The sequence below is a fragment of the Bradyrhizobium sp. SZCCHNR1002 genome (assembly GCF_032381435.1).
In the GTDB taxonomy this organism is placed as follows: Bacteria; Pseudomonadota; Alphaproteobacteria; order Rhizobiales; family Xanthobacteraceae; genus Bradyrhizobium; species Bradyrhizobium aeschynomenes.
Genome location: NZ_JAUHIS010000002.1, coordinates 572932 through 687609, shown reverse-complemented (window position 1 = coordinate 687609; position 114678 = coordinate 572932). Strand labels below are relative to the sequence as shown.

At 66.6% G+C, this 114678-nt stretch carries 98 protein-coding genes (2 of these 98 cut by a window edge); 46 read left to right on the top strand and 52 right to left on the bottom strand.

From position 1 onward, the window contains the following. Positions 1-1464: the 5' portion of an alginate export family protein gene (locus tag QX108_RS15540; protein WP_315787503.1), read on the bottom strand. The gene continues 252 nt to the left of window position 1, outside the view; only the first 1464 of its 1716 coding nucleotides appear in the window; the start codon lies at positions 1462-1464; its stop codon lies beyond the left edge, outside the window. A 182-nt stretch (positions 1465-1646) separates the two neighbouring features. Here QX108_RS15540 and QX108_RS15535 point away from each other — a divergent pair, with 182 nt between their 5' ends. After that, positions 1647-2825: a hypothetical protein gene (locus tag QX108_RS15535; protein ID WP_315787501.1), complete on the top strand. Its 1179-nt coding sequence runs from the start codon at positions 1647-1649 to the stop codon at positions 2823-2825. Between the two features lie 1099 nt (positions 2826-3924). Here the strand turns inward: QX108_RS15535 and ctrA are convergent. After that, complete coding sequence (ctrA, locus tag QX108_RS15530; RefSeq protein ID WP_012046382.1) at positions 3925-4626, bottom strand: response regulator transcription factor CtrA; 702 nt, start codon at positions 4624-4626, stop codon at positions 3925-3927. A gap of 441 nt (positions 4627-5067) precedes the next feature. Between ctrA and fliI the strand changes: the two genes are divergently transcribed. The 4 genes from fliI (at position 5068) to QX108_RS15510 (ending at position 8679) form a co-directional block, all read left to right on the top strand. Further along, the gene (gene fliI, locus QX108_RS15525) at positions 5068-6390 is read left to right on the top strand and encodes a flagellar protein export ATPase FliI (protein ID WP_172114567.1); all 1323 of its coding nucleotides are present in this window, start codon (positions 5068-5070) and stop codon (positions 6388-6390) included. A gap of 109 nt (positions 6391-6499) precedes the next feature. Beyond that, a complete protein-coding gene (fliJ, locus tag QX108_RS15520; protein WP_008960735.1) occupies positions 6500-6919 on the top strand; it encodes a flagellar export protein FliJ in 420 nt (139 codons plus the stop codon). Positions 6920-7074: 155 nt separating this feature from the next. Further along, positions 7075-7623 (top strand): sigma-70 family RNA polymerase sigma factor, encoded by a 549-nt coding sequence (locus QX108_RS15515; protein ID WP_172114569.1) that lies wholly within the window; start codon positions 7075-7077, stop codon positions 7621-7623. Positions 7624-7677: 54 nt separating this feature from the next. Then, positions 7678-8679: an anti-sigma factor domain-containing protein gene (locus QX108_RS15510; RefSeq protein WP_315787499.1), complete on the top strand. Its 1002-nt coding sequence runs from the start codon at positions 7678-7680 to the stop codon at positions 8677-8679. A gap of 131 nt (positions 8680-8810) precedes the next feature. On the opposite strand, the gene QX108_RS15505 is transcribed toward QX108_RS15510, so the two are convergent. Together QX108_RS15505 and flhA are read right to left on the bottom strand one after the other, a co-directional pair. Then, entirely contained in the window at positions 8811-9011 is a 201-nt protein-coding gene (locus tag QX108_RS15505) for a hypothetical protein (RefSeq protein WP_315725082.1), read from the bottom strand. Positions 9012-9381: 370 nt separating this feature from the next. After that, the gene (gene flhA, locus QX108_RS15500; protein ID WP_315725084.1) at positions 9382-11508 is read right to left on the bottom strand and encodes a flagellar biosynthesis protein FlhA; all 2127 of its coding nucleotides are present in this window, start codon (positions 11506-11508) and stop codon (positions 9382-9384) included. A gap of 1165 nt (positions 11509-12673) precedes the next feature. On the opposite strand from flhA, the gene QX108_RS15495 reads away from it, so the two are divergent. Continuing rightward, entirely contained in the window at positions 12674-13120 is a 447-nt protein-coding gene (locus QX108_RS15495) for a hypothetical protein (RefSeq protein WP_315787495.1), read from the top strand. 211 nt (positions 13121-13331) lie between these two features. Continuing rightward, a complete protein-coding gene (locus QX108_RS15490) occupies positions 13332-14147 on the top strand; it encodes an alpha/beta hydrolase (protein WP_315787493.1) in 816 nt (271 codons plus the stop codon). Between the two features lie 81 nt (positions 14148-14228). On the opposite strand, the gene QX108_RS15485 is transcribed toward QX108_RS15490, so the two are convergent. After that, positions 14229-15239 carry an NAD(P)-dependent alcohol dehydrogenase gene (locus QX108_RS15485; protein WP_315787491.1) on the bottom strand — a complete coding sequence of 337 codons (1011 nt, stop codon included), beginning with the start codon at positions 15237-15239 and terminating at the stop codon, positions 14229-14231. A gap of 85 nt (positions 15240-15324) precedes the next feature. Between QX108_RS15485 and QX108_RS15480 the strand changes: the two genes are divergently transcribed. Together QX108_RS15480 and maiA are read left to right on the top strand one after the other, a co-directional pair. Then, positions 15325-15672, top strand: coding sequence for a MerR family transcriptional regulator (locus tag QX108_RS15480; protein WP_172114587.1), 348 nt, complete (start codon positions 15325-15327; stop codon positions 15670-15672). Positions 15673-15750: 78 nt separating this feature from the next. Continuing rightward, entirely contained in the window at positions 15751-16422 is a 672-nt protein-coding gene (gene maiA, locus QX108_RS15475) for a maleylacetoacetate isomerase (protein ID WP_172134486.1), read from the top strand. Between the two features lie 9 nt (positions 16423-16431). On the opposite strand, the gene QX108_RS15470 is transcribed toward maiA, so the two are convergent. The 9 genes from QX108_RS15470 to QX108_RS15430 form a co-directional block, all read right to left on the bottom strand. After that, on the bottom strand, positions 16432-17595 hold the full coding sequence (locus QX108_RS15470) for a TAXI family TRAP transporter solute-binding subunit (RefSeq protein WP_315787488.1): 1164 nt from the start codon (positions 17593-17595) through the stop codon (positions 16432-16434). A gap of 287 nt (positions 17596-17882) precedes the next feature. After that, positions 17883-20111 (bottom strand): tetratricopeptide repeat protein, encoded by a 2229-nt coding sequence (locus QX108_RS15465; protein WP_315787487.1) that lies wholly within the window; start codon positions 20109-20111, stop codon positions 17883-17885. 990 nt (positions 20112-21101) lie between these two features. After that, positions 21102-21395: a DUF1330 domain-containing protein gene (locus QX108_RS15460; RefSeq protein ID WP_172114597.1), complete on the bottom strand. Its 294-nt coding sequence runs from the start codon at positions 21393-21395 to the stop codon at positions 21102-21104. A gap of 311 nt (positions 21396-21706) precedes the next feature. Beyond that, the gene (locus QX108_RS15455; protein WP_315787664.1) at positions 21707-22006 is read right to left on the bottom strand and encodes a copper-binding protein; all 300 of its coding nucleotides are present in this window, start codon (positions 22004-22006) and stop codon (positions 21707-21709) included. Positions 22007-22041: 35 nt separating this feature from the next. Beyond that, positions 22042-22503 (bottom strand): cupredoxin family protein, encoded by a 462-nt coding sequence (locus QX108_RS15450; RefSeq protein WP_315787663.1) that lies wholly within the window; start codon positions 22501-22503, stop codon positions 22042-22044. A gap of 127 nt (positions 22504-22630) precedes the next feature. Continuing rightward, positions 22631-23950, bottom strand: coding sequence for a copper oxidase (locus QX108_RS15445; RefSeq protein ID WP_315787662.1), 1320 nt, complete (start codon positions 23948-23950; stop codon positions 22631-22633). Between the two features lie 13 nt (positions 23951-23963). Beyond that, entirely contained in the window at positions 23964-25385 is a 1422-nt protein-coding gene (locus tag QX108_RS15440; protein WP_315787661.1) for a TolC family protein, read from the bottom strand. A gap of 9 nt (positions 25386-25394) precedes the next feature. Continuing rightward, a complete protein-coding gene (locus QX108_RS15435; RefSeq protein WP_315787660.1) occupies positions 25395-25676 on the bottom strand; it encodes a hypothetical protein in 282 nt (93 codons plus the stop codon). A 73-nt stretch (positions 25677-25749) separates the two neighbouring features. After that, positions 25750-26232, bottom strand: coding sequence for a hypothetical protein (locus QX108_RS15430; RefSeq protein WP_315787659.1), 483 nt, complete (start codon positions 26230-26232; stop codon positions 25750-25752). A 542-nt stretch (positions 26233-26774) separates the two neighbouring features. Between QX108_RS15430 and QX108_RS15425 the strand changes: the two genes are divergently transcribed. Then, positions 26775-28013 (top strand): MFS transporter, encoded by a 1239-nt coding sequence (locus QX108_RS15425; protein ID WP_315725113.1) that lies wholly within the window; start codon positions 26775-26777, stop codon positions 28011-28013. 307 nt (positions 28014-28320) lie between these two features. Continuing rightward, the gene (locus QX108_RS15420) at positions 28321-29637 is read left to right on the top strand and encodes a TAXI family TRAP transporter solute-binding subunit (protein WP_315787656.1); all 1317 of its coding nucleotides are present in this window, start codon (positions 28321-28323) and stop codon (positions 29635-29637) included. Between the two features lie 27 nt (positions 29638-29664). Here QX108_RS15420 and QX108_RS15415 read toward each other — a convergent pair whose 3' ends face one another. Then, on the bottom strand, positions 29665-30069 hold the full coding sequence (locus QX108_RS15415; RefSeq protein WP_172114614.1) for a DUF4864 domain-containing protein: 405 nt from the start codon (positions 30067-30069) through the stop codon (positions 29665-29667). Between the two features lie 123 nt (positions 30070-30192). Between QX108_RS15415 and kynU the strand changes: the two genes are divergently transcribed. From kynU to QX108_RS15400, 3 genes are read left to right on the top strand one after another with little or no spacing between them, the layout of a single operon-like run. Beyond that, entirely contained in the window at positions 30193-31386 is a 1194-nt protein-coding gene (kynU, locus tag QX108_RS15410; RefSeq protein WP_315787654.1) for a kynureninase, read from the top strand. Continuing rightward, positions 31383-32222, top strand: coding sequence for a tryptophan 2,3-dioxygenase (kynA, locus tag QX108_RS15405; RefSeq protein ID WP_315787652.1), 840 nt, complete (start codon positions 31383-31385; stop codon positions 32220-32222). Before kynU ends, kynA begins: the two co-directional genes overlap by 4 nt. Positions 32223-32258: 36 nt before the next feature. Next, on the top strand, positions 32259-33086 hold the full coding sequence (locus QX108_RS15400) for an alpha/beta hydrolase (RefSeq protein WP_315787650.1): 828 nt from the start codon (positions 32259-32261) through the stop codon (positions 33084-33086). A gap of 430 nt (positions 33087-33516) precedes the next feature. Here QX108_RS15400 and QX108_RS15395 read toward each other — a convergent pair whose 3' ends face one another. The 6 genes from QX108_RS15395 to QX108_RS15370 all read right to left on the bottom strand — a co-directional run bounded on the left by QX108_RS15395 (position 33517) and on the right by QX108_RS15370 (position 42602). Continuing rightward, the gene (locus QX108_RS15395; RefSeq protein WP_315787649.1) at positions 33517-35112 is read right to left on the bottom strand and encodes a gamma-glutamyltransferase family protein; all 1596 of its coding nucleotides are present in this window, start codon (positions 35110-35112) and stop codon (positions 33517-33519) included. 131 nt (positions 35113-35243) lie between these two features. Beyond that, positions 35244-35627: a RidA family protein gene (locus QX108_RS15390; protein WP_315787648.1), complete on the bottom strand. Its 384-nt coding sequence runs from the start codon at positions 35625-35627 to the stop codon at positions 35244-35246. Positions 35628-35827: 200 nt separating this feature from the next. Beyond that, positions 35828-38161: an acetamidase/formamidase family protein gene (locus QX108_RS15385; RefSeq protein ID WP_315787646.1), complete on the bottom strand. Its 2334-nt coding sequence runs from the start codon at positions 38159-38161 to the stop codon at positions 35828-35830. 184 nt (positions 38162-38345) lie between these two features. Next, positions 38346-39587: an acetamidase/formamidase family protein gene (locus QX108_RS15380; RefSeq protein ID WP_315787644.1), complete on the bottom strand. Its 1242-nt coding sequence runs from the start codon at positions 39585-39587 to the stop codon at positions 38346-38348. A gap of 199 nt (positions 39588-39786) precedes the next feature. Beyond that, a complete protein-coding gene (locus QX108_RS15375) occupies positions 39787-41415 on the bottom strand; it encodes an amino acid ABC transporter permease/ATP-binding protein (RefSeq protein WP_315787642.1) in 1629 nt (542 codons plus the stop codon). 296 nt (positions 41416-41711) lie between these two features. Continuing rightward, positions 41712-42602 (bottom strand): ABC transporter substrate-binding protein, encoded by an 891-nt coding sequence (locus QX108_RS15370; RefSeq protein ID WP_315787529.1) that lies wholly within the window; start codon positions 42600-42602, stop codon positions 41712-41714. Between the two features lie 631 nt (positions 42603-43233). Between QX108_RS15370 and QX108_RS15365 the strand changes: the two genes are divergently transcribed. From QX108_RS15365 to QX108_RS15340, 6 genes are all read left to right on the top strand, one after another. Then, positions 43234-44058 (top strand): ABC transporter permease, encoded by an 825-nt coding sequence (locus QX108_RS15365; RefSeq protein ID WP_315787531.1) that lies wholly within the window; start codon positions 43234-43236, stop codon positions 44056-44058. Beyond that, entirely contained in the window at positions 44058-45122 is a 1065-nt protein-coding gene (locus QX108_RS15360; RefSeq protein ID WP_315787534.1) for an ABC transporter ATP-binding protein, read from the top strand. Before QX108_RS15365 ends, QX108_RS15360 begins: the two co-directional genes overlap by 1 nt. Before the next feature lie 24 nt (positions 45123-45146). Beyond that, positions 45147-46178, top strand: coding sequence for a PotD/PotF family extracellular solute-binding protein (locus QX108_RS15355; RefSeq protein ID WP_315787536.1), 1032 nt, complete (start codon positions 45147-45149; stop codon positions 46176-46178). Positions 46179-46259: 81 nt separating this feature from the next. Beyond that, on the top strand, positions 46260-47090 hold the full coding sequence (locus QX108_RS15350) for an ABC transporter permease (protein ID WP_315787538.1): 831 nt from the start codon (positions 46260-46262) through the stop codon (positions 47088-47090). A gap of 234 nt (positions 47091-47324) precedes the next feature. Continuing rightward, entirely contained in the window at positions 47325-48944 is a 1620-nt protein-coding gene (locus QX108_RS15345) for an amidohydrolase family protein (protein WP_315787540.1), read from the top strand. Further along, positions 48941-49951, top strand: a complete 1011-nt coding sequence (locus tag QX108_RS15340) for a CobW family GTP-binding protein (protein WP_315787542.1) — start codon at positions 48941-48943, stop codon at positions 49949-49951. The genes QX108_RS15345 and QX108_RS15340 overlap by 4 nt, the downstream gene beginning before the upstream one ends. A 192-nt stretch (positions 49952-50143) precedes the next feature. Here the strand turns inward: QX108_RS15340 and QX108_RS15335 are convergent, their stop codons facing one another. Further along, positions 50144-50965, bottom strand: a complete 822-nt coding sequence (locus tag QX108_RS15335) for an IclR family transcriptional regulator (protein WP_315787544.1) — start codon at positions 50963-50965, stop codon at positions 50144-50146. Positions 50966-51144: 179 nt separating this feature from the next. On the opposite strand from QX108_RS15335, the gene QX108_RS15330 reads away from it, so the two are divergent. Genes QX108_RS15330 through QX108_RS15300 form a run of 7 tightly spaced genes read left to right on the top strand, consistent with a single transcriptional unit; the run spans position 51145 to position 57732 of the window. Next, entirely contained in the window at positions 51145-52200 is a 1056-nt protein-coding gene (locus QX108_RS15330; RefSeq protein ID WP_315787546.1) for an ABC transporter ATP-binding protein, read from the top strand. Then, positions 52197-53054 (top strand): ABC transporter permease, encoded by an 858-nt coding sequence (locus QX108_RS15325; RefSeq protein ID WP_315787547.1) that lies wholly within the window; start codon positions 52197-52199, stop codon positions 53052-53054. The genes QX108_RS15330 and QX108_RS15325 overlap by 4 nt, the downstream gene beginning before the upstream one ends. 5 nt (positions 53055-53059) lie before the next feature. Continuing rightward, entirely contained in the window at positions 53060-53854 is a 795-nt protein-coding gene (locus QX108_RS15320; protein ID WP_315787548.1) for an ABC transporter permease, read from the top strand. 3 nt (positions 53855-53857) lie between these two features. Beyond that, positions 53858-54151, top strand: coding sequence for a (2Fe-2S)-binding protein (locus QX108_RS15315; protein WP_315787549.1), 294 nt, complete (start codon positions 53858-53860; stop codon positions 54149-54151). Continuing rightward, positions 54144-55538: an NAD(P)/FAD-dependent oxidoreductase gene (locus QX108_RS15310; RefSeq protein ID WP_315787550.1), complete on the top strand. Its 1395-nt coding sequence runs from the start codon at positions 54144-54146 to the stop codon at positions 55536-55538. The genes QX108_RS15315 and QX108_RS15310 overlap by 8 nt, the downstream gene beginning before the upstream one ends. Beyond that, complete coding sequence (locus QX108_RS15305; protein WP_315787551.1) at positions 55522-56673, top strand: FAD-dependent oxidoreductase; 1152 nt, start codon at positions 55522-55524, stop codon at positions 56671-56673. Before QX108_RS15310 ends, QX108_RS15305 begins: the two co-directional genes overlap by 17 nt. A gap of 12 nt (positions 56674-56685) precedes the next feature. Beyond that, entirely contained in the window at positions 56686-57732 is a 1047-nt protein-coding gene (locus QX108_RS15300) for a polyamine ABC transporter substrate-binding protein (RefSeq protein ID WP_315787552.1), read from the top strand. A 380-nt stretch (positions 57733-58112) separates the two neighbouring features. Here the strand turns inward: QX108_RS15300 and QX108_RS15295 are convergent, their stop codons facing one another. Then, on the bottom strand, positions 58113-58835 hold the full coding sequence (locus QX108_RS15295; protein ID WP_315787553.1) for a pyridoxamine 5'-phosphate oxidase family protein: 723 nt from the start codon (positions 58833-58835) through the stop codon (positions 58113-58115). 65 nt (positions 58836-58900) lie between these two features. Here QX108_RS15295 and QX108_RS15290 point away from each other — a divergent pair, with 65 nt between their 5' ends. Beyond that, positions 58901-60361: a PLP-dependent aminotransferase family protein gene (locus QX108_RS15290; protein WP_315787554.1), complete on the top strand. Its 1461-nt coding sequence runs from the start codon at positions 58901-58903 to the stop codon at positions 60359-60361. Here QX108_RS15290 and QX108_RS15285 read toward each other — a convergent pair. From QX108_RS15285 to QX108_RS15270, 4 genes are all read right to left on the bottom strand, one after another. Continuing rightward, the gene (locus QX108_RS15285) at positions 60349-61623 is read right to left on the bottom strand and encodes an MBL fold metallo-hydrolase (RefSeq protein WP_315787559.1); all 1275 of its coding nucleotides are present in this window, start codon (positions 61621-61623) and stop codon (positions 60349-60351) included. The genes QX108_RS15290 and QX108_RS15285 overlap by 13 nt on opposite strands. 160 nt (positions 61624-61783) lie before the next feature. After that, the gene (locus QX108_RS15280; RefSeq protein WP_315725168.1) at positions 61784-63694 is read right to left on the bottom strand and encodes a peptidase M4; all 1911 of its coding nucleotides are present in this window, start codon (positions 63692-63694) and stop codon (positions 61784-61786) included. A 52-nt stretch (positions 63695-63746) separates the two neighbouring features. Beyond that, positions 63747-64904, bottom strand: coding sequence for a patatin-like phospholipase family protein (locus tag QX108_RS15275; RefSeq protein WP_315725170.1), 1158 nt, complete (start codon positions 64902-64904; stop codon positions 63747-63749). Positions 64905-65017: 113 nt separating this feature from the next. Further along, positions 65018-65596: a hypothetical protein gene (locus tag QX108_RS15270; RefSeq protein WP_315787555.1), complete on the bottom strand. Its 579-nt coding sequence runs from the start codon at positions 65594-65596 to the stop codon at positions 65018-65020. 227 nt (positions 65597-65823) lie between these two features. On the opposite strand from QX108_RS15270, the gene QX108_RS15265 reads away from it, so the two are divergent. Next, complete coding sequence (locus QX108_RS15265) at positions 65824-66912, top strand: SMP-30/gluconolactonase/LRE family protein (RefSeq protein ID WP_315787556.1); 1089 nt, start codon at positions 65824-65826, stop codon at positions 66910-66912. Between the two features lie 93 nt (positions 66913-67005). Here QX108_RS15265 and QX108_RS15260 read toward each other — a convergent pair whose 3' ends face one another. From QX108_RS15260 to QX108_RS15230, 7 genes are all read right to left on the bottom strand, one after another. Further along, positions 67006-67800, bottom strand: coding sequence for a class II aldolase/adducin family protein (locus tag QX108_RS15260; protein ID WP_315787557.1), 795 nt, complete (start codon positions 67798-67800; stop codon positions 67006-67008). Between the two features lie 179 nt (positions 67801-67979). Continuing rightward, positions 67980-69518 (bottom strand): galactarate dehydratase, encoded by a 1539-nt coding sequence (gene garD, locus QX108_RS15255; protein WP_315725178.1) that lies wholly within the window; start codon positions 69516-69518, stop codon positions 67980-67982. A 327-nt stretch (positions 69519-69845) separates the two neighbouring features. Further along, entirely contained in the window at positions 69846-71294 is a 1449-nt protein-coding gene (locus QX108_RS15250) for an aldehyde dehydrogenase family protein (protein ID WP_315725180.1), read from the bottom strand. A gap of 53 nt (positions 71295-71347) precedes the next feature. Beyond that, positions 71348-72703: a glucarate dehydratase gene (gudD, locus tag QX108_RS15245; protein ID WP_315787558.1), complete on the bottom strand. Its 1356-nt coding sequence runs from the start codon at positions 72701-72703 to the stop codon at positions 71348-71350. Between the two features lie 159 nt (positions 72704-72862). Beyond that, entirely contained in the window at positions 72863-73804 is a 942-nt protein-coding gene (gene kdgD, locus QX108_RS15240) for a 5-dehydro-4-deoxyglucarate dehydratase (protein ID WP_315725185.1), read from the bottom strand. 133 nt (positions 73805-73937) lie between these two features. After that, positions 73938-74840 (bottom strand): LysR substrate-binding domain-containing protein, encoded by a 903-nt coding sequence (locus tag QX108_RS15235; protein WP_315787560.1) that lies wholly within the window; start codon positions 74838-74840, stop codon positions 73938-73940. Between the two features lie 1071 nt (positions 74841-75911). Then, positions 75912-77249, bottom strand: a complete 1338-nt coding sequence (locus QX108_RS15230; RefSeq protein ID WP_315725189.1) for an MFS transporter — start codon at positions 77247-77249, stop codon at positions 75912-75914. Between the two features lie 468 nt (positions 77250-77717). On the opposite strand from QX108_RS15230, the gene QX108_RS15225 reads away from it, so the two are divergent. Together QX108_RS15225 and QX108_RS15220 are read left to right on the top strand one after the other, a co-directional pair. Next, positions 77718-78743, top strand: a complete 1026-nt coding sequence (locus tag QX108_RS15225; RefSeq protein ID WP_172114225.1) for a histone deacetylase family protein — start codon at positions 77718-77720, stop codon at positions 78741-78743. Between the two features lie 243 nt (positions 78744-78986). Next, the gene (locus QX108_RS15220; protein ID WP_315799577.1) at positions 78987-79268 is read left to right on the top strand and encodes a hypothetical protein; all 282 of its coding nucleotides are present in this window, start codon (positions 78987-78989) and stop codon (positions 79266-79268) included. Here QX108_RS15220 and ppsA read toward each other — a convergent pair. Next, positions 79265-81700, bottom strand: coding sequence for a phosphoenolpyruvate synthase (gene ppsA / locus QX108_RS15215; RefSeq protein ID WP_315799576.1), 2436 nt, complete (start codon positions 81698-81700; stop codon positions 79265-79267). The two genes, QX108_RS15220 and ppsA, sit on opposite strands and share 4 nt — an antisense overlap. A gap of 100 nt (positions 81701-81800) precedes the next feature. Between ppsA and QX108_RS15210 the strand changes: the two genes are divergently transcribed. Continuing rightward, positions 81801-82991, top strand: a complete 1191-nt coding sequence (locus QX108_RS15210; protein ID WP_315799575.1) for an SbmA/BacA-like family transporter — start codon at positions 81801-81803, stop codon at positions 82989-82991. Here QX108_RS15210 and QX108_RS15205 read toward each other — a convergent pair. The 3 genes from QX108_RS15205 to QX108_RS15195 are packed head-to-tail and all read right to left on the bottom strand — an operon-like array spanning position 82951 to position 86236. Further along, entirely contained in the window at positions 82951-83889 is a 939-nt protein-coding gene (locus tag QX108_RS15205) for a hexose kinase (protein ID WP_315799574.1), read from the bottom strand. The two genes, QX108_RS15210 and QX108_RS15205, sit on opposite strands and share 41 nt — an antisense overlap. A 6-nt stretch (positions 83890-83895) precedes the next feature. Next, complete coding sequence (glk, locus tag QX108_RS15200; protein ID WP_315799573.1) at positions 83896-84876, bottom strand: glucokinase; 981 nt, start codon at positions 84874-84876, stop codon at positions 83896-83898. Between the two features lie 4 nt (positions 84877-84880). Further along, positions 84881-86236 carry a GH1 family beta-glucosidase gene (locus QX108_RS15195; RefSeq protein WP_315799572.1) on the bottom strand — a complete coding sequence of 452 codons (1356 nt, stop codon included), beginning with the start codon at positions 86234-86236 and terminating at the stop codon, positions 84881-84883. A gap of 205 nt (positions 86237-86441) precedes the next feature. Between QX108_RS15195 and QX108_RS15190 the strand changes: the two genes are divergently transcribed. The 5 genes from QX108_RS15190 to QX108_RS15170 are packed head-to-tail and all read left to right on the top strand — an operon-like array spanning position 86442 to position 91846. After that, the gene (locus QX108_RS15190; RefSeq protein ID WP_315725205.1) at positions 86442-87392 is read left to right on the top strand and encodes an ABC transporter permease; all 951 of its coding nucleotides are present in this window, start codon (positions 86442-86444) and stop codon (positions 87390-87392) included. 8 nt (positions 87393-87400) lie between these two features. Then, positions 87401-88267 (top strand): ABC transporter permease, encoded by an 867-nt coding sequence (locus QX108_RS15185; RefSeq protein WP_409998521.1) that lies wholly within the window; start codon positions 87401-87403, stop codon positions 88265-88267. Continuing rightward, a complete protein-coding gene (locus tag QX108_RS15180) occupies positions 88264-89274 on the top strand; it encodes an ABC transporter ATP-binding protein (RefSeq protein WP_315799571.1) in 1011 nt (336 codons plus the stop codon). Before QX108_RS15185 ends, QX108_RS15180 begins: the two co-directional genes overlap by 4 nt. Positions 89275-89288: 14 nt before the next feature. After that, on the top strand, positions 89289-90323 hold the full coding sequence (locus QX108_RS15175) for an oligopeptide/dipeptide ABC transporter ATP-binding protein (RefSeq protein ID WP_315799593.1): 1035 nt from the start codon (positions 89289-89291) through the stop codon (positions 90321-90323). A 35-nt stretch (positions 90324-90358) separates the two neighbouring features. Continuing rightward, the gene (locus tag QX108_RS15170; RefSeq protein ID WP_315725209.1) at positions 90359-91846 is read left to right on the top strand and encodes an ABC transporter substrate-binding protein; all 1488 of its coding nucleotides are present in this window, start codon (positions 90359-90361) and stop codon (positions 91844-91846) included. Between the two features lie 284 nt (positions 91847-92130). Here the strand turns inward: QX108_RS15170 and QX108_RS15165 are convergent, their stop codons facing one another. Next, the gene (locus QX108_RS15165; RefSeq protein WP_009025659.1) at positions 92131-92292 is read right to left on the bottom strand and encodes a hypothetical protein; all 162 of its coding nucleotides are present in this window, start codon (positions 92290-92292) and stop codon (positions 92131-92133) included. A gap of 252 nt (positions 92293-92544) precedes the next feature. On the opposite strand from QX108_RS15165, the gene QX108_RS15160 reads away from it, so the two are divergent. Further along, a complete protein-coding gene (locus tag QX108_RS15160; RefSeq protein ID WP_315799570.1) occupies positions 92545-93456 on the top strand; it encodes an NAD(P)/FAD-dependent oxidoreductase in 912 nt (303 codons plus the stop codon). An 86-nt stretch (positions 93457-93542) separates the two neighbouring features. Further along, the gene (locus QX108_RS15155) at positions 93543-93710 is read left to right on the top strand and encodes a hypothetical protein (RefSeq protein WP_315799569.1); all 168 of its coding nucleotides are present in this window, start codon (positions 93543-93545) and stop codon (positions 93708-93710) included. 6 nt (positions 93711-93716) lie between these two features. Here the strand turns inward: QX108_RS15155 and QX108_RS15150 are convergent, their stop codons facing one another. From QX108_RS15150 to QX108_RS15125, 6 genes are read right to left on the bottom strand one after another with little or no spacing between them, the layout of a single operon-like run. Continuing rightward, a complete protein-coding gene (locus QX108_RS15150) occupies positions 93717-94559 on the bottom strand; it encodes an ABC transporter permease (protein ID WP_409998523.1) in 843 nt (280 codons plus the stop codon). 11 nt (positions 94560-94570) lie between these two features. Then, positions 94571-95500: an ABC transporter permease gene (locus QX108_RS15145; RefSeq protein WP_315799568.1), complete on the bottom strand. Its 930-nt coding sequence runs from the start codon at positions 95498-95500 to the stop codon at positions 94571-94573. After that, positions 95500-96492 carry an oligopeptide/dipeptide ABC transporter ATP-binding protein gene (locus tag QX108_RS15140; RefSeq protein ID WP_315799567.1) on the bottom strand — a complete coding sequence of 331 codons (993 nt, stop codon included), beginning with the start codon at positions 96490-96492 and terminating at the stop codon, positions 95500-95502. Before QX108_RS15140 ends, QX108_RS15145 begins: the two co-directional genes overlap by 1 nt. Further along, entirely contained in the window at positions 96489-97463 is a 975-nt protein-coding gene (locus QX108_RS15135; protein ID WP_315799566.1) for an ABC transporter ATP-binding protein, read from the bottom strand. Before QX108_RS15135 ends, QX108_RS15140 begins: the two co-directional genes overlap by 4 nt. A gap of 4 nt (positions 97464-97467) precedes the next feature. Continuing rightward, positions 97468-99105, bottom strand: coding sequence for an ABC transporter substrate-binding protein (locus tag QX108_RS15130; RefSeq protein WP_315799565.1), 1638 nt, complete (start codon positions 99103-99105; stop codon positions 97468-97470). Between the two features lie 50 nt (positions 99106-99155). Continuing rightward, positions 99156-99977 (bottom strand): sugar phosphate isomerase/epimerase family protein, encoded by an 822-nt coding sequence (locus QX108_RS15125; protein ID WP_315799564.1) that lies wholly within the window; start codon positions 99975-99977, stop codon positions 99156-99158. 210 nt (positions 99978-100187) lie between these two features. On the opposite strand from QX108_RS15125, the gene QX108_RS15120 reads away from it, so the two are divergent. Then, the gene (locus QX108_RS15120; protein WP_409998520.1) at positions 100188-101357 is read left to right on the top strand and encodes a hypothetical protein; all 1170 of its coding nucleotides are present in this window, start codon (positions 100188-100190) and stop codon (positions 101355-101357) included. A 45-nt stretch (positions 101358-101402) separates the two neighbouring features. On the opposite strand, the gene QX108_RS15115 is transcribed toward QX108_RS15120, so the two are convergent. Together QX108_RS15115 and QX108_RS15110 are read right to left on the bottom strand one after the other, a co-directional pair. Then, complete coding sequence (locus QX108_RS15115; RefSeq protein WP_172179364.1) at positions 101403-102047, bottom strand: PQQ-binding-like beta-propeller repeat protein; 645 nt, start codon at positions 102045-102047, stop codon at positions 101403-101405. Between the two features lie 33 nt (positions 102048-102080). Then, on the bottom strand, positions 102081-103301 hold the full coding sequence (locus QX108_RS15110) for a helix-turn-helix domain-containing protein (protein WP_315799562.1): 1221 nt from the start codon (positions 103299-103301) through the stop codon (positions 102081-102083). An 87-nt stretch (positions 103302-103388) separates the two neighbouring features. Here QX108_RS15110 and QX108_RS15105 point away from each other — a divergent pair, with 87 nt between their 5' ends. Next, positions 103389-104150 (top strand): DUF899 domain-containing protein, encoded by a 762-nt coding sequence (locus QX108_RS15105; protein WP_315799561.1) that lies wholly within the window; start codon positions 103389-103391, stop codon positions 104148-104150. A 17-nt stretch (positions 104151-104167) separates the two neighbouring features. Continuing rightward, positions 104168-104455, top strand: coding sequence for a hypothetical protein (locus QX108_RS15100; RefSeq protein ID WP_315799560.1), 288 nt, complete (start codon positions 104168-104170; stop codon positions 104453-104455). 303 nt (positions 104456-104758) lie between these two features. Here the strand turns inward: QX108_RS15100 and QX108_RS15095 are convergent, their stop codons facing one another. From QX108_RS15095 to QX108_RS15075, 5 genes are all read right to left on the bottom strand, one after another. Beyond that, a complete protein-coding gene (locus QX108_RS15095; RefSeq protein ID WP_315799559.1) occupies positions 104759-105544 on the bottom strand; it encodes an ABC transporter ATP-binding protein in 786 nt (261 codons plus the stop codon). Then, a complete protein-coding gene (locus QX108_RS15090; protein ID WP_315726664.1) occupies positions 105541-106314 on the bottom strand; it encodes an ABC transporter permease in 774 nt (257 codons plus the stop codon). Before QX108_RS15090 ends, QX108_RS15095 begins: the two co-directional genes overlap by 4 nt. 236 nt (positions 106315-106550) lie before the next feature. After that, entirely contained in the window at positions 106551-107495 is a 945-nt protein-coding gene (locus QX108_RS15085) for an ABC transporter substrate-binding protein (protein WP_172114248.1), read from the bottom strand. 130 nt (positions 107496-107625) lie between these two features. Beyond that, the gene (gene hutC, locus QX108_RS15080) at positions 107626-108375 is read right to left on the bottom strand and encodes a histidine utilization repressor (RefSeq protein ID WP_315799558.1); all 750 of its coding nucleotides are present in this window, start codon (positions 108373-108375) and stop codon (positions 107626-107628) included. Continuing rightward, positions 108372-109730 (bottom strand): formimidoylglutamate deiminase, encoded by a 1359-nt coding sequence (locus QX108_RS15075; protein WP_315799557.1) that lies wholly within the window; start codon positions 109728-109730, stop codon positions 108372-108374. Before QX108_RS15075 ends, hutC begins: the two co-directional genes overlap by 4 nt. 88 nt (positions 109731-109818) lie before the next feature. Here QX108_RS15075 and hutI point away from each other — a divergent pair, with 88 nt between their 5' ends. The 4 genes from hutI to bchI form a co-directional block, all read left to right on the top strand. Further along, positions 109819-111033 carry an imidazolonepropionase gene (gene hutI / locus QX108_RS15070; RefSeq protein ID WP_315799556.1) on the top strand — a complete coding sequence of 405 codons (1215 nt, stop codon included), beginning with the start codon at positions 109819-109821 and terminating at the stop codon, positions 111031-111033. Next, entirely contained in the window at positions 111030-112577 is a 1548-nt protein-coding gene (gene hutH, locus QX108_RS15065; RefSeq protein WP_315725245.1) for a histidine ammonia-lyase, read from the top strand. Before hutI ends, hutH begins: the two co-directional genes overlap by 4 nt. A 9-nt stretch (positions 112578-112586) precedes the next feature. After that, complete coding sequence (hutU, locus tag QX108_RS15060; protein ID WP_315799555.1) at positions 112587-114257, top strand: urocanate hydratase; 1671 nt, start codon at positions 112587-112589, stop codon at positions 114255-114257. An 82-nt stretch (positions 114258-114339) separates the two neighbouring features. Then, a protein-coding gene (gene bchI / locus QX108_RS15055; RefSeq protein ID WP_315799554.1) for a magnesium chelatase ATPase subunit I crosses the window boundary here: on the top strand, positions 114340-114678 show its beginning. Its footprint extends 708 nt past the window's final position; only the first 339 of its 1047 coding nucleotides appear in the window; it begins with the start codon at positions 114340-114342; its stop codon lies beyond the right edge, outside the window.

Genomic DNA, 114678 nt, shown 5'->3' with positions numbered 1-114678 from the left:
TTGCGGCGCCGGCCGCAGGATCGCCTGCAGGCGGTGCGCGATCAGGTTGGTGTCCTGAAACAGCTTGTAGTGGTTCAGGCCCTGCACCCATTCCTCGCCGGTGCCGCCCGACAGCAGCGGGTCCCAGCGCTCATAGGTTCGCGTCGCCGGGTTGTCGCCGCTGAAGCCGGACAGCCGATAGCTCAGAGTGGGGCGCCAGAACGCCTCGTTGAAGGTGTAGCCCGCCTCGACATAGCCGCCCCAGGCGCGCATCGGAAACGCGTTGCGGTCGTTCCACTGCAACGCCAGCTCCGTCTTCGCATACGGACCGGACGCGCCGATGGCGGGCGTCCAGTAATAGCGGATGTCGGCGACCTGCAGGCCCTGGCGCGTGCCTTGCGCTGATGTCGTGTACCAGCCGTAGTCCGAGCGCGGCACGGTCAGATAGGTCAGCCCGAGCTGATGCGGCGTTCCCAAACCGGTTTCGAGATTCGCGCCGGCAATGACGGTGTGGGTATCGATCGCCGGCCGTTCGTCGGGCGCGAGACGGAAGGCCTCGAACTTGGTGGTGTTGTAGCGCGCCTGCGCCAAGAACAAACTGTCGGCCGCCCAGCGCGGGTTGAGCTGCAGGGCCGCGCGGTCGAAACCGTTGGCCGCCGTGATCCTGATCAGCATGCCGTCGGCGATCTGGAACGGCTGCCGGCCCCCGGACAGGTTGACCACCAGCCGCGAGCCGTCATCGCCTGTGACCCCCGTGACGATGCCGGCATAGGCATCCTCGACCGCGCCATGGCGGCGCGGGCCGGTGACGAACAGGTCGGTGCCGACCGAGCCGCTCACCAGATAGGACAGGCTGCCATAGGCGTAGACATTGTTGCCGATCGGCCCGATGCCTTGCAGCCCGCCCTCCAGCGCGGCTTCGCCGAACGACGACCAGCCGGCACCGGCCGAGCCCCTGGCGAGCGGATTGGCGCCGACGAAGGCCCGCGGCCGGCCATACCAGGCATCGTGATTGGCGTAGCCGAGCGTCGCGGCCGTGAGCTTGAGCTTCAGCAGGCTGTCGTCGCCTTGATGAAGGTAGGGGAAATCGACGCGGCCCGGATCCGCCTGCGGCCGGTCGCCGACGACGACGTTGAGCTCGACCGACACGCCGCCGGTGTTGCCGTCGACATAGTTGACCGACGCCGAGGCCACGCCGGGGATGCGCTTCACCTTGCCGAGCCCGAAATCGACCATCAGGTCATGGAGCTGCGACCCCGGATAGACATTGAGCGCCCGCCGGATGCGATCCTCGAACGCCACCCGCTGCGGCCCACTGGGCACCGCGCCCGACAGCACCAGACGCACGGACTCGATCGGTCGATTCTCGAACGTCGGCCCCAGCGCCTGCGCATGCGCCGCAAAGATGACGAGCAACGACAGGAGCCAGGCTGCGAGGTTAAGGCACAGCCGTCCGTACAGGGAGATCGTCGTGCCACTTGGCATGGCAGGCCCCACCTGCTCAGCAAATGATCTAATGATCGACGATGCCAAGGTAGCGGAATTGATCTTAATCAACCACAGCGAAATTTCGGGCAAGCTGCCAAACCGGCCGGTCCGCCGAAAGCGGCCGTTGGACGAGCAAAGAAAAGCGCTACGCGGAAATCGCGGTAGGCGCGGCTGGCGTCATGGCCGGGCTTCGTCCCGGCCATCCACGTCGTTCGACATCGTGGAAGATCGTGGACTCCGGGCCGTTGCCGGTGCCATTGCAAGCGATCTCCGTAACGATTCCTTTGGTACGGATCGATACTGTGGACCTCGAGTTTTCAACTGGTCTTGATGTCGTGACCGATCCAATAGGCCTACGATTTGATACTGAGGACGACCTGCTCGCTTTCGAGCGCGCAATGTCGGAGTTCTTCTGGACTGAGAACTTCGAAGGCGCCGAGCATGCGCTCGATTCCGCGATGGACGGGCATCCGTCAACATTCTCGGAGATCTGTCGGGCTACGCCCCAGACTGCTGTGTCGATCCGGGGGTGGGATGAGCTTTACGCGCAGATCGAGAGTCCCTCGCGAAAGAACTATCGGTGCAGCGCGATCGAGATTGATTTGTCTGGGCATGCCGATCGCGAAATTGCGCCCGGACTGATCGAGCCCGGCTTCGAGTGCTCCTATTTCGACGATTCGATGTACCCGTTCTCGATGGCCGAACACCACGAGATGCTGGCGAGATGCAAGGCGGGCTGCGTCCCTTGGCAGGGCGGGTTTTTCGACATCGATTACGCGTTGACCTGCGAGGGTCTCGGCAGACTTTATGCCGCCATTCTGGGCTACCCACACCGGTATTGGCGCCCTCGCGTCTCGTCTGGCGAAGCGGTGCCGCCGGATTTTGTCTCCTACACGCTTGCTTGCTGGTTCCTCTATCTGCGCGCCCATCAGGCGATCTGGCTTAAAGTGAGTACGCGCGGCCTACCTCAGCAAGTTCCGGTGGTGGTCGGCCAGCACGACTTCGGACCGGGTTTGCTTACTGTTTATATGCCGGAAAAAGTCCACGACAGCCGGGCAGCGACAGCGCGCATCGTGGCGCAAGGAGAGGCTGAGGCGCGGGCCTTCTATGACAAGATAACAGAAGACGAAATCCGAGGCCTTCGCGAGCGGCGTGATGGCATCCGCCGCTGGCCCTTCTTCTGGAATCGTAAGCAGCGCAAGCTCTTCGTCGACTACAGCATGGCGCATGAGAAGCTGATCCTGGGTGCCAACGGCCTGTCCCCCAGTCGGCCAACCTGGAAAATGTCGGATCAGGCATTCGAGTCCCTTATCGCGCGTTACCGAATCGCCCGTGCATCGCGTCAGTCGGAGGTTTGACTTGCGCGAAGCGCGTATCGCCTAGGGCCAATCCGGGGCGAGAGATCTCGATGAGGCTAGCCACCAGCGCTTCGAGCGGAGATGGGAGGAGGTGCGCGTGAACGCTGTCCGCGATCCGGATCGTCCCCTGCGCCGCGCGCGACGGACTCGCTGCGCGCCAACAGGAAATTTCGTCTTATCAAAAATTCCTCTTTCGCTTTCGCAGAAATCATGCTCTACTCCGCCTCGTCCCGCCCCAACGAGGGGACGCTTCGCGGTCGTCACGGACGTCGGGTGCGGGATGCGATGGGCGCTCGGAATCGCAGCATGGCTTGGCCGTGCCGACGAACGATGCCGGCGCACGGTGAAGTCGCGTGGTCCTGGCCTCCCGGTGCTGAGGTCAAGCCTGCTGGCGTTGCGGAGCACGCTGCCGGCGGGTGATGGGGGCAAGACAGCCGGTCCCCAGGGAGATCGCGTATAAATCGTAAAGCCATCGCGCAGGGAGGGCCGGGTGTTTCGGCCAGACCTGTGGTGACTGCCGCCTGCATTCTTTTTCTGCAGGCGGGCCACGGGCGCGGCCAGCGCCCGGCCTTCCCTGCGCCCTCGGTTTGGAAGAGGGCGGTGAGAATGGCTCATCACTCGGGCGCGAGGCGCCGCGAGATCGCGAGGGTGTGTCGTCGTGAGAAGAAGATCTGTCGTCGTGACGGGAGGGGTAATCGTCCTGCGGCATTCCAAGATCGAGACGAGAGGAGTTGCGCGCAGGTTGCGTCCAGCTCAGTTGATGTGGGCCCAGATGGTGGCGATGCGCTCGGTGCAACCTCGCCCCGCTTGCGTGGAGAGGTCGGATTGCATCGAAGATGCAATCCGGGTGAGGGGGTACAGGGCTTTCCACGCCCACCACCCGTGCGGCTGCCCCTCGCCCCAACCCTCTCCCCGTAAGAACGGGGCGAGGGAGCGCGCCGATTGCGTGGAGGGAGCGGGTGTCCGGTGCCGATCGGCCCCAAACAGTCAGGCACTCGCCCGACAAACACCACCCCACAAACAAAAACCCCGCCATTTGCGGCGGGGCCCAGTCTGGGAGGAGCGAGCGGTGAGGCTCGCCGGTAAACCCAGTGAAGGATCAGGCGGGGATGCGCTCGTCCATGTCGTGCGGCTCGCGCAGCACGTAGCCGCGGCCCCAGACGGTCTCGATGAAGTTGCGGCCTTCGGAGGCGTTGGCCAGCTTCTTGCGCAGCTTGCAGATGAAGACGTCGATGATCTTCAGTTCGGGCTCGTCCATGCCGCCGTAGAGATGGTTGAGGAACATCTCCTTGGTGAGGGTGGTGCCCTTGCGGAGCGAGAGCAGCTCCAGCATCTGGTATTCCTTGCCGGTCAGGTGCACGCGCTGGCCGCCGACTTCGACCGTCTTGGTGTCGAGGTTGACGACGAGGTCGCCGGTCTGGATGACCGACTGGGCGTGGCCCTTGGAACGGCGGACGATCGCGTGGATGCGGGCGATCAGCTCGTCCTTGTGGAACGGCTTGGTCATGTAGTCGTCGGCGCCGAAGCCGAGACCCTTGACCTTGTCCTCGATGCCGGCGAGGCCGGACAAAATGAGGATCGGCGTCTTGATCTTCGAGACGCGCAGCTGCTTGAGCACGTCGTAACCGGACATGTCGGGCAGATTGAGGTCGAGAAGGATAATGTCGTAGTCGTACAACTTGCCGAGGTCGACGCCTTCCTCGCCGAGGTCAGTCGTGTAGACGTTGAAGCTTTCGGACTTCAACATCAGCTCGATCGACTGCGCGACGGCGCTGTCATCCTCAATCAGCAAAACGCGCATGCCAGTTCCCCATAGTCGCCGCTCCGGGCGTCAGGTCGGCCGCCACCGCGGCACTCAAAACGCCTTTGAACAACTGATTCGGATCCTGACGAGAGATGGTTAACAAATCCTGATTCCGCTGCGCAAGCTCTATCCGTGCAATTTTTGTCGAATCGCCGTAAGGTGTTGCGAAGAAGCAGTTTTTCTCAGCCGTCCTCGTTCAAGCTCCATGTGAAGAGATGGAACTAACCGACTCTCGTTCCTCACCGCTTTTGGGGGGCGGCAAGGCGCACGACGTCAGTCACTCCAGACCATGACGCAATGATTAATGATGCGAGTAAACACAGAGTTAAACCGGCGAGGCGAATCTGTCCCTACTTAAGGTTTTCGCAATGAAGGATCCCTTTTGTCATCAGGGTGGTCTCGTCATGAAGGCGGTTTGGTCATGAAGGCTGGTTGGTCATGAAGGCTCTTGCCGAGCAGATCAGCGACATCGACGCCGTGAACACCTATGGGCGTGTCGTCGGCGTGAAGGGACTCATGGTGGAGATCGCCGGGCCGATTCACGCGATGTCGGTCGGCGCGCGCCTCGTGATCGAGACCGGCAACAATTACATCCCTGCCGAAGTGATCGGGTTCTCCGGCAAGAACGCCGTGGTGATGCCCTTCGCGGGGCTGGAGGGCGTGCGCCGCGGCTGCCGCGCCGTGATCGCGAACTCGGCGAACCAGGTGCGGCCCTCGCCGGCCTGGCTCGGCCGCGTCATCAATGCGATGGGCGAGCCGATCGACGGCAAGGGGCCGCTGCCGCAGGGCGCCTCGCCGGTTCCCTATCGGAACAATCCGCCGCCGGCGCATTCGCGCAAGCGCGTCGGCGCGCCGCTCGATCTCGGCGTGCGCTCGCTGAACACGTTTCTCACCTGCTGCCGCGGCCAGCGGCTCGGCATCTTCGCCGGTTCCGGCGTCGGCAAATCGGTGCTGCTGTCGATGCTGGCACGCAACGTCGATGCGGACATCTCCGTGATCGGGCTGATCGGCGAACGCGGCCGCGAGGTGCAGGAGTTCCTGCAGGACGATCTCGGCGAGGAGGGCCTGGCGCGCTCCGTCGTCGTCGTCGCGACTTCCGACGAGCCGGCCCTGATGCGCCGGCAGGCGGCCTATCTGACGCTGGCGACCTCGGAATATTTTCGCGACGAGGGCAAGGACGTCCTGTGCCTGATGGATTCGGTGACGCGCTTTGCGATGGCGCAGCGTGAGATCGGCTTGTCGGCCGGCGAGCCGCCGACTGCGAAAGGCTATACGCCGACGGTGTTCACCGAGCTGCCGAAGCTGCTCGAGCGGGCCGGGCCCGGCAGCGGCGAGGGCACCATCACCGGGATCTTTACGGTGCTGGTCGACGGCGACGATCACAACGAGCCGGTGGCGGACGCGGTGCGCGGCATTCTCGACGGCCACGTCGTGATGCAGCGTTCGATCGCCGAACGTGGCCGCTATCCGGCGATCAACATCCTGAAATCGGTGTCGCGGACGATGCCGAAATCGGCCGACCCCGTATTCCTGCCGACCATCATGCGGGCGCGCCAGGTGATGGCGACCTACGCCGACATGGAAGAGCTGATCCGGCTCGGTGCCTATCGCGCGGGCTCCAGTCCGGAGGTCGACGAGGCGATCCGGCTGCACGAGCCGTTGGAGGCCTTCCTGCGCCAGCGCAAGGATGAGGTGTGCGGACTGGCCCAGGGGTATCGGGAGCTGGAACAGATCTTGGGACGCTTGGAAACGGAAAGCTAACTTTGTCGGGACATCATCCCCTCCATGTAACGAGCCTAGTCGGCAGGCCCAGTAAGGGCGGCCGGCCCTGTCCCGCGCCGTCTACGGGACTTCTGGGGAGTATGAGTCGATGAAGTCGCGCGAAACGCTGATCCGCCTGAAAAAGTTTCAGGTGGATGAGAAACGCCGCCGGGTGACGCAGATCGAAGGCATGATTGCTGATTTCCAGCGCATGTCGGCCGAGCTCGAGCGGGAGATCCAGACCGAGCAGGAGCGGGCCGGCATCAACGACCCGACCCATTTTGCCTACCCGACCTACGCCAAGGCGGCGATCCAGCGCCGCGAGAACCTGACGCGCTCGGCCGACGAGCTGCGCGCCCAGCTCGAGGATGCCAAGGCCGCCTTGTCCGAGGCGTTCGAGGAGATGAAGAAGGTCGAGCTGCTCGACGAGCGTGACCAGGCCCGCGAAAAGGCCGAGGAGAGCGCCCGCGAGCAGGCGGACATGGACAGTATCGGCCTGATGCGCGCCCGGCTCGGCGTCATCGCCTGAGCCTGACGCCGTCACGGCTGTCGTTCATCGAAAACCCGGGCCGCGAGGTCCGGGTTTTTCGTCGCTCCCGCCGCGCTGGAGCGCAGCGCGCGACCTGTGCTACGGGAGGACGCAAGGGTCGAACGAGGGAGTGGGCCGATTTTCGGGGACGCTGAATGCTGACGCCGGCAGAGCTGGTCTGGCTGCTTGCCGCGGTCGCCAAGGGGGACGAGGCCGCCTTCGAGCGCCTCTACGCGGCGACGCGCGCGAAACTCTACGGCGTCGTGCTGCGTATCTTGCACCGACAGGACCTCGCGGAGGAGGTCGTGCAGGAGACCTATGTGAAGGTCTGGAACAACGCGGCCCAGTTCGATCCCGCGGTGTCCTCGCCCATCACCTGGATGGCCGCCATCGCCCGCAATCGCGCCATCGACCTGGTGCGCAAGCGCGGCGAGCTGTCTCTGGAGGATGAGCCTTCCGCGCTCGAGGTCGCCGCCGAGACGCCCGATCCGCTGGCGCGGCGCGAGATGTCGGAGGAGCTCAAGCGTCTTTTGGAATGCGTCGGCCGGCTCGAGCCCGACCGCCAGAAGCTCGTGCTGCTTGCCTACTATAACGGCTGGAGCCGCGAGCAATTGGCGACCAAGTTCGAGGCGCCGGTGAATACGGTGAAGACCTGGCTGCGGCGAAGCATGATGGACATCCGCCAATGCCTCGGAATTGGATGAGGGGCCGAAGGCGTAGCCAAGGGATTCTCGTGGGTGACGTGACCTGGACCTGTGATGGCGTATAGCGAAGACCATATCGCGCTGGCGGCGGAATATGCGCTGGGGACGCTCGACGCCGCCGAGCGCGCGCAGGTCGAGGCCATGATGGCGGTCGACACGGATTTCGCGGCGCTGGTCCGGGCGTGGGAGTTTCGTCTCGGGCCGCTCAACCAGATGGTCGGCCTCGTCGAGCCGCGCCCAGAGCTGTGGGAGCGGATCAAGGCGGAGATCGCAAGGTCGGGCGCGAGAGCCGAAGCGCCGCCGCCTGACTCTGGGACCGTCGTGGGGGCGCCGGACGTGGTAGTCCAGTCCGAACCACCCGCTCCGGAGGTTGCGCCCGTCGTAGCCGAAGCTCCGGCGCCTGAAGTCCGAACGGAGGCCTCCGAGCAGGACGTCCCGGCTGCGGCGCCGCCGGTGATCGAGCCGGTGCGTCGCGATCAGGCGACTAGCCAGGCCGCGAACGACAACGCCATCGTCGCTCGCCTCTCGTCGAAGGTTCGGCAGTTGCGCACCGTGGCCAATGTGATGACGGCGATCGCCGCCGTGCTGCTCGCGCTGATTGGGGTCCAGCTCTACCGGCCGGATCTGCTGCCGCCGCCGTTGCAGCCCAAGCCGCGGATCCAGACCGTCGAGGTCAAGGTGCCCGCCGCGCCGCAGCCGTCGGCTCAGTTCGTCGCCTTGTTGCAGAAGGACGCGGCCTCGCCGGCTTTCATCCTCACCATCGATGCCGGCAGCAAGAGCTACACCGTGCGCCGGGTCGGCGCCGCGCCCGAGCCGGGCAAGAGTTTCGAGCTGTGGCTCGTCTCCGACAAGCTGCAGCGCCCGCGCTCGCTCGGCGTGATCGGCGGCAGCGATTTCACCAGCCGTCCCGTTCTCTCGGCCTACGACGCCGACACGGTCAACCGCGCCACCTACGCCGTCACGGTCGAGCCGGAGGGCGGGTCGCCGACGGGGCAGGCGACGGGGCCGATCGTGTTTACCGGCAAGCTGATCGAGACGGTGCCGCCGACGCGCTGATCCAAACGGCAAAAAAGAAAACGCCCGTGGGGAGCGGGCGTTTTCGGTAGTCGACTTGGGGTTGGGTCTACTACATATCCACGCGGCCAGTTGGGGGGCTGTGAGAACCGCGTGAATTCCGGAAATTCCAATTAGCGAACCAGCGAAGCTCCCGAACTCGTCACCGCAACCGGCTTGCCGGCCTTGATGACCTTCGCCGTCTGCGTGTAGTTCGGCTCTGCGTTCAGACGTGCCGAGATCCCGAGGCCGGCCACTGCGATGCCAGCCACGAGCGCCACCACCACGATCTTGAGGTGGGTCGTCCGATCCGCGCTGTAAATCGAGTGGTTCATGGAACCCTCCTGCCGCCTTCCGTCCTTCGCTGATTCGTGTGAGCCGGGAGCGTTCCGGTTCATCGTCTCGCCTGTAAGAACGTAGGAAACCTCGATTCCGTTTCGTAGATGGCATCACAAGCGTGTGATAAGGCGTGATGCGTCGCGATCTCAGGTCGATAAAATTAACATTTTTCATTGAAAATCAGATGCTTAAATTGCTATTCGGTCCGCGGCGGAAAATCCAGCCACCTAACGCAAAATTAAGAAATCAGTTGCCTGTGGCGGTAAAGCACAGGTCTGCGTGCTCTGAAAAGCAGCAAAACCGGCGCGTGGCGCCGGCCTGCCTTGAAGAACTTCGGACTGACTCGCAGGTTCCGCACTCCTTTTCTCACACGCTCCCGACCGTCTTCAGTCGTGCCCGCGGATGGATCTCGGCCTGCGACAGCACCGTGGTCTGGGCGCGGAAACGTTCGACCAGCGAGCGCACGAACGGCCGGATCGCCGCCGAGGTCACAAGCACCGGCGACTCGCCCTCGCGTGCGGCGCGCTCGAAGGCATCGCGGGTGGCGGTCATGAACTCCGACAGCCGCGACGGCTGCATCGCCAGGCTGCGCTCCTCGCCCTGGCCGATCAGCGACTCGGCAAATGCCTGCTCCCACTTCGCCGACAGCGCGATCAGCGGCAGATAGCCCATCGGCGAGGTGTTCTGGGCGCAGATCTGGCGGGCGAGGCGGGCGCGGACGTGCTCGACGATGGTGGCCGGATTGCGCGAGAAGGCGAGCGCGTCGGCAATGCCTTCCAGGATGGTCGAGAGGTCGCGGATCGAGATCCGCTCCGACAACAGCAATTGCAGCACGCGCTGGATGCCGGAGATCGTGATCTGCGTCGGCACGATGTCCTTGACCAGCTCGCTCTGTTCCTTCGGCAGCTCCTTCAGGAGCTTCTGCACCTCGCCGTAGGAGAGCAGGTCGCTCATATTGGCCTTGAGCAGCTCGGTGAGGTGGGTCGACAGCACCGTTGCCGCGTCCACCACCGTGTAGCCCTTCAGCGTCGCCTCTTCCTTCAGCCCGGCGTCGACCCAGGTGGCGGGCAGGCCGAAGGTCGGCTCCGTCGTGTGGATGCCGGGCACCGCGACCTGGTTGCCGCCGGGATCCATGACCATGAACTGGCTCGGCCAGATCTTGCCGGAGCCCGCGTCGACCTCCTTGATCTTGATGATGTAGGTATTGGCCTCGAGCTGGACGTTGTCGAGGATGCGCACCGACGGCATCACGAAACCCATCTCGATCGCCAGCGAGCGCCTGAGCGCCTTGATCTGGTCCGTCAGCCGGTCGGTGCCGTCGGGCGCGTTGACCAGCGGCAGCAGCGCGTAGCCGAGCTCGATCTTGAGGTCGTCGATCTTGAGCGCGGCGGAGATCGGCTCCTCGGCGGCTGCCGCCGTCGCGGCTGCGGCCGGTGCTGCGGCGGCCGCGGCTTCCTCCGCCTTGATGACCTCCTTCTGCTTGCGGGCCTTGAGCGCGAGCGCAGCGGCACCGCCGCCGAGCGCCAGGAAGGGCAGGGTCGGGATGCCCGGCAGCAGTGCCAGCACCAGCATCACGGCGGCCGACAGGCCGAGCGCCTGCGGGTAGCCGGAGAACTGCTTCATCAGCGCCTTGTCGGCGGCCCCGGTGACGCCGGCCTTGGAGACCAGCAGGCCGGCGGCGGTCGAGACGATCAGCGCCGGAACCTGGGTGACGAGGCCGTCGCCGACCGTCAGCGTGGTGTAGGTGCGGGCGGCCTCGGCAAAACCCAGGCCCTGCTGGGCGACGCCGATGATGATGCCGCCGATGATGTTGATGAACACGACGAGCAGACCGGCGACGGCGTCACCGCGGACGAACTTCGAGGCACCGTCCATGGCGCCGAAGAAGCCGCTTTCGTCCTCGAGCTCCTTGCGCCTCACCTTGGCGACCTTCTCGTCGATCAGGCCGGCGGAGAGATCGGCGTCGATCGCCATCTGCTTGCCGGGCATCGAGTCCAGATGGAAGCGCGCCGCGACCTCGGCGATGCGGCCCGAACCCTTGGTGATGACGACGAAGTTCACCGTCACCAGGATCGCGAACACGATAATGCCGATGACGAAATTGCCGCCCATCACGAAATTGCCGAACGCCTCGATGACGTGTCCGGCCGCATCCGTGCCCTCGTGGCCGCGCGACAGGATCAGCCGGGTCGAGGCCAGGTTCAGCGACAGCCGCAGCATCGTCGAGATCAAGAGGATGGTCGGGAACGACGAGAATTCCAGCGGCGCCTGGATGAACAAGGCGGTCATCAGGATCAGGATCGACAGGGTGATCGAGATCGCCAGGAACAGGTCGAGCACCAGCGAGGGCAGCGGCAGGATCAGCACCACCAGGATGGTGAGGATGCCGAGCGCCAGCGCGATGTCGCCGCGCAGGACTGCTGTCTTGAGGTCCGCGAATGAGAACCCCCCGGCCGGAGATCCGCCCCCCTGACCCGCCGTGACGTCGACCATGGCTTTCGCCCCTTCCCGCGAGCCGCGCGTGCCGGCCCCAAACGACTGCGCGGCGGCCGCAGGGCCGCCGTTCCGAAACTGAGGTACCGCGCTGGCGTCCACGGAAGCTCTCCCCCGTCAACCGCACCCAATCACGACACGCATCGTCCCACTCGGCAATTTTTGCCCGGTGTATGGTTAGCGTTCGGTTAACGACGGTTAACGAAACGTTGCGGGGAAGCGAGATGTGCGCTCCTGCCGCACTGTTCGGATAAAAGCCGTCCGGGCCTCGCCCTTCGAGACGACCGCCTTCGGCGCTCTCCTCAGGGTGAGGGGCGGGGCTCCGTTGTACGGCTCGAAGCAAGTCGCCTGCTGCGCGCCCTCCGCCATGAGCCTGCCGCGCTTGGACGAATTGCAGCACCGGTCTCCGAACCAAATCCTCATGGTGAGGAGCCGCGTAGCGGCGTCTCGAACCATGAGGCCCGTGCCGCCGCTCCGCACCGGGACTGCACAAAGGCATCCGTCTCGCAGACATGCGCCATCGTCTCCCGCGGCGCATCGCGCCCGAGTCGTGCATCTGGTCCGCCCCCACACAGAGGAGGGCGCAGGGAAGGCCGGGCGCTGGCCGCGCCCGTGGCCCGCCTGCAGTAAAAAAGCAGGCGGCAGTCACCACAGGTCTGGCCGAAACACCCGGCCTTCCCTGCGCGACGGTTGGAACGGCTTATACGTGGTCTCCCTGGTGCGCCGGGCTCGTTGGCCACCATCACGAGCGCGATGCGCGAGCACCGCCACCTGCTTGATACCAGCGTTGGGGTATCAGGACCGCACGATTTCGCCGTGCGCAAAGAACCGTTCGTCCGCGCGGCGCGAAGCCACGCTGCGATTCCCTGCGCCCATCGCATCCCACCTCCCACGTCTCGTGACGGTCGCGACACGCCCCTCCGGCGGAAGCAGGACGGGCATGGTTATACACTGTTTCGGAAAAAAGAAAAGAAACATTTTCGGTGAATCGGAAGAAAGTCATCCCGAGCTGGCGCCGGTTATCCCAACCGAACTTGCCGCGGACGCATTTGCGCCTGCAAGAGTTGCTAGTCTCGGCACGAGACAACTATGCAGAAGGATCCACGCGTGAGACGAGGCGCCCACATGGCGATGGCGCTCAACGGCGAGTGAAAGGCGAGGGCAAGTGCAGCAGCCGCTCCTGTCAAAACGGATATTGATCGAAGGTCTGACCCCGGACGAAATACTTGCGCTCCCGGACGAGCACATCGCCGCCCTGATTGCCGTTGGTCCGGTCGTCTTCAGCGCAGGCTCCGCGGAGATCCTCGCACAAATCAGATTGCGCCCCGGCGCGCTGATCGTGGAGCTCGCGCAGATCGACGGGGGCGGAGAAGGTGTGCTGCCGGCGTTGTGGCGGCTGGCCGAACGATTTGCGCGAGAGCGTGATCTCGATGCCGTTGAGTGGGTCGTTCATGCGATCAACTGCGCGCACCCGAACCTCAAGCTGCGTGCCTTTCTGGAAAAGCGCGGCTTTGAAGCAGTCAATGTCGAAGGGATCGGGCTTGCGTACTATTTGCGACAGGGGATTGGTAGACCTCCTTCTGCTGCATCAAAGACTCGCGCCGCCCCGTAGTCTCGCGGACGTCATCGTTCGTGACATTTTGTAACAACGCCGCGTGCGGCCTTCTTTAAGCAACACGTGTTGCTATCGTCCCACCACGATGGAGCACTCGATGTTGCGTTCGACACTTGCGGTTTTGTTAGCTGCTTGCCTGTGGTTGCTGCAGCCCTTCCTCCTTTCACCTGCACTCGCAGGTCCCTTTCTGGAGCGCCTGCAGGCGCGGATGGCGGCGCGCGAGGCCGAGCGCCAAAGCGGGCCGGCCACCGAATATGCTTATGGCGCCGATCCGCTGCAGAAGCTCGACTTCTGGCAAGCGAGGGGAGGCACGGCCGCGCCGCTGGTCGTGTTCGTGCATGGCGGCGGATGGAAGCGGGGCGACAAGCGCAACGCGACCGGGGCGGCCAAGGTCGAGCACCTGCTCGCGCAGGGCTATGCCTTTGCCTCGATCGACTATCGGCTGGTGCCGGCCGCGACCGTCGAGCAGCAGGCGGCTGACGTCGCCGCTGCGCTGGCCTGGTTGCGCAGCAATGCCGGGCGTCTGGGGATCGATCCCGCGCGCATCGTGCTGATGGGGCACAGCGCCGGCGCGCATCTCGTGGCGCTGGTCGGGACTGATCCGCGCTATTTCACTGCAGCCGGGCTGTCGTTGCGGGACGTCAGCGGCATCATCGCGCTGGATGGCGCCTGCTACGACGTGGCGCGCCAGCTCGCCGACAGCGGCCGCTTCATGCTCGATACCTACATCCAGGCGTTCGGCTCCGATCCGGTGCGCCAGCGCGCGCTATCACCGACCTTGCAGGCCGCCAGGCCGAACGCGCCCGCGTTCCTGATCCTCCACGTCGACCGCGCCGACGGCAAGGCGCAGTCCGAGGCGCTCGGCGCGGCCCTGATGCAGGCGGGCACGCCGGCCGAGGTCCAGGGCGTCGGCGGCACCGGGCTGCGTGGCCACATGGAAATCAATCGCGAACTCGGCGATCCCAGCCATCCCGCCACCGGGATCGTCGACGCCTGGCTGCGCAGGAGGATCGGCACGAAGTGACATTTATCGCGCCGCCGCCGCGGCACGACGGGAGCGCTGCCCCCAGCTCGGCGCGGCGCTCCCATCGATCCGCCCATGGCCCTACAGCCTCACGACGATCTTGCCGACATGCGAGCCGGACCGGAGATGGGCGTATGCCTCGGGAGCGTCGTCAAAGTCGTAGACGCGATCGACGATCGGATGGATCGCGTATTCGCCCACGAATCGGTTCATGGCCGTGAAATGCTCGACCGAGCCCACCGTGACGCCGATGATGTCTGCGTTCTCCCATTGCAGGCGGGCGAGATCGGGCTTCGGGCCGAACCCCGTCAAGACGCCGATCTGAACGATCTTGCCGCTCGATGCGACCGAGCGCAGCGAGCGGTCGTAGGTGCCGGGTCCGCCGAGCTCGAGGACATGGCTGGCGCCTTCGCCGTCCGTCGCTTTCATCACCGCGACGTCCCAGTCGGGCGTGTCGCGGTAGTTGATCAGGATCGAGGCGCCGAGCGCCTGGGCGCGGGCGAGCTTCTCATCCGAGGACGAGATGACGATCGCGCGGGCGCCCAGTGCGGCCGCGAACTGAAGGCCGAACAGGGCGACGCCGCCGGTTCCCTGCACCAGCAGCGTGTCGCCTTTGCCCATTCCACCGCGCGTGATGAGGCCGTGCCAGGCCGTCACGCCGGCACAGGGCAGGGTCGCGGCTTCGATCGACGTCAGGTGCTCGGGCACGGCGACCAGCGCCGTCGCCGGCAGCACCACGTACTCCGCCAGCATGCCATCCATCGTGCTGCCGCCGAGGGACGACGGAACGTAGCTTGCCTTGAACGGCCCGGAGACCCAATCGCGAAAGAACGATGCGGCCACACGATCGCCTGGGCGCCATTGATCGACGTCGGAGCCTACCACATCGACGACTCCTGCACCGTCGGACAGCGGAATGCGGCCGTCGAATCCGCCTTGGCCCGCTCGGTCGAGGATCAGGAGGTCGCGGTAGTTGAGACTTGCCGCCTCGACCCGAATACGAACCTCGCCGCTGGCGGGTTCGGGTTTGACGCGGTCGGTGCGCACCAGGCGCTCCGCACCTGCGTGGCCATTCAAATGATAGGCTTTCATCGTTGCTCCCAGCACAAGGGGACTCCACTTGGGCGAGCACGATCTGTAAGGTCTGACAGCGCTGTCAGGGTCAAGAGGTTTTCAGATGAAGATCGGCGAGCTCTCCAGAAGGACGGGGGTCAGCGTCCGGATGCTGCGCTACTACGAGGGCGAAGGCTTGCTTGTGCCGCAACGAACGTCGTCCGGCTATCGCGACTACGGTCCGGCGGACGAGGAGGCCGTGCGCCGGATCAAGGTGCTTGGCTCCGCCGGGATGACGCTGGAGACGATCAAGCAGCTGCTCCCGTGCGTGCGGAACAACCGTCCGGATTTCCAACCTTGCGACAATCTGCGAAGAATACTGGCGCAGCAGGTCGGCCTCATCGATCAACGGATCGAGGCCCTCAGCCAGAGCCGGACCATTCTGGCGGGCTTCATATCGAGCGTGAACTGATCGCCGGCTATCGAATGGCGGACCGTGGGCGACCGGTCGATGGCGTCGCCCTTCGTTCGCCTGCCCAGGAGGACCCGCATGAAGCTCTATTCGTTCTGGCGGTCGCTGGCGAGCTTTCGGGTGAGGATCGCGCTCAACCTGAAAGGCATCGCCTATGAGCAGGTCGCCGTCGATGTCGACCGGCAGCAGCAGCGTGACGAGACCTATGCCGCGCTCAATCCGCAGATGGCGCTACCGGCGCTGGTGCTCGATGACGGGACGGTGCTGACGCAGTCGCTGGCGATCCTCGATTATCTCGACGAGGCCTGTACGGGCGCGGCGCTGCTCCCTGGCGATGCCAAGGGGCGCGCGCGGGTGAGGGCGCTGGCGGCGATGATCGCCTGCGATGCGCACCCGCTGACCACGCCGCGGGTGCAGCGCTATCTCACCGAGGTGCTGCATGTCGACGCCCCGGCGCGCACGGCCTGGCTCAGGCACTGGGCGACGGAGATGCTGGTCGCGGTCGAGGCCCAGCTCGCCGGCCATGCCGCGACCGGCCGGTTCTGCCACGGCGATGCGCCGACGACGGCCGACATCTGCCTCGCCGGCCACGTCGTCTTCGCGCTCAACCAGGGGATCGATCTCGCTGCGACCCCGACGGTACAGCGCGTCTTCGAAGCCGGGATGGCGCTGCCCGCCTTTGCCGCGGCCCATCCGCTGGCGCAGCCGGATGCGCCGGAGTCGCTGCGACGCAAGCCCGTCGTGACGTAGCTACGCCCGCTATCGCGGCGGCTGATCGCCCTCGCGCTTCATCCAGCCCTGGAACTGTTCGAACAGCGCCTTGGCTTCGGCGTCGCTGAGGCGGCGGCCGCCGGTCGTGGCTCTCGCACTCATCCACTGCTCGAACTGCTGCTTGGTCGCGCTGGCGTCGGTCTCGGGCGCGCGCGTGCTGGCCAGCAGCTCCTCCGCCGCGCGGAAGCGGGTCCAGCCGGGCAGCGAGGAGGCGAGGTTGATCTCGTTCCATTTCGGGTGGAACGGCGGCTGCTTGAACTGGTCGAAGCGCTTGAACAGATACTCCACGAAGCGCGAGACGCGGCGATAGCGCTCGGTCTCCGGCGACCAGTTGTAGACCGCCAGCACCTGCGGCACGCCGATCGTCTCGACCGTCTCGCCGGGCTTGAGCAGATTGGGGTAGTCCTGCGACGTCAGCTTGGTCGGCACATAATAGTCCTGCAGGCTGCGTGCGAACGGGACGGGGAGGAAGTGGAAGCCGGGTTCGGGCTTGAACTTGGCGAACAGGTCGGTCGGCTTGCCGGTGACGTGCACGACGCCGGCGATCTCGCCGGTGCGCATCTTCTCCAGCGCCACCGAATTGTTGATGAACACCTTCTCGGCGCCGATCTTGAGCCGGTCGAAGACGATGCCGCCGGTGAGGTTGGCGGCGCTGCCGACCGTGTTGAACGAGACCTTCTTGCCCTGGAGATCCTCGAGCGTCCTGATCTCGGGGCGGACGTAGACGTGCATCTCGTTGATGTAGAACGAGCAGATGTAGCGGATGCGGTTCTTGATGTTGGCGAGCGTGCCGTTGCGCACGAACTCGTCGAGCACGTCGGCAGATGTGATGGTGACGTCGACGCCGCGCAGATAGAGCAGGTCCTCGATATTGCCGAGCGCGCCGTAGGTGACCATCGGCAGCACGCGCAGGTTCGGCCGGTCGTCGAGCACCTTGGCCATCTCGGCGGCGAAGCGGATGTTGGTGCCTTCGAGCAGGCCGCCGGCGACGCCGACCGTCCACTCGTTGGATTCCTGCAGCTTGCCGCCTTCGCCGGCGGCGGCCGCCGTTGCCGATCTCGGCGCACGCGCGGTCTGGGCCTCGGCCGGCAGCAGTGATCCCAGCAGACTCAATCCTGTCGCAACGACGCAACTCAACAACGCGACCCGCATGCCCCAATTCCTCCGTGGCCGGCGGCCCAGCGATGGTGAGGCCGGCAATTTTTTTCGCGCGCATTATCGTCCTGCTCGACGAGCGCGGTCTACTACTCGCCGGTTGGTAGTAGCAGCGCCGCTGCGGAGACGGCGTGTCGCCACCAAAAAGCCATATCCTTGATTTCGCCCTACCCGTGGCGGCGTAGGCGGGATCGCGGCGTGGCCGTGTCGCGCACGGTCAAAATGGCACAGTGGGAACTGTTGCAGCCGCTGGTTGCAGGCGCCGTGGCCGCTGCCGTGATGGATCAGCGGCCCGTGCTCTCCTTCGCGCAATAGGCCTGCCAGAATTGCCGATAGCCGGCCTCGACGCAGCGCGTGTAGTTGGCGACGTCGCCGGCGGGCGAATGCGCGACCTTCTGCGGCAGCTCGGCGCGCAGCCTCGCCAGCAGCTCGGGTTGTGCCGCGAAGGTCTTGGCGATCCGGATATAGCCGTCATCGTCATCGGCGACCCAGTCGGCGAGCCCCGCCGCGGTCAGGATGCCCCCTGCCGCGCGCGAGGCCGCGCCGGCGCCGAGCTTGGCGACGACCGGAACGCCCATGTACAGCGATTCGAAGGTCGAGATGCCGCCGTTCTGCGGGAACGGATCGAGCGAGATGTCGATGCGCTCGTAGGAGCGCAGATGCTCGCTGCGCTCGCTGGCGCCGAGGCAGATCAGGCGCGCTTCCGGGACACCCTGCGTGACGAAGCGGCCGATCAGCCCGTCGCGCACCAGGGGATCGTTGAGCGCGAGATGCTTGATCACGAGCGTGGCGTCCGGCACCTCGCCGAGCAGCCGTGCCCACAGCGCGATCGCCTCGTCGGAGATCTTGTCGATGCGGTTGTAGACGCCGAAGCTGACATGGCCGTTCTGCAGCATCGGCAGCGGCGACGGCGCGATGTCGAGCAGCGGATCGATCGTGATCACCGACGGCAGATCGTGGACGTGCTCGGCAAACAGCGGCCGGACATTCTCGGGCACCGTCACCGGGTCGGCGAAGAAGTAGTCCATCGTGGCAAGGCCGGTGCCGGTGCCGCTGCCCCAGGCCGTGACCTGGATCGGCGCCGGCTTGCGCGCGAACACCGGCATCCGGGTGCCCGTGGTGTAGCCGGAGAGATCGACCAGGATGTCGACGCCGTCGGCCTGGATGCGGTCGGCCAGCTCGTCGTCGGAAAGGTTCGAGGCCTCGACCCAGACGTCGGCGATGGCCTGGAATTTCGCCGTGAAGTCGTCGTGACGCCGCGACGCCGAATAGCAGTTGACCTGCACCTGCGTCTTGTCGTGCCCGCGCAGCACAGGCAGGAAGGCGAAGGCGGCCGAGTGGGTGCGGAAATCGGCCGAGACGTAGCCGACGACGATGCGCCTGTTCGGATCGAGCGATCGCGGTGCGAGCTTGCGGCGCGGGAATTTGGAGCCGACCGCCATCCACCAATACTGCCGCGCCGCCTGCTGGACGGCGAAATCGGCGCCGGAGAGGAAGTCGAGGTAGAAGATCTTCTTGGTGATCGCCTCGTCGTAATCGGGCTGCACCGCCAGCGCCTGATCGAATTGCGCGATCGCGCCGGCGACGTCGCCGAGCCGGCCGCGGCAGGCGCCGAGCAGCGTCAGCGCGACCTGGGCCTTCGGATTGGTGTCGAGCACGCGCTTGCAGGCCGCCATGGCCTGGGCGACGTTGCCGTTGAGCATGCAGATCTGCGCCTTGCCCTGCCATCCGACCGGCAGATTCGGGTCGAGCGTGACGGCGCGATCGAAATCGGCCTCGGCCTCGGCCGTGCGCCCGGAGATCATGTAGAGCCGGCCGCGATGCGCCAGCAGCTCGGCATGGCCGGGGCGGGCGGCAAGCGCGGCATTGAAGGTCGCTTCGGCCAGCTCGAAATGGTGCAGCTCGAGATGCGCGAGGCCCTTGTTGACCATGGCCTCGAAATGCGTCGGGTTCAACGCCAGCGCGCGCTCGGCGCTGGCGGCGGCGGCGTCCCAGCGCCGCAGCATCAGCTCGGCAACGGCGCGGTTGCACCAGCAATCGACATCGTCCGGCTTCAGCTCGAGGGCGCGCGTGGCGGCGGCGATCGAAGCTTCGCCCTGGCGCAGCCGCAGCAGGGTGATCGCCTGGTTGCGCAGCGTGATCGGCGAATTCGGGCGCAGCGCCAGGGACCGCTCCAGCGCGGCGCGCGCCTCCTCGAACTGCTCGCAATTCAGCAGCGCCCAGCCGAGATTGGACTGCGCATCGGCCGAGTTCGGTTCGAGCGCGACGGCCTGCCGCAAGAAGACGACCGCCTCACCGAAGCGGGCCGACGACACCAGCGAGACGCCGAGCAGATGCATGGCTTCGAAACAGTCGGGCACCTCCTGCAGCAGCTTCGCGCAAAGCGCCTGCGCGTCGGTCTGGCGTCCGGCCTGGAACGCCCTGTACGCCGCCGTCAGCTGCGTCTCGACGAGCTTCTTCTGCTTCTTTTCCTGCCGGGCCTTCTGGAAGGCGCGCGAACCGACGGTGCTCAAAGGCTCATTCTCCGGGCGGACAAGAAAAGGCGAGGATGTCGAACGGCCGCAGCCGTGTCCGCGCAGGCGCCGCGGCCGGCGACCGTGCCGCTGCCATGCCCGGCAGCAGCAGAGCCCAGGGTGTGTCCTGTGGTTGTCCGGTCGCCGGCCACGCGCAACGCGACGCGGCAAAGCTTGCCCGCGGCATGGTTAGCAAATGGTTAACGGCGGCGGCCGGAGCGCCGCCGGGCTCTTGTCGTGACGGGGGGGGGGGCCGAGCGCGAATCTGCATCGATCGCCTTTCAGTGTCGACGGACGCGACTTGCCGTCCCGCGGCGCATGGCGCCCGGGCTGTGCATCAGGTCCGCCCTCGAATCAGGGGAGGGCGCAGGGAAGGCCGGGCGCTGGCCGCGCCCGTGGCCCGCCTGCGAAAAAAATGCAGGCGGCAGGTACCACAGGTCTGGCCGAACACGCCCGGCCTTCCCTGCGCAACGGTTGGAACGGCTTATACGTGGTCTCCCTGGTGCGCCGGGCTTGTTGGCCACCATGCGCGACGAGGCGCTTCAAGCACGCCGCCGCGGGACACCAGCGTCGGGGTGTCAGGACCGCACGATTTCGCCGTGCGCAACGAACCGTTCGTCCGCGCGGCACGAAGCCACGCTGCGAGTCGCTGCGCCCATCGCATCCCACCTCCCACGTCTCGTGACGGTCGCGACACGCCCCTCCGGCGGAAGCAGGACGGGGAGAGATATACATGATTTCGGAAAAAATGAAAAAGAAATCTGATTTGCCGAATCGTTGTTTTCCCCGCCAGCGCGTCTTCCGGCAGCGTCACGTTGACACGGACCGCTTTCGGCTGATCGACCGTTGCGGCATCGGTAACGCCGGAGCGGTTAATGCATCTGAGATCTTCGGTCGATGTGCAGGTTGCTCTCGCCCAGCCGGAGCTGGACCTCCGTTGCACGTGCCTTCACGTGGATCAAGCGCAGCGCGGAGTCCGGCTGATCGCGTTCACTCCGCGCACCCGTCGACCAGCACCAGCCGGCTTGTCGTGGCGCGGTGCCGGATTGCGAACAGGTCCTGGATGGTGGGATCGGCAAGGAAATCCGTCGCGTTCCGGCGCGAGGGGAATTCCAGGATCACCAGTCGCTCCGGCATCCAGTCGCCTTCCACCGGCGTGGGCACCGCGCCCTGAACGATGTAGCGGCCGCCATGCTTCGCGATGAAGGCGGGGATCCGTTCGATGTAGACCTTGAAGGATGCGAAATCGTGAACGGCGAGATCGAGGACCAGATAGGCTTTCATGACGTGCTCCGCGGGGAGCGCGGATCATACGATCAGAATCGAGGTTGAAAAGCGCGGAGTTCAGGGATGATTTCTGAGTGCTGTCGGCCTGTCATTCCGGGACATTCACGTGAGCGCGTGGGCCCGCGCGAATGAGCCCGGAAGCCATAACCACAGGCCGTCGTTGTCCGACAATGTACATGGGCTTGCATCTCGTGCCGTCACGAGCGGTCGTGGCTATGGATTCCGGGCTCGCGCTGTCGCGCGCCCCGGAATGACGACGCGGAGAGTCATGTGCCTGCACACATCGAGCGCATGCGTCCCGCGCCGTTCTACCTGCCTCTCTCGATCTTCGTCACGGTGTAGCCGGCGGAGTCCTCGACGGCCTCGAACTTCACCTTGTCGCCGGGCTTGAGGCCCTTGAGCAAGGCGGCGTCCTTGACGCGGTAGACCATGGTCATCGCCTCGTCCATGCCCAGGCTCTTGGCCGGGCCGTGGTGCAGGGTGATCTTGGCATTGGCCTCGTCGACCTTCTTGACGTCGCCGTTGATGGTGTCGGCGGCTAAGGCGGCGGGCAGTGTCAGTGCGGAGGTCAGGACGGTTGCGATGGCAAGGCGTGGCAGTCGGGTCATATTTTGGTCTCCTGATGTGAACGAGGATGTTTGCGTCACTTCACAGTGACGTGGCCGGTCATGCCGAACTCGCGGTGCGTGGGGATCAGGCAGGAATATTCGAACGTCCCCGGCTTGCTGAACCGCCACAGCAACTCGGCGGACTTGCCGGGCGCGAGACGCGCGCCGTTGGGCTCGTCGTGCTCCATGTGCGGGTGTTTCTTCATGACGGCGGCGTGCTTCAGGTTCTCCTTCTTGGTGGCGAGCAGGAATTCGTGGTCTTCCTTGCCGGTGTTGCGCAGCACGAAGCGGATCTGCTCGCCGCGCTTCACCTCGATGCGCGCCGGCGTGAATTCCATCTCGCTGAGCAGCACCTCGATGGTGCGCGACGGCTGCTTGGGATCGCCGGGCTCGCCGGCGGAGTAGCCGGTCGTTGCCGGCCGATCGTGGCTGCGCGCCGGCGCGGCAACGAGCAGCATGGCCGTAGCCGCCGCGACGCGTGAGATTGCGGTCTTCATGTCGAGCTCCTGATCATCTGTCTGTCATGCGTGATCGCGGCGTCATGTTCGTAGTTTGTAGGGCGGATTGGCGCAGCGTCATCCGCCATGTCGCTGCAATATGCTGTATTGGCGGACTACGCTGGCGCTAATCCGCCCTACTATTCTTGTGCTGCCGCACCGGCTCCGGCGCGCTCGCGACCTCGTAGGCGACGGTGCCTTGCGGGAACTGGTAGGGGCCGGGATCGCGATAGTCGTCGCGCGCAAGTCCTTCGCGCACCTTCAGCGTCGTGAACATGCCGCCCATCTCGATCGGGCCGAACTGGCCGGTGCCGGTCATCATCGGCAGCGTATTGTCCGGAGCCGGCATCTCCATGGTGCCCATCGCCATGCCGGTGTGGCCCATCACCATGCCGTCGGGCGCGAGCTTGCCGACGGCGGCGGCCAGCTCCTTGCGCGACACGCCGATCAGGTTGCGCATGTCGTGGCCCATCGCGTTCATCGTGTGGTGCGACTTGTGGCAGTGGAACGCCCAGTCGCCGGGATTGTCGGCGGTGAAGTCGAGCACGCGCACCGCGCCGACGGGCACGTCGGTGGTGGTCTCCGGGAATTGCGCGGCGTCAGGAAGCCAGCCGCCGTCGGTGCCGGTCACCTTGAACTTGTGGCCATGCAGATGGATCGGGTGATTGGTCATGGTGAGATTGCCGATGCGGATGCGCACCTTGTCGCCAAGCCGCACCGGCAGCGGATCGATGCCGGGGAACACGCGGGCGTTCCAGGTCCACATGTTGAAGTCGGTCATCTCGTTGACCTTGGGCAGATAGCCGCCGGGTTCGATGCGATAGGTCGACATCACGAACACGAAGTCACGGTCGACCGGCGGCGGCACCGACCCGCGCGGATGCACGACGATCATGCCCATCATGCCCATCGCCATCTGCACCATCTCGTCGGCATGCGGGTGATACATGAAGGTGCCGGCATGCTTCATCTCGAACTCGTAGACGAAGGTCTTGCCGGGCTTGATGTGCGGCTGCGTCAGGCCGCCGACGCCGTCCATGCCGCAGGGCAGGATCACGCCGTGCCAGTGCACGGTGGTGTATTCCGGCAGCCTGTTGGTGACGAAGATCCGGAGCTTGTCGCCCTCGACCGCCTCGATGGTCGGGCCCGGCGACTGGCCGTTATAGCCCCACAGATGCGTGGTCATGCCCGGCGCGAATTCGCGCGTGACCGGCTCCGCGACGAGATGGAATTCCTTCCAGTCGCCATTCATGCGGAACGGCAGCGACCAGCCGTTGAGCGTCACCACCGGCTGATAGTCAGGCCCCGCTGTGGGATGCCGCGGCGGCTGCATCACCGCCTTGTCCATGGTCGGCGCTTCTGGGATCGCGGCGGCCTGAGCGCGACCGGACACGGCAGAGGCGCCGGCCAGCGCCGCGGATCCGAGCAATGTTCGGCGTGACAACATCTGGGCTCTCCTGTCAGTGATCACCGGGCGCCAGCGCGCTCGCGGTCTGTTGTGCGGTGCTCTCGGCCGCTGCCCCGCTCCCGCCCCCGCCGTTGACGGCGGCCGACAGCTCGGCCTCGGCGAGGTAGAAGTCTCTGACCGCATCGATCGCGGCGCGCCGCGAGGCCAGGCGCTGCCGCGCCTCGAGCAGCAGCGCGAAGATGTCGACCTGCATGCTGGAATAGCGCAGCTGCATCTCCTCGCTGATGATCCGACGCAGCGGCAGCACCTCGCGGGCATACTGGCCGGCGATGTCATAGGCGGCGCGATAGCTGCGATAGGCGTCGCGCGCCTCGGAACGCACCGTGACGGCGCGCTCGGTGAGGCGGTTGAAGGCGATGTTGTAGGTCTCCGCCGCCTGCCGCACCCGCACCTCGCCGCCGTCGAAGATCGGGATCTGGAATTGCACGTCGTAGCCGCGCTCGCGAATGACGCGGCCATCCGCCTCGCCGGTCTTGCGCTCGAGGCCGGCGAGGTCGAGCAGCGTCACGAAGCGGGTCGCTTCGCTGAGCTGCAGCGAGGTCGCGAGCGCCGTGAGCTCGAGCCGCGCGATCTGCAGGTCGATCCGATGCGCCACCGCGTCGCGCTCGACGAACGGCTCGGTCAGCGGCCGGCGCGGCAGCGCGGGCAGCTTGCTGGGCAGGCGGAAGTCGAGGTCGTCGCCCCACAGGCCCATCAGCCGGATCAACCGTTCGCGCGCGCTTCCTGCGGCGCGGCGGGCGGTCGCAAGCTCGGCCGTGGTCTCGGCGTAGAACACCTGCTCGCGCGCCTGGTCGAGCCGGTTCAGCGCGCCGGTCTCGCCGAGTTTCGCGGCCAGCTTTGCGGTGGCTTCCGCGGCGGATTGCGCCTCGACGAGCAGCGCCACCAGCTCGTTGGCGGCGACGACGCGCACGTGAGCGCGGCGGACCTCGGCGGCGAGCCGCAGCGTCGCCAGTGCCGCCTTGAGCTGCGCCTGATGGAAGCGCTCGCGCGCGATCTCCGAGCGCAGCGGCAGGGTCGCGAGCGCCAGGATATCGCCGGCGACCTGGCGCTCGGCCTCGAACGCACCGTCGCCGCTGATGCGCATCAACGAGAACGTCGGGTTGGGCGGCAGGCTGGCCTCGATCGTATCGGCCTCGCTGAGCGCCAGCTGATGGAAGGCGGCCTGAAGGCCCTTGTTGTTGAACAGCGCGACCTGCACGGCGGCATCGGCCGACAGCGGCCGCGCCAGCAGTTTTCGCGTGGCGTCGCGCATCCGTGCGGCGTCGTCGCCGGTTCTGATTGAGGCGACCTCCTTGGCCGTGGTGCGCCCGGTGATGTCGGCGACGACGCTCATGCCGCCGTCGGGCGAGAACGAGGCGCAGCCGGCGAGCGCCGTCGCGGCCACCAGTGCCGCAAGTCTTCTGATCCCCTGCATCGCGCGCTCCTAGCGGCTCGGTTCGGAGCGCGGGGCGCTGGACCGGCCCCAACCCGTGGGGGCGGCGGGCCGCAGCGAGGTGTAGGGCGCGATCACGGCCGAGGTCCGCACCGGCGCCACGCGCGCTGAGGGATCGGCGGGGTCGGCCCCCGACAGCGCCACCGTGCGCGGCTGGCAGGCGGCGAGCGCCGTCGCGGCGACCAGTGTCGCGGCGATCGAGAGACATGAGAATGGCAGGCTGCGCCGCGCCGGACGTGCGGCTGCGGGCGTCGCCTTGAGGTGCGACAACATGATGTGTCCTTTGGTCTGTCGATGACAAGCAAACGGCCGCGCGCGCGAGGCGCGACGAGCCGGCGTCGTTCGCTCAGGCCAGGACGATAGGGGGGCGGTACAGCAGCGGGGGCGTGCGCCCGGGCAGCCCGGCTTCGCCGCTGGCCTCGCTGGCGGTGGCGACCGGCGCCGGCAGCGCGACCGCCGGCAAGGCGGCGGTGAGGCCGACCGCGCACATCATGGCGCAGCACGGGCCGGGCAGCTTGTCGTGGTCGTGGTGCGCCGGGAACGGGGCCGGGTCAGGCTGCGTCTGCAGGCTGGCAGCCGCGACCTGGTCATCATGGTGATGATGCGGATGTGCCGCATCTCTCTGCGGCATCATCGCGCCGTCGCTGCTCTCATGCGGCGCAGTGTGATGGTGCGAGACCGCGACGGCAACGAAGGCTTCGTCGAGACAGGGCGCCGCGCCATGGGCGAAGGCCAGCGTGACGCCCGGGCTGAGCACGCAAACGAGGTAAGCGAGCACGAGCAACCGCCCCGCCACCATCAGCATGTTCCGTGTCAGGCCCAACGACATCTGCGCGCAAATCGCTCCGTTCGGGGTGCATTGTACCGCAGGCGGCGCCGGGCGGCAAAGGGGGCAGGACACCTGATCCACTCTCCACGCTGCTGGCGCCGCTTTGGCTACAATTCGCGCCACTCGCCCTTTTTGGGACGCTGGCGCCGAGCGCTCGGTGTACCTCGCCCCGCCAGGGCGAAGCGCAGCTTCGCTAAGGCGGGGAGAGGTCGGATTGCATCGTCAGATGCAATCCGGGTGAGGGGGGCTCTCCGCGCGGTCGGTGCCCGCGTGTGTGCCCCACTCACACTTCCCGTGTGGCTGCCCCTTCACCCCAACCCTCTCCCCGTAAGAACGGGGAGAGGGAGCGCACCGCGCGTGACGCGCTAGCTTGCCCACATTCAAGACGATTGCTCCCTCATCACCTCGTGCGGAACGGCAGTTCGCAAATGCGCGCACACGCGCACGCCTTAAGGCCCGCTTTGTTGCGCTGCTTCTGCATGGGCCGTGCCGCAGCAATGTGGCTTGACCCCGCGGCATGCGGCGACGAAGTTGCGGCCATCGTGCACGGACCCCAGACAAGATTCGAGGAAGCGCCTCACTTCACACCGGACTCGCGCCAGGCCTGGGCGCGGCTGGCGCTTGCGCTCGTCATCGGTTCCATCGGCGGCGCTGGGATGTGGACCGTCGTCGTCGTGCTGCCGACCGTACAGGCCGAATATGCCGCCAGCCGCGGCGCGGTCTCGCTGGCCTATACGCTGACGATGTTCGGCTTCGGTCTTGGCGGCGTCATCGTCGGCCGCATCACCGACCGCTTCGGCATCGTCACCGCGATGGCGCTGAGCATCGCCACCACCACGGCGGCCTACCTGCTTGCCGGCGCCTCGGTGACCTTGTGGCAGTTCCAGGCGGTGTATTTCCTGATCGGGCTCGGCTCCTCCGTCACCTTCGCGCCGCTGATGGCCGAGGCCTCGCACTGGTTCGAGCGCTATCGCGGGCTGGCCGTCACCATCGTCGCCTCCGGCAATTACGTCGCCGGCACGGTGTGGCCGCCCCTGGTGAACTACGGCGTGCAGCAGATCGGCTGGCGCGCCACCCATGTCGCGCTCGGCATCTTCTGTGCGGTGACGATGTCAGCGCTGCTGCTGGTGCTGCGCGCGCGGATGGGCGGCGCCGGCGCGCATGACCACAGCCAGGCGCCGCCGCCGCAGTTGAGCCTGCCGATCTCCACCAATGCGCTGACCGTGCTGCTCAGCATCGCCGCGATCGCCTGCTGTGTCGCGATGGCGATGCCGCAGGTGCACATCGTCGCCTATTGCGGCGATCTCGGCTATGGCGTCGCCGTCGGCGCGCAGATGCTGTCCTTGATGATGGCGCTCGGCATCGTCAGCCGGATCGGCTCGGGCTTCCTCGCCGACCGCGTCGGCGGCATGCGCACGCTGCTGATCGGCTCGCTGGCTCAGGGCTTTGCGCTGCTGTTCTATCTGTTCTTCGACGGCCTCACGTCGCTCTATTTGATCTCCGGCATGTTCGGCCTGTTCCAGGGCGGCATCGTGCCGAGCTACGCCATCATCGTGCGCGAGGCGATGCCGGCGCGCGAGGCCGCGACCCGGGTCGGCATCGTCATCTTCGCCTCGGTGTTCGGCATGTCGTTCGGCGGCTGGGTGTCGGGCGTGATCTTCGACGCCACCGGCTCCTATGCGGCAGCCTTCGCCAATGGCATTGCCTGGAATGCCCTCAACCTCGCAATCGTGGTGACGCTGCTGATCCTGGCACGAAGGCAACACCGGCTGGCAGCCTGATCCGACCGGCGTTGCGCCGTGGCCACAGTTGGACCTGCATCGCCGGGTTATATGCACCTCGTCATACAAAATCCCGCCGGGCGCCGCAAATCCATCGAATCCGATCACGCAACTATGATCTCGATCGAAGCCGATCGGGACCATTTGGCCCGCGTGCTTCGCATCGCGAAGTGAATTTGTCGCGAGGTCTCAGCCGAGGCCGCGGTCGCCCGTCGCATGCCCGGAGCTAGGCAGCGTCGAGGTGAAAGCTCCGGACCGGTCGAGATCGCTGCGGCGGCATCGCGATGGTGCAGGAGGCCGTTGCGCTATGTCCATCGTTTCACGTGCTGCTTCGCTCCCATTGCTCGCTGCGCTCGCAGTCGGACTGATGATGGGCCATGCCTCGGGGCAGGCGTGGCCCCAGCTGCAATCCCAGCCACAGCCGCCACCACAGCGGCCGGCCGCGACGCGCTCGGTCATCGTGCCGGTCTCGCCGGCTCCCGCCCGGCCCAACGCCGCGGCCCCGGCGCCGCCCCGTCCCGCCGGACTGCCGGCGTCGCTGTCGCCGGCTCCCGGCAGCGGGCCCGATGTGTGGCGTCTGCCCAACCCGACCGATGTCAATGACGGCACCGTCACCATCATCACCGCACCGGCCGGCGGCGCGACCTCGGTGTTCGGCTCGGACATGGCGCGCGTGCTGGACGACCACACCAATGTCCGCGTGCTGCCCGTGCTCGGCAAGGGGCCGGTGCGCAATGTCTCCGACATCCTGTTCCTGAAGAGCATCGACATGGGCGCGGTCGCTGCCGACGTGCCCGAATTCTACCGCCTGCAATACGGCATCCCGGACATCACCTCGCAGCTGCGCTACATCGCGCGGCTGTATCACAACGAGATCCACGTCATCGCGCGTTCGTCCATCCGCTCGATCTTCGATCTCAACGGCAAGCGCATCATCGCGCCGACCGATGTGGGATTCTATTCCGCGCGCGTGATCTTCAACCGGCTCGGCATGACGGCTTCGTTCGACTACGCGACCGACGATGCGAAATCGATCCAGAAGCTGATCGACGGCGAGGCCGATGCCTACATCGTCTCGACCGGCAAGGTCTTCCAACTCGCCCGCAACATCCGGAACGAGAACCGCGCGCTGCACCTGGTGACGATTCCCTATGACCGCCGGCTGCAGGATCTCTATCTGCCGACGACGCTGGCGTCGGAGGAATATCCGAACCTGCTCAATCCCGGCGAGACGATCGAGACGGTGGCGATCGGCATGCTTCTCGTCAGCTACAACTGGCCCGAGAATACCGAGCGCTACCGCAAGGTGGCGCGCTTCGTCGAGGCGTTCTTCGCCAACTTCGACGAGTTCATGAAGCCGCCGCGCCATCCGAAATGGCGGGAGTCGAGCATCGTCGCCACGATCCCCGGCTGGAAGCGCTTCAAGGCCGCCGACGACTGGCTGGTCGCGCGCAACATGACGCCGCGGCCGCAGGTCGCCGACGTCCAGCAGCAGCAGTTCGAAACCTTCGTGCGCCAGAGCGGCGGACAATTGTCGAGCGACCCGGCCGAGCGTAGCGCATTGTTCCGGCAATTCCTGCAATGGCGCCAGCAGCATGGCGGCCCACCGACGCCGACGCGTTGAAGGCACCCATCGCATTCAGATCCGCAGTCAGACCGATTGGCCGGTCTTCAGCAGTGAGCAGCCGGTGATCTTCAGGCTGCCGTCGGGCTGGGTCTGCAAGGTGTAGAGCGCTTCCCAGGCCTCGCCATTGGCATCGACGATGTGGACGCGCTGCGCGATGGTGCCATCCTCCGCTTGCGATGCTCCGAATTCGAAGCTGCGGTGCCGGTAGACCGGCGCATAGCCCTCGCGCACCATCGCCATGAAGATCTCGATGCTGGGGAAGAGCGCCTGGATCTCGGGGGCGGCCTGCGCATAGGCCGTGGCCCCGTCGTCGCGGGCCAACGCCTGCTCCTGCGCACGAATGACGCTCTGGGCGGCGGTGACGTCGTTGCCGGCGAAGGCGGGCGTCCCCAGCAGGCAGAGACAGACAAGCCAGGCTGAAACGCGCATCGCTCTTGCTCCGTGACGGCGGTCGTGAGAGGCAGATCAGGCGAGCGGCGCGGCCCGTCGGTCGATCTGGTCTCTCTCTCGGCCCGAATCATGCATTCAGGATGGCGAACAGAGCAAGGCAGCATGGCGGATTTTTCTCAGACACGATCGCTCTTCAAAATTCCTGACGGCGTCATCTATCTCGACGGCAATTCGCTGGGGGCGCTGCCCCTGGCGGTGCCCGCGCGCGTCACCAGCATGATCGAGGCGGAGTGGGGGCAGGAGCTCATCCGCGGCTGGAACAGCGCCGGGTGGATGGTGCAGCCGCGCCGCGTCGGCGATCGCATCGCGCGGCTGATCGGGGCTGCGCCCGGCACGGTCGTGATGGGCGATACGCTGTCGATCAAGGTGTATCAGGCGCTCGCCGCGGCGCTGTCGCTCAATCCCGGCCGCCGCGTGATCCTGTCCGACAGCGGCAACTTCCCGTCCGACCTTTATATGGCGCAGGGCCTGGTCCGCATGCTCGGCGACCGCGCCACGCTGAAGGTGGTCGAGCCCGAGGCGGTCGAGGCCGCGATCGACGACAGCGTCGCCGTGCTGATGCTCACCGAGGTGGACTACCGCACCGGCCGCATGCACGACATGAAGGCGCTGACGAAGAAAGCGCACGACGCCGGTGCGCTCGCGGTCTGGGATCTCGCGCATTCCGCCGGCGCCGTACCCGTCGATCTTGCCGGTGCGGACGCCGACTTCGCGGTCGGCTGCACCTACAAATATCTCAATGGCGGGCCCGGCGCGCCGGCCTTCATCTATGTCGCGCCCCGCCATGCCGATGTCGCGCCGCCGGCGCTGTCGGGCTGGATGGGGCATGAGGCGCCGTTCGCCTTCGATCTCGATTATCGTCCGGGCGGCGGCATCGAGCGGATGCGCATCGGCACGCCGCCGATCATCGCGCTCGCCGCGCTGGATGCAGCATTGGATGCGTGGGAGGGGGTGTCGATGCAGGACGTGCGCAACGCCTCGATCGCGCTGTCCGAGCTGTTCATCGCGGAGGTCGAGAAACGCTGCCCCTCGCTGACCCTGGCGTCGCCGCGCGATGCGTCGCGCCGCGGCAGCCAGGTCTCGTTCCGCCATCCCGACGGCTACGCCATCATGCGCGCGCTGATCGCACGCGGCGTGATCGGCGACTTCCGCGCGCCGGATGCGCTGCGCTTCGGCTTCACGCCGCTCTATATCGGCGCGGCCGAGGTGCGCGGCGCGGTCGACATTCTCGCTGAGGTGCTCGACAACAAGCTGTGGGACAGACCCGAATATCGCCAGAAGGAGCTCGTGACGTGAGCAACGCCCCTTACGATCCCGCCACCGAAGGTGCGCGGATGAACTTCAAGGGACGGATGTCCTATGGCGATTATCTGATGCTGGACCGCCTGCTCGACGCGCAGGAGCCCCTCTCGACGGCGCATGACGAGCTGTTGTTCATCATCCAGCACCAGACCTCCGAACTGTGGATGAAGCTCGCGATCCACGAGATCAAGGCCGCGATGGCCGCGATCGCCAAGGACGACGTGCAGCCGGCGTTCAAGATGCTGGCGCGGGTGTCGCGCATTTTCGAGCAGCTCAACGGCGCCTGGGACGTGCTGCGCACGATGACGCCCAGCGAGTACACGCTGTTCCGTGACAAGCTCGGCGAGTCCTCCGGCTTCCAGTCGTTCCAGTACCGCTCGATCGAATTCCTGCTCGGCAACCGCAATCTCGCGATGCTGCGTCCGCATACGCATCACCCCGAGCTGACGGCGGAGCTCGAGGCGATCCTGGCCAGGCCGAGCCTCTATGACGAGGCGTTGCGCCTGCTGGCGCGGCGCGGCTTCTTCATCGGCGCCGATGGTCAGCGCACCGACTGGCGCGGCACGCGCGCTGAGAGTCCCGAAGTCGCGGCGGCCTGGACCAGCGTCTATCGCGATCCGCAGCGGCATTGGGAGCTGTATGAGCTCGCCGAGAAGCTGGTCGATTTCGAGGATTATTTCCGCCGTTGGCGCTTCAACCACGTCACCACGGTGGAGCGCATCATCGGCTTCAAGACCGGCACCGGCGGCACGTCAGGCGTCAACTACCTGCGCAAGATGCTGGAGATCGTGCTGTTTCCCGAGCTCTGGAAGCTTCGCACCGGGCTGTGAGCCTGCGGGCTCTGATCATTCGATGAGGAGGTCTTCATGCTCTATGCCGTCAAGGACTGGGATAACGCCTATGCCAACGGTCCGAACATCCCCGGCGGCGAGCGCTGGCCCGGTCTGTGGGTCCCGCCGGCAGAAGCGTACCGTGCCGACATGGTGGGGCAGGGCCGTGCCAAGCTCGACATCGCCTATGGTGAACACGCGCGTCAGCGCCTCGATTTGTTTCTCCCCGAGAGCACGCCGAAGGGCCTCGTCGTGTTCGTGCATGGCGGCTACTGGATGCGGCTCGACAAGAGCTTCTGGTCGCATCTGGCGCAAGGCGCCATCGCACGCGGTCATGCCGTGGCGATGCCGTCCTATCGGCTATGTCCCGAGGTCGGGATTGCCGACATCTCGGTCGACGTCGCGCAGGCGATCGCAAAGGCGATGGACGAGGTTGACGGCCCGGTGGCGCTGACCGGCCATTCCGCCGGCGGCCATCTTGTCAGCCGCATGATCTGCAGCGGCGCCCCGCTGCCGGCAGACCGGCAGGCCCGCATCGGCAACGTGGTGTCGATCTCCGGCCTGCACGATCTGCGCCCTCTGCAGCGGACCGCGATGAACGACACGCTGCACATCGATGACGCCACGGCCTTGAAGGAAAGTCCGGCGCTGCTTGCACCGGTTGCAGACGCCCGTGTCACCGCCTGGGTCGGCGGCGCCGAGCGCAACGAATTCCGCCGCCAGGCCCAACTGCTCGCCAATATCTGGACGGGACTCGGCGCATCCACGGCCTATGTCGAGGCGCCGGACCGGCACCATTTCGACGTGATCGATGAGCTCGCGGACGCGGACAGCGGACTGGTCGAGGCGTTGGTGGCTAACTAACAAGACAGCCTATCTTACGAGACCACACGGCCCGATCGGTGCAATCTCTCCCCACGCTTTGCTGGGAGAGATCGGATTCCGCAGGGACAGGAAGATGAAGGCTGCCGCAAGCATGGTCACCAATGTCAGGCCCAGCGGTTACAGCCACATCGCGCCGAGGGCGCGGTGCCGATGATTGTGCCCTCGCCCCTTGTCGGAGAGGGCATGGAGATCGGTGCAACCAACTCACTTGGGTGAGGGGGTTCGTTTCCGCGAGCGTCGCTTGCCGAGAGATACCCCTCACCCGAATGAGATTGCGGGCCGGCCGGCGACGCCCTCTCCGACAAGGGGCGAGGACGCTGTATTGAGCTGCGGTGCTGAGGATGCAGGCTGTTGCGAACCTGATGATCGAGGGAGCGCACTGCCATCCAGAGGAGAGCTCGGCCGTGAGTTACCCCTCCGTCACCGCATCTCCCCAGGCGTGGAAGATCTCCGTCGCGCCGCTGTTGATGTCGCCCTCGCGCAGCACGATGCTGGGACAGGCGAACTTCATCGGCATCGTCTGCACCGGCGCCGGCACGGTCTCGAATTTCGCAGTGAGTGCGTCCATCACGTCGGCGGACAGTCGCGTGTCGGCGCCGACCACGTCGCCTTCGCTGGCGTCGATGCGAGGCTGATGGATCGCAGCGTCGAGATCCATGCCGTAATCCATCACGAAGGACAGCATCTGCGCCACGGCCGGCAGGATCCGGCGGCCGCCGGAGGCGCCCAGCGCAAGGCGTCTCCCATCGGCGGTCTGCGCCACGACGGGCGTGTAGTTGGTGAGGCAGCGCTTGCCCGGGGCGAGCGAGTTGGTCGTGCCGGGGGTCGGATCGAACCACATGATGCCGTTGTTCATCATGATGCCGCTCTGCGGTGCCTGGAACTTCGAGCCGAAGCCCGACAGCAGGGTCTGGGTCACCGCGGCCATGTTGCCGTCGCGGTCGACCACCGAATAATGCGTGGTGCAGGCGGGCGCGAGATATTCGGCGCCGAGCGCGCGCTTCCCTGCGGCGTCGCCCATGTCGTTGAGGCGTTCGCGATAGGCCGATTGCACCGCTTCGGCATAGGCGATGAACGCGCCCGCATCCGGGGTCTTCCCGGAGGCCGTCACGCTGGCCTGCATCAGCCGCAAGGCGTGTGCCAGCGTCGGGCCGGCGGTCAGCTCCGGCGTGGCGAACACGGTGCCGCCGCGATATGGGATAGCGAGCGGCTCACGAAGATGGGCCTCGAAGGCGGCGAGATCCTCCACCGAAAGCGCGCCGCCGGCGGCCTGGATGTCACGGGTGAGCGAGCGGGCGATGTCGCCCTGATAGAAGTCGCGCGCGCCGGCGTGCGCGAGATGCGCCAAGGTCGCCTTCAGTTGCTCCTGCGGCAGCCGCGTCACCGCCTTGGCGCCCCATTGCGGATTCGGTGGCAGGCCATCCTTCAGATAGGCCGCAGCGCTGCCGGGATAGCGGCGGAGGTCGGCCGCGCAGCTGGAGATCATCACGGTCGTCCACCAGTCGACCAGCAGGCCTTCGGCTGCGAGCTTCACGCTCGGCGTGACCAGGTCCTGCCACGGCAGCCTTGCGTAGCGGCGATGCGCCGCCTCCATGCCGGCGACGATGCCGGGCACGGCGATCGCGCCGGGGCCATGCAAATTGCGGTCGTCCTTGACACGGGGCCAGGGGAAGATGTCGGCGGCGACGCTGCCGTCATTCGCCAGCGGATAGTCTTCGACGCGCAAGCTGTCCGGCGCGCGCATGCCGTAGTCGATCACCTCGACGCTATTCTGCCTGGCGCGATACAGCACCATGGCGCCGCCGCCGCCGAGCCCGCTCATCCACGGCTCGAGCACGCCGAGCGCAAAGCCGGTTGCGACCACCGCATCGATGCAGTCGCCGCCGGCCGCCAGCACCTCGGCGCCGATTTCGGCCGCGCGGCGCGACTGCGCGGCGACGATGCCCCCCTTGCTGCTGACCGCCGGCTTGCGAATCTCGTGGCGATTGGAAAACTGGTTCGGCATGACACTCCCTCGATCCGCCTCATTCGTCGGCGAATTGACACCGGCTGGCGCCGCCGCACAATCGGCAACAGCGCCTGCCTCCTCAGCTCACATCGAATGACCGGCGTTGAGGAGAAATTTACCTTTCGGAACTACGGTCGTCGACAGACCAGATCGATCTCGATCAGCGCGTCATAGGCAAGGCCGGTGACGCCGACGCAGGTGCGGGCCGGCAGCCGGTCTACGGGGAAGAATGAACGGTAGGTTTCATTCATTGCCGCGTAATCCCGCTTGAATTCGGTCAGGTAAATCCGAGACATCACAATATGTTCGAGGCCGAGGTTGAGGCTTCGGATGATGTACTTCAAGTTCTGCATCACCGCCTTCGTCTGCTCCACGATGCCCTCCGGCAGCACGCCCGGCGCCTCCGGCGAATCCGGCATCTGGCCGGTGACGAACACGAAGCCGTCGGTCTCCACCGCGTGACTGAACGGTGCCACGGGCCGCGTGGCGCCGGAGATCATGTGGAACTGCATGGTGAGGGGTCCTTCTTGTGCGGGGCTAGCTAGAAATCACAATTCCGGTCGTCATTGCGAGGAGCCAACGGGTCCGCACAAAGCGCGGCCCGATGACAGGCTCCGCGACGAAGCAATCCTGAGTCGCGCGTGACGCCCTGGATTGCTTCGCTTCGCTCGCAACGACGGAGATCTGGGACAAAGTTGAAGCGCAATGAACCTCAGCGTTCAGTCTCGAACAGCCGCTTGCTCAGGATCGCATGCACGCCCCAATTGCCGTCGACCACTTGCGTGACGCCGAAATCGACCGCGGCGGACATCAACGCGATCGCCTCGTCCTCGCTGAGGCCTTTGACGTGCATCAGGAAGCGCCGCATCTTCCGGAACGCGTCCTTCATCGCGAGGTCGAGCGAGGATGTGTTGTAGACTTCGCTCTGGCCCTGCGCGCCGAACTCGGCGAGATAGTTCGGATGGCTGAAGCCGGTCAGCACCCAATCGGTTTCAGTCTCGATCAGCGGATAGCTGAGATCCGCAAAGGGTTGTCCCGCGAGCCGGCTCTTCTTGTGCAGGATGACCTGGAAGGTGCCGGTCATCGAGCACTCGATCGCGGTGCCGCCGAGCTCGCCGTCGCCTTGCGTGGCGTGGGGATCGCCGATGGACAGCAGCGCGCCGGGGACGGCAACCGGCAGGTACACGGTCGCACCCTTGCCGAGCCGCCAATTATCGAGATTGCCGCCGAAATAGGATGGCGGAATCGAATCGACGAAGTCGACTTCGCGCGGCGCCACGGCGATGACACCGAAATGCGGCCGCAGGGGAATGCGGATGTTGTCGAGCACGCCATGGCGGCGCTTGACGCTGCCGGGCGCCACCGGCACGCCGGGATAGTCGTAGGTGGCGTGGACGATGCCGGCCGGATCGGTCTGCGGCTCCCAGCGATAGGAATACAGCGCACGCGCATGCGGCTCGGGATCGTCGGCGAAGATCTCATAGATCGTCACGGCCTCGCGCGGCGCGGGCGGCGCGATCAGCTCGTTGTAGTGATAGCCCCACCATGCCGCCACGCTGGAGCCGAACACGCGGCCTTCATGCCCACGGCTGCGGCTTCGCCGCGGCACGATGTCGAGGATGCGCACCTCGAGCACGTCGCCCGGCTGGGCGTCCTTGATCGTCACGGGGCCGGTGCAGATGTGCACGCCGAAGCCCTCGCCGGCGCCACGGCCGAACACGCTGGCGTCCATCGGTCCGGCGCCGCGGCGGTCGACGTTCTTCTTCGCCCCGGTCCAGCCGAACACGCTCTGCGCGCCGGCATCGCCTGATATCATCAGCTCCGGATCGTCCGAGGCGTGCTGCGTCAGCGTTTCGATGGTGATCGTGTCGCCGGAGGCGATCTCCAGTTGCGGCGGCAGCGAGCGGCTGAAATAGCCCCAATGCACGCGCTCGGCCGACACCGCGAGATGATGGTGATGCCGTTGTGCGTCTAGGTCGTTGGCCGGCGCCGGCAGCGCGATCTCGCTCCTGGACGAGGCGGGTGACGGTGAGGCCCGCTGCTGCGCCAGCGCGTCCTGCGGCCAGCCGCGCTGGCCGCGCGGCGCCGCCGAAATCACCGCCTGCTCGGCCTTCTGCTGCCGGAACTCGCGCGGCGACAGGCCGAAGCGGGCGCGGAAGCTGCGGCTGAAATGCGCCGAATCGCCAAAGCCGTAGCGGTAGGCGATCTCGGAGATCGAGTGGGTGGCCTCGGCCGGATTGGAGAGATCCGCCCAGGCACGCTGCAGCCGCCGTTCCCTCACGTAATGACTGAAATTGTCGCCGGCGCTCTCGAACAGCTTCTGCAGGTAGCGCTCTGAGATGCCTTCCGCCTGGGCGACGCGAGCCGGCGTCAGCTCGGCATCGTCCAGCCGGCGCTCGATGGTCTGGCAGATCCGGTGCAGGATCGCCGCCTGCGTCGCGCTGCTGCCAGCCTCGGAGGTCGGCGCGGCCTGCTGATGCGCGAGCGTCAGCACGAGATCGGCGAGGCTCTGCACCACCGTGCTCCATTCCGCATCGCTCAGGGTCTCGAGCGCGCGTGCGGTGGCCTCGATGGTGCGGCAGACCACGTCGGCGAGTCCGTTCGGCGCGATCACCTCGGGTCTTGCAAGCTTCAGTCTGCCGCTGATCCGGCCGTGCAGCGCGTCCGAGGTGACCGACAGCACGATCGCGCGCAGATCGCGCTGGAACGCGATGCTCCAGTCGCCGCCGCGCGGCAGCAGCAGCAGGCACCCCGATGGCACGATGCGATGGCTGTCGCCGCTGCGGAGCACGGCGCCGTCCTCGATCGCCAGCAGCGCGATCGGGAGATCCTCATGCGCCTGCGGCACCGCCGCCACGATCTGCGCGCCTGCCGCCAGCCGTGACAGCGCGATGCCCGGCGCATGGCGGTGCGACGCCGTCGCGTGGCCGTCGTAGAACGGAGCCTTCGCAGCCGGCTGCAGCCCGACCGCGTTCAGGACATCGCGCCACGCCTCGGGGCGCTCGTCCCTCGCATAGGATTCGCTGGTGAACGGACGGAAACTCATGGCACGCCCCGGGTCCGGGAATTCGAAGCAACCCCCGTGCCAGACGGCTTTGACGGTCCGTGGTGGAATAATGCTGCTCAGGGCGCTGCTCCAAAGCTCGCGATCTTCGATGCCGCTGGAACACGAATGGCGGGTTCCCCTCCCCCTTGCGGGCTGGGGCTAGGGGAGGGGGCCCGCAGCGACATCAATCACACCGGAACACGTTCTTCCTGATCGTGCCATGCACGCCCCAATTGGCGTCGACGACCTGGGTGACGCCGAAATCGGCGCCGACGGACAGCAGCGAGATCGCCTCGTCCTCGCTGAGATGATGCACCGTCATCAGGAATCGCCGCAGCTTGCGGAAGGCGTCGCGCATGGCGCGGTCGAGGCTGGAGTGGTTGGCGATCTCGGTCTGGGCGTTGGCGCCGAGCTCGGCGAGGTAGTTCGGATAGGTGAAGCCGTACACCGACCAGGCCTCATTGGTCTCCAGCAGCGGATGCGTCAGGCCTTCGAGCGAGGTGCCCGCGAGATCGCTCTTCTTGTGCAGAATGAACTCGAAGTCGCCGGTCAGCGAGGTCTCGATCGCGGTGCCGCCGAGCTCGCTGTCGCCCTGCGCGGCATGGGGATCGCCGACTGAGAAATAGGCGCCCGGCACCGCGACCGGGTAGTACATCCGCGCGCCCTTGCCGATCCGCCAGTCGTCGATGTTGCCGCCGGTGTAGCTCGGCGGGATCGAGGAGACGTAGTCGGCCTCGGACGGCGCCAGCCCCATGGTGCCGAAATGCAGCCGGGCCGGCACCTTGATGCCCGGCAGGATGTTCTCGCGCTTCTTGATCGTCGTGTGATCGACCGGCACGCCGGGATAGTCGATGGTCGGATGCACGATGCCGTCAGGATCGGTCTGCGGCGTCCAGACGTAGTTATAGACCGCCTTGGCGAACGGTTCGCCCGCGGTGTCCAGCTCGAAGATGGTGATGACCTCGCGCGGCTTCGGCTCCTCGATCAGGTCGTGATAGTGGAAGCCCCAATTGGCGGCAGCGTTGGAGCCGAAGCATTTGCCGGCGTGGCAGCCGCATTGGCTCGGCCGTGGCCGGATGTCGAGGATGCGCACCTCCAGCACGTCGCCGGGCTCGGCGCCCTCGATCGCCACGGGGCCGGTGAGCAGGTGGACGCCGATGCCCTCGCCCGAGCCGCGGATGAACGGTCCCTCGGTCGGCCCTGAGCCGCGCCGTGCCACGGCCTTATGTTCCCTGGTCCATTTGAACACACTCTCGGCGCCGGGATCGTCCTTGATCATGCGCTCGTAGTCGTCATTGGCGTGATGCGTCAGCGTCTCGATCGTGGCGCGGTCGCCGGAGCGCAAGGTGAGCGCGGGTGTCACGACCTTGGAAAAATAGCCCCAGTGGACGGTCTTGTTGGACACCGGCAGCAGATGGTGCTTCATGCGAGGGCCTCTTTGCTCAGAGATCGAGAGTGTTGCGTCGTGAATTTGCAGACGGGCCTCATGGTTCGAGACGGCGCTGTGCGCCTCCTCACCATGAGGGGAGAGAGTGAGCGCGCCTCATCCACAGCCCTCATCCTGAGGAGCCCGCCGCAGGCGGGCGTCTCGAAGGATGGCCGCGGGCTGGATGCGAACCACACGCTCATGCGACCGCGTCCTTCGGCCGCTCGGCCTCCATCACCGAGAGGAAGCGCGCGGTCAGCGGATGGCGCGGGTTGGTCAGCACCTCGTGTGCAGGCCCCTGTTCGAGGATGATTCCGCCATTGAGGAAGGCGACGCGGTCGGCGACCTCGTCGGCGAAGCGGATCTGATGCGTCGAGATGATCATGGTCAGCCCATCGTCGATGGCGAGGCGGCGAATCACCTCCAGCACCTCGTTGACCAGCTCGGGATCGAGCGCCGAGGTCGGCTCGTCCAACAGCAGCACGCTCGGATTCGGCGCCAGCGCGCGCGCGATCGCGACGCGCTGCTGCTGGCCGCCGGACAGATGCCGCGGCAGCGCATCAGCGCGATGCGACAGCCCGACGCGCTCGAGCAGCTCGACCGCGCGGCGTTCGGCCTCGATGCGGCCGAGGCCATGCACCCAGCGCAGCGGACCCGCGATGTTTTCCTTGGCGGTGAGATGCGCGAACAGATTGAACTGCTGGAACACCATGCCGACGCCGACATTGGCGCGCTCATTGGCGATCGCGCGCGGCGACAGCTTGCGGTCCTTGTCGTCGAAACCCAGCTTGCGGCCGCCGACACGGATCTCACCCGAGTCCCAGTTCTCCAGATGATTGATGCAGCGAAGCAGGGTGCTCTTGCCGGAGCCGGAGGGGCCGAGCAGCGCGATCACCTCGCCGATGCGCACGGTGAGATCGAGGCCGTCGAGCACGGTGTTGCCGTGATAGGCCTTGCGGAGCTCCTTGACTTCGACGGCGACGTTGTTGCGGGCGATCGTCGCGGCGCGCCGCGCACGGTCCTCGATCGAAAGGGCAAGCGGTGGCGTTTCCTTCAATTCCGCGGGTTCGGGCGGAGCGGCCTCGACGGCGGGCGCTGTCTTGTCCGCGAGCTCCAGCTTGGTCGCGAGATCGACGCGGCGCCATGGCAAGTAGTCCGCCAGCTTGCGCTGCCTCGCCGTGCGGTCGAGATCGAGCAGCCATTCCAGGGCGAGCTGGATGACGCTGATCGCGCCGGTCAGCACCAGATAGAGCAGGCCGGACGCGAAGAAGATCGAAAAGAAGTCGAAGGTGGAGGAGGCGAGCTGCGTCGAGCGCAGCGTCAGCTCCTGAACGGCGATGACGGAGGCGAGCGATGAGTTCTTCAGCGCGCTCACGGCTTCGTTGCCGAAGGCGGGGATCATGGTGCGAATCGCCTGCGGCGCGATGATCCGGCGCATCAGCACACCCGGCGTCATGCCGAGCGCCTGGCCGGCGAGCAGTTGGCCGCGATCGACGCCAAGCACGCCGGAGCGCAGCATCTCGGCAATGAACGGCGCCTCGTTGCAGGCGAGCGCGAGGCCGGCCGCCAGCACCGCCGGCAGCTTGATGCCGATATGCGGCAGGGCATCGTAGGCGAACACCATCTGCAGGATCAGCGGCGTGCCGCGGAAGATCACCGTGTAGCCGCGCGCGATCGCCGCCAGCAGCCAGAACCGGCTGAGCTGCATCGCGGCGAGGACCAGGCCAAGGATCAGTCCGCCGACCAGGCCGAGCGCGGTGACCTGCAGGGTCAGCTCGATGCCCTGCAGCAGGTACGGCATGCTGAGATAGTGCAGGAAGAGGGACATGTGGTCGACCCGGGAGGTGCGTAGGGTGGGCAAAGGCGCGAGGCGCCGTGCCCACCGCGGTGCTGCGGAAGTAAGACGGTGGGCACGCTGCGCTTTGCCAACCCTACGAATGTGGCTCACGCATGTGCCGCCAAGGAAATGGTGCGCTCCCTCCCCCCTTGCGGGGGAGGGGTGGGGAGGGGGGTACCCAGCAAATAGTCTTTGTGTGGGACCCCCACCCCCGACCCCTCCCCGCAAGGGGGAGGGGAGCGCACCGTCGCTGGGGCAGCAGCTTCGCTTTCGAAACCGCGGCGCTATTAGTCCGCCGTCAGAATATCCGGCTCCTTGAAGTTCGCCGGATCGAGCTGCCACTTCTTCAAGAGCTCCTGGTGGATGCCTTCCTTCTGCACCTCGATCAGCGCGGCCATCACGGCGTCGCGGAACTTCGGCTTGTCCTTCGGCACGGCGATGCCGACCGAATAGGGGATGGTCACGGCGATCGCCTTTTCCAGCTTGTCCGGATAGGCCTTCACCGCCTGGTCGACGGTGTTGACGTCGTTGACATAGGTGTCGGCACGGCCCGCCAGGATCGCCTGGATGCAGTTGGCGTTGTTGTCGTAGAGCTGGATCGTCGGCTCAGGCTTGCCGGCTTCCTTGCATTTCGGCGCGAGATCCTGGATCAGCGGCACCTCGACATAGCCGGTGTTCTCGGCCGCGGCCGCGCCGCACATCGACATGTTGATGCCGTTGATGCCCTTCGGATTGCCCTTGGCGACCAGCACGCCGTCGAACACCTTGGAATAGGTGATGAAGTCGGCGGCCTTGGCGCGCTCCTTGGTGGCGTAGATGTCGGAGATCACGATGTCGGCCTGGCCGCTCGCCAGAGTGGTCAGCAGCGCGGCGAACGTCACCGCCTTGTAAGTCAGCTTGAAGCCCAGGCAGTCGCCGATCGCTTCGCCGAGGTCGATGTCGAATCCGACATATTTGCTCGGGTCCTTCGGGTCGATCGACTCGTAGCCTGGGGTGTGCGGATTGATGGCGTTGACGAGCGTCTTGCCCTTCCAGTCCGGGTATTTCTCCTTCAGTGCCGCGCAGCCCGCCGGTGTCGCCGCGCTCGCATCGATGGGTGCGAGCAGTGTTGCCGCGATGATGGCGCCGAGCGCGGCAAGCCACGCGCGCCGCGCCCCAGTGAATAGCCTCGTCTGCATGTTGCCAGCTCCTTCGAACGATGGTGTCGCGCTGGTCCGGCGGTGCATTGGTGCCGTCGCCCCGGTCCAAGCTCGAAGGCAAGCTTAGGTGCGCGCCTGCGCGGATGACTTGTCCGTGGGCGCACGAAATATTGGATCGCGCCGGTACAAGAATTGAGCACGCGTTGCCCAAAACGACGCCGCTGCGGAGTGGGTGCTGCTCGGGGGGCGATCTCTCGCGCCGTCATGAAAAATGACGATAATCAGAAATTGTTTGCCTCGCGAGACGGCCGTTTCCGACGTCCTGGCACATTGATCATGGTACTCCGGCTGTCTTCGTCCGCGAAGGCGGACGATCCAGTACGCCGTGACGCCTCGGTGAATCTCTTCTGCCGCGGAGTACTGGATGCCCCGCTTTCGCGGAGCATGACAACGGTGAGGCTGACGAGACCTCGACAGGGAAACAACCGGTTCTAAGTCTAGCGCCGAGATGGAGCGGCCAGAGTTTCACGCGTTAGGATCGTGGCACCGCATGCCGGCTCGCCCATGCACATGTGCATTGCGATAAGTCCCCTCGCGGGCTTGGCGACAGCGGAGCTGGCGACTACGATGCCGCCGCACAACCTGCCCTTTGTTTGTTGAGGTGTCTGCAATGCTGTTCCGTTTTACGGGACAACTGTCTTTCGGTTCATTCGCAGTGCGGACACTGATCGTCGTTGCCTACGCCATCATCTTCGCGCCGGTCGTCATGATCGTGATGACCAGCTTCTTCGCGCAGGAGATCGTCAGTTTCCCGCCGTCGGGGCTGTCGTTGAAGTGGTACGCGAACGCGCTGAGCAAGCCGGAATTTTTGCGCGGCCTGATGACGAGCTTCCAGGTGGCGCTGCTTGCCACGGCGATCGGCGTGCCGCTCGGCACCGCCGCGGCGCTCGCCATCGTGCGCGGCGAATTCCGCGGGCGGCAGGCGCTGTCATCGTTCCTGCTGGCGCCGCTCGCGGTGCCCGGTGTGGTCGCCGGCTCCGGCCTCTACATGTTTTACGTGCTGGCCGAGGATCTGCTCGACCGCGACATCAAGGCGACCACGGAGGGACTCGTCGCCGCGCATACGCTGCTCGCGATCCCGTGGACTGTGCGTCTCGTCGTCGCAAGCCTGCAAGGCCTCGACCGTGCCGCCGAGGAGGCAGCCGCGAATCTCGGCGCCAGTCCGTTCACGGTGTTCCGCCGCATCACCCTGCCGATGATGCGCTCCGGTATCGTCGCGGCTGCGATGTTCTCCTTCATTCAAAGCTTTGAAAATCTCGATTTGTCGATGCTGCTGGTCGGGCCCGGACGGATCACGCTCCCTGTCGCCATGCTGAACTATCTCGAATTCCGCATCGATCCGACGCTCGCCGCCGTCGCCACCGTCCAGATCGCGCTGGTCGGCCTGCTGATGGTGATCACCGACCGCTTCGTCAAATTGTCGCGGGTGGTGTGATGGCGCAGCTCACTCTCGAGAAGCTCACCAAGCGCTTCGGCACGTCGATCGGCGTCGAGGGCCTCGATCTCTCGGTCAACCAGGGCGAACTGGTCGCGCTGCTCGGGCCCTCCGGCTGCGGCAAGACGACGACGTTGCGCATGGTGGCGGGCTTCCTGCCGCCGACCAGCGGCCGCGTGCTGTTCGACCGCGAGGACGTCACTGATCTGCCGGCCTACAAGCGCGCCACCGGCATGGTGTTCCAGTCCTACGCGCTGTTTCCGCATATGTGCGCGGCCGACAATGTCGGCTTCGGCCTGGAGATGCGCGGCCTCAACGCGGCGGAGCGCAAGACCAGGATCGAAGAGGCGCTCAAGCTGGTGCGGCTGTCGCATCTCGCCGACCGGCTGCCGCGGCAATTGTCCGGCGGCCAGCAGCAGCGCGTGGCGCTGGCGCGCGCGCTGGTGATCAATCCGCGCATCTTCCTGCTCGACGAGCCCCTGTCCAATCTCGACGCCAAGCTGCGCGCCGAGGTGCGGCTGGAGATCCGCGCGCTGCAGCAGCGGCTCGGCCTGACCACGCTGATGGTGACGCATGACCGCGAGGAGGCGCTGACCATGGCCGACCGTCTCGTCGTCATGGAGGGCGGCCGCGTCCGCCAGATCGGCACGCCGCAGGAGCTTTATGATTCGCCGGTCGATGCGTTCGTCGCCGACTTCGTCGGCCGCTGCAACATCCTGGCGGGCCGGCGCGCGAGTGCTAGTCAGTTTCGCACCAGCGGCGGGTTGCTGCTTCCGGTCGATGTCGTCAATTGCGAGCGCGACGATGCCGACGCCTTCGCGCTGCGCCCGGAACGGATTGATATCGTGCCCGGCGACTCCGGCGAGGTGCATGGCCGCGTTCAGGCGATCACCTATATGGGCGCGCAGACCGAATACGTCGTGGCTCTCGGTGACGAGACGCTGGTCGCCGTCCGGCCGACACCCGACGCCGGCGAGCCGCTGGCATCGCTCAAAACCAACGATCCGGTGTCTTTGCAGTGGGACCGCAAGGCCCCGCGGCTGGTGCCGCAAACATCGTCCTGATCATCCCAAGCGAGAGGTTCTCCCATGATTTCGCGACGTCATTTTCTCTCCGCCAGCGCCGGTGTCGCCGCGCTGGCCTCCGGCATGCCGACGGCTCGCGCCGAGGGCGGGCAGGTCGTGGTCGGCACCTGGGGCGGCGACTATGGTCAGCTGCTCTCGGATATCATCGACAAGCCGATCATGACGCCGAAGGGCTTCGAGATCGTGCAGGACGTCGGCAACGCCGATCCGCGCAAGACCAAGCTGCTCGCCGAGCGGCAGAGCCGGCGCGGCTCGATGGATGTCGCCTGTCTGTCCGACAACGATGCCTACATCGTGTCGCAGTCGGACGTGTTCGAGAAGGTCGACGCGGCGCAGGTGAAGCGGCTCGACAAGGTCTTCCCCGAGCTGAGAAGCGACATCGCGATCCCGCACATCTATTCGGCCCAGGTCATCCTCTACAACACCAACCAGGTGAAGACGCCGCCGCAATCCTTCGCCGATCTCTGGGATCCGAAATGGCGCGGCAAGATCGGCCTCGCCGACATCCTCTATCCCAACAACACGCTGGCGGCGGCGCTCGCCGGCGGCGGCGGCGTCAGCAATCTCGATCCGGCCGAAAAGAAGCTGATGGAATGGCGCTCGCTCGACGTGAAGATCTATCCGTCTAACGAGGCCCTGGCGGCGGCGCTGAAGTCGGAGGAGGTATGGCTGACCACGATGTGGCTCGCCCGCGGCTTCATGTGGAAGAAGTCCGGCATTCCGCTCGCCCATGTCGTGCCGAAGGAGGGGACGCCGGCGATCGTGTTCCAGGCCTCGGTGCCGAAGAACGCCAAGAACAAGGCCGGCGGCTTCGCCTATCTCGACGCGATGCTCGACGCCAAGGCGCAAGGCGGCTTCGCCGACAAGATGGGCTATGTCCCGACCGTCACCGACGCGCCGCTGCCGGAGGATCTCGCCAAGCAGGTCAGCCTCACCGAGGCGGAGCGCGCGCGGCTGCTGAAGCCGGACTATGCCTATGCCGCCGGGCGCTCGCAGCGCACGCTCGACTTCTGGAACAAGGAGTTCAAGGCCTGAGCCTTGGACAATGCGCTCCTGCGGCTTCGCCGCAGGAGTCGCGGCTGAACAGCCGATACTTTCGCAATCGGAGCTCGCGCGATGGCGCTGCTGGTCGTCCCTGCCTGTCTCCTGGTCCTGGCGCTGCTGATCGGGCCGATGATCCTGATGTTCCGGATCTCGCTGAACCAGTTCAGCCCGACCCAGCTGATGATGCAGGCGCTGTCGCCGGACAATTACATCAAGGCCGCGACCGATCCGTACTACCAGCAGATCATCCTGGCCACGCTCGGCATCGCGCTGCTGTGCACGCTGCTGACCCTGATCCTGGCGTTTCCGGCGGCCTATTGGCTGGGGCGCATGGAGAGCCGCTGGAAGAGCCTGGTCGTGATCGCGACCTTGTTCCCGCTGCTGGTCGGCAATGTCGTGCGCTCCGCCGGCTGGATGGCGCTGTTCGCGCGCGACGGCCTCGTCAACACGGGCCTGCTGAAGCTCGGCCTGATCTCGGCGCCGCTGGAAATCATGTACACGACCAAGGCGGTCATCATCGGGATCATCGCGGTCGTGCTGCCCTACATGATCCTGACGCTGTCGGCCGTGATCGAGAGCATTCCGCGCGATCTCGAATACGCCGCCGCCAATCTCGGCGCGTCCGGCGCGCGCGTGTTCTGGCGGGTGATCCTGCCGCTGTCCGGCCCCGGCGTCGCCGCCGGCTCGATCCTGGTGTTCGTTTTGTGCATGAACACCTATGCAACGGCGGTGCTTCTCGGCGGCCCACGATTCAAGATGATGGCGCCCGCGGTGTACGACCAGTTCGTGCGCGGCAACAACTGGCCGATGGGCGCCGCGCTCGCCTTCATGCTGCTCGCGGTGACCATGGCCTTCACCGTGTTCGGCAGCGTCGCGTTCGCGCGGAAGTATAGGACGGGATGAGGTGCGAAATGAGTGGGCGAAGGCCTCGCCGCGGACGCGGTGCAACCTCGCCCCGCTTGCGGGGAGAGGTCGGATGGCATCGCCAGATGCCATCCGCGTGAGGGGGTACAGGTCTCACCCCGAACACTTCCCGCGCGGCTGCCCCTCACCCCAACCCTCTCCCCGTGAAGGACGGGGAGAGGGAGCGCACCGTCTCCTTCGCTGGTAGTTCGGTATAACAAGGATAGAAACGGCATGACCGACCAAGCCACACTGCCCGGCGATGAGCTCGCCTTCATCCGGAACAAGGGCGCCGCGCCGATCGTGCCGAAGGCGACGACGCGGGATCGCGGCATGGGGCCGTTCAAGCGGCTGGCGCTGCGCGGCGCCACCGTGATCGACGGCACCGGCGCGCCGCCGATCGGGCCCGTGGACATCATCGTCGAGAATGGCCGCATCGTCAGCATCAAGAAGGTCGTCGGCTACGGCTATGCCGGCAACTCCGGCGAGCCCGCCGATCACGAGATCGACTGTCGCGGCAAATGGGTGACGCCGGGCTTCGTCGACTGCCACGCCCATGCCGGCGTCGCCTATCACTCCGCCAATGGCTGGGTGCCGCCGGTCGACTACGTCTACAAGCTCTGGCTCGCGCATGGCGTCACCACGGTGCGCGAGATGGGCTCGATGAACGGCCTGTCCTGGATGCTCGACCAGAAGCAGCGCGCCGAGAACAACACGATCGCCGCGCCGCGGCTGCTCGCCTATGCCTATTTCCCGGCCGTCAACGACATGGTCAAGACGATCTACACGCCCGAGCAGGGACGGGAGTGGCTGCGTCAGGTCAAGCAGCGTGGCGCCGACGGCATCAAGTTCTTCGGAGCCCCGCCCGCGATCATGGAAGCCGCGCTCGACGAGTGCAAGCAGATCGGCCTGCGCACCGGTTGCCATCACGCCCAGATGGCGGTGTCGCGCATGAATGCGCTGACGACCGCGAAATGGGGCCTGACCAGCGCCGAGCACTATTACGGCCTGCCGGAGGCGCTGTTCGAGGACCGGGTCATCCAGAACTTCCCGCTCGACTACAACTACACCGATGAATATTTCCGCTTCTCGGTCTCGGGCCAGATGTTCAGGCAGGGCGCCGAGCCGGGCTCCGCCAAGTGGAACGAGGTACTGGAGCAGTTCCTGGAGATCGGCTTCACCTTCGTGCCGACCTTCACGATCTACGACGCCAACCGCGATCTGATGCGGGCGCGGCAGGCCTATTGGCACAAGGAGTACACCTGGAAGTCGATGTGGGACTACTTCACGCCGCAGCGCGGCGGCCACGGCTCGTACTGGTATCGCTGGTCGACCCAGAACGAGATCGAGTGGAAGGAGAACTACCGGCTCTGGATGGCGTTCATCAACGAGTACAAGAACCGCGGCGGCCGCGTCTGCACCGGCTCGGATTCCGGCTTCATCTACCAGATCTTCGGCTTCGGCTATGTCCGTGAGCTCGAGCTGCTGCAGGAGGCCGGCTTCCATCCGCTCGAAGTGCTCCGCTCGGCGACCTCGCAAGGCGCCGCGCTGTGCGGGCTCGAAAACGAGATCGGCACCGTCGACGTCGGCATGCGCGCCGACCTGCTGGTGCACGACCACAATCCGCTGACCGACTTCAAGCTGCTCTACGGCACCGGCGCGATGCGCTTCAACGACGCCACCAACGCGGTCGAGTGGCATCGCGGCCTGAAATACACCATCAAGGACGGCATCATCTACGACACCGAGGAGCTGCTGGCCGACGTGCGCGAGCTGGTGAAGGCCAGCTGGGAGAGCGACGTGCCGGAGAAATACGCCGCTAGGGATAAAGACAAGGACGCCGCGGCGCCATGAGCGCCCCGACAATCGACTTCTTCGTCCTCACCGGCTTCCTCGGCTCCGGCAAGACGACGCTGCTGCGCGACGTGCTCAGCGCGGAGACCGCGACGGATACGGCTGTCATCGTCAACGAGGCCGGCGAGGTCGGGCTCGACGGCGTGCTGTTGCGCGAGAGTGGTGACGATGTGCCGATGGCGATGCTGTCGAACGGCTGCGTCTGCTGCCAGATCGGCAGCGATCTCGCTTTCACCATCGACCGCCTGATCATGGCGCCGCGGCCGGATGGGCTGCCGCCGTTGCGTAGGATCATCCTGGAAACGTCCGGGCTGTCGATGCCCGGCCCGGTGCTGCGCCAGCTCGCGACCCTGGCCGAGCACCGCATGCGCGTCGCCGTCGTCGCGACCTATGATCTCACCCGCGGCCTGGACGTCGCGACCTTCGAGGAAGCCGCTGCGCAATGGGCCGCGGCGCACCGCATCGTCGCGACCAAGGCGGATCTCGCGCCCGATGCGCTCGCCGATGCGCCACTTGCGATCGCCCAGCTCAATCCGGTCGCCGAGGCCATCGCCGATGGGAATCGCGCTGCCATCGTAGCGGCGGCGTTCGCGCCGTTGTCATCAGCACCGCCACTGCGCGAACTCGCGCCCGCTCTGGCCGCCGCGCATCCGCGTCTCGCACTCTGTCTCGTCCGTCCGCGCGGCGAGATGGCCTACGCCGATCTCGCCGGTTGGCTCGACAATGTCGCCGGCCGTCTCGGTGAACGCCTGCTGCGGATCAAGGGCCTCGTGAAGGTGCCCGAGGCGCCGCGGCCGCTGCTGGTCGAAAGCGTCGGCACGATGTTCTCGCCGCCACGGCAATTGAGGGCCGACAATCCGCCAGCGCCCTTCATCGTCGTGATCGCGCGCGACATCGACCGCGCCGAACTGGAGCAGGTCGAGCCGAAGGGGTTGTTCACGTTCTCCTGGCGCGAGCCCGAGAGCAGAAACGCGCCACGTGGCATTCGCGCGGAGTGGGTGACCTGAACGGCTGGTCACAGCCGCACCGCCCCGAGCCACCCGCCGTCATTCCGGGGCAATCGTGCACACGCGCTCGCGTGTGCGCGATTGAACCCGGAATCCCGAGGTGGTTGAAAGCGAACGCAAGCCAAGCTCGGGATTCCGGGTTCAAGGCCTGCGGCCTTGCCCCGGAATGACGGTGGCAGTTGTGTAAAGCAATCAACTGCCACCGATCGTGCTCAGGCTCCGCGAGGGATAGCGCAGCGCCACATCGAACGGGTTGAGCTTCTCTGCGAGCGCTTGCGCCTCGCTTTGCAGGATCCTCACGACATGCGGCAGCCGCTCCGCATTCAGCCGCTCCGCCAAGGTCCCCACGCTGAGCGCCGCGACGGCGCGGCCCTGCGCGTCGAGCACGGGGACGCCGACGCCGGCCATGCCGGGAATGAGGCCGGTGCTGGTGTTGACCCAGCCCTGCACGCGGGCCTGCGCCAGCGCGCTGCGCAGCGAGGCCTCGTCGAGAAAGCCGCGGTCGAGCAGGCGCGGGATGTTGAAGCGGATCACCGCCTCCTGCTCGTCCTCCGGCAAATTGGCGAGAATGGCGAGGCTGCCCTGGCCGAGGCCGAGCGGCACCTTGCCGCCGATGTCGCCGGTGAAGGAGCGGATCGGGAACGGCCCCTCGACGCGATCCAGGCACACCGCATCGAAGCCGTTGCGCACCAGCAGGAAGATCGTGTCGCTCAAGGTCGCGGACAGCCGCAGCAGCGCCGGCCGCGCCGCGTCGCGCAATCCGCTGGCCTGCCCGGCGCGGGCGGCGAGCACGTAGAAGTCGAGCGCGAGCCGATAGCGCTTGCCGGCAGCCTGCTCGGCGAAGCCCTCCGCGGCGAGATCCTGCAGCATGCGATGCGCGGTCGGCTGACTGCAGCCGGCGGCCTCGGCGATGTCCTTCAGCCGTAGCCCCTCCGGGTCGCCCTGGCTGAGGATGCGCAGCAGCTTCAGGGCGCGACGAAGGCTGGAGGCGGACTCCGAGTCGGGTGTGGTCATGTCGTCCGAAGAATTGAGTGGCCTCATCGTGAGATAATATTTCATATATCAGAATTATGAAAAGATAAATTCAGGATGCCGGAATTCCTGATTGACCCTCCCGGCCGCTCCCCGGCATGAAAGAGCCCCAGGGCGGCAATCCCTGGTGATGGCCCAGGGAGCCTCCCGCGCGAGGACGCATGGGTTTCCTGACGCTCGACGGTCTGACGAAGCGCTATGGCGAGGCCGCTGCGGTCAGCGACGTCAATCTCAGCGTCGCCAAGGGCGAGTTCATCTCGCTGCTCGGTCCCTCCGGCTGCGGCAAGACCACCACCCTCCAGATGATCGCCGGCCTCGTCGAACCGAGCGCAGGGCGCATTACGCTCGACGGCCGCGACATCACCCATGAGAAGCCCGACCGGCGCGGCCTCGGCATCGTCTTCCAGAGCTATGCGCTGTTCCCGCACATGACGGTGGCGCAGAATGTCTCCTTCGGCCTGGAGATGCGCAAGGTCGCCAGGGCCGAGCGCGAGGCGCGCGTCAAGCAGGCGCTGGCGCTGGTACAGCTCGCAGCGCTCGCCGACCGCTACCCGCGCCAGCTCTCCGGCGGGCAGCGCCAGCGCGTCGCCGTGGCGCGTGCGCTGGTGATCGATCCGCCGGTGCTGCTGCTCGACGAGCCCTTGTCCAATCTCGATGCCAAGCTGCGCGAGGAGATGCAGTTCGAACTGCGCGGCATCCAGCAGCGGGTCGGCACCACCACCATCATGGTCACGCACGACCAAAGCGAGGCGCTGTCGATGAGCGACCGCGTCGTGGTGATGGAGCAGGGCCGCATCATGCAGGTCGACGCGCCATACCGGTTGTATGAGCGTCCGGCGACGCCCTTCATCTCCTCCTTCGTCGGCAAGATGAACCGGCTGCCCGGCGTGTGGCGTATCGGCGGTGTCGAGGCCGGCGGCCGCCTGCTGCCGTGCGACGGCGCCGGTCTCGTCGAGGGCGCTGCCGCCGTGCTGACGATCCGGCCGGAGAAGATCATGCTGACCTCGCCGGGCGCCGGCGTGCTCGACGGCCGCGTCAAGGCGCGCTTCTTTCTCGGCAGCGCCTGGTTCTTCACCGTGGAGACGCCGGCCGGACTCGTCGGCGTGTCGGTGCCGAATGCCGGTGAGGAGCCGGCCCGAGAGGGCGATGCCGTCGGGCTCGTCTGGAGCAGTGCCAGCGCCAAGGCCCTCGAGCACGAGGGAGCGAAGTCGGCATGAGCAACGCGCGCGCCGCCACGACGCCCTGGCTGTTGGCCGCGCCCGGCGCGCTGCTGTTCACGGCGCTCGTGCTCGTGCCGCTGGCGCTCACCTTGATCCTCTCGTTCCACGTCTACGACCCGGCGAGCGGCGTGAAGGATGAGACGACGCTCTCGCACTACACGACGATCCTCACCGATAGCTACTTCCTCAACATTTTCTGGCGCACGCTGCGGCTCGCCGCGCTGACGACCTTGATCTGCGCCGTCATCGGCGCGCCCGAGGCCTACATCCTGTCGCGCATGCGCGAGCCCTGGCGCTCGATCTTCCTGCTCGCGATCATCGGTCCGCTGCTGGTCTCGGTCGTGGTGCGCGCCTTCGGCTGGAGCATGCTGCTCGGGCCCACCGGCTTGGTCAACGAGGCGTTCCGCGCGCTCGGCCTGGGCACGATCAAGATCCTCTACACCGAGACCGCGATCGTCATCGCGCTGGTCCATGTGATGCTGCCGTTCATGGTGATCCCGGTGTGGACCTCGCTGCAGAAGCTCGACCCGATGGTGGAAGCTGCCGCCTGGACGCTCGGCGCCTCGCGCTTCACCGCGCTGCGCCGCGTGGTGCTGCCGCAGGTGACGATGGGGCTGTTGTCCGGCAGCCTCGTCGTGTTCGGCCTCTCGGCCTCGGCCTTCGCGATCCCCGCGCTGCTCGGCGGCCGCCGGCTGAAGATGGCGGCGACCCTTGTCTATGACGAATACATGCATGAGCTGAACTGGCCGCTCGGCGCGGCGATCGCGATCCTGGTGCTGGTCATCAATCTCGTCATCATGCTCGCTTATCAGCGCGTGGTCGAAGCCCGCGCGCGACGGACGTTGGGGTGATCAGCATGCACCGCAACGGTCCGATCGCGTTGCTGTTTCACACGCTCGTCGTTGGCTTCGTGCTGGCGCCGCTCATCGTGATCTGCCTCGTCGCGTTCACGCCCGCCAACACGCTGACCTTGCCGACGACGCAATTTTCGCTGCGCTGGTTCAGCGCCGTGTTCGAACATCCCGACTTCGTCGCCTCCTTCCTCAACAGCCTGTGGGTGGCAGCAATAGCGGCGACGATCGCGGTGGTGCTCGCGGTCGCCGCCGGCCTCGCGCTCGACCGCTACGAGTTCCGCGGCCGTGCGGCGCTGAACGCGCTGTTCCTGTCGCCGCTGATGATCCCGCATCTCGTGCTCGGCGTCGCGCTGCTGCGGTTGTTCGCGCTGCTCGGCGCGACCGGCAGCCTCGCCTGGCTGACCGCGGGCCACATCGTCGTCGTCACCCCTTACGTGCTGCGCCTCGTGCTGGCCGCGCTCTCCGGGCTCGACCGCAGCGCCGAGCAGGCCGCCGTGACACTCGGCGCCTCCAGCTGGATCGTGTTCCGCCGCATCACCGTGCCGATGATCCTGCCGGGCATCACCGGCGGCTGGCTGCTCGCCTTCATCAATTCCTTCGACGAGCTCACGATGTCGATCTTCATCACCTCGCCGGCCACTGTGACTCTGCCGGTGCGCATGTACATGTACGCGACCGAGTCGATCGACCCGATGATGGCCGCGGTGTCGGCGCTGATGATTGCGGTGACGGCGGCGGCGATGCTGCTGCTCGACCGCATCTTCGGCCTCGACAAGATCCTCGTAGGGCAGGGCTGACACATGCCGCTGCTGCATCGCCTCGTCCGTACCGACAGCCCGGTGATCTTCTTCACCCTCGACGGCGTGCCCTGCGAAGGTCGCGCCGGCGACACCGTGCTGACGGCCGTGCTCTGTCACGGCGAGCGGCTGCGTGAGAGCGAGTTCTCCGGCTCAGCCCGCGCCGGCTTCTGCCAGATGGGCGCGTGCCAGGATTGCTGGGTGCAGCTCGCCGGCGGCGAGCGGCTGCGCGCCTGTACGACTCCGCTGACCGAGGGCATGCACATCGTCACGCAGCGGGGGCGCGGCCATGGCTGAGCGCGCGCCGCCCTTGATCGTCGGCGCCGGCCCGGCCGGCATCCGCGCGGCGATCACGCTCGCCGCCGCCGGCCTGCGGCCGACGGTCATCGATGAGGCCCACGCCTGCGGCGGCCAGATCTATCGCCAGCCGCTTACTCCCGACGGCCGCGATGACCGCGCCCGCTACGGCTCCGAGGCCGCCAAGGCCTCGCGGCTGCATCGCGACTTCGCGGGGCTCGGCAACGATGTCGACTACCGTCCGAATACATTGTTGTGGAATCTGCGCGACGGTGCCGCCGATCTTCTCCGCGACGGCGTCAATCACCGCGTGAGCTATGACGGGCTGATCCTCGCCACCGGCGCGACCGATCGCGTGCTGCCGATTCCCGGCTGGACCTTGCCCGGCGTGTTCACGCTCGGCGGCGCGCAGGTCGCGCTCAAGGCACAGGGCTGCGCGATCGGCGGGCGGGTGGTGTTCGCCGGCTCCGGCCCGCTGCTCTATCTCGTCGCCTGGCAATACATGAAGGCCGGTGTCGAGGTCGCGGCGGTGCTCGACGCGGCGCCGCTGTCGGCGAAACTCAATCTGCTGCGCGCGTTGCTGCTCGCGCCTGACATCGTGCTGCGTGGCATACGCATGGCGGCGGAGCTGGCGCTGCGCGGCACGCGCGTGCAACTCGGCGTCTGCGCTCTTCGCATCGAAGGCGAGGGTCGGGTTGCACGCATCCTCTATCGGGCCGGAGGACGCGAGCACGCGATCGCCTGCGACGGCGTGGGCTATGGCTTGAACCTGCGCTCGGAGACGCAGGCCGCCGATCTCGCCGGCTGCGCGTTCCGCTTCGATCCGCGCGACCGTGCACATCTGCCGCTGCGCGATCCCAGCGGCCGCAGCAGCGTGCCGGGGGTCTATCTCGCCGGCGACGGCGCGCGCATCGCCGGCGCCGACGCGGCGGAAGCGGCCGGCGAACGCGCCGCGCTGGCGCTGCTGGAAGACCGTCGCCTGCCGCATGAGGCCGCGCGGGCCGCCGCCCTCGAACACACGCTCGCGAGAATCGATCGCCTGCGCGATGCGCTCGAAGCCGCGTTTCCCTTTCCGGCGCATTGGGCCGACGGCATTGCCGATGACACGCTGCTCTGCCGTTGCGAGGACATCAGCGCTGGCGAGGCGCGGCGCGCGATCGACGACTTCGCACTCACCGAAATGAACCGGCTCAAGGCGGTGACGCGCATCGGCATGGGCCGTTGCCAGGGCCGCATGTGCGGCGTAGCTGCCGCCGAGCTGCTGGCGGCGCAAGCAAATCGCGACATCGGGGCCGTCGGCCGGCTCCGCGCGCAGGCGCCGATCAAGCCGATCCCGCTGGCCGTGAGCCTGTCCGTCGATGAGAGGCAGCATGACCCGGCGCATTGACTGCGATGTCGCGATCATCGGCGGCGGGCTGGTCGGCAGCTCCGCGGCGCTGGCGCTGCGCGGCATGGGTTTTTCGGTCACGCTGCTCGACAAGGGCTTTTGCGGCGCGCAGGCGAGCGGCGTGAACTATGGCGGCGTGCGCCGCCAGGGCAGGCCGCCGGAGCAGTTGCCGCTGTCGCAGCGCTCGCACGCGATCTGGCCGCGACTGCAACAGCTGATCGGCATCGACGGCGAGTTCCTGCGCTCGGGCCATCTCAAGCTGGCACGCAGTGCGGCTGACATGGCAAGTCTCGAGCACTATGCCGCGGAGGTCGCAGCCTTCGGGCTCGATCTCGAACTCATCGGCCACAATCAGCTGCGCGAGCGCTTCGGCATCGCAGGCGATATCGTCGGCGGCTCGTTCTGCCCGGGCGACGGTCATGCCAATCCTCGGCTCGTCGCAACGGCCTTTGCCGCAGCGGCCCGCCGGGCCGGCGCAGAGGTGTTGGAGAGGACGAAGGTTACCGGCGCCAGCAGGACGTTCGAAGGCTTTGCGCTGGAGGCCGGCGACGTCGCCATCAAGGCGCGCACGGTCATCAACAGCGCCGGCGCCTGGGCCGACAACTTTGCTGCCGCGTTCCGCGAGCCGGTGCCGCTGAAGCGCACCTATCCGTCGATGATCGTGACCGAGCCGCTCGATCCGTTTCTCGGCGTCAACATCGGCATCGAAGGCGGCGGCATCTATGCGCGGCAGGTCGCGCGCGGCAACGTCGTGGTCGGCGGCGAGCGCGCCGCGCCGCTTCCCGATCCCGACTATTCACGCCCGCGCAGCGACGGCGCGCTCACGATCATGCAGCGCGCGAGCGAGCTGTTCGGTCCGCTGCGCCACGCCCAGGCGATCCGGTTCTGGAGCGGCACCGAGGCAACGATGCCCGATCGCAATCCGGTGATTGGGCCGAGCTCCACGACGCCGGGACTCATTCACGCCTTCGGCTTCTCCGGTGCCGGCTTCCAGATCGCGCCGGGTGTCGGCGAAGTCCTCGCCGAACTGGTGCGCGATGGCCGGACTGTGACTCCGATCGACGCTTTCGCGGTCACCCGTTTCTCACCCGCATCGCAGCCGGGCGATGCTCCCTACCCAACGACGACAGGATAAGGAGACCTCGCCATGATCAATGCCCGCGCCGCGCTCGGCTCAGCCGTCGCGCTGATGCTCGCCACATCAGTTGCGCACGCCGAAACCAAGACGCTCTATGTCGGCATGAACGGCGGCAATTTCGAGCGCACCTATACGCAGGCGGTGTTCCCGGATTTCGAGAAGGCCAACGACGTCAAGATCGTCGTCGTGCCCGGCACGTCCTCGGAGATCCTCGCCAAGGCGATCGCCGCCAAGGACAAGCCGCAGATGCATGTGATGTTTCTCGACGACGGCGTGATGATCCGCGCGGCCGGCCTCGGCCTGTGCGAGAAGCTGAGGCCGAGCGAGGCGCTCGGCCAGCTCGAGCCGTTTGCGCGGCTGAAGGACGACATTGCCGCCGGCATCGACATCGGCATGACCGGGCTCGCCTACAACAAGAAGCTGTTCGACGAGAAGGGCTGGGCGGCACCGACCTCCTGGCTCGATCTCGCCGATCCCAAATACAAGGACAAGGTCGTGTTCCAGTCGGCCTCGGTCTCGACCTTCGGCTTGCACGCCTTCCTGATGTTCAACCGCATCAAGGGCGGCAGCGAGGCCAATGTCGAGCCGGGCTTCAAGGCGTTTCCCGAGACGATCGGCAAGAACGTGCTCGAATACATCCCGAACTCGGCCAAGATCTCCGAGATGGTTCAGACCGGCGAGGCCGCGATCTTCCCGCTGACGCCGACGGCGGTGTCGACCTTGAAGGAGAAGGGCATTGCGGTGGAGTATGCGCAGCCGAAGGAAGGCTCCGTCGTGCTGATGGTCGCGCAATGCGTGATCGCCAACAATTCGGACGCCGAGCTGGCGCAGAAGCTTGCCGCCTATCTGCTGTCGCCGGAAGCACAGGCCAAGGCGCTGGCGGCCGGCAACATCGTGCCGTCCAACACCCTGGCCAAGGCCACGACGCCCGCCGCCGAGCAGAAGCTCGCGACCTTCCACACCTACATGAAGACCGCGATCACGCTCGACTGGGACGTCATCAACGCCAAGCGCCCAGAGTGGAACACGCGCTGGAACCGGATGATCGAAAAGTAAGGCTGGCTTCGGTACGCCGTTCGTGCGAGCGGAGCATCCAGATCATTCGTGCAGCCCCTGGATCGCTTCGCTGGCGCTCGCGATGACGTGAGGGGAGCCGGCGCGTCTATGCTTCCACGGGAGCCTCTGCGCATGATGAATTCCGCTGTCGTCCCGGACAAGCCCCGGCGCGCGAGAGCGCGGTGGGGCGCTGATCCGGGACCCATACGCCGCAGCAGACATGAGGCGCGAGCTGGTCGTTGCCCTTCTGCCTCAAACCACTTCCTGTGGTTATGGATCCCGGCTTTCGCCGGGATGACGGCGGTGGTTGTCGAGACGGCTGTGCATCATCGTCGACGGTCCAGAATCGACAACCGGCATCTGCGATAGTGGCACTGCAACTACCCCGCCGGATAGCTCATCGCATAGGCCTCCGTCAGCGCCTCATCGAGCAGCCGCCCGGCGCTGAATCCGGCGAGCGTTGCCGGGCGCGTTAGGCCGGGTAGTAGCCGGGAGCATGGCTCCGGCGGCTCGATCACGGTCCGCACCGGAATCCGCTCGGCATAGATCGGCAGCGCATAGTCCTCGTCGTCATCGATGATTCCGGCGGCGCGGATCTTGGCGGAGGCTTTCTCGATCTCCATGGTCACCACCGACGTCGCCTTGAGCTCCTGCTCCGTGGTCGGGCGCAACGTTGCGGTGCGGCCCGGGAACAGACGGTCGACCATCATGGTCAAGGCCCGCGCCTTCTCGGTCTGGTCCTCGATCAGCCTGCTATGGCCGAACGCCATCACCGATCGGTAGTCGGCAGAGTGATGGAAGGCGCTGCGCGCCAGCACCAGGCTGTCGAGATGCGTCACGGTCAGGCAGGCCGGCTGTCCCTCGGACAGATTGCGCAGCATCCGGCTCGCGCTCGAGCCATGCCAGTACAGCGTCGTCCCCTCGCGCCAATACAGTGTCGGCGTGCAGTAGGGTTGGCCGTCGATGACGTACGACACGTGGCAGAGGGTGCCTGAGTCGAGCAGGGCGTGCACGGTGGCGTGATCGTAGTGCGCACGTTGGTGCCTCCGCTTGACGCGGTTGGTGTCGTCGACGGGGTAGCTCCCCACCTGTTGCTCGGACATGGTCGGTCTCCTGTTTGCGAGCAAGGTCATGCCATGGCAAAGTGGTTGCGGGGAGTTCCACTTCGATGCCAAATCCAGCAACCACTTCTCGGCGCCGGGACGATGTTCTGGCGCTGCCGATCCGGCTCGATCGCGCCATTCGGGGGCAGTCGCAGCAGGTGCACGCGGCCCTGCGGAGCGGAATCGTCGACGGGCTGCTCGCGCCCGGTCTGCGGCTGCCGTCGTCGCGCGCGCTCGCCGAGCAGCTTGGCGTTCGTCGTAACGCGATCGTTGCTGCTTATGAGGCGCTGCTGTCCGACGGCCTGGTGGAGGCGCGGCATGGTGCCGGCACCTATGTCGCCGCTCAGCTGCCCGCGCCGCAAGCGGCCGCGCCGGCGGCCGAGTTGGAGATCCGCATTCCGCCGCGACGGCCATTCGCGCTCGGCTGCACGCTGGTCGATCCAGGGCTCCTGAAGCGGCTCGCCGCGGTCAGCCGTCGAACGATAGCGCAGGCCGCCCCCGACGAGCTCGGCTATGGCGATCCGCGCGGCAGCCTGCATCTGCGCACCCGGATTGCGCACTATCTCGCCGCCAATCGCGGTGTCCGCTGCGATCCGAGCTGCATCCTGATCGTGAGCGGCACGCAGCACGGGCTGCGCCTGTGCATCGATGCGCTGCTTGCATCGGGAGACGCCGTCTGGTTCGAGGATCCCGGCTATGTCGCCTCGCGCCATACCCTGAGCACGACCGGCGCGAAGCTTGTGCCGGTGCCGGTCGACGGCGAAGGCATCGTCGTGAGCGCTGGAGAAAAGGCTTGGGCAAGAGCCAAAGCCGCCTATGTCACGCCTTCGCATCAGTTTCCGACCGGCGTCGCGATGAGCATGGCGCGGCGCATCGCGCTGCTGGAATGGGCGCGCAAGGCTGGCGCCTACATCTTCGAGGACGACTACGACAGCGAGTATCGTTTCGCCGGGCCGCCGTTGACGGCGCTTGCCGGGATCGGCGGCGAGCGGGTGATCTATCTCGGCACCTTCGCCAAGACGTTGTTTGCCGGGCTGCGGCTCGGCTATCTCGTGGTGCCGCCCGCGCTCGTGGCCCGCGTCGTCGCCGCGCGCGCCGCGCAGGACCGCTTTCCGCCCGCCTTCATGCAGGAGGCGCTGGCGGATCTGATGGCCGACGGCGTGATCGCCGCGCACATGCGGCGGATGCGGCCGCGCTATCGCCAGGCGCGCGATGTGGTCGCGGAGGCGCTCGGCAAGTACGCGAAGGGATCACTGGAATTGTCCGCGCCCGCGCAGGGGCTGCATCTCCTGGCGACGCTGCCACCGGGAGCGCCGAGAGGCGCAGCGCGGCTGATCCGCGAACGCGCCGATATCGAATGTCGTCTCCTGTCCGATGCGCGGATCGTGCAGCGCGGGCCGGACGGCTTCATTCTCGGCTATGCCGGCTTTCCACCGAAGGATCTCGCCGATGCCGCGAGGCGGCTCGGCCGCGCAGCGCAGGAGGTTCTGCGTGACCTGGGATCTCGGCGAGCTCAGAAATCATAGTCGATGAAGAGCTGCTGTCCCGGCGCGCTGAAAGCAGGGGGCAGCGGGCCGGCATCGGGGTTTGCAGGCTTGTCCGGGGCGGCGGCGACCTGGTCGCTGCGCGCCAGCTGATCGTTCATGCGCTGGCGGAGCGCGTCGAGAAGCGGTGCGCGCGGCACCTCGTTGTAGGCGTGCTCCTGGGTCGAGCACATCCCGACGCAGCCGATGCGCATCGCCTTGACGGCATCCTTCGGGGTCGCATTCGCGCTGCCGTGATGACCGACCTTGTAGAAATCGATCTTGCCCAGAATGTCCCGGGCCCTGGCGGTGAGCTGGGTATGGCCTGGCGTGCCATAGGCGCCGCCATAGAGAAAGTTCTCCCAATTGCCCCATTGCGCGTCGCCTGCAAACAACAGGTTCTTGCCGGCGAACGAGAACAGGATGACGAGGCTCTGATTATTCAGCGTCTTGTCGGCGGCTTTCGCCTGCGCGGCCAGCACATCCGGCTGCGCGCCATCGAGCATGCTCTTGAGCCGATCGTAGCCGTAGGGCGCGAAGGCCTTGTCGCCGTAGTCCTCGCGCCTGCCGCGGAAGGCATTCCCGAACGGCTTCAATCGCTCCGGCTGGTCGCTGATCTCGGTAGCGCCCGCCAGATATTGCTGGTTCTTGTTGGTCATCTGGCGGATCAGGGCGTCGTCGATCGGCGGTCCCAGGATCTCGGCGGTGAGGCCCGCCGCGGCGAGAGCCGCAGGAAGCATCGGCACGTCGCCGGCCTTGTAGTAATCAGGCTTTGGCTGGCTGTTCTTGAAGCCGCCATGCAGCACGTTCAGCGCCTTCTGGTTCGCGGCGATGCCCGCAACGCCGAGGCCTCCGGTGATGTTCTCGGCCATGCTCAGCAATTGCTCCACCGCGGGATCCGGCGCTGCCGCCAGCCGCGCCTGGAACTGCCGTCCGAGTTGGCCAGCCATCGCGACCAGGCTTGCCTGAAATGCCACGGCTTTCTGATCGTCCGGGTTCTCGAACCAGGGCATCCACACCCGCTCCACCTCGATCTCAGCGAAAATGTCGGCACAGCTGCCGAAGCCCGAGATGTGATCGGCATGACGGTGCGTCATGATCACCAGCGCAAGCCGGTTGCCGCAATCCTTCGCCATCTGCATGACGGCCGCGCGCATGCTGCCGAGATCCTTGGCGTGAACGCCGCAATCGATCAGGATATGGCTGGCGCCGCCACCGGTCGGCACGCTGAGCAGGAAGAAGTCGCCGAAGCCGATGCGGTACATGCGCACGCGCAGGCCGCGGGCGGCCTGTGGCGCCGCGGCGGTTGGCGAGGGCGCGGCCTTGGCCGCGGGCGTCGTCCGCTTGCGGACAGATCCGCCGCTGCGGGCAGGCTTCCGCGTGCGCGAGGGGCTGGATGGTTCGGACCTCTGGCGACCAGGCATGTCAGACTCCCGCATGGAGCAGCGCGAAGTCCAGCCGGAAGCGCTTGTCCTCGTCATGTTCGGACGGCGTCGTGGTGGCGCGTCCGCTGCCGACGTAGAAATTGCGCACGCGTTCCTCGCGGTCGGGATGGTAGAGCTTGGGAATGACGAAGCGCACGCGCGGAGTGGGGCGCTTGTCATGCTCGGGTGGATCCTGCGCAATCAGCAGCGTGACGCCGTTGCGCAGCGGGAATGTGCCGGGGATGCCGTGGCCGAACGGGACGCGCATGGTCTGCACCAGCTCCACGATCATGCTGACATAGAGCTTGCCGTCCTTTCCGGTCGAGAACATCGGATGAAAGGAAGGGGCCTCGATCTTGGCGACCTTCGGATCGAAGCCGAGCTTGTCCGCTTTCTCGACGGCAAAGGCGCGCAGCACGTCGCCATTGTGGTCCTTCTCCGCCTTGGTGAGGCCGTTGGGATCACCGAAGATAAGGTCTTCTACCTCCAGCTTCCCGCGCACCACCTTCGGCCAGAACAGCGCCTCCTCGGAAAAGGCGCTTGCGTTCTCGGCGATGATGCCGCGCAGACGAAAGGCCTGCATCAAGGCGTCACGGATGTGGTCCGGGTCATCGGGTGTGTAGTCCAGATGTGCCGTGAGCAGCGCACGGAGGAAGTCGCCGAAGGTGATGTCGACCGGCGGGCAGTAGTCCAGCGCACGAGCGCAGATGGTGAAGAACTCCTCGGCCGTCCGGCTTGCCTCCATCGCCAGCCGGTTCGCGAGCGGCGCCGGCAGATCGGCCTTGTCGATATTTCCGCCGCCGGCTCGAAAGATCCGGAACAGGTCGAAGGTTCTGCGGCCGTAGACGGTGAAGTAGGCGTCGAAGACCGCGGCGACCAGTATCGAGCCGCGCTCATGCGGTTCGATCTTGGTCGAGATCTCCTTGGCCCCTTCGGGAGTCGCCGGCGTCATCAGGGCGCTGCGCAGGCAGGACTGTCGCCCTGCGGCTTCGCCGAACTGAGTGGCCAGCGCGATCAGCGGGTTTTCAGCGCTGAGCTGCGACTGGATTGCCGGCGTGGCCCCAGGCGCCAGTTCGGCGTCTCCCTTCAGCTTGAACTCGAACAGCTTGCCGCCGGTCTTCTGCAGCGTATCGACCAGCACCTCCTTATGCGAGAAATGCAGGAATAGCGCGGCGAGATCGGCGAATGCCTCGTGAAAGGCCGCCACGTCGACATTGGTCGGCTCCATGAAATGCTCGCGGATGCCGTCGACGATCGCGTGCGTGGTCTCGTGCACGATGATGTCGTGCGACAGGCAGGTGAACACGGTCTGGCCCGGCAGGTTGCGGCCTGGATTGGTGCGGCTGGCTTTGAAGTAGCCGAACAGGATGCCGTGCGCGTCCGGACTGTAGAAGGCATTCGCCTCGCACATGGCGTGCGGAAACAGGTTCAGTCGCCGGGAGGCGCCTCTGGGCGCGGGCGGTTGACTGCGGTCGAGCCGGGTCCGCCAGCGCACCCGGCGACCCAGGGCATATTCGAAGCGCTGCAGGGTCTCGCTCGCGACGGCATACACCATCTGCTGATGAAAGCGCGGGTCCGCCTCCGAGGGAAGCAGCCCGTGCGTCATCAGCAGTTTCGGATCGTCGAGATCGACCGGCTTGTAAAAGGTCTTCTGGCTGCCGTCGTAGTCGATCACCGCGAAGCGCTCGCCGACTGGACCGGCTGCGAGGTTCTCGTAGCGGACACGCGTGACCATCTGATTGCTGACGAACTTGCCGAGGCTCGGATCGAACGCATAGACGTTGAGCGGACGCTCCGAGGGAAAGGGGATTTCCGTCGTTGAGAAGATGTCCTCCGGCGTCTCGGCCTGCGCGGTGGTTGCTTCGCTCCTGGACGTGACGTCGTCGCATTTGAACCGCGATGGATAGGTCATCCTCACCTCTGCGGGACGCCCGCTAATGTTGGTTGGACACGAGGTCGCTCGATCAGTAGGCGCCCGGGAACGGGAAGCCGGTCGGATCTGCGATCTGAATTCCGAGCTTCTGTTGCAGCGCTGTGTCGATATGGGCGCGCAGCGCTGCGTCGCAGACCGCGTAGCCCCAGTTCATCAGCCGGTTCTGTAGGTCGTGCGGCATCTTCTCGAGCCGGGTCGGAATGGCCGCCAGCGCAGCGGGGTTTCGGTGCAGGCAGTCCAGCGGATCCGCGGCCAGCCCGTAGTCCGCGAAGCTGGTGCGGATGCCCCAGTAGGTGCCGGTGTGATCGCCCCGCCGATAGGCGTCGATCAACTGACGCTTGCGCAGGCTCCGGACCTGATTGTCGATGACGCCGAGGATGCGAACGGCATGGCGGGCCCAATCGTGATGCGGATCGTCCTCCGCAGCAATCTGCTGCCCGGCATCACTGACGAGCAGCGTCGAGAAGCGCTTCACGGTCTCGAGGCCCAGATTGTCGTAGACGCCGCCGTCGCTGAGCACGGCGCTCGTCGTATAAGGTGGATGATTGAGATCGGCGCCATCCACCTTCCGAACCGGCTGTCGGATCGGCAGCGTCAGCGGCGAAAGGATGGGAGGGAAAGCCGAGGAGGCCGCGACCGCAGTGGCAAGCGTCACGTCGGGTGCATCGACCAGCCCGACGCGATAATCGCCCATGTAACGACGCGAGAACCGCCATAGCACGGCGGACTGGACGTTGGTCGCGTTGATGACGAAGCGCGGCGCCTTGCCGCCGCCATCGTCTGGAAGGTCGGCGAGCTTCTTGCCGCCGAACAGAACGCCGTCATACGCGGCCGCCACACGATCGCTGATCGTGCCGGGCAGCAGGATCCCGCCGATCACCGCGCCGACATCGACCGATGTGTCCGCCATCCTGCGAAGACCATCGACGATGATGGTGAGGTTGTCCGCCTTGCCCGCAGCGTCGAAACGAAGGTCCTTCCAACGGAGGCCGAGATAGGCGGCGGTGATCGAACCGCCGGACACGCTGGAAATGCGCTTGAGCCGGCTCAGCAGTCCGACTTCGTTGAGCCGCCACAGCGCGCCGATGTGAAACAGCATCGCGCGGTAGCCGCCGCCGGACAGAGACAGCGTCACGCCGTCTTCGTGCTGCGCGCTTGCGGCTTCGAGGTCGGTCGGCTCGGTCGGCATGACGGTCCTCCCCTTTGCCGATAGGTCGGGGGGGACGGGCACACGTTCAACGGGATGACGAATTTTTTTGCATCCAGCACAAGCAACGGCGCCGGACTGCCGAGCCGGCAGGCTTACTGGTAGGGATTGTGCTCCGCGTTGGTCATGGTCTGGCGTACGCGGCGCAGGATGATGGGCGTGCCGTCGGAGACGAATTGCAGCTCGTAGGCGCGGCCGGACTCGTCCTTGGCGGAGCAGGTCACGCTCGTCACCTTGAGCATGGCGAAATTGCCGATCTGCCGGCACACGCCCGACGAGATCTGCGCTGCGGGCACCGGAATGCCGTCCACCTTCGGGCGGTGCTTCGAGTTCAACAGCATGCGATCGATCGGGAGCTCGTAGACGTTCTGGATCGATCGACGGCCGTTGATGCCGGAGAAGGCGATGATGTGGCTCTCGTCGGAGGGATCGTCGAGCGCGACGGTAAAATGCGCGCGGCCCTTTTCGCTGTGAAAGAATGCCACGGTCTTGCACGGGAATTCGCGGCCGTCGACCTTCACGGTGCGACAGGTGCCGGACATCAGCGCGTAGAGATCGATGTCGGGCTTGTCCTCGAGCGAGCCGGCGGCCGGAAGCGGCGGTTCGGCCAGGCACGGCGTGCCGAGGCACAGACCGAACGCCACGGCGAGGAGACGGGTAAAATGCAGGGGCATCCGCGGGGTGAGCCTCGTGGGAATCATGTCTGCGCGGGAATTAGCGTTGTGTCAGCTTTGCGGCGAAAAGAGGCCCGAGCAGCGCCGGCACGACCCGTCCGCTGCAGCGCGGGAATGGCCGTGCGCCGATCGATACCGCAAAAGCAATGGAAAGTTCCGCGCGCACCTTCTATGGGAAGAACATGGCCGGTCCCCGGCCCAACACAAGAACGATACGGAGGAGACTGATGATATTGTCGCGTCGCGGCATGCTTTCGGCCGCGCTCAGCGGAGCGGCGCTGGCGATCTCGGGGCAGGCGAAGGCGCAATCCTTCGCGTTCAAGCCGAACCAGCGCTATCCCGATCCCGCGGTCGAGATCCTCGATCCGAGCTTCGCCAAGTATCGCCTCTACAGCTCGACCGTCGAGCAGGTCGCCAGCGGCATGCGCTGGGCGGAGGGGCCGGTCTATTTTCCCGAAGAACGCTGTGTTCTGGTCAGCGACATCCCCAACAACCGGATCATGAAGTACAGCGAGGACGACGGCAGCTTCACCGTCGTCCGCAGCCCTTCGAACTACGCCAACGGCAACACGCGCGACCGCCAGGGGCGGCTCGTCAGCTGCGAACATTCGGTGACGCGCCGCATCACCCGGACGGAGAAGAACGGCACCGTGACCGTGCTCGCCGACAGCTTCGAAGGCAAGCGGCTGAACGCGCCGAACGACATCGTGGTGAAGTCGGACGACACGATCTGGTTCACCGATCCCCTGTTCGGCATCAATGGCAATTGGGAGGGCTTCAAGGCCAAATCCGAGCAGGCCGGCACCAACGTGTTCCGCATCGGCACCGACGGCAAGCTGACCGCCGTCATTACCGATCTCGTCAATCCGAACGGGCTCGCCTTTTCGCCGGACGAGAAGAAGCTCTACGTCGTGGAGTGGAAGGGCACGCCGAACCGCAGCATCTGGAGCTACGACGTCAATGCCGACGGCACGGTCGGCAACAAGACCAAGCTGATCGACGCCGCCGACCAGGGCTCGCTCGACGGTTTCCGCGTCGACCGTGACGGCAATCTCTGGTGCGGCTGGGGATCGAACGGCGCGCTGGCGTCGGAGCCGGTCGACGTCAACGGCCGCAAGGTGTTTCCGCTCAAGGGCAAGCCGGAGGATCTCGATGGCGTCATGGTGTTCAACCCGCAGGGCAAGCCGATCGGCTTCATCCGGCTGCCCGAGCGCTGCGCCAACCTGACGTTCGGCGGGCCGAAGAACAACCGGCTCTACATGGCGGCGTCGCATTCGCTGTACGCGCTGTATGTCGAGACGGAAGGCGCGCTGTAGAACGGCGTCGGCGCTGCAGAGAATTCCGGAGCGAACCCCGGGGCGCTCCGGAACGATCTTCGATGGTGTCGCCTGCAGCGCCATTGCTCCCGACTATTTCCCCGCCTGCACCTTCTGCTTCCACAGCACCCAGGCGCGGTCCATGATCACCATGTTGACGCCGTCGGCCTTGGCGGCTTCCTCGGCGCTGAGATAGGTCACATCGGAGCCGAGCCCGAGCGCCTGCGCTTGCAGTCGGGCATTGACGTCGGTGTAGTAGGCGCGGAACACGGCGGCCTGCACCGCAGGGCCGACGGTGACGTCGCCATGGCCGCGCATCAGCACGACCGATTTGTCGCCGAGCGCGGCTGCGAGCGATTTGCCGATCGCGTTGTTGCGCACCAGCATGTCGGTGGCGCCGAACTCCTTGCCGATGTCCCACACCGGCGCGCCTTCGCCGAGGAACGCGGCGTTGTGATAGAGCGGCTTCAGCGGCGTGCGGCTGACGCTGAAAGGAACGACGCCCGGTGAATGCGTGTGCACGACGGCGTTGACGTCGGCACGCGCCTTGTAGATCTCGGCATGGATGAAGCGTTCGAGGAAGACGGCGCGGTTCTTCGCGTCGACCGGCTCGCCGTTCTCGTCGAACTCCATGATGTCGGCGGCGGTGACCTGCGCCGGCGCAATCGAGCGCGCCATCAGGAAGTGGCGCGGATTGGCGGGACTGCGTGCGCTGACATGGCCGAAGGCATCGACGACACCGAGATCGGCGAGCACCCGGCTGCCGGTGGCGATGTCCTCGAGCAGCTCGCGCGGGACGCCGGGGATGGCGTCGTCGGCGCGGGAGGGGGCGGTCGAGAGGAGGAGGGCTGCTGCGGCGATTGCGGCGAAGCGGCTGAACTTGAACATCTGGCTCTTCCTCCCGGCCATTCGTTATCTAGGCTCGCTGCCTCAGCATACGCGTCATTGCGAGCGAAGCGAAGCAATCCAGGATGGTGGGCGGAACCCTGGATTGCTTCGCTTCGCTCGCAATGACGGGGATGGGTTCGAGCTTAGCAACTATCATGGCCGGGTCAGCGAGCGCCCCCTCAGGTCACCGGCGCCGGATTGAACAGCGTCAAATCATTGTGGATGCCCCAGCGGTCCGACCACGGCTTGGTGCGGCCGGAGGCGACGTCGAGGATCAGCTTGAACAGCTCCCAGCCGGTCTCCTCGATGGTCATCTCGCCGGTGGCGATGCGGCCGGCGTCGAAGTCGATCAGGTCCTTCCAGCGCCGCGCAAGTTCCGTACGTGTCGCGACCTTGATGACCGGCGCGGCGGCGAGGCCGTAGGGCGTGCCGCGGCCCGTCGTGAACACCTGAAGCGTCATGCCGGAGGCGAGTTGCAAGGTGCCGCAGATGAAGTCGGAGGCCGGCGTCGCCGCGAACAGCATGCCCTTCTGCTTGGCCTTCTCGCCCGGCGCCAGCACGCCGTGGATCGGTCCGGAGCCGGACTTCACGATCGAGCCGAGCGACTTCTCGACGATGTTGGCGAGGCCGCCCTTCTTGTTGCCCGGCGTCGTGTTGGCGCTGCGATCGGCACCGCCGCGTGCGAGATAGGAATCGTACCAATCCATCTCGCGGATCAGTGCGTGGCCGACCTCTTCGTTGATGGCGCGTCGCGTCAACAGCTGGATGGCGTCGCGAACTTCGGTGACTTCGGAGAACATCACCGTGGCGCCGGCGCGGACCAGCAGGTCGGCGGCGAAGCCGACGGCGGGATTGGCGGTGACGCCGGAGAACGCGTCGCTGCCGCCGCATTGCAGGCCGATGACGAGGTCGGAGGCCGGGCAGGTCTGGCGCGTGCGCTTGTTGAGCTCGGCGAGGCGGCGATCGGCCTGCGTCATGATCGCGTCGACGATGGCGCCGAAGCCGTCGAAGGCCTCGTCCTGCATGCGCACGATCGAGTCTTCAGTGCCTTCCGGAAGCAGCCGCTCCGGCGCGAGCTTCTCGCAGCCGAGGCCGACCACCAGGATTTCGCCGCCGAAGTTTGGATTCAGCGCGAGGTTCTGAAGCGTGCGGATCGGCACCACGGCGTCGGGCGCCGTGATCGCGACGCCGCAGCCATAGGCGTGAGTGAGCGCGACGACGTCGTCGACGTTGGGGTACTTCGGCAAGAGCTCGCTCTTGATGCGCTTGATCGCGAATTCGAGCGTGCCCTTCACGCATTGAACCGAGGTCGAGATGCCGAGCACGTTGCGGGTGCCGACCGAGCCGTCGGCGTTGCGATAGCCCTCGAAGGTGTAGCCCTCGAGCGGCGGCAGCGGTGCCGGCACGGCGGTTGAGATTTCCAGCTGGTCGAGGGCAGGGGCTTCGGGCATGTCGATGCGGGCTTCATCGACCCATTCGCCGGCTGCGATCGGCGACTTTGCGGTGCCGATGATCTCGCCGTAACGGACGATCGGCGCGCCCAGGGGAATGTCGACCAGCGCGGTCTTGTGGCCCTGCGGGACGAAGGTCTTCAGCGTCAGGCCGTCGGGAAGCTTGGTGCCGGCAGGCAGGCCGAAATCGTTCACCACGATCGCGACGTTGTCGCGCGCGTTGAGCTTGATGACCCGCGGCTCCTGGTTCACGACCTGCTGGTTCATGCTGGCTCCGTTTCGCTCCATAAGGTGGGCGACGCCCACGCATGGTGTCGTGTCCACCTGTTCGTTTTCTTCGTCCGTCGGTGGGCACGCTTAACATTGCTCACCGTACGATATTCGCGAGTCCGCATCGGCGGGCTCGGTGTACCTCGCCCCGCTTGCGGGGGGAGGTCGGATTGCATCGAAGATGCAATCCGGGTGAGGGGGTACAGGTCTCACCGCGAGCACTTCCCGTGCGGCTGCCCCTCACCCCGACGCTCTCCCCGTGAAGAACGGGGAGAGGGAGTGGACCGCGGATGCGGCCCGGCTGTTAGGTCACGATCGTCAGGCTCACACCGGGTAGGTGTAGGCCGTCTTCACCGTGGTGTAGAACTCGCGTGCGTAGGAGCCCTGCTCGCGGGCGCCGTAGCTCGAGCCTTTGCGGCCGCCGAACGGGACATGGTAGTCGACGCCGGCGGTCGGCAGGTTGACCATTACCATGCCGGCCTCGCTGTTGCGCTTGAAGTGCGAGGCGTATTTCAGGCTGGTGGTGCAGACGCCGGCGGCGAGGCCGAACTCGGTGTCGTTGGAGATCGCCAGTGCCTCGTCGTAGTTCTTGGCGCGGATGACGCAGGCCACCGGTCCAAAAATCTCCTCACGCGCGATGCGCATGTTGTTGTTGGCTTCGGTGAACAGCGCCGGCTGCATGTAGAAGCCGGGAGACTCGCGGTTCAAGAGCTCGCCGCCCCAGGCCAGCTTGGCGCCTTCGTCCTGGCCGATCTTGAGATAGCGCTGGTCCTGCTCGAGCTGGTTGCTATCGACGACCGGGCCGATATGCGTGCCCTGCTTGACGGCGTCGTCGACGACGAGGCCCTTCAGACGTTCGGTCAGTGCTTCGACGAACTTGTCGTGGATGCCCTCGGTGACGATCAGGCGCGAGGACGCCGTGCAGCGCTGGCCGGTCGAGAAATAGGCGCCGTTGGCGGCGGCTTCGACGGCGACCTTGACGTCGGCGTCATCGAGCACGACCAGCGGATTCTTGCCGCCCATCTCGAGCTGGAACTTCTTCATCGGGTTCGACAGCACGCAAGCCTGCGCGATCTTGCGGCCCGTGCCCACCGAACCTGTGAAGGAGATCGCGGCAACGTCCGGGTGCTCGAGCAGCGTCTGGCCGACCACCGAGCCGGAGCCGACGACGAGGTTGAACACGCCGGCGGGAATGCCGGAGCGCGCGATGATCTCGGAGAGCGCATGCGCAGAGCCGGGCACCAGCTCAGCCGGCTTGAACACGACAGTGTTGCCGTAACAGAGCGCGGGCGCGATCTTCCAGGCGGGGATGGCGATCGGGAAATTCCAGGGCGTGATCATGCCGACCACGCCGACCGCCTCGCGGGTGATCTCGACGTCGAGGCCCGGACGCACCGAGGCGCCCTTCTCGCCGGTCAGGCGCAGCGCCTCGCCGGCGAAGAACGCAAAAATCTGGCCGGCGCGGGCGACCTCGCCGATGCCTTCCGGCAGGGTCTTGCCTTCCTCGCGCGCGAGCAGGCGGCCGAGCTCCTCCTTGCGCGACAGGATCTCCGCCGAGATCTTGTTCAGCGCGTCATAGCGCTCCTGCGGGGTCGAGCGCGACCAGGCCGGGAAAGCGGCCTTGGCTGCGGCGATCGCCTTCTCGGTCTGCGCCTTGTCGGCCTTGGCGTATTCGCCGACGACGTCGTTGGTGTTCGAGGGATTGATGTTGCGGGTCACCCCGCTGCCGTCGACCCACTCGCCGGCAATGAAATTCTTGAGGATCGCGTTCATGTTGTTCTCCAGACTTTGCGCGATTGCTCGGACAATCTAACCGATCGCCCCCGTCATCGCACGAGACAGGGGCGCTTGTCGTCGAAGGTCCAGCCGGGGATCAGATACTGCATTGCGACGGCGTCGTCGCGTGCGCCGAGCCCGTGGCTCTTGTACAGCGCGTTGGCCTTTTCGATGGCGTCGCGGTCGACCTCGATGCCGAGCCCGGGTTGCTCCGGGACCGCGATCCGGCCGCCCTTGATCTGCAGCGGCGCCTTGGTCAGCGCCTGGCCGTCCTGCCAGATCCAGTGGGTGTCGATCGCGGTGACCTTGCCCGGGGCGGCCGCGGCGACGTGGGTGAACATCGCCAGCGAAATGTCGAAATGGTTGTTGGAGTGTGAACCCCAGGTCAGGCCGTTGTCCTTGCAGGTCTGGGCGACACGCACCGAGCCCTGCATGGTCCAGAAATGGGGGTCGGCCAGGGGAATGTCGACCGCGCCGAGCCGCAGCGCATGGCTGAGCTGTCGCCAGTCGGTGGCGATCATGTTGGTCGCCGTCGGCAGGCCCGTGGCGCGGCGGAACTCCGCCATGATCTCGCGGCCGGAGAAGCCGGCCTCGGCGCCGCAGGGGTCCTCGGCATAAGCGAGGATGCCGTGCATGTCCTTGCACAGCCGGATCGCCTCATCGAGCGACCAGGCGCCATTCGGATCGAGCGTGACGCGCGCCTGTGGAAAGCGCTTGGCGATGGCGGTCACCGCCTCGATCTCGGCCTCGCCCTTGAGCACGCCGCCCTTGAGCTTGAAGTCGGCAAAGCCGTAGGCGTCATGAGTGGCCTCGGCGAGCCGCACCACAGCTTCGGGCGTCATCGCCTCCTGATGTCGCAGCGTATACCAGCCCTCACGCTCGCCCTCGCCGGTGGCGTAGGGCAGGTCGGTCTTCCTGCGGTCGCCGACGAAGAACAGATAGCCGAGCGCCTCCACCGACGTGCGCTGCTGGCCCTCGCCGAGCAGCGCCGCGACGGGCAGGCCGAGATGCTGGCCGAGCAGGTCGAGAACAGCGGATTCGACGGCTGTCACGGCGTGGATCATCACGCGCAGGTCGAAGGTCTGCTTGCCGCGTCCCCCGGCATCACGGTCCGCGAACGTGGTGCGCATGGTGGCGAGGATGGTGTTGCAGGCGCCGATGCTCTGGCCAACGATCAGGCTCTTCGCATCCTCTAAGGTCTGCCGGATCTTCTCGCCGCCCGGCACCTCGCCGACGCCGGTATGGCCGGAATTGTCGGTCAGGATGACGAGGTTGCGGGTGAAGAACGGTCCATGCGCGCCCGAGAGATTGAGCAGCATGCTGTCACGGCCCGCGACCGGAATGACCTCCATGCCGGTGACGACCGGCGCGCCGGAAATTCTGGTGCTGGTGGCGTCGTGACTCATCATGCTCCTCCGTCGTCGTCTCGTTTTTTCGCTGTCATTCCGGGGCAGCCCGTCAGGGCTGAACCCGGAATCCAGAGATTGGCTTGCGCCGCATCTTGTCCTTCACTTCGAGATTCCGGGTTCAAGGCCTTGCGGCCTTGCCCCGGAATGACGGCTAGATCACTCCGCTGCCTGGCTCACCGCCGCTTTTGGCAGCGCCTTCACCAGCGCGGTCAACTCAGTCATCTCGGCCTCGGTGAGGTCGGTCAGCGGCAGGCGGACCGGGCCGGAATCGCGGCCGATCACCTTCATGCCGGCCTTGATGATCGAGACCGCGTAGCCCTTCTTGCGGTTGCGTATCGCGATCAGCGGCAAAATGAAATCCTTCAATCCGGCATGGATGGTGGCATGGTCGCGCTTGCGCACTGCGGCATAGAAGTTGGTCGCGAACTCCGGCACGAAGTTGAACACTGCCGAGGAGTAGGTGGTCACGCCCATGTCGAGATAGGGCAGGGCGAAGGTCTCGGCGGTCGGCAGGCCGCCGATATAGGTCAGGCGGTCGCCCATCTTGCTGTAGACGCGGGTCATCAGCTCGATGTCGCCGATGCCGTCCTTGTAGCCGACCAGGTTCGGGCAGCGCTCGCACAGCCGCGCCAGGGTGTCCGGCTGCAGGATGGCGTTGTCGCGATTGTAGACGATGACGCCGATCTTCACCGATTTGCAGATCGCCTCGACATGGGCGGCGAGGCCCTCCTGCTCGGCATGCATCAGATAGGGCGGCAGAAGCAGCAGGCCGTCGGCGCCGGCCTTCTCCGCGCCAACAGCGATCTCGCGCGCGATCGCGGTGCCGTAGCCGGTGCCTGCCAGCACGGGCACGCGGCCGCGGGTCTCCTCGACCGCGACCTTGACCACCTCGGGCACCTCGGCCGCGGTGAGCGAGAAGAACTCGCCGGTGCCGCCGGCGGCGAACAGGCCCGCGACCTCGTAGCCGCACAGCCAGTCCATGTTGGCGCGATAGGTGGCCTCGTCGAACGAATAGTCGGCTTTGAACGGCGTCACGGGAAAGGAGAGCAGGCCGCTGCCGATCTTCGCAGCCATTTCCTTCGGGGTCATCTTGCTCATCGCGCGGGTCCTTCACGAATGTCCTTGGGAACGGACGCGGCAGGCGCCGGCGCGCATTCCCCCGGCGATGTCGTAGGACCAAGTTCGATGCCGGTCCAAGCTAATGACGGTATCGATTGATACGGATCGGATATCAATCCTCGGCCTGCTGGACAGCCAGGTTGCCGGCGAGATCGACCAGCGCCGGCAGCAGCGGATTGTCGTGATCGCGCCGCCAGACCAGGAACAGCTCGGCCGGCGTCGGGTTGCGCAGCTTCAGCGGACGCAGTCTGACGTCGGCGATCTTCAGGCTGGAGGCGGCTTCCGGCACGATGGCCAGGCCGAGGCCCGCGCGCACCATGGCCAGGATGGAGTGAATCTGGCTGAGGTGCTGGACGTAGCGCGGGAGCACCTCGGCGCGCATGAATTGCGACACCAGCAAATCGTGGAAATAGCGCGCCTCGGTCTGCGAATACATGACGAACGGCTGGCCGTCGAAATCGCGGATCGACACGCTCTCGGCGGAGGCGAGGCGGTGCCGGCGCGGCAGCGCGGCACAGAGCGGCTCGGCGACGACGCGGCGGGTGGCGAATTCGGGGCGCGCGATCGGGGGACGCAGCAGGCCGGCGTCGATCTGGCCGGAGGCCAGCGCTTCGATCTGGTCGCCCGAGACCATCTCCTTCAGCGACAGATCGGCCTCGGGCAGCTCGCTGCGGCAGGCGGCGACGAGGTCGGGCAGGAAACTGTAGGCGGCCGCTGCCGTGAAGCCGATCTTGAGCGAGCCGCTCTTGCCGCTGGCGATGCGCTGCGCCACCTGCGCCGCGCTCTCGGCCATCTTCAGGATGCGCCGCGCCTCCGGGAGGAAGCTGCGCCCGGCCGGCGTCAGCTTCACCGAGCGGCTGGTGCGCTCGAGCAGCACCGCGTCGATGATGTGCTCCAGCACCTGGATCTGCCGCGACAGCGGCGGCTGCGTCATGTTCAGCCGGACGGCGGCGCGGCCGAAATGCAGCTCCTCGGCCACGGTGACGAAGCAGCGCAGCTGGTTGAGGTCGAACATCGATGCATCCGAGGTATGAATGGGGTGGGTGATGTGGGTGTAGTAGCATCGATCGGGTAGGGTGGGAACGGCTTCAACGGCTGTCTGGATGGTGCCGGACTGCATCAGCAACCTCGGTCGTCGTCCCGGCGAACGCCGGGACCCATAATCACAGGGAGAACTTTGAGGCACCCTGGTCATAATCAGCTCGCGCTTCACGCCTGCTGCGGCGTATGGATCCCGGATCAGCGCATCGCCGCGCTGGCGCGCGTCGATGCTTGTCCGGGACGACGACAGTGGGCGTGGCGGGCTCACGGCTTCAAGTAGCTAGCGGCAGGTGAGAGACACGTCCTCGCGTTCCCGCGGCACATCATGCCCGAGTCTTGCGATCAGTTCGCCCTCGCAAACAGTGCAGAGGGCGCAGGGAATGCCGGGTGAGGGCCTCACCCATGGCCCGCCTGCGAAAAAAATGCAGGCGGCAGGTACCACAGGCAAAGCCGAACACGCCGGCATTCCCTGCGCGATGGTCTTCACGCTTATACGCAGTCTCCCTGGTGCACCGGCTTGTTGGCCACCATGCCGCGACAAGGCTTGCGCCTTGCGCTGTCGACACCAGCTTCGGGGTGTCAGGACGCTGCGACTTCACGTCCGCGATCGATCGTTCGTCCGCGCCCTCGTTGCCGAAGACGCTGCGATCCCTCGCGGCCACCGCATCCCCGCCTCGCGTGTCGTGACGATCGCGCGCAACGCCCCTCTGCGGTGAGGCGGGATGCGGGGAGATAATCATGAATTCCGTAAAAGCGCAAGAGATTTATTTTTTTTAGAAGTCTGGGCGACCCGCCCCGCGAAGGGTTCGAGTGATCCGCGGGCTCTCTCCTCCGTCATTCCGGGGCGCGCGCAGCGCGAGCCCGGAATCCATCGTGCGGCAGAACGTGCGGCGAAATGGATTCCGGGCTCGCGCTGCGCGCGCCCCGGAATGACCGCGGAGTTTGAGGCGCTGACTGCGCTCCCTATCGGCAATGAAGACGCGCAAAAAAAAACGGCGGCCCGAGGCCGCCGTTCAAGTCGAGACCACGCAAGGGGGCGTGGTGCTCAGGAGGCTCGGAGTTCGACGCGCTGGATGCGGCCGACGATGAAGAGATAGGCGAAGGCTGCCACCAGCGCGTTGAGGCCGACGAACACCAGCGCGCCGTTGAACGAGCCGGTGGCCGACAGGATGTAGCCGATCACGATCGGCGTGGTGATGCTGGAGAGGTTGCCGAAGGTGTTGAACAGCCCGCCGGAGACGCCGCCGGCCTCCTTTGGCGAGGTGTCGGAGACCACCGCCCAGCCGAGCGCGCCGATGCCCTTGCCGAAGAAGGCGAGCGCCATCAGGCCGACCACGAGCGCCTGGCCGTCGACATAGTTGCAGCCGATGATCGCCATCGAGAGCAGCATGCCGCCGACGATCGGGATCTTGCGTGCCAGGGTCAGCGATCCCGTCTTGCGCAGGATGGCGTCGGAGATGAAGCCGCCGAGCACGCCGCCGATGAAGCCGCACAGCGCGGGCAGCGTGGCGACGAAGCCCGCCTGCAGGATCGACAGGCCACGCTCCTTGACCAGGTAGACCGGAAACCAGGTCAGGAAGAAATAGGTCAACGTGTTGATGCAGTACTGGCCGATATAGACGCCGAGCATCATCCGGTTCGACAACAGCTGTCCGACATGCGACCAGGTCGGGCCGCCGGTTGCAGCCTTGCCCTCGCGCGCGCCTTCCATGTCGACCAGCGCGCCGCCGTCCTTGATGTAGTCGAGCTCGGCCTGGTTGACATCAGGATGCTCCTTCGGGCCGTACATGGTCTTGATCCAGACCAGTCCCATGATGACGCCGAGCGCGCCCATGACCGTAAAGACGTGGCGCCAGCCGAATTGATGCGCGATCCAGCCCATCAGTGGCGCGAAGATCACCGTCGCGAAATATTGCCCGGAGTTGAAGAAGGCCGAGGCGGTGCCGCGCTCGCTGCTCGGAAACCAGGAGGCGACGATGCGGGCATTGGCCGGGAAGCTCGGCGCCTCGGCGAGGCCGACCAGGAAGCGCAGTGCGAACAGCGCGGTGACGGCGGCGGCGCCGGAGAAGAAGCCGATCCAGCCCTGCATCATGGTGAAGAGGGACCAGACGACGATGCTGCATGCATAGACCCAGCGCGAGCCGAAGCGGTCGAGCAGCCAGCCGCCCGGCACCTGCGCGAGCACATAGGACCAGCCGAAGGCCGAAAACACATAGCCCATCGCGACCGAATCGAGGTGCAACTCCTTGGAAAGCGCGGGCCCTGCAATCGACAGCGTGGCGCGGTCGGCGTAGTTCACGGTGGTGACCAGGAATAGCATGGTCACGATGAACAGCCGCACGCGCGATCGGCGCAATTCGGCCGTGGTTACGATTGCGCTCATGCGCACCACCTCTCTTGTACGTTCCTCGCGGACTGTCCTAGAGGAGATGCAGGGTTGCGGTCCAAACCGAAGCCTGTATCGATCGATGCGAATTTTGGATCGATGCTGGCCTCTGCATGCGGCGGCCGGCAAATCGCGGTTGCGACGTCCGGCCTTTTTCTGCCGCGCCATGCATGAGCTGATCAGGCTTGCACGCTCAGGTTTTGCCGAGGTCTCGGCGCATTTGCGATGATCGCTGCCGCAACCGGCCGAATGGCAGGTGGAGTTCTCCTCACATCCACCGCGCCCCATGCGCCGGATCGCCTTGATCCCGGCGAACTCGCTGCTGACAACATACGAAGCGCAGCGATCCGTTCCGCCCGCTGGGAATTGCGCGCCCGGAACGATGGAGATGCAAACCATCTGTGCTTGTATCCACCGCTGCTGCATGCACAATCGCTTGCGCAAAGCGAACAGGAGCTACGACGCGTGAAGGCCGTCTACACCGAGCTGCACCGCAGCCACGATCCGCAATTCTATCTGGTGCGCGGCGTGGTCAAGCGCACCACCGAGCAGCCCGAGCGGGCGGATCGTCTGCTTGCGGGAGTCAAGGCCGGCAATCACGAATTGGTGGCACCGACGCTGTTCGGCCAGGAGGCCCGCGCGCGCGTGCACAGCCCGGAATATCTCAACTTCCTGGAGGAGGCCTGGGACGCCTGGGCCGCGCTCGGCGACGCCGGCGCGGAGATGATTCCGAACATTCACCCGGTGCGCAACGCGGCGACCTATCCCAGTCACATCGTCGGACGGCTGGGCTGGCACACCACCGACACGTCGGCGCCGATCGGGCCGGGGACATGGGCCGGCGCCTGCGCCGCCACGGATGTCGCGGCGACCGCGGCCCAGCTGCTGCTCGATGGCGAGGATGCGGCGTATGCGTTGTGCCGGCCTCCCGGGCACCATGCCTATCGCGACATCGCGTCGGGCTTCTGCTTCATGAACAATTCGGCCATCGCGGCGGCGCATCTGCGCCAGCGCCACGAGCGCGTCGCGATCCTCGATGTCGACGTCCATCACGGCAACGGCACGCAGGGCATCTTCTACGATCGCTCCGACGTGCTCACCATTTCGATCCATGCGGACCCGACGCACTATTACCCGTTCGTGTGGGGCTATGCGCATGAGCGCGGCGCCGGCGCAGGCCTGGGCGCGAACCTCAACATTCCCTTAGCCCTGAAGAGCGGCGACGACACCTACCTCAAGGCCTTCGAGACCGCGGCGAAGACCATCCATGCCTTCGCGCCCGGCGCGCTCGTCGTGGCGCTCGGCCTCGATGCCTCCGAGCACGATCCGCTCAAGGGCCTCTCGGTGACGACGCCGGGCTTCCGCCGCATCGGCGGCGCCATCGCGCGGCTCGGCCTGCCCACGGTGTTCGTGCAGGAAGGCGGCTATCTCTCCGATATTCTCGGCCAGAACCTGACCGCGGTGCTCGGCGGGTTCGAAGCGGCGCGGTGAGTGCCGTGCTTACCAGCTCACCGCCATGAGCCCGCGAAGCTACGGGGGGTGATCGGGACGTCGGCAGCCGCCCGGAGTTCCACGGATGGCGAAAGTACAGACTTCCTTAAGGTGGTCCATCGCGACAATGCGGCGCGTTCTGGCCATGGGGCCGCTTCAACGGAGAATGCGGACATGCAGATGCCGATGGCGCTCGGGTTGCGATGGATGGGCGGCGGCGCCGCCGGGACTGATCGGTGAATCGTGGCCGACATCATCAAATTCCCGACGGTGCTGCGCGCCGCGCAGGCGGACATCGCGCTCGCCGTGTCGGTCGGGATCCAGCTGGTGCAGCTCAAGCGCACGCTGGAATCGTGGCGGCAGATTCTGCACCGGCTGGATCAGCTGGCGCAGCCTGACGACGCCGGCCAGCTGAGCGAGCAGTCGCGGCATATCCGCGAGCTGATGGCCGACGCCGAACGCGCCATCGCCCATTTCCAGGCTTGCGAGGGCGCGGCCTCCGACGGGAATCGCGCTCCGGACTAACTCGCCAGCGCCTGCGGCGCCGGCGATGCCAGCTCCCGCTCTGCCGTGCGGACGATATCCATCGTGCGCACGACGCTGGCCGGATTGACGCTGATGGAGTCGATGCCGAGCCCGGCGAGATAGCGCGCGACCTCCGGATAATTGGCCGGCGCCTCGCCGCAGATGCCGACATGGCGATGGTTGCGATGCGCGCCTTCGACCGCGAGCTTCAGCATCGCCAGCAGGCCGGGATCGCGCTCGTCGAAGTCGAACGCGACGATGTCGGAATCGCGATCGACGCCGAGCGTGAGCTGGGTGAGATCGTTGGAGCCGATCGAGAAGCCGTCGAAATGCCTTGCGAACTCGTCGATCAGGATCACGTTGTTCGGGATCTCGCACATCATGTAGATCTCGAGTCCGTTCTCGCCGCGGACCAGGCCGTGTCCGGCCATCGCCGCGATCACCTTGCGCGCCTCCTCGACGCGGCGGCAGAACGGGATCATGATCTTCAGGTTGGACAGGCCCATCCCGTCGCGCACGCGCTTCAAGGCCGCGCATTCCAGCGCGAAGCCGGCGGCATAGGCCGGATGTGCGTAGCGCGAGGCGCCGCGGAAGCCGAGCATGGGGTTCTCTTCCTTGGGCTCGAAGTCGCGGCCACCGATCAGGCTGGCATATTCGTTGGTCTTGAAATCGGACAGGCGCACGATCACCGGACGCGGGTAGAACGCGGCGGCGATGGTGCCGACGCCCTCCGACAGCCGTTCGACGAAGAAGTCGGCGGGCTTCTTGTAGCGCGCGGTCAGGCGCTTGATGGTCGCGCGGTCCTTTGCCGAATTCACCTTGTCAGGCGCGGCCAGCGCCATCGGATGGATGCCGATCGACTGGTTGATGATGAACTCCATGCGCGCCAGGCCGACGCCGTCGTTCGGGAGAGCCGCGGTTTTGAAGGCAAGCTCGGGATTGCCGAGATTGACCATGATCTCGGTCCGCGGCTTGTCGAGCTCGTCGATCGCGAGGCGCTCGACCTCGAACGGCAGGGCGCCGTCATAGACATGGCCGACATCGCCTTCGGCGCAACACACCGTGACGGCCGTTCCGGTCTTTGCGCGCTTGCTGAAGTCTTCGGTTCCGACCACCGCGGGAACGCCGAGCTCGCGGGCGATGATCGCGGCATGACAGGTGCGTCCGCCATGATCGGTGACGATCGCGGCGGCCGTCTTCATGACAGGCTCCCAGTCCGGGCTGGTCGAGGCCGCCACCAGCACCTCGCCGGGCCGGAAGGCGCTCAGATCCTTGGCCGTGCGGATCAGGCGGATCTTGCCGGCGGCGATCTTTTCGCCGACGGCGCGGCCGGTCGCCAGTACCTTGCCGCTCTTCTTCAGCGCGAAGGTCTCGATCGCCTCCGGCCGCCGCTGCGACGCCACCGTCTCGGGGCGCGCCTGGATGATGTAGAGCGCGCCGTCGCGGCCGTCCTTCGCCCATTCGATATCCATCGGGGTCGGTCGGCCCGCCTTCTGCGAGTAGTGCTGCTCGACCGTGATGGTGGCCTGCGCCAGCTCCAGCACGTCGGAATCACCGATGCAGAATTTGGCCCGGTCGGCCGGCGGCGTCGCCTCCGTGCGCGTCGGCGCGCCGCGCGCGCCCGCCTTGGCGTAGACCATGCGCTTGTCCTTGGCGCCGAGCCGGCGCGACAGCACGCTGCGAAAGCCCGCGGCGAAGGTCGGCTTGTGGACGTAGAACTCGTCCGGGTCGACCGTGCCCTGCACGATGGTCTCGCCGAGACCATAGACGCCGGTGATGAAGGCGACGTCGCGAAAGCCGCTCTCGGTGTCGAGCGAGAACATCACGCCGCTGGCCGCGAGATCCGAACGCACCATCTTCATGACCGCGACCGACAGCGCGACCTTGTCGTGCGCAAAGCCGTTGTCGATGCGGTAGGAGATCGCGCGATCCGTGTAGAGCGAGGCGAAGCAGCGGCGACAGGTCTCGAACAGATCCTTCGGCCCGCGGATGTTGAGGAAGCTCTCGTGCTGACCCGCGAAGCTGGCATTCGGCAGGTCCTCGGCCGTGGCCGAGCTGCGCACCGCGACGGCGACGCCGCGGCCATATTCCTGCTCCAGCTGCTTGTAGGCCTTGGTGACCTCGCGCCGCAGGTCGTCGCGGTCGGTCGCCGCGAACACGATCGCGCGGGCCTTCGCCGCGCGCCTGGCAAGATCGGCGATGCGGCGCTTGTCGAGGCCGTCGAGCAGCTTGCGCAGCTCGTCGTCGGCGCCGGTTGCGCGCAGCGCGTCGCGATAGCTCGCGGCCGTCAGCGCAAAGCCGTTGGGCACCCGCACGCCCTGCGGTGCCAGCGCCGAATAGAGCTCGCCGAGCGAGGCGGTCTTGCCGCCGACCTCCGGCACGTCCTCGATGCGAAGGTCCTTGAACCAGCGGATGTAGCCGGATGCCGTCATGACGTGTCTCCCGCACTGCAAAGCTCAGTTTGTCCTGCCGCGCGGCGCCGGCCTTGCGCAAGATCAAGCGGGATGGGGCCGCGGCTCCTTAGATGATTCCATGACAGAAGTTCCCCAGCGGCAACCGTTCGCTGCCGATGAACCCGACGATCTCCGACCCGCTGAGATGGCCGACGACGAGAACGAGGACGGCGATCGGCAGTGGTCGCGCTTCTGGCTGACCGCGCGGAACTTCTGGCGCGGATGGGCGGCCTGGCGCGTGTGGCTGCTGTGCGCGGTGCTGGTCGGCATCGTCGTGCTGCAGCTCTATGTCCAGTTTCGCTTCAACTATTGGAACAGGGATTTCTTCGACGCGCTGGAGAGCCGCGATCCGGCGCGGCTGCGTCACCAGGCGATTCTGCTCGTCCCGTTATGTGCCGCGAGCGTCGTGCTGGCGGTCGCCTCGGTGTGGGGCCGCATGGCGATGCAGCGCAACTGGCGGCAATGGATGGCGGCCAAGGTGATCGACTATTGGGTCGAGAACGACCGCTACGCGCGGCTCGCCACGGTGCAGGGGGGGCAGAAGATTCCCGAATACCGGATCGCCGAGGACGTCCGCATCGCCACCGACGCGCCGGTCGATTTCGCCGTCAACCTGATCTCGTCGGTGCTGACCGCGATCATCTTCGTGCAGGTGCTGTGGCAGGTCGGCGGCCCCATCAGCTTTGCGGTCGCGGGAATCCAGCTGTGGATTCCCGGCTATCTGGTGGTCAGCGTCGCCGTCTATTCCGGGCTCGTCACCGGCGCGATGCTGTGGGTGGGCCGGCCGCTGACGCACGTCATCCAGGTCAAGAACCAGGCCGAGTCGGAGCTGATCACGGCGGCGCATCTGCTGCGCGACATCGGCGAAGGCGTCACGTCGAAGCGGGAGGAGCGCAGCGTCATCGCCGGGCTGTGGCTGGCGCTCGATCGCGCCATCCGGCAGTGGAAGCGGCTGTGCTGGCAGCTCATGCGCACGACGCTGGTCTCGCACACCAACAGCCTGCTCGCGCCGATCATCGGGCTGGTGCTGTGCGCGCCGAAATTCCTCGGCGGTGAGATGACGCTCGGCGAACTGACGCAGGCTGCGGCCGCGTTCACGCTGGTGCAGGGCTCGTTCAACTGGCTGGTCGACAATTACAGCCGGGTCGCCGACTGGATGTCGTCGCTGGAGCGCGTCGGCGGCCTGCTGCTGTCGCTCGACCGGCTCAACGGGGATGTGGAGACGGAGGTCACGCCGTCTCGAGCCGCACGTCAGCCAGCAGACGGCTGACATCGGCGGGGTCGCACAGCGCCGTCCCGGTGCGCAGCAGCGCGGCGGCCCCGGCGGCGACGGCGAAGCGAAACGCGTCCTCGAGCGGCTCGCTCGCGGCAAGCTTCGCCACCAGCGCGCCGAGAAAGCTGTCGCCGGCGCCGACGGCATTGACCGGCACCATCGTCAGCGGCTGGGCACGCAGCACGCGCTCGGGCGTGACGAGCAGCGCGCCGAGATGACCCATGGTCAGGGCGATCATTCCGACCTTGCCGTTCATGATCAGGATGCGGGCGGCCTGCTCCCACGCGGTCGCGTCCGACGGCTCGCCGCCGACGAGGTCGCGCATCTCGTGCAGCGACGGCTTGATCAGATCGACGCCGCCGGCAACGGCCGCGGCCAGCGCCGGGCCCGACGTATCCAGGATGAATTGCGCGCCGCGCGCTCGTGCGACCGCGGCCAAGCGGGCGTAGTAGTCGGCCGGCACGCCGCGCGGCAGGCTGCCGCTGCCGACCACGAAGCGCGGAAACGGATCGAGCCCGCCGAGCAGCGCGAGACCCGCCTGCCACTCGGGCTCGGTCAGCGCAGGCCCGGGCAGGATGAAGCGATAGGGCTGGCCGGTCGCGCGCTCCTGCACGAAGAAGTCCTCGCGCGTGTCCTCGGCCGTGGTCCAGGTCAGGCTGCTGACGCCTTCCGTGTCGACGAGCTGCCTCAGCAGCACGCCGGTCGGTCCGCCCACCGGATAGAGCGCGGCGACATCGCCGCCGAGACGGGTGATGACGCGGGCGACGTTGATGCCGCCGCCGCCGGGATCACGCCGCTGCGTCGTGCCGCGCAGCTTGGCCACCGGCACGATTCGCTCGACGGTCGTCGAGACGTCGACGGCCGGGTTCGGCGTGATCGTGACGATGTCGCTCATGGGATGTCAGTGCGTGGACGCGCCGCCGCTCGCGGTGATGCCGGACTCATGGAACGATTTGAGGCCGAGGAAGCTGATGTCGGGCTTGGTGACGAGATGCACGGGGATCGGCCGCAGATAGCTGTCATAGCGCCCCTTGCTCTCGAACTGCCTGCGGAAATCGGATTTTGCAAAATAGTCCGGAAAACGCGGCGGGATGCCGCCGGCGATGTAGACGCCGCCACGGGCGCAGAAGGTCAGCGCGAGATTGCCGGCGACGGCACCGAGCCAGGCGCAGAACATGTCGAGCGTGGCGCGGCAGGTGGCGCAGCTGCCGTCGAGCGCGGCGTGGGTGATCGCGGCAGCATCGCGCGATGGCACCGTGACGCCGTCGACGGCGGCGACCGCCCGGTAGACGTTCTCGAGCCCCATGCCGGACAAGGCGCGCTCGATCGAGACATGGCCGAAGCGCTCGCGCATCTTCGCCAGCACCAGAGCCTCGCGCGCCGTCGTCGCCGGCAGGGTCGCGTGACCCGCCTCGGTGACGGCCACCGTGGGGCGGCCGTCGCCGGGCAGATAGCAGGCCGCACCAAAACCGGTGCCCGGGCCGATCACCAGCATCGGCGCGCCGTCGACTGCCGCGCTGCCGCCGAGCGGAAACAGATCGTCCGGATGCAGCGCGGGCAGGGACCAGCCCACCGCCTCGAAATCGTTGAGGAGCTTTGCCGAGCGCAGATTGAACCGGGCGGCCAGCTCGGCGCCGTCGATGACCCAGGTCGAGTTGGTCAGCATGCCGCGATTGCGCTCGATCGGGCCGGCGATGTCGAGCACGGCCGTGGACGGCGCGCCGCCGGCCGCGTTGCGCGCCAGGAAATCGGCGATCGCGTCGGTGATGGTCGGGAAGTCCGCGACCTTCAGGTGCGCGACGTCTCCGATCGTGCTGCCGTCGAGCAGCGCGAAGCGCGCATTGGTGCCGCCGATGTCTCCCAGAAGAACGCGATCGCTCATTCCTTTAGCCGCTTTCCGTCCATTTGTGCGGCTCGGCAGCGTGCGCCAGGGCCCGCCGAGCCGCAATCATCTCCGCATACCATCGCGCCGATGCCTTGGGAATGCGGCGCTGCGTGGCGTGGTCGACATAGACAATGCCGAAACGCTGCGAATAGCCTGCCCCCCATTCAAAATTATCCAAGAGCGACCACACGAAATAGCCGCGCACGTCGGCGCCCGCTCGGATCGCCTGTTCCATGGCCGCCGTATAGGCCTTGAGGTAGCTGGTCCGGTCGTCGTCCTGGATGTGGCCGGAGGCATCGATCACGTCGTTCGCCGCGGTGCCGTTCTCCAGCACGTAGATCGGCAGGTGGAACCGCTGGTGGATGTCCAGCAGCGTGTCGCGGAACGCCTCGGGCACGACCGGCCAGCCGATCGTGCTGCGCGGCACGGTCTCCGGCGCCGGGCCGAAGCTGGCGCCGATCAGGTTGGTGCCGTCCCTGACGTAATGCGGCGAGTAGTGATTGAGCCCGAACCAGTCGACCGGCCGGGCGATCTGCGCCATGTCGCCGGGCGCGATATAAGGCGAAATCGCGTCGAGCAGCTCCGGCGGGTAGCTGGCAAAGGCTTGCGGGAACGGAAAGGCGTCGTTCCAATAGGCCGCGAGCCGCAGGGCCGCCGCAGCGTCGGCGGGACTGCTCGTGCAGGGATAGCAGGGCTGGCGGTTGTGAATCGCGCCGATGGAGGCGCCGGCCACGTCTCTGCGCAGCACATCGACGGCGCGGCCATGGCTGAGATTGACGTGGTGGATCGCCTTGTGCAGCGCCGCCTTGTCGGCGATTCCCGGCGCATGCCATCCGAGGCCGTAGCCGAACAGCGTGAACACGCAGGGCTCGTTGAAGGTTGCAAAGCGCTTGACACGGTCGCCATAGCGCCGCGCCACCAGCGCGGCGTAGTCGGCGAACCAGCCGGCGATGTCGCGGTTCTGCCAGCCGCCGAGCGCCTCGAGCGCCTGCGGCAGGTCCCAATGATAGAGGCAGAGCCACGGCTCTATCTCCGCGGCCAACAACGTGTCGATCAGGCGGTCGTAGAAGGCAAGACCGGCTTCGTTGGCAGCGCCTCGTCCCTGCGGCAGCAGCCGCGGCCAGGCGGTCGAAAACCGGTACGCGTTCAGGCCGAGGTCGCGCATCAGCGCAACGTCCTCAGCGAAGCGGTGGTAGTGATCGCAGGCGGTCTCCGCGGTGTCGTTGGTCTTGATCCGGCCGGGGACGTGCAAATAGACATCCCAGATGCTGTCGGCGCGACCGTCGAGATGGGCGGCGCCCTCGATCTGAAAGGCCGAGGTCGACGCGCCCCAGAGGAAGCTCGGACGGTTGGTCATGACGTGAGGCGTCCTGCTCGGTTGCGCTGGATCGCATGATGCAGGTTGCAGGCCGCCGGCCGTTGACCGGGATCAAGCCGGCGCTGCCATGGGCCGTCAGGGCGGTGCCCTGCGCCGGCGAGGGACGATCATGCAGGCAACGGGCTTGCATCAGAACCGAAAGCTGTGGAACGTGCGGCCGCCGAAAACGGGAGTCCCGGCGCGAATGAGCGTGTTTCTGCTGCGGCGATGCCTGACCTTGCTCGCGACCCTGGTCGGCGCGTCGTTGATCATTTTCCTGGTGCTCGACGCCCTGCCGGGCAACGCCGCCCAGATGCTGATGGGCGCGGATGCCTCGCCCGACGCGGTCAGGGCGCTCACGGTCAAGCTCGGGCTCGATCAGCCGCTGGCGCTGCGCTATCTGCACTGGCTGGGCGGCCTGGTGAGCGGCAATCTCGGCAACAGCTACGCCTATGGCACGCCGGTGGCCGAGCTGATCGGTGAGCGGCTGACGATGACCATTCCGCTCGCGATCCTGGCGATGGGGCTGACCACCGTGCTGGCGCTGGCGGCCGGCATCTACACCGCCGCCAATCACAACCGGGTCGGCGATGTCGGCGTGATGTCGCTGACCCAGATCGGCATCGCCTTGCCGAACTTCTGGTTCGCGATCCTGCTGATCCTGCTGTTCGCGGTGAAGCTGCAATGGCTGTCGGCCGGCGGCTTCCCCGGCTGGGAGGACGGCATCTGGCCCGGCTTGCGCTCGCTGTTGCTGCCGGCGGTGGCGCTCGCGGTGGTGCAGGCCGCGATCCTGGCGCGGGTGACGCGCTCGGCCGTGCTCGACGTGCTGCGCGAGGATTTCGTCCGCACCGCGCGCGCCAAGGGCCTGACGAAACGCGAGGTGCTGTGGCAGCACGTGCTGCGCAACGCGATGATCCCGGTGCTGACGGTGATGGGCCTGCAATTCGCCAATCTGCTGGCCGGCACGATCGTCATCGAGAACGTGTTCTATCTGCCGGGTCTTGGGCGTCTCATCTTCCAGTCGATCGCCAATCGCGATCTCATCGTGGTCCGCAACTGCGTGATGCTGCTGGCGGCGATGGTCATCGTCGTCAACTTCGTGGTCGACGTGCTCTACGCGGTGATCGATCCGCGCATCAAGGTGCACGAGCTGTGAGGTCGTCGGTGATCGTGCAAGCGGGCGCTGCGGCTGCGCCGAACGCGTTCTGGCGGCGCGCGCTGCGCCATCGCAGCTTCGTCATGGGCAGTCTGCTCTGCCTGCTGGTGCTCGGCGCCGCGCTGTTGTCGCTGGTCTGGACGCCGTGGTCGGCCTATGAGATCGACGTCGCATCGAAGCTGCGGCCGCCGTCGGCGGCGCATTGGCTCGGCACCGACGTGCTCGGCCGCGACATCGTCTCGCTGCTGCTGGTCGGCGCGCGCGCGACCATTCTGGTCGGCATCATCGCGGTCGGCATCGGCCTCACCTGCGGCGTCTGCCTCGGGCTGATCGCCGCCGCACGGCGCGGCTGGACCGAGGAGCTGATCATGCGCTTCAGCGACTTCACCTTCGCCTTTCCCGCGGTGCTGTCGGCGATCATGCTGGCGGCGGTGATCGGGCCGGGCATGGTGACCTCGATCACCGCCATCGGCATCTTCCAGATCCCGGTGTTCGTGCGCGTCACCCGCGGCTCGGCCGGCGCGATCTGGGCGCGCGAGTTCATCCTGGCGGCACGCGCCGCCGGCAAGGGCCGCGTCCGCATCACCATCGAGCACGTGCTGCCGAACATCCTGTCGATCCTGATCGTGCAGGCGACGATCCAGTTCGCGCTCGCGATCCTGGCGGAAGCCGCGCTGTCCTATCTTGGCCTGGGCACGCAGCCGCCGCAGCCGTCCTGGGGGCGCATGCTGAACGACGCGCAGACCCTGCTGTTCCAGTCGCCGAGCCTTGCGGTGTATCCGGGCGCCGCGATTGCGCTGGCCGTGCTCGGCCTCAATCTGCTCGGCGACGGTCTGCGCGACCTGCTCGATCCCCGGCTGGCGAGGCAGCGATGATGGCCGGCGATGCGCCTCTGCTCGATGTCGCCGATCTCGGCATTCAGCTCACCACCAGTCGCGGCCCGGCCAAGGCGGTGCGCGAGGTCTCCTTCACGCTCCGGCGCGGCGAGACGCTCGGCATCGTCGGCGAATCCGGCTGCGGCAAGTCGATCACGGCGCTGGCGCTGCTCGGACTGCTGCCGGACAGCGCCGTCGTCGGCGGCAGCATCAGGCTCGATGGCCGCGAGCTGGTCGGTCTCGCTGATGCCGACTATTGCAAGCTGCGCGGCAACCGTATCAGCATGATCTTCCAGGAGCCGATGACCGCGCTCAACCCGATGCACACGATCGGCCACCAGGTGGCGGAGCCGCTTTTGCGGCACACCGGCTGCTCGGCGACGGAGGCAAAGCGGCAGGCGATCGCGCTGCTCGACCGCGTCGGACTGCCCGATGCGGCCCGGCGCTACGACGCCTATCCGCATCAGTTCTCCGGCGGCCAGCGCCAGCGCGTCACCATCGCGATGGCGCTCGCCTGCAGTCCCGACGTGCTGATTGCCGACGAGCCGACCACCGCGCTCGATGTCACCATCCAGCGCCAGATCCTCGATCTCATCGCCGATCTCGTCGCCGAGCGTGGCATGGCGATGATCCTGATCTCGCACGATCTCGGCGTCATCGCCGAGAACGTCCAGCGCATGATCGTGATGTATGGCGGCACGGTGGTGGAGAGCGGCACGACCGATGCCGTGTTCTCGCGTATGGGGCATCCCTACACCCAGGGCCTGTTCCGGGCGCGGCCGCGGCTCGGCGCCCGCAGGGGCACGCGGCTCGCGACCATCGCGGGCACCGTGCCGGAACTCGCCGATCTGCCGACCGGCTGTCCGTTCGCCGATCGCTGCACGCTGGTCGTCGATGCCTGCCGCGTGGCGCTGCCGTCGCTGAGCGAGATCGGCGCCGGGCACGGCGTCCGCTGCATCCGCACCGATGCCGCTCTCGCGCGTGACCCGGCAGGAATGATCGCTTGAGCACCGCGGCGCAGATGTCGGCGGCGACGCCGCTGCTCGAGGTCAGGGATCTCGTGCAGCGCTACACGCTGCCGCGCGAGAGTCTGCTGCGGTCGCCCGGCGAGGTGCTCGCGCTGAACGGCGTGTCGCTGTCGTTGATGGCGGGCCAGAGCCTCGGCATCGTCGGCGAGTCCGGCTCCGGCAAGTCGACCCTGGCGCGGCTGATCATGGCGCTGGAGACGCCGTCATCGGGATCGGTGCTGATGGCCGGACGCGATCTCCATCGTCTTTCGGCGGATGAGTTGCGCCGCGCCCGCCGCGACTTCCAGATGGTGTTCCAGGACCCGTATGGGTCGCTCGATCCGCGCCAGACCGTCGCCCGCATCGTCGCGGAGCCGCTGACAGCCCTGGAAAAGCCGGACCGCGAAACCTTGCGCGCGAGGGTCGCCGGCGTGCTGCGTCAGGTCGGGTTGCGCGACGCCGACATCGACAAATATCCGCACGAATTCTCCGGCGGCCAGCGCCAGCGCATCGCGATCGCGCGCGCGCTGATCACCCAGCCGAAACTGATCGTCGCAGACGAGCCGGTCAGCGCGCTCGACGTCTCGGTCCAGGCGCAGGTGCTCAACCTGATGCAGGATCTGCAGGAGCAGTTCGGCCTCAGCTACGTGCTGATCAGCCACGATCTCGCCGTCGTCGACTATCTCTGCGACGAGGTGGCCGTGATGTATCTCGGCCGCATCGTCGAGCGGGGGCGGCCGGAGGATCTGTTCGGGCAATGCGCGCATCCGTATACGCGCGCGCTCCTGGACGTGGTGCCGCGGGCGCAGGCGGGCGCGGTCAGGCGTCGCGGCGAGAGCGTCGCGATCGCCTCGCAATCCTTCGGCTCGGCGGGATGCGCCTATGCGCCGCGCTGTCCGCTCGCCGATGCGCATTGCCGGGAGCTCGCTCCCGCCCTGCGGGCGCTCACGGCACATCATTCTGCGGCCTGCCACAAGGCGGAGAGCGTGATGGCGCTGCCTCCGCTCGTTTCAGAACCGCACCAGCCCCTTGTCTCGAAGCCGCTTTGACGCGTATTTTGTTCCGCCCCGGGAGAAACAAAACAATGTTGAAAAGACTAACGATCATCGCTTTGGCCGCGCTCGTCGCGGCGGTTGCGCCCGCCTCGGCGCAGAGCAAGAAGGACAGCGTCGTCGTCGGCATGACGCTGGAGCCGCCGGGGCTGGATCCGACCAGCGCCGCCGCGGCGGCGATCGCCGAGGTCACGCTCTACAACGTCTACGAGACGCTGACCAAGATCAACGAGGACGGCTCGGTGTCACCGCTGCTGGCCTCGAGCTGGAAAGCGTCCTCCGACCTCAAGAGCTACACGTTCAAGCTCGTCAAGGGCGTGAAATTCCAGAACGGCGAGGCGTTCGATTCCGCCGCGGTGAAGTTTTCCTTCGAGCGCGCCGGCGCCGCCAACAGCACCAACAAGGACAAGGCGCTGTTCCAGGCGATGGAGCAGGTGGCGGCCCCCGATGCCGAGACGATCGAGATCAAGCTGAAACATTCCGAGCCCAATCTGCCGTTCCTGCTCGGACAGGCCACCGCATCGATCGTCGAGCCGAAGAGCGCGCCGACCAATGCGACGCAGCCGGTTGGCACTGGTCCCTATTCGCTGGGCGCCTGGGCCAAGGGCTCCTCGCTGACCCTGAACAAATGGCCCGACTATCGCAACGCTGCGGCCGTCAAGCTGTCCAAGGTCACCATCCGCTTCATCTCCGATCCGGCGGCGCAGGTCGCGGCCTTGCTGTCCGGCGACGTCGATGCGTTTCCCCGCGGCACCTCGGCCCGCACGCTCGCGCAGTTCAAGGCGGACCCGCGCTTCACGGTGCTGATCGGCGGCTCCAAGGCGAAGACCATCGTCACCATCAACAACAAGAAGAAGCCGCTCGACGACGTCCGCGTCCGCCGCGCCATCCTCGCCGCGATCGACCGCAAGGCGATGATCGAGGGCGCCGTCGACGGGCTGGGCACGCCGATCGGCAGCTTCTACGTGCCGGGCTCGCTCGGCTATGTCGACACCACCGACATCAATCCCTACGACCCGGAGAAGGCCAAGAAGCTGCTCGCCGAGGCCGGCGTGACCACGCCGCTGCAACTCTCGCTGCGGCTGCCCCCACCGGCCTATGCGCGGCAGGGCGGCGAGGTGCTTGCGGCGCAACTGGCCAAGGTCGGCATCGTCGCCAAGATCGAGAACCTCGAATGGGCGGCGTGGCTGTCGCAGGTCTTCAACGGCCCGCACGATTTCGACCTGACGATCGTCTCGCACGTCGAGCCGTTCGATCTCGTGAAGTTCACCGAGAAGAACTACTATTTCGGCTATCAGTCGGAGGCCTTCGACAAGCTCTATCAGTCGATCGTCGACACGCCTGACGAGGCCGGGCGCGCCAAGCTGCTCGGCGACGCTCAGCGCATGCTGGCGACCGATGCTGCCGCCGGCTTCCTGTTCCAGCCGCAATGGATCACGATCATCAACAAGAAGCTCAAGGGCGTCTGGAAGGACGTGCCGCAGTTCGAGAACGATTTTGCGAGCTGGAGTTGGGAGTGAGCGGCGCTACGCGTCCAATTGGGTCCGCACTGACCCTGCCCAATACAGCGCCCTCTCCCCTTGTGGGAGAGGGCAGCGCGGGCCTATTCCCGAACGTGGTTGGGTGAGGGGTTTCTCTCCAAAAATGCGCTCGTTGTGAGAGACCCCTCACCCAACCGAGTTTGCCGAGCGGTCCTACATGCCCTCTCCCACAAGGGGAGAGGGCGCAATAACTAACACCGGCGTATCAGCGCGTTTCGAAGGCGTGCATCGATGTGATGCATGCTCCGGTTTAAATCATTCAGTCAGTTCGGCCACTCGATAGGCGTGAAGCGCAATTGCCGCCGCCGCATCTCGGCCTGGAGCTCCTGGGCATATTGCTTGGCGCGCTCGCCAATCAGTCGATAGGGACCGCCGATCCGGCTATCGGCGGCGACCTGCTTGCGGACGCTTTCGTAGTACGCCATCAAGCTCTCGTCAGTCGAATTCACAAATCGCATCCACGCGCCCTCGCAGAAAATCCCCCTCGCTGCCAAGTTTGCACGGCTTTTCCGCCGCGGCAGCGACATAAGTTAACGCCGGATCGCCATAAACGGTTCCATCTGCGTTCCGGGCTCGTGCAAGTTCCCGTAGCGGATCGACGCTCTGCAGGAACCCTTCCTGCTCGAAACCTTTTGCCGCGGGGACCCACGTCGGATCTGACAAACACGAGTGCGGCGATGCAGGCGGAGATTCTCATTGTCGGCGGGGGGCCGGCCGGGTTGATGGCCGCGATCTATCTGGCACGGTTCCGGCGTCGTGCCGTCGTGGTGGATAGCGGCGCATCGCGCGCAGCGTTGATCCCGCGGAGTCATAACCTGCCGGGGTTCCCGAACGGCCTTCCTGGAGGCGAGCTGCTGAAACGGATGCAGCAGCAGGTGGAGCAGCTCGACGTGCCCATCATCAGGGGCACGGTCGACGTCATCGAGAAGCGCGACGGCGGCATCATCGCTGCGCATGAACGGGGAACAATCACAGCGCAGCGGGTGATCCTCGCGACCGGGATCGTCGACAGGCAGACGCCGCTGGCGGACTGGACCGCAGCCGTCCGTGCGGGCGAGCTGCGCTATTGCCCGGTCTGCGACGGGTTCGAAACGATCGGCCGCAAGATTGCGATCGTCGGCGAAATCGGCCACGCTGCCGGCAAGGCGCTGTTCATGCGCGTCTATAGTTCCGATGTCGCCTTGATCCCGGTCGGCGACGCGCGTGACGACGCCAAGAGACGAGAGCTGGCCGCAGCCGGCGTGCGGGTGACGCCGCCGCTTCATGCGCTGCAGCGCTGCGGCGGTGCGATCGAAGCGTCGTTCGTCGACGGCGGCAGCGAACGGTTCGAGATCGTCTACCCTGCAATGGGCGCCGATGTTCGCTCGGAACTCGCGATCGCGCTCGGCGCGCGTCACACCGCCGACGGGTTTCTGGAGGTCGATGCCAAGCAGCGCTGCGGTGTGGACGCGCTTTACGGGATCGGAGACGTCGTCACCGACCTGCACCAGATTGCGGTCGCGTTCGGTCACGCTGCGGTGGCCGCCTGTCACGCGCATCATTCATTGCCGATGCGCTATGCGGACGCGTCCGATGCCGGGCGGCGTTGATCACAACCTCAGGGCGCGTTATCCTGCGTTAGTGCCGGGGGCGTTGATCTGTCGGACGTTGGCGCATGGACAGGAAATCGGCATGTTTGGCGGCAGCGTCCAGCTGTCGCGAGGAAGCTGAGCGCGATCCGGCGCGCCGCCATCTCTGGCTGCAGGAAGCCTCGAAATGGGCCGCGCTCGCGTGCGAGCAGACCGGGCATACGCTGATCGTCTGCGAGCACGGCGCTCCTGCAAGCGACGATGTCCGCTACTGAAGGGCGCTATTGCAGCGTCGGATCCAGCCTGTCACGCAGCCAGTCGCCGATCACGGACACCGCGAGCGTCGTCACCACGATGGTGATCGCCGGCGCCAGCATGATCCACGGCGCGCGCGTGAGGTATTCGCGGCCATAGCCGACCATGTTGCCGAGGCTGGTCATCGGCGGCTGCACGCCGAGGCCGAGGAAGGAGAGGCCGGACTCCAGCAGGATGACCTCGGGAAACACCAGAGTCATCGACACGATCAGGGTCGAGGCGATGTTCGGCAGGATGTGCTTCAGATAGACGCGCCGCGGCGTCGCGCCGAGCTGGCGCACCGCGGCGGCATAGCCCTGCGCATTGGCCGAGATGGCGAGGCCCCGCGCGATGCGCGCATAGCGCTCCCAGCCGAACAGTCCCATCAGCCCGATCAACAGCGGCAGCGAGTTGCCGAAGAAGGCGAGCACCGCGAGCGCCAGGATCAGGAACGGCATGCTGGCCTGGAAGTCGGCCAGCATCAGCACCGCCTGCTCGACCAGGCCGCGGAAATGCGCAGCGAGGAAGCCGAGCGTGGTGCCGGCGATTGCGGAGATCGCGGTCGCGCCGAACGCGATCAGCAGCGAGATCCGGATCGAGACGATCAGGCGCGACAGCACGTCGCGGCCGAGCTCGTCGGTGCCGAGCCAATGCGCCGGATTGCCCGGGAGGGACAGGCGATTGCGCAGGTCGAATTTGGTGAAGCCGTAGGGCGCGAGCTGATCGGCGAACGCCGCAAGCACGAGCATCGCTGCGATCCAGCCCGCGGCGATCACGACGGAGACGGGAACGTTCGGCCAGCGCAGCCGCCGCGCGGCCGGTGCCTTCATTGCGACGTCGGTCATGCCTCGGCCCCCTTGCTGCGCAGCCGCGGATCGAGCAGGCCGTAGAGAAAATCGACGATCAGGTTCGAGGTCACCATCGTCATTGCCACCAGCAGCAGGATGCATTGCACGACGGCGAGGTCGCGATTGGCGACGGCGACGACCAGCAGCCGGCCGACGCCGGGCCACGAGAACACGCTCTCGACCACGACGGCGCCGGCAATCAGGCTGCCGACCATGAAGCCGAGGATGGTGACCGTCGGGATGGCGGCGTTCGGCAGCGCGTGATCCGTGATGACACGGCGCCACGGCACGCCCTTGGCGGAGGCGGTGCGGATATAGGGCTGGCCCAGGATCTCCAGCATCGCGCTGCGCGTGAAGCGGGCGAGCACGGCGGCGCCGCCGAAGCCGAGGGTCACGATCGGCAGGATGGCATGGCGCCATGAATCCTGTCCGCCTGAGGGCAGCCAGCCGAACTGCACGGCGAAGATCAGCACCAGCAGCAGCGCCAGCACGAAGCTCGGCACGGTGAAGCCGGCGACCGCGGTGATCATCACCGCGCGGTCGATCGCGGAGCCGCGATGCAGCGCTGCATAGATGCCCGCGGGAATGCCGAGCAGCACCTTCATCAGGAAAGCCGGGATGGTCAGCGCCAAGGTCGCCGGGATGCGCTCGAGCACGAGCTGAATCGCGGGGCGGCCGTCGCGCATCGAGCGGCCGAGCTCGCCCTGACCGATCGCCTTGAAGTAGTCGAGATATTGCACCCAGATCGGATGATCGAGGCCCCAGGCCTTGCGGAATGCGGCGATCACCTCGGGCGGCGCTTCCGGCCCCATGATCATCAGCGCCGGATCGCCCGACATCCGGAGCACGATGAAGGCGAAGGTGACGACGAGCGCGATCGTCAGCAACGCGCGCGACAGGCGGACGGCGAAATAGCGCAGCATCAGGCGGCATCCTGGGTCTTCGGCTGCGCGCCGGTCACGAGATGGCAAGCCACCTGCCGCTGATCGTCGAGCGCAACGAGCTCGGGCACCTCGGCTGTGCAGCGGGCCGTGGCATGGCGGCAGCGCGGGTGGAAGGCGCAGCCGGAAGGGCGCGCGGCCGGATTGGGCGGATCGCCCGTCAGCACGATGCGGTTCGTGCTGCGGCGGCCGGGAGCCGGCGAGGCCGACACCAGCGCCTGCGTGTAAGGATGCTGCGGTCGCGCGAACAGGTCGTCCGCATCGCCATATTCGACGATCCGGCCGAGATACATCACCGCGACCTTGCGGCTGATCTGCCTGACGACGCGCAGATCGTGGCTGATGAACAGCATGGTCAGTCCGAGCCGCGCCTGGAGATCGATCAGCAGGTTGACGACCTGGGCCTGGATCGAGACGTCGAGCGCGGAGACCGGCTCGTCGCAGACGAGGAAGTCCGGCCTGGTCGCCAGCGCCCGCGCCAGCACGATGCGCTGGCGCTGGCCGCCGGACAATGCGCCGGGATAGCGGGCGCCATGGCTGTCGTTGAGATCGACCGATTGCAGCAGCTCGTGCACGCGCGCGTCGCGCTCGGCGGCGGTGCCGATCCTGTGGATGTCGAGCGGCTCGCGGATCTGATCTGCGACGGGCAGACGGCGATCGAGCGCGCCGAGCGGGTCCTGGAAGATCATCTGCATGCGCGCGCGCTGGGCGCGCCAGGCGGACGATCCCGGCGTTGCGATCGGCGCGCCGTCGAAGCGCACGCTGCCCTGGTCCGGGGACTCCAGCCCGAGCACCATTCGCCCGGTGGTGGATTTGCCGGAGCCGGATTCGCCGACGATGCCGAGCGTTTCGCCTTTGGCGATGCCGAAGCTCAAGCCATCGACGGCGCGGACGGATGCGGCACGCCCGAACAGGCCCGACCGCATCCGGTAGGTGCGCGAGATCCCGAGGACCTCGACCAGCGGGGCGGTCATTCGGCGGCGAGCTCCACCGGCACGCGCTGCGGCCGCAGGCAGGCCACCGCGCGGTCCTGCTCGAACGGCGCCAGCGGCGGTATGCCGGCATGACAGCCGTCGCCGGCGAAGCTGCAGCGCGGCGCGAAGGCGCAGCCGCTCGGCAACGCGCGCGGATCCGGCACCGTGCCGGGAATCGCCTGCAGCCGCCGGCGCGCGCCGTCGAGCGGCGGCAGCGCGCCGATCAGGCCCTGCGCGTAGGGATGCCAGGGATCATCGAACAGACGCGTGGCGGGGGCGCGCTCGACGATGCGGCCGGCATACATCACGCAGACGCGGTCGCAGTTTTCGGCGACGACGCCGAGATCGTGGCTGATCAGCACCATTGCCATGTTGAACTCGCGGCGCACGGCGGCCAGCAGGTCGAGGATCTGCGCCTGGATGGTGGCGTCGAGCGCGGTGGTCGGCTCGTCGGCGATCAGCAGGTCAGGCTGCCCCGCGAGCGCCATCGCGATCATGATGCGCTGGACCTGGCCGCCGGAGAATTCGTGCGGATAGGCCGACAGCCGCCTGGACGCATCGGGAATGCCGACCAGATCGAGCAGACGCAGCGCCTCGATGCGTGCCGCGTCGCCGCGCAGTCCGCGATGCAATGCGAGGCTTTCACACAGCTGGCGACGGATGGTCAGCACCGGATTCAGCGCGCTGGCGGGATCCTGGAAGATCATCGCGATGCGCCGGCCGCGCACGGAATCGAGCAGCGCACCGGGAGCGTTGAGCAGCTCGCGGCCTTCGAGCTGCACCGAGCCCGCGACTTTGGCCTTGGATGGCAGGAGGCCGAGCGCCGCGAGCCAGGTCACCGACTTGCCGGATCCGGACTCGCCGACGAGGCCGACGGCCTCGCCTTTGCTGATGTCGAGATCGATGCCGTGCAGCACGTGCGTGCCGTCGAAGGCGACCCTGAGGTCGGAGATGCTGACCAGCGGCGTCACGGCATCACGCTCCGTAGTTGCCGGTGCGGAAGTCCATCGCGAAGGCCGGCGCAGCCTTCCACTTGATCGACTTCGGCTTGGCCGTGAAGGTCGCGTTCTGATGCAGCACCGTGTAGGCCGGGTCCTCGCGCTCGGCGATCTCCAGCATGCGGCCGAACGCCTTCTTGCGCGCGGCGCGATCGGTCGAGGTCTCCAGGAACTCCGACAGCTTGTTCAGCTCGGCGTTGGTCCATTCGCCGATCTGCTGCTGCTGTCCGTTCGGGCCGTGCTGGGCGACGAGCGAGGAGACCGGATCGTTGAAGGCGGCCGAGTTGGACCAGTCGCGCACCGCGCGGGTCGGGCTGCGCTCCATGATCTGCGACCAGTTCTCCTTGGTCTCGATCTGCACGTTGAGCCCGACCGCCTGCCACATCTCGACCAGCACCTGCGCGGTCGCGACCTGGTTGGTGTAGTAGTTGTTGAGCAGGCGGTAGGGGATCGGATCGCCCTTGTAGCCGGCCTGCTTCAGCAGGTCCTGCGCCAGCTTCGGATCGAACGCCGGCACGCTCCAGTCGGCGATGAACATGTCGTCGTAGAACTCCCACTGGAGGCCCTTCGGCACGCGGGTGCGGCCGGCCCACAGGCTGTCGACAATCGCCTGGCGGTCGATCGCGTGGGTGAAGGCGCGGCGCACCAGGGGGTTGGCGAGCTGCGGATGGTTCTTGTCGAACACGGTCAGGCGATGGTTGAGGATGGTGCCGCCCTGGACCTCGAACGCCGTGTTCTTCTCGATGCCCGCGATCTGGTCCGGCGGGATGTCGCAGGCGAACTGATACTCGCCCGACAGCAGCCCGTTGATGCGGCTCGCGACCTCCGGCACTTCCAGGAAGCGGATGCGCTTCAGCGGCGGACGGCCGCCCCAATATTCGTCGTGGGCTTCCAGGGTCAGCGACACGTCGGGCTTGAACTCGACGATCTTGTAGGGGCCGGTGGTGATCGGCTTGCGTGCCCAGTCGAGATAGCTCGCAGCCTCCTCCCAGCCGCGCCGGCTCATGATGTCGGAGCCGTAGCGCATCAGGCGGCCTTCGATGGTGACGTCCGGCGTCGCGTTGACGAAGCGCACGGTATATTTGTCCACGGCGTCGACGCGGACGAGGTCGGGCCAGATGCGGCGGGCGACGCCGATCACGTCCGGCGGCAGCTCTTTGCCCGGGCGCGGCGCCGGAATCTTCTCGAACGCCTTGATGGTGCTGCGGCTCTTTGCCTCGCTGTCACCGAACATGCGCTCGCGGCTGAACGAGAACACGACGTCCTCGGCCGTCATCTCGTCGCCATTGTGGAACCTGACGCCCTGGCGCAGCTTCAGCTCGACGGTCTGGTCGTCGATCCGCTTCCATTCGGTGGCGAGGCCGGGGACTGCTTCGAGATTGCCGCGGAAGTTCTTGGAGATCAGGCCTTCCCACAGCGACGAGTAGAATACGCGCTCGCCGACATTGGACTGCTCGCGCAGCACGTCGAGCACGTTGGAGTTGGTTACCTTCTGCACGGCGATGGTGACGGAGGGACGGCTGTCGGCTTGCGCGATCGAGACGCGCGGCAGGATGAAGCTGCCGCCAATGGCGGCGCCGGCGCCGAGCAGGCCGCGGCGGGTGAGCTTGGTCATGGCAATCTCTCTATGGTGCGAGGTTGTCAGAAATGAATGAGGTCGTGGGCTTATTGTGCGACGTCGAGCGAGGCGAGATACGCGGCGCCGGCCCTGACGTGATCGTGGTTGCGCAGTTCGAGGATCAGGCGCGGATTGGAGTTGAGTTTCGCCAGCGCGCGGAATACGGCGATCCAGCGGATGTTGCCTTCGCCCGGCGCCCAGTGGCGGTCGGCATAGCCGTCGGTGTCCTGCAGATGGACGTGGGTCAGCATGTCACCGGCGGCATCGACATAGTAGTCGACCGGCGGCGCGCCGGTGGAATGATGCGCGTAGTTGGCATGGCCGGTGTCGAGCGACACCCGGACCTTGCTGCTGCCGAGCGCCTTGGCGAGGCCGACGCGATCCAGCGGATTCTTGTCCTCGATGTTCTCGATCACCAGCTCGCAATTGGCCTGCTCGGCGGAGGCGATGACATCCGACAGCGTCGCCCTGACACGATCGATCAGCGCCTCGCGATTGTCAGGCAGCATGTCGATGTTGTTGTAGTCCCATGTCGTATAGGGCGAGTGGATCACCATCTGCGTGGCGCCGAGAAATTCCGCGACTTCCAGGCCCTGCAACAGCCGCTTGGTGACGGCGCGGCGGATCATCGGGTCGTGGCTGGCGATGGTGAAGCCCCAGAACGGGCCGTGGATGCCGAGCCGGCCGGTATGGCCCGACAGCATCGACTTGATTTCCTTGGCGGTGCTGCGCCAGTCGCTGTCGAGCAGATCGGCGCGGAAGAAGTCCTGGATCTCGAGATCGCGCTGGCGCTCCAGCAGCCAGTCGGTATGGGCCGGAATCGATTTGACGGAGAGGGCGGCGCCCAGGATGGGCAGCGTGGTGGTCATGGCGAGATCCCTTGGCTTGAATACCTCGTGAGCGCTAGCGGAGTTCGATGACGCCGCCATGAAGGGCTGTGGACGGCTGCCGCGACATGTCGTGTACCTCGGCCGTCATCGACGCCATCTGTCGTATCCCTGAGGTCGCCGGTCGTCGCTGAGTTCTACTTGACGTAGCCGCGGGAATTGCAACAATGCGGCGAAAAAAGGGGAATTGGGATGACGGTACGGCGTGCGATGCTTGGCAGGATGTTGTCGGTTCCGATGTTGTCGATCCCGAAGTTGTTGATCTCTGTGTTCGCGATCTCTGCGCTGAGCCTGCTCCTGCAGAATGCTCCCGCGCAGGCGAAAGGACCATTCGGGACCGTCTCCGTCGCGGGCTGGTCCGGCGGCGCCTACACCGACGACAGCACCGGCAAGTTCTCGAGCTGCATCGCATCGGCGAGCTACAAGAGCGGCATCAATTTCGGCGTTCTCGCTCTGCCGACCTACCACTGGGCTCTCGCCTTCATTCATCCGACGTGGTCGCTCTCGAAGGGAGAGAAATTTCCGATCGTCCTGAGCTTCGACGGCCGCAATTCCTACAATGTCGAGGGCTCGGTCTGGTCGGCCAACATGGTCGTGGTGCCGATGCCGAACGACTCCAGGCTGATCAAGTCGTTCCGGGCGGCGCGGACGATGTCGGCGTTCGCGCAGGGCAACCTGTTCCAGTTCGATCTGAACGGCACGTCCGTGCTGCTGCCGTCGCTCGCCAATTGCGTGCGCATGATCAATGCCGGCGGCCTGGCGGCGGCGACGAATTTCACGGTGCAGCCGGGCGCCGCCTCGGCGCAGCGCCCGGCGGCGACGGCCCCGGCCTCGACCGCCAGCGTGCAGCCTTCGCGCGCGTCGGAGGACTCGCCCGAGCTGCAGCTGGAAGCGATGCAGATCGCCTCCAATTTCATTCTCAAGGCCGCGCTGTCGCACCCCTCGATCCTGGGCAGCGGCGAGCGGCCGGTGTGGCTGACAGCGGGTGGGGTCGCCTGGAAGGCGGACGGTGCGACGGGCTTCGTACGGATCGTGCCGCCGCAGCGCAATCTCGACGGGCTGGAGGTCGCGGCCACCATCGTCGGCAACGACGCGCGCGACTGCAAGGGCAAGTTCATCTCGGCGCGTAACAGCGAGCTGGTCGACAGTGCGGTCGTGTTCCGCGGCATGTCCTCCTGCGAGGACAGCGAGAAGTCGGATATCTCCGAGTACTTCATCTTCCCGCGCAAGGCCGGCGGCTTCGTCCTGTTCTCGGTGATCACGCCGACCAAGCCCGTCGGTGGCGGTGGCCAGCAATTGCAGACGCGCGAGGAGGCCAACGCCAACTTCCGTAAAGCGGCCTATACGTCGCTCAGCAAATAGGCGTCGGCGCGCAGGCGCGGACTCTCCACGGCATGAGCCTGCGCGCTAACCGCTCGCCCGCTTCGGGCGCCTGACGGCGCGCACCTTGCCGCTGCCACCGCCGCCGCAATACAGCGTGTCGCCGCCATCGGACTCCATGCCGGAGACGCCGGTGCCTGCGGGCATGTCGAGCTGATCGAGCACCTCGCCCGTCGCGGGATCGATGCGCCTGATGTCGCTGACGTCGTCCTCCCAGGTGCCGTGCCAGAGCTCGCCGTCGACCCAGGTGACGCCGGTGACGAAGCGCGTACAGGGAATGCTGCGCAGGATCTGTCCCGTCGCCGGATCGATCTGGTGGATCTTGCGATCCTGATAGGCGCCGACCCAGAGCGATCCTTCCGCCCAGGCCAACCCTGAATCGCCACCGCCTGATGGCGCGGGAATCGTCGCCAGCACCCGCCCGCTGTCGGGATCGACCTTGTGGATGCGATCCTCGGCGATCTGATAGAGGTGCCGGCCGTCGAAGGCGGTGCCGGCATGCGAGGGCATGTCGAGTGATTTGCGCACCGTGCCATCGGTGGGATCGATCGCCTTGATGCTGGGGCCGGTCGCGATCCAGACCTGCTCGCCGTCATAGCTGACGCCATTGACGCGCTCGACATCCTCGAACGGTCCGTACTCGCGGATGATCTCTGCTACTGCTCGTGTCATGCTGGTCTTCCAATCGATTGTGACGGGAGCACGCTAGTCGAGTGAGGACCACGCCGGGAGTAACAACGCGGTCGCGAATTCGGTCACGACCGTGCACGTCCAGCGTTGCGCGCGGCCGCGCCCGAACGACTGGACCTTGCCCGACGAGGCCAGCGACTCGAGCGCGCGCTGCACCGTGCGCTGGCTTTCACCCAGCGCAACGGCGAGGCCCGAGCTCGACCACGCCTCGCCGTCGGCGAGGCAGGCGAGAACCGGCGCGTTCTCGTCCTCGACCGGTGGCGCCAGCACCACGACGTCCCGATTTCCCCCGGGCCGCAGCGCAAAGCCGTCCTTGGTCGCATTGACCTCGGCCAGTCCCCGAAGCAGGTGGCGCAAGCGCCCGATCTCGACGCGCAGGCGCGCGCGGTGCGACTCGTCGGCATCCTTGCCGCGGAACGCATGCGCAATCAGCTCCGCGCGCGGTACGCCATCAGGCGACTTCTCGACCAGTCTGCGAGCCAGTGCAAACAGCACCGGTCGTCGCGCCAGCGGCACGATCTGGCTGCCCTGCCGGATCGACAGCCGGCATGCGTCGAGGATCAGCATGTCCGATCGAAACAGCGCCTCGACCTCGTCGAGCTGCAACAGATGGTCCTCGCCATCCCGGGTCAGGCGCGCAGCCGGCGCCGACAACGTCGTCGCGGCGCGCTCGATCTCGGCGTGCAGCTCAGGGCTGCGCGTGCGATGCGCCGTGCGCGACGCGCGTTCCAGGGCCGATCGCGCGGCCTTCGTCTGCAGACGGCGCAAGGCCAATCCCGCGACGATCAGCTCGTAGATCGTACGCGCCGCCGGCTGCAGCGGCGCGGGATCGAGATCGGCCAGTCCGCGCTCGGCCTCGTCGAGGTGGCCGACGAGGACCATGCGCCGGATCTCGAGGCTGCGCGCGTAGGCGGCATTGGCGCGGTCGCCGTGCTGCTCCAGCGTCGTGCGTGCCTCGGCCAGCGCCTTTGTCGGCCACGACAGATCACGCGCCGCGAGCGCGATCTCGGCCTCGGCGACGGCGCAGCGGGCGCGCGCCATGGCCGCCTTGGGGCCGAAGCCTCGCGCCGCCCGCCGCAGCAGCGCCTTCGCCCTGATGACATCGCCGAGCCGCGCCATGGCGATGCCGCGCAGCGCCAGGGCGGGAGGATCATCGCGCAGCGCGACGCGGTTCAGCGCGCCGAGCGGATCACCGCCGGCAAGCGCCTGCGCTGCCGCCGAGATCAGCGAGTCCATGCAAATCCCGCCACACTTGTCACTCCCGGTGTCTCCCGCCCCGATCCTAGTCTGTCTCGCGGTCAACACGCAAAAGGGAACACAGACATGACCAAGCATCTCACCGGAACTCGCGAAGACTGGCTCAAGGCTCGGCTCGACCTGCTTGCCGCCGAGAAGGACTTCACCCGCCGCGGCGACGAGCTGGCGCAGCGGCGCCAGGCGTTGCCCTGGGTGCGCGTCGACAAGGCCTATCGTTTCGATACGGAGGACGGCCCCGTCACGCTGCCCGATCTGTTCAAGGGCCGCTCGCAACTGCTCGTCTATCATTTCATGTTCGGGCCGGACTTCCAGGCCGGGTGTCCGTCCTGCTCCATGATCGCCGACGGCTTCAACGGCTTCCAGGTCCACCTCGCCAACCACGACGTGATGCTGTGGGCGGTGTCGCGCGCGCCGCTGGCCAAGCTGAAGGCGTACAAGAGCCGCATGGGCTGGAGCTTTCCCTGGGCGTCCTCGGCCAGCAGCGACTTCAATTTCGACTTCAACGTCGCCATCACCGAGCAGCAGCAGCGCCAGGGCGGCACCGAATACAACTACCGCACCAGTCCGCCGCTGGGCGCCGGCGATGTGCCGCCGATGGTCTCTGAGATCGCTGCGGCCGCCGGCACGGATGGTGCGACGTTCATGCGCGACCGCCCCGGCATGAGCGCGTTCATCATCGAGGACGGTGTCGTCTATCACACCTATTCGGCTTACGCGCGCGGCCTCGACGGCCTGTGGGGCGCCTATCAATGGCTCGACCGCGCGCCGAGGGGGCGCAACGAGCAGGGCGTGTGGTGGCGACGGCGCGACGAATACGCGGCGCGCTGAGAGCACGGAGTGAAGCCATGGCGTTCTTCCTGTCCAAGCGGCGAGTCATGCCGGACCTCGCTGATGCCCTGCGCCTCGCGGCGGCGCCGACCTTCGCGCTGATGTCAGTCCTGAACGCCATGGCCCGCGACGGGCGCTCAGATGTCTTCTGCTCCGCCATGCCGGCGGGGGCCCCGCTCGGCGACATGACGGTGATGTATCTGCTGATGAGTGTGTTTCACCTGACGCCGTGGGTGAGGCGGATGCGGCGGGGGGCAACGGAGGCGCGCTCGGAGAATGTTCGCGTGCAGCAGCCTGGAAGTTAGTTGGCGAGCAGCGTTACTCGCGGAGAGAGACCCCTCACCCGAGCCAGCCCGCGGATCGGCCGGCGATGCCCTCTCCCACAAGGGGCGAGGGCGCTGCATTTGGCAGCCTCGTGGCTGCGGTCGTTGCAAAGCACAGCTCTCGGTTTGAGCCACCTCGGTGCCCGTGACTGCGCCCTCGCCCCTTGTGGGAGAGGGCATGTAGGGCAGATCGGCAAGTTCGGTAGGGTGAGGGGTCTCTCTCCGCATCCACTGCTGCAAGTGACCGCGCTCATCTGAGATGTCGCGCAGCCACCTGCGCCAGCCTCACGCCTCCGCCGCCACCTTCAACGCTTCCGCGCGGATCTCCTCCACCAGGCGCTCCTTCAGCGCGACGAACTCCGGCGAAGTCTTGATCTTGTACGACCGCGGGTGCGGCAAATCGATCTTGATATCCGCCTTGATGCGGCCGGGGCGGGCGCTCATCACCAGCACGCGGCTGCCGAGGAAGATCGCCTCCTCGATGTCATGGGTGACGAACAGCACCGTCTTCTGGTCGCGCTCCCAGATGCCGAGCAGCATCTCCTGCATCAGCACGCGGGTCTGGTTGTCGAGCGCGCCGAACGGCTCGTCGAGCAGCAGGATCTTCGGATCATTGGCGAGCGCGCGCGCGATGGCGCAGCGCTGCTGCATGCCGCCCGAGAGCTGCTTCGGCCAGTGGTTCTCGAACCCCTTCAGGCCGATCTGCTGGATGAAGCGGTCGGCGACGGCATTGCGCTTGTCCTCCGGCACCCCGCGCTCGCGGAGGCCAAAGGCGATGTTCTCGCGCACGGTCAGCCAGGGAAACAGCGTGTAGGATTGGAACACCATGCCGCGATCGGCGCCGGGGCCTTTGACCTCGCTTCCGTCGAGCAGCACCTTGCCGCTGGTCGGATGGTCGAGCCCGGCGACGATGCGCAGCAGGGTGGACTTGCCGCAGCCGGAGGGGCCGAGGATGGTGACGAAGTCGTTGTTGCCGATGGTGAGCGCGACCGGCTCCAGCGCGCGCGTCGGCGCGTGGCCTTGGCGGGCCGGGAAGGTGCGCGTGACCTGATCGATGACGAGCGTGGTCATGCGAGCTTCCATGGGAACAGCCAGGCGTTGAACGCCTTGAACAGGAAATCGGAGATCAGCCCGATCAGGCCGATGATGATGATGCCGAAGATGATCTGCCCGGTGTTGAGCAGCGCCTGGCTGTCGGTGATCATGTGGCCGATGCCGGAGGAGGAGCCGATCAACTCCGCGACGATGACGTAGGTCCAGGCCCAGCCGAGCACGAGCCGCAGGACCTCGGCGATGTCAGGCGCGGCCGAGGGCAGCAGCACGCGGGCGATGATGCCGCGATCGCTGGCGCCGAGCGTATAGGCGGCCTCGACCAGGTCGCGCCTGGTATTGCCGACGGTGACGGTGATCATCAGGATGATCTGGAACACCGAGCCGATGAAGATGATCAGCAGCTTCTGCAACTCGCCGATGCCGGCCCACAGGATCAGCAGCGGAATGAAGGCGGACGCCGGCAGGTAGCGCGCGAAGGAGACGAACGGCTCGAGGAACGCCTCGATTGGCTTGTAGGCGCCCATCAAGAGGCCGAGCGGAACGGCGATGACGGCCGCGAGCACGAAGCCGCCCACGACCCGCCAGACGGTCATGCCGATGTCGTAGAGGAAGCCGAACTTGACGAGGAGGTCCCAGCCCTCGCGCAGCATGGTCAGGGGATCGGCGAGGAACGTCCTCGGCACATAGCCGCCGAACGTCGCCAACGACCACGCGGCGACGAACACGACGAAGAAGGCGAGGCCGAGCGCTGTTCGGGATCTGGCGCTGACGGGGTCGAGAGGTCGGATCACGGAGAAGGCCTTCGTGGGCTGGTGCGGTTCGTTCATAGAAGTTGAATTCAGAGTAGGCAGACGCAGTTTTGAGCAGGATGCATCAACACCGTCATTGCGAGGAGCCAACGGGTCCGCGCAAAGCGCGGCCCGATGACAGGCTCCGCGACGAAGCAATCCAGAGTCGCACCCTGAGCCCCTGGATTGCTTCGCTGCGCTTGCAATGACGACTCTACATCGAGCGAGTTTCTCGGCTACTTGATGAAGCTCGCATCGTACAGATCCTCGACCTTCGGGATCTGCTTGATGATGCCGACCTCGAGCAGCAGTTCAGCGGCCTCCTTGTTGAAGGTCTTGAACTCGGTCTCGAAGAACTTCTGGCTCGCGGCCTTGTCCTGCCAGCGCAGATACTTCGCCGAGTTGCCGAACTGCTCGCCGCTCTGTTTCACGTCGGCGCCCATGATCTCGTAGGCCTTGGCCTGGTCCTTCGCGATCATGTCGAGCGCCTCGTAATAGCTGTCGGCGAGCGCCTTGGCGGCCTTCGGGTTCTCGGTCAGGAATTTCGGCGTACAGCCAAACGTGTCCATCACCATCGGATAGTCCAGCGTGGTGGCGATGATCTTGCCCTTGTCGGGCGCGGCGCGCACGGTCGAGAGATACGGCTCGTAGGTCATCGCCGCGTCGTTCTGGCCGGCGACGAAAGCCTGCGCTGCCGGGCCAGGCTCCATGTTGACGACGGTGACGTCCTTCACCGTCAGCCCGTTCTTCTTCAGCATCCAGGCCAGCCCGAAATAGGGCGAGGTGCCCGGTGCGGACGCGGCGACCGTCTTGCCCTTCAGGTCCTTGATCGAGGCGATGTCGTTGCGCACGGCCATGCCGTCGGCGCCGTAGCTCTTGTCGAGCTGGAAGATCTGCTTGGTGGCGACGCCGTTGGCGTTCCAGGAGATCCAGGTCTCGACCGTGGTCGCCGCGCACTGCACGTCGCCGGCGGCGATCGCGAGGTGACGGTCCTTCTGCGGGATCTTCTTGATGGTGACATCGAGGCCGTTCTTCTTGAAGATGCCGGCTTCCTTCGCCAGCGTCAGCGGCGCGAAGCCCGTCCAGCCGGAAATGCCGATGCCGACCTTGACGTCGTCGGCAAGAGCGGCGGTGGAGGCCAGGAGCGCGGCCGTTACTGCAAGTAGTCCAAGTTTGCGCATCGTCGTCATCCTTTGCTGTTGAAAGAAGGTGTTGGAGCGGTCCGCGGTCGCCCGCGGTGACCGCATGTCTCTGCAAGAGCTGTCCGCTGGCTTGCAAATCTCGTGCTCAGATCCGGCGCGATTGCCATGCTCATTCGCTGCCTCTGAAGCGCGCGACCAGCCGATGCTGTTCGCCGGGATAGACCAGCCTGACAGCGGTAAGTGGCTGGCCCTGGCGCCAGGTGTGGCGCTCGATGACGAGGCAGGGCGCGCCGACGGCGATGCCGAGGCCAGCTGCGATCGCATCGTCGGCAATGATGGCGCTGATCGCATGCTCCGCCTCGGTCCAGGGCACGTGATGCAGCAGCCACGAGCCTGGCGGATCGATCTTGAAATTGGCCTTCGCCGCGTCGGGAACGGCATCGAGATCGATCAGGCGGTCCTCGATCGCGAACGGCAGGCCATCGGCGCTGTGACGGCAGCGGATCGCGATCACCTTGCACGGCGTCTTGACACCGAGGCGCTCGCGATCGGCGCTGTTGGCGGTCCGGCGCGCCGACGAGATCAACTCATAACCATAGGCGCGGCCGAGCGCCCCGATCTCGGCACGGATGTCCGGGATCTTCAGCACCGCCGACAGGAATTGCGGCCGCCGCACGAACGTGCCGGCACGACGACGCCGCTCGATCAGGTCGGCCTGCGCGAGTTCCGACAGCGCCTTGTTCACGGTCATGCGCGAGCAGCCATAGTGCTCCATGATCTCGTGCTCGAACGGGATGCGATGGCCCGGCGGCCATTCGCCGGTGAGGATGCGGCGCTCGATGTCCTGGCGGATCGTCTTGTAGAGCGTGCCGGCTCCCGGCTTGGTGCGGTCCTTGGCGCGATCCTCGGCGAGGCTCATGCGAGCAGCCTCCGCACGGCCCGATTGAAGCCGCGCCGGGCCGCCTCGCGCGACCGGTGATGGCCGCCCTGGACGACCTTGGCGCCGCCGGCCCAGACGCAGTCGACGGCCTCGGACGACGTCGCGAAGATCCAGCCGTCGAGCAACACATCCTGTGTCCGCCCCGCGAGCGACGGATGCGACAGATCGAGCGTGACGATATCGGCCCGGGCGCCGACCTGCAGGCCGGCGAATGATTGCGCCAGCGCCTGCGCGCCGCCGGCGAGAGCGGCATCGAACAGCGTGCGGCCCGTCGACGCCTCGGGACCTGACGTCAGCACGTTGCGCTCGCGATGTGTCAGCCGCTGGCCATATTCGAGCTGGCGCAACTCGTCGCTGACGCCGACCAGCACGTTGGAGTCGGTGCCGATGCCGATGCGGCCACGCGCGCGCAAGAACTCGCGCGCCGGGAAGATGCCGTCGCCGAGGCTGGCTTCGGTGACCGGGCAGAGGCCGGCCGTCGCGCCGCTGTTCGCGAGCACCGCCGTTTCGTCCGCCGTCATATGCGTCGCATGGATCAGGCACCAACGGGCATCGACGGCGTGATGATCGAGCAGCCATTGCACGGGACGCCGGCCTGACCAGGCGAGGCAGTCCTCGACCTCCTTGACCTGCTCGGCGGCGTGAATGTGGACCGGGCCGCCGTCGGCGAGCGGCAGCACGGCTGTCAACTCGTCCGGCGCCACCGCCCGCAGGCTGTGCGGCGCGATGCCGAGATTGGAGCCGGGAAGCGAGCTGATTGCCTTGCGGCAGGCCGCCAGCAGCTTGGCGAACCGATCGACATCGCAGATGAAGCGCCGCTGGCCGTCATGCGGCGCCGCGCCGCCGAAGCCGCCATGCGCGTAGAAGCTCGGCAGCAGGGTCAGGCCGATGCCGGAGGACTGGGCCGCAGCGGCAATGCGCACGGCCATCTCGGCGATATCGGCGTAAGGCGTGCCGTCGCGATCGTGATGCAGATAATGGAATTCGCCGACGCGCGTGAAGCCGCGCTCCAGCATCTCGACATAGAGCAAGGTCGCGACAGCCTCGACGTCCTCCGGGCGCATCGACAACGCGAAGCGATACATCGTCTCGCGCCAGGTCCAGAACGTGTCGGTGGAATGGCCGCTGGTCTCGGCAAGCCCAGCCATGCCGCGCTGGAAGGCGTGGCTGTGCAGGCTGGCGATGCCGGGGATCGCGACCTCATGCTGCTCATCGTCGGAGGTCGGAGGCACACCCGCGGAGACCTGGGTGATCGCGCCGTTGTTGATGACGACCTGCACGTCCTCGGCCCAACCTGCGGGCAGAAGCGCGGATGCGAAGTGCAGTGACGCCATGATCGATCAACCCGCTGGACAGGACGACGGAAGCGAGTTTATGTATAGACATATCGCCCGTCAAGCTTTCGTGAAGGTGGGAGGCAGCATGGCCCAGCGTTTCGACCGGATCTGGCACAATGCGCGGCTCGCAACCTTGCGCGAAGGGCAGCCGGGCCTCGGCGTGGTCGAGCAGGGCGTGGTCGCGGCGCGGGGCGGGCGCATCGCCTTTGCCGGACCGCAGTACGATTTCCCTGCGGATGCCGATGCGCCGGAGCGCATCGATTGCGGGGGACGCTGGATCACGCCGGGCCTCGTCGATTGTCACACCCATCTCGTCTATGGCGGCGACCGCGCTCATGAGTTCGAGCTGCGCCTGGCTGGTGCGAGCTACGAGGAAATCGCGCGCGCCGGCGGCGGCATCGTGTCCACCGTGGCGGCCACGCGTGCCGCCAGCGAACAGGACCTGATCGCCAGCGCGCTGCCGCGGCTCGATGCGCTGCTCGCGGAAGGCGTCACCACAATCGAGATCAAGTCCGGCTATGGCCTGGAAACCGCGACGGAGCTGCGGCAATTGTCCGCCGCCCGCGCGCTCGGCAGCAAGCGACAGGTCGGCGTGCGCACCAGCTTCCTCGGCGCTCACGCGCTGCCGGTGGAGGCGGGCGGCGACAAGGACCGCTACATCGATCTCGTCTGCAACGAGATGCTGCCGGCGGTCGCGGAATCAGGTCTCGCGGATGCGGTCGACGCGTTCATGGAAAACATTGCCTTCTCAGCGGAGCAGACCTCGCGTGTATTTGCTGCAGCCAAGGCGTTGGGGCTGAGGGTCAAGCTGCATGCCGACCAGCTCTCCAACCTCGGCGGTGCGGCGCTCGCGGCTGAGTTCGGCGCGCTGTCGGCCGATCATCTCGAACACACCGACGATGCTGGCGCTGCCGCGATGGCACGGAGCGGCACGGTCGCCGTCCTGCTGCCCGGCGCGTACTACTTCATCCGCGAGACGCAGAAGCCGCCGGTCGAGCTGTTCCGCAGACACGGCGTCAAGCTCGCGCTGGCGACGGACTGCAATCCCGGTTCATCGCCGCTGACCTCGCTGCTTCTCACGATGAACATGGCCGCGACCTTGTTCCGGATGACCGTCGATGAATGCATCGCCGGCGTCACGCGCGAAGGCGCGCGCGCCTTGGGCTTGTTGGCCGAGACCGGCACGCTCGAAGCCGGCAAATGGTGCGATCTCGCGATCTGGGACATTGGCCGTCCGGCGGAGCTGGTCTATCGCATGGGCTTCAATCCGCTGCGTCAGCGTGTGTGGAGAGGGCAATGAGCACGATCATCGCCGAGCCGGGCCGCGTCAGCTTCGATGATCTCGCGCGCGTCTACACCGGCGCATCGCTCACGCTCGATCCGGCGTATTGGCCGCGCGTCGAAGCCGCTGCGGCAATCGTGGCCAAGGCGGCGCAGGGCGCCGAGCCGGTCTATGGCATCAACACCGGCTTCGGCAAGCTGGCGTCCAAGCGCATCCCGCCGGACCAGACGGCGCAGCTGCAGCGCAACCTGATTCTCTCGCATTGCTGCGGAGTCGGTCCCGCGACGCCGGAGCCGGTCGTCCGCCTGATGATCGCGCTGAAGATCATCTCGCTCGGCCGCGGTGCCTCCGGCGTGCGGCGAGAGATCATCGCGCAGTTGCAGGCGATGCTGGCGCACGGCGTCTGTCCGTTCGTGCCGCAGCAGGGCTCGGTTGGCGCGTCCGGCGACCTCGCGCCGCTCGCGCATATGACCGCGGTGATGATTGGAGAGGGGCAGGCCTTTGTCGATGGCCGGCTGGCGCCGGGCCGTGAGGCGCTGGCGCGCGCGGGTCTCAGCCCGGTCACGCTCGGGCCGAAGGAAGGCCTGGCGCTCATCAACGGCACGCAGTTCTCGACGGCCTACGCACTCGCCGGCCTGTTACGCGCGCATGATCTGCTCAACGCCGCGCTGGTGACCGGCGCGCTGTCGGTCGACGCCGCGATGGCCTCGACGGCGCCGTTCCGGCCGGAGATCCAGGCGCTGCGCGGGCATCCGGGGCAGATCGAGGCCGGCCGCGTGCTCACCGAGCTGCTCGACGGCAGCGCCATCCGCCTGTCGCATCTCGAAGGCGACGAGCGCGTGCAGGATCCGTATTGCCTGCGCTGCCAGCCGCAGGTCGCGGGCGCCGCGCTCGATCTGCTGAGCCAGGCGGCGCGCACGCTCGTCACCGAAGCCAATGCCGTCACCGACAATCCGCTGGTGCTGGTCGAGACCGGCGAGATCATCTCCGGCGGCAATTTCCACGCCGAGCCGGTGGCCTTCGCCGCCGATCAGATCGCGCTGGCGCTGTCCGAACTTGGTGCGATCAGCGAGCGTCGCATCGCGACGCTGGTCGATCCCGCGCTGAATTTCGGTCTGCCGCCGTTCCTCACCCCGGAGCCCGGCCTGAACTCCGGCTTCATGATTGCCGAGGTCACGGCCGCGGCGCTGTTCGCCGAGAACAAGCAGCGCGCGCTGCCATGCTCGATCGACTCCACGCCGACCAGCGCCAATCAGGAAGACCACGTCTCGATGGCCGCGCATGCGGCGCGGCGGCTGCACGACATGGCTGACAATCTCGCGCATATCATCGGCATCGAGCTGCTGGTTGCCGCGCAGGGCATCGAGCTGCGCGTGCCGCACGGCACCAGCGCCGCGCTCTCGGCCGTGATCGGTGCCTTGCGCCTGCACGTTCCGGCGCTGGCGAGTGACCGCTACATGGCCGACGATCTCGCCAAGGCCGCCGCGCTCGTCGCTGCCGGCGCCTTGGCCCGCGCTGCCGCCGATGCACTCGGGCGCGACCCGTTTCCTAGGCTTCGATGAGAGGGACCCATGAACCGACGTCTCGACAATGAACGGGTGATCCGCGCCCCCCATGGCAGCGACATCAGCGCCAAGAGCTGGCTCACGGAAGCGCCCTTGCGCATGCTGATGAACAATCTCGATCCCGACGTCGCGGAGAAGCCGAGCGAGTTGATCGTCTATGGCGGCATCGGCCGCGCGGCGCGCGACTGGGACAGTTTTGACCGCATCGTCGCGTCGTTGCGCAAGCTCGAGGCGGATCAGACCTTGGTGGTGCAGTCGGGCAAGCCGGTCGGCATCTTCCGCACGCACCCGGATGCGCCGCGCGTCCTGATAGCGAACTCCAATATCGTGCCGCATTGGGCGACGCTCGATCATTTCAACGCGCTCGATAAAATGGGCCTGATGATGTACGGCCAGATGACGGCCGGCTCCTGGATCTACATCGGCAGCCAGGGCATCGTGCAGGGCACCTACGAGACTTTTGTGGAGGTCGGTCGCCGCCACTACAATGGCGATCTCGCCGGCAAATGGATTCTCACCGCAGGCCTCGGCGGCATGGGCGGCGCGCAGCCGCTGGCCGCGACCATGGCCGGCGCCTCGATGCTCGCCGTCGAATGCCAGCCGAGCCGCATTGAGATGCGGCTGCGCACCGGCTATCTTGATCGCCAGGCCGGCTCGCTCGATGAGGCGCTGGCGCTGATGGAAGAGGCCGCCAAGACCAAGAAGGCGGTGTCGGTCGGCCTGCTCGGCAATGCCGCGGAGATCTTCCCCGAGCTCGTGCGGCGCGGCGTGCGTCCGGACATCGTCACCGACCAGACCAGCGCGCATGATCCGATCAACGGCTATCTGCCGAAAGGATGGACGCTGGCCGAATGGGAAGCCAAGCGCGCGTCCGATCCGAAGGCCGTGGAGCAGGCCTCCAAGACCTCGATGGTCAGCCACGTCCAGGCGATGCTGGATTTCCACGCCATGGGCATTCCGACGCTCGACTACGGCAACAACATCCGCCAGATGGCGCAGGACATGGGCCTCGCCAATGCGTTCGATTTTCCCGGCTTTGTGCCGGCGTACATTCGCCCGCTGTTCTGCCGCGGCATCGGTCCGTTCCGCTGGGCGGCTTTGTCGGGCGATCCCGATGACATCTACAAGACCGACGCCAAGGTGAAGGAGCTGCTGCCCGACAACAAGCATCTCCACAATTGGCTCGACATGGCGAGGCAGCGTATCAAGTTCCAGGGGCTGCCGGCGCGGATCTGCTGGGTCGGGCTCGGCGACCGCCATCGCCTCGGGCTCGCCTTCAACGAGATGGTGGCTCGCGGTGAATTGAAGGCGCCGATCGTGATCGGCCGCGATCATCTCGATTCCGGCTCGGTCGCGAGCCCGAATCGCGAGACCGAGGCGATGAAGGACGGCTCGGATGCTGTGTCGGACTGGCCGCTCTTGAACGCGCTGCTCAATTGCGCCAGCGGCGCGACCTGGGTGTCGCTGCATCATGGCGGCGGCGTCGGCATCGGCTATTCGCAGCATGCGGGCATGGTGATCGTCGCCGACGGCACGGATGACGCGGCGCGGCGGCTGGAGCGCGTGCTGTGGAATGATCCCGCGACCGGCGTGATGCGCCACGCCGACGCCGGCTACGACGACGCCATCGCCTGCGCCGAGGCCAACGGCCTCGACCTGCCGAGCCTCGCGCGTTAACCGCTGATGGGTTGAAGAGCGGCCCCTGATTGTGGTCTCATGCCGCCAACGTGGCCGAGACGCCGCGATGCAGGGGACGCTCATGGGAATCGCCTTTCCGTTCTCGGCCATTGTCGGCCAGGACGAGATGAAGCTGGCGCTGATGATCGCCGCCGTCGATCCAAAGGTCGGCGGCGTGCTGGCCTTCGGTGATCGCGGCGCCGGCAAGTCCACCGCGGTGCGCGCGCTCGCCGCGCTGCTGCCGCCGATGAGCGCGGTGGTCGGCTGTCCCTATCAATGCGATCCCGCCGATGCCGCCGCGCAATGCGCCGACTGCCGCGTGCGCTCCAAGCCGGGCGGCAAGGGCAAGAAGCCGGCCGCGTTGAAGGCGCACGAGGTGCCGGTGCCGGTGATCGACCTTCCGCTTGGCGCCACCGAGGAT

Bases quoted from the DNA above. Each gene is read 5' to 3' on its own strand.
- QX108_RS15535 (WP_315787501.1), top strand. From the start codon at position 1,647: ATGGCCGGGCTTCGTCCCGGCCATCCACGTCGTTCGACATCGTGGAAG.
- ctrA (WP_012046382.1), bottom strand. From the start codon at position 4,626: ATGCGCGTTTTGCTGATTGAGGATGACAGCGCCGTCGCGCAGTCGATC.
- fliI (WP_172114567.1), top strand. From the start codon at position 5,068: ATGAAGGCTCTTGCCGAGCAGATCAGCGACATCGACGCCGTGAACACC.
- fliJ (WP_008960735.1), top strand. From the start codon at position 6,500: ATGAAGTCGCGCGAAACGCTGATCCGCCTGAAAAAGTTTCAGGTGGAT.
- QX108_RS15515 (WP_172114569.1), top strand. From the start codon at position 7,075: ATGCTGACGCCGGCAGAGCTGGTCTGGCTGCTTGCCGCGGTCGCCAAG.
- QX108_RS15510 (WP_315787499.1), top strand. From the start codon at position 7,678: ATGGCGTATAGCGAAGACCATATCGCGCTGGCGGCGGAATATGCGCTG.
- QX108_RS15505 (WP_315725082.1), bottom strand. From the start codon at position 9,011: ATGAACCACTCGATTTACAGCGCGGATCGGACGACCCACCTCAAGATC.
- flhA (WP_315725084.1), bottom strand. From the start codon at position 11,508: ATGGTCGACGTCACGGCGGGTCAGGGGGGCGGATCTCCGGCCGGGGGG.
- QX108_RS15490 (WP_315787493.1), top strand. From the start codon at position 13,332: ATGGCGGCGCGCGAGGCCGAGCGCCAAAGCGGGCCGGCCACCGAATAT.
- QX108_RS15485 (WP_315787491.1), bottom strand. From the start codon at position 15,239: ATGAAAGCCTATCATTTGAATGGCCACGCAGGTGCGGAGCGCCTGGTG.
- QX108_RS15480 (WP_172114587.1), top strand. From the start codon at position 15,325: ATGAAGATCGGCGAGCTCTCCAGAAGGACGGGGGTCAGCGTCCGGATG.
- maiA (WP_172134486.1), top strand. From the start codon at position 15,751: ATGAAGCTCTATTCGTTCTGGCGGTCGCTGGCGAGCTTTCGGGTGAGG.
- QX108_RS15470 (WP_315787488.1), bottom strand. From the start codon at position 17,595: ATGCGGGTCGCGTTGTTGAGTTGCGTCGTTGCGACAGGATTGAGTCTG.
- QX108_RS15460 (WP_172114597.1), bottom strand. From the start codon at position 21,395: ATGAAAGCCTATCTGGTCCTCGATCTCGCCGTTCACGATTTCGCATCC.
- QX108_RS15455 (WP_315787664.1), bottom strand. From the start codon at position 22,006: ATGACCCGACTGCCACGCCTTGCCATCGCAACCGTCCTGACCTCCGCA.
- QX108_RS15450 (WP_315787663.1), bottom strand. From the start codon at position 22,503: ATGAAGACCGCAATCTCACGCGTCGCGGCGGCTACGGCCATGCTGCTC.
- QX108_RS15445 (WP_315787662.1), bottom strand. From the start codon at position 23,950: ATGTTGTCACGCCGAACATTGCTCGGATCCGCGGCGCTGGCCGGCGCC.
- QX108_RS15440 (WP_315787661.1), bottom strand. From the start codon at position 25,385: ATGCAGGGGATCAGAAGACTTGCGGCACTGGTGGCCGCGACGGCGCTC.
- QX108_RS15435 (WP_315787660.1), bottom strand. From the start codon at position 25,676: ATGTTGTCGCACCTCAAGGCGACGCCCGCAGCCGCACGTCCGGCGCGG.
- QX108_RS15430 (WP_315787659.1), bottom strand. From the start codon at position 26,232: ATGTCGTTGGGCCTGACACGGAACATGCTGATGGTGGCGGGGCGGTTG.
- QX108_RS15420 (WP_315787656.1), top strand. From the start codon at position 28,321: ATGTCCATCGTTTCACGTGCTGCTTCGCTCCCATTGCTCGCTGCGCTC.
- QX108_RS15415 (WP_172114614.1), bottom strand. From the start codon at position 30,069: ATGCGCGTTTCAGCCTGGCTTGTCTGTCTCTGCCTGCTGGGGACGCCC.
- kynU (WP_315787654.1), top strand. From the start codon at position 30,193: ATGGCGGATTTTTCTCAGACACGATCGCTCTTCAAAATTCCTGACGGC.
- QX108_RS15400 (WP_315787650.1), top strand. From the start codon at position 32,259: ATGCTCTATGCCGTCAAGGACTGGGATAACGCCTATGCCAACGGTCCG.
- QX108_RS15395 (WP_315787649.1), bottom strand. From the start codon at position 35,112: ATGCCGAACCAGTTTTCCAATCGCCACGAGATTCGCAAGCCGGCGGTC.
- QX108_RS15390 (WP_315787648.1), bottom strand. From the start codon at position 35,627: ATGCAGTTCCACATGATCTCCGGCGCCACGCGGCCCGTGGCACCGTTC.
- QX108_RS15385 (WP_315787646.1), bottom strand. From the start codon at position 38,161: ATGAGTTTCCGTCCGTTCACCAGCGAATCCTATGCGAGGGACGAGCGC.
- QX108_RS15380 (WP_315787644.1), bottom strand. From the start codon at position 39,587: ATGAAGCACCATCTGCTGCCGGTGTCCAACAAGACCGTCCACTGGGGC.
- QX108_RS15375 (WP_315787642.1), bottom strand. From the start codon at position 41,415: ATGTCCCTCTTCCTGCACTATCTCAGCATGCCGTACCTGCTGCAGGGC.
- QX108_RS15370 (WP_315787529.1), bottom strand. From the start codon at position 42,602: ATGCAGACGAGGCTATTCACTGGGGCGCGGCGCGCGTGGCTTGCCGCG.
- QX108_RS15365 (WP_315787531.1), top strand. From the start codon at position 43,234: ATGCTGTTCCGTTTTACGGGACAACTGTCTTTCGGTTCATTCGCAGTG.
- QX108_RS15360 (WP_315787534.1), top strand. From the start codon at position 44,058: ATGGCGCAGCTCACTCTCGAGAAGCTCACCAAGCGCTTCGGCACGTCG.
- QX108_RS15355 (WP_315787536.1), top strand. From the start codon at position 45,147: ATGATTTCGCGACGTCATTTTCTCTCCGCCAGCGCCGGTGTCGCCGCG.
- QX108_RS15350 (WP_315787538.1), top strand. From the start codon at position 46,260: ATGGCGCTGCTGGTCGTCCCTGCCTGTCTCCTGGTCCTGGCGCTGCTG.
- QX108_RS15345 (WP_315787540.1), top strand. From the start codon at position 47,325: ATGACCGACCAAGCCACACTGCCCGGCGATGAGCTCGCCTTCATCCGG.
- QX108_RS15340 (WP_315787542.1), top strand. From the start codon at position 48,941: ATGAGCGCCCCGACAATCGACTTCTTCGTCCTCACCGGCTTCCTCGGC.
- QX108_RS15335 (WP_315787544.1), bottom strand. From the start codon at position 50,965: ATGACCACACCCGACTCGGAGTCCGCCTCCAGCCTTCGTCGCGCCCTG.
- QX108_RS15330 (WP_315787546.1), top strand. From the start codon at position 51,145: ATGGGTTTCCTGACGCTCGACGGTCTGACGAAGCGCTATGGCGAGGCC.
- QX108_RS15325 (WP_315787547.1), top strand. From the start codon at position 52,197: ATGAGCAACGCGCGCGCCGCCACGACGCCCTGGCTGTTGGCCGCGCCC.
- QX108_RS15320 (WP_315787548.1), top strand. From the start codon at position 53,060: ATGCACCGCAACGGTCCGATCGCGTTGCTGTTTCACACGCTCGTCGTT.
- QX108_RS15315 (WP_315787549.1), top strand. From the start codon at position 53,858: ATGCCGCTGCTGCATCGCCTCGTCCGTACCGACAGCCCGGTGATCTTC.
- QX108_RS15310 (WP_315787550.1), top strand. From the start codon at position 54,144: ATGGCTGAGCGCGCGCCGCCCTTGATCGTCGGCGCCGGCCCGGCCGGC.
- QX108_RS15305 (WP_315787551.1), top strand. From the start codon at position 55,522: ATGACCCGGCGCATTGACTGCGATGTCGCGATCATCGGCGGCGGGCTG.
- QX108_RS15300 (WP_315787552.1), top strand. From the start codon at position 56,686: ATGATCAATGCCCGCGCCGCGCTCGGCTCAGCCGTCGCGCTGATGCTC.
- QX108_RS15295 (WP_315787553.1), bottom strand. From the start codon at position 58,835: ATGTCCGAGCAACAGGTGGGGAGCTACCCCGTCGACGACACCAACCGC.
- QX108_RS15290 (WP_315787554.1), top strand. From the start codon at position 58,901: ATGCCAAATCCAGCAACCACTTCTCGGCGCCGGGACGATGTTCTGGCG.
- QX108_RS15285 (WP_315787559.1), bottom strand. From the start codon at position 61,623: ATGTACCGCATCGGCTTCGGCGACTTCTTCCTGCTCAGCGTGCCGACC.
- QX108_RS15280 (WP_315725168.1), bottom strand. From the start codon at position 63,694: ATGACCTATCCATCGCGGTTCAAATGCGACGACGTCACGTCCAGGAGC.
- QX108_RS15275 (WP_315725170.1), bottom strand. From the start codon at position 64,904: ATGCCGACCGAGCCGACCGACCTCGAAGCCGCAAGCGCGCAGCACGAA.
- QX108_RS15270 (WP_315787555.1), bottom strand. From the start codon at position 65,596: ATGCCCCTGCATTTTACCCGTCTCCTCGCCGTGGCGTTCGGTCTGTGC.
- QX108_RS15265 (WP_315787556.1), top strand. From the start codon at position 65,824: ATGATATTGTCGCGTCGCGGCATGCTTTCGGCCGCGCTCAGCGGAGCG.
- QX108_RS15260 (WP_315787557.1), bottom strand. From the start codon at position 67,800: ATGTTCAAGTTCAGCCGCTTCGCCGCAATCGCCGCAGCAGCCCTCCTC.
- garD (WP_315725178.1), bottom strand. From the start codon at position 69,518: ATGAACCAGCAGGTCGTGAACCAGGAGCCGCGGGTCATCAAGCTCAAC.
- QX108_RS15250 (WP_315725180.1), bottom strand. From the start codon at position 71,294: ATGAACGCGATCCTCAAGAATTTCATTGCCGGCGAGTGGGTCGACGGC.
- gudD (WP_315787558.1), bottom strand. From the start codon at position 72,703: ATGAGTCACGACGCCACCAGCACCAGAATTTCCGGCGCGCCGGTCGTC.
- kdgD (WP_315725185.1), bottom strand. From the start codon at position 73,804: ATGAGCAAGATGACCCCGAAGGAAATGGCTGCGAAGATCGGCAGCGGC.
- QX108_RS15235 (WP_315787560.1), bottom strand. From the start codon at position 74,840: ATGTTCGACCTCAACCAGCTGCGCTGCTTCGTCACCGTGGCCGAGGAG.
- QX108_RS15230 (WP_315725189.1), bottom strand. From the start codon at position 77,249: ATGAGCGCAATCGTAACCACGGCCGAATTGCGCCGATCGCGCGTGCGG.
- ppsA (WP_315799576.1), bottom strand. From the start codon at position 81,700: ATGACGGCATCCGGCTACATCCGCTGGTTCAAGGACCTTCGCATCGAG.
- QX108_RS15210 (WP_315799575.1), top strand. From the start codon at position 81,801: ATGACAGAAGTTCCCCAGCGGCAACCGTTCGCTGCCGATGAACCCGAC.
- QX108_RS15205 (WP_315799574.1), bottom strand. From the start codon at position 83,889: ATGAGCGACATCGTCACGATCACGCCGAACCCGGCCGTCGACGTCTCG.
- glk (WP_315799573.1), bottom strand. From the start codon at position 84,876: ATGAGCGATCGCGTTCTTCTGGGAGACATCGGCGGCACCAATGCGCGC.
- QX108_RS15195 (WP_315799572.1), bottom strand. From the start codon at position 86,236: ATGACCAACCGTCCGAGCTTCCTCTGGGGCGCGTCGACCTCGGCCTTT.
- QX108_RS15190 (WP_315725205.1), top strand. From the start codon at position 86,442: ATGAGCGTGTTTCTGCTGCGGCGATGCCTGACCTTGCTCGCGACCCTG.
- QX108_RS15180 (WP_315799571.1), top strand. From the start codon at position 88,264: ATGATGGCCGGCGATGCGCCTCTGCTCGATGTCGCCGATCTCGGCATT.
- QX108_RS15175 (WP_315799593.1), top strand. From the start codon at position 89,289: ATGTCGGCGGCGACGCCGCTGCTCGAGGTCAGGGATCTCGTGCAGCGC.
- QX108_RS15170 (WP_315725209.1), top strand. From the start codon at position 90,359: ATGTTGAAAAGACTAACGATCATCGCTTTGGCCGCGCTCGTCGCGGCG.
- QX108_RS15165 (WP_009025659.1), bottom strand. From the start codon at position 92,292: ATGGCGTACTACGAAAGCGTCCGCAAGCAGGTCGCCGCCGATAGCCGG.
- QX108_RS15160 (WP_315799570.1), top strand. From the start codon at position 92,545: ATGCAGGCGGAGATTCTCATTGTCGGCGGGGGGCCGGCCGGGTTGATG.
- QX108_RS15150 (WP_409998523.1), bottom strand. From the start codon at position 94,559: ATGAAGGCACCGGCCGCGCGGCGGCTGCGCTGGCCGAACGTTCCCGTC.
- QX108_RS15145 (WP_315799568.1), bottom strand. From the start codon at position 95,500: ATGCTGCGCTATTTCGCCGTCCGCCTGTCGCGCGCGTTGCTGACGATC.
- QX108_RS15140 (WP_315799567.1), bottom strand. From the start codon at position 96,492: ATGACCGCCCCGCTGGTCGAGGTCCTCGGGATCTCGCGCACCTACCGG.
- QX108_RS15130 (WP_315799565.1), bottom strand. From the start codon at position 99,105: ATGACCAAGCTCACCCGCCGCGGCCTGCTCGGCGCCGGCGCCGCCATT.
- QX108_RS15125 (WP_315799564.1), bottom strand. From the start codon at position 99,977: ATGACCACCACGCTGCCCATCCTGGGCGCCGCCCTCTCCGTCAAATCG.
- QX108_RS15120 (WP_409998520.1), top strand. From the start codon at position 100,188: ATGACGGTACGGCGTGCGATGCTTGGCAGGATGTTGTCGGTTCCGATG.
- QX108_RS15115 (WP_172179364.1), bottom strand. From the start codon at position 102,047: ATGACACGAGCAGTAGCAGAGATCATCCGCGAGTACGGACCGTTCGAG.
- QX108_RS15110 (WP_315799562.1), bottom strand. From the start codon at position 103,301: ATGGACTCGCTGATCTCGGCGGCAGCGCAGGCGCTTGCCGGCGGTGAT.
- QX108_RS15105 (WP_315799561.1), top strand. From the start codon at position 103,389: ATGACCAAGCATCTCACCGGAACTCGCGAAGACTGGCTCAAGGCTCGG.
- QX108_RS15100 (WP_315799560.1), top strand. From the start codon at position 104,168: ATGGCGTTCTTCCTGTCCAAGCGGCGAGTCATGCCGGACCTCGCTGAT.
- QX108_RS15095 (WP_315799559.1), bottom strand. From the start codon at position 105,544: ATGACCACGCTCGTCATCGATCAGGTCACGCGCACCTTCCCGGCCCGC.
- QX108_RS15085 (WP_172114248.1), bottom strand. From the start codon at position 107,495: ATGCGCAAACTTGGACTACTTGCAGTAACGGCCGCGCTCCTGGCCTCC.
- hutC (WP_315799558.1), bottom strand. From the start codon at position 108,375: ATGAGCCTCGCCGAGGATCGCGCCAAGGACCGCACCAAGCCGGGAGCC.
- QX108_RS15075 (WP_315799557.1), bottom strand. From the start codon at position 109,730: ATGGCGTCACTGCACTTCGCATCCGCGCTTCTGCCCGCAGGTTGGGCC.
- hutI (WP_315799556.1), top strand. From the start codon at position 109,819: ATGGCCCAGCGTTTCGACCGGATCTGGCACAATGCGCGGCTCGCAACC.
- hutH (WP_315725245.1), top strand. From the start codon at position 111,030: ATGAGCACGATCATCGCCGAGCCGGGCCGCGTCAGCTTCGATGATCTC.
- hutU (WP_315799555.1), top strand. From the start codon at position 112,587: ATGAACCGACGTCTCGACAATGAACGGGTGATCCGCGCCCCCCATGGC.